This window comes from Pelagibius litoralis, from assembly GCF_011683915.1.
Classification (GTDB): domain Bacteria; phylum Pseudomonadota; class Alphaproteobacteria; order Kiloniellales; family Kiloniellaceae; genus Pelagibius; species Pelagibius litoralis.
Window position 1 is genome coordinate 1 of record NZ_JAAQPH010000013.1, and the last position, 112,725, is coordinate 112,725.

Consider the following 112,725-nt stretch of genomic DNA (forward strand, 5'->3'; position numbering starts at 1 on the left):
CCAGCACCAGGCCGGTGTTGCGGCGGTTGCGCACCCAGAAGGCGTCCGCCGGCGCGCGGCCCTCGGCCTGCCACTTGCGGCGTTGTTCCTCGGCCACCGCGGCGACCCGTCCGGTCTTCATGAAGTGAGTGCCGTAACGCCGCGGTACGGTGTAGCCGTCGTAGACATGGTCGTAACGCCAGATGGCATCGAACAGACCGCGCCGCACCGCCCCTTCGATGTCGGAGCCTTCGCGGTGATGCAGCACCGCCAGGCGCTTGGCCCACTCGATCCTGTCGCCGGGCTGGCCGATCAGCTGCCCCGCCGCCTTGGTCACCTTCTGATTACGGCGATAGAGGCTCTTGTGGCGCCGATCATGCTTTCAGGGCGCGACGGCCTCGCCGTTGGCCTCGATGAAGTCCACCTCCAGAGCCCAGCCGCGATCGTCGCGCACCGGCTCCGCCCCGAAGGCCAGGGTCCGTTCCATCGCCTCCGCCCGCTCCACCTGTTCCTCAGGCGACAAAGGCGCGACGGATCGCAGATCGAAGATGGACCGGGGCGCTTCAGGTGCGTCGGTTGCACCACCACCCACTTCGGGCGCAGCAGGAAGCGGGCCGCCGGCATCAGCGCCGGCAGCCCCCAAAGAGGCATCATCTGTCATGGAATGCTCCGCTCGGAAATGGCGTTCAAGTCGCCGCAGTGTCTTTGTTCCCGCCCCAACTTCGCCGCAATCATCATGCACGCTAAGATTGATCTAAGGGAGAGACTGGAAATGAAAACTGTGACGCTCGGCTGTGCAGCCTGGATCCTCCTAATTGCGGCAGCGCCCGCGACCGCGGGTGGCAACGGCAGACAAGCCCTCGAAACGTTTGATCCTGAGCCGATCATCAACGACTGCTGGGAGAAGTCGTCCGATTTAAGGGGTGCTGGTTCTGCAGCAGCCTATGGTGACGGGCTCGACATCACCCTCGCATGCATGGAAGAAGCCGTTCTCACCGAGATCAATGCTTGGCTGCTCCCTGAATTTACCGAGAACGCAACGGCCCATATGACTGCAATAGAGAACCTTCATGGGAAACTCTATTTTCGGATCTACTCTCACAATCGCTACTGCTCCCGGTCTTGCGGCCTTTTGCCGGGGATGCGCTACATCGAAAGCTACATAAAGTTCTTGGAGACGGTTCTCAGAGATATCGCGGCAGAGAAAAGTTTCCGCTATCGCTAACGCTCGACCGACTCCCCTGCGCTCCAAATCGCTCAGCCAGATCGACTCTACCATTATGGTGTTGCCGGCTTGATTCTGAAGGATTCAGCCCTTGGGAACCATCCTGGATTGGCGCCTGCAATAGACAGCGCTGCCATATGTGCGACGCGCTTGTCGACAATCAGGTTATTGACTTCGACGATCTTTCCATCGCGCACCGCTTTGGCCACCGCAGCGCGCGTCTTTGGGCCGATGACGCCGTCGTATTCGAAGGTACCATCGATCTTGACCTTCAAATATGTTCCAAGGATCTCATCCAGGGCCTGCTGAAGCCACTTTCCGGGATCACCAATACCGTGCAGTATCCCTGAATCAAAAACCTGTTCTGGCAGTTGCGGCGCCAGCTTCAAGAGATCGGGTATCTGGGCCAACTCCCAGATACGCAAAGGGCGAAAATACTCCTCCCTGAATATGGTATCAATCTGATGATCGGAGAGAAGCGCAGGATCAGCAGGATAGCTTTTGTACTGCGGTTTCTTGCGCGCCAGATCGAGTAAAGCCTGAGAAAGCCCTTTATTGGTTTTTCCGCCGGGATCCACGCTTGCCGGCCGATTCGCGAGACCTCCCTCAATAGGCGCAAGACGCAGTCGATAGGCCTCGAAGAGCTTCTGAAAGCTTCCCGGTACCGACGTCACCCGCCCAGGTGTCGTCGTTGCTCCGATAGACGGCGATGCGGCAGCTTGGCCTACCAACACCTCTTGGCTATCTCCTCCAGGAACCGTATCAGTACCGCCTCCTTGAAAAGCCAATTCTTCTGCCGGGTCAGTGTTGGGCCTCACCAGCACCAGGCCGGTGTTGCGGCGGTTGCGCACCCAGAAAGCGTCGGCGGGGGCGCGGCCTTCGATCTGCCACTTGCGGCGTTGCTCTTCCGCCACCGCGGCGACCCGACCGGTCTTCATGAAGTGGGTGCCGTAACGCCGCGGCACCGTATAACCGTCGTAGACATGGTCGTAACGCCAGATGGCATCGAACAGACCGCGCCGTACCGCCCCTTCGATGTCGGAGCCCTCGCGGTGATGCAACACCGCCAGGCGCTTGGCCCACTCGATCTTGTCACCCGGCTGGCCGATCAGCTGCCCCGCCGCCTTGGTCACTTTCTGATTGCGCCGGTAGAGGCTCTTGTGCCGCCGGTCATGCTTCCAGGGCTCAACGGCCTCGCCATTGGCTTCGATGAAGTCCACCTCCAGGGCCCAGCCGCGTTCGTCACGCACCGGCTCCGCCCCAAAGGCCAGGGATCGCTCCATCGCCTCCGCCCGCGCCGCCTGTTCCTCAGGCGACAAAGGTGCGACGGATCGCAGATCGAAGATCGACCGGGGCGCTTCTGGCGCGTCGGTTACACCACCACCCACTTCGGGCGCAGCAGGAAGCGGGCCACCGGCCTCATCGCCGGCAGCCTCCAAAGAGGCATCGTCTGTCATGGAATGCTCCGTTCAGAAACCGGAGAGTGGAAACTTACAAGCGGCAGGGTGGCCCGGCGCCGTTCGGCTTGGGGAGGGGCAGGACCGAACGTGTGGATGCGCCGGGCCATTGCCGCCGCGGCAAGAGATTACCAGTCGTGGATGGCGTAGGTGGTTTCGCTGCGCTGGGCCTGGCTGCGCTTCACGCGGCGCACCGGCTCGGCGAAAGTCAGGGCCAGGGCGTCGCCGGCATCGGGGGAAAGGCCGAGGCGCGCTTTGATCTTGTCCTTGGCTTCCAGCAGAATCTGCTGGTTGCTGTTGATCTGAAAACCCGGTGCGCAGAGGTGGCTGTGCAGCAGCGGATCATCCGGCAGCTCCGCCCCGCCGGGGTCGGCCAGCCAGTCGCGTAAAGTGCCCCAGATCTCAGCCCGCTTGTTGGCATATTGCCGTGCATCCTGGGCGCGGCCGCCGAAGTTCACGCCGGTGATGCGCCGGCGGTAGCCCAACTCCGCCAGGCGGTCATAGACCGCCGCCCCGAAGGAGCCCATATCGATGAAGGCCTGGTCGGGCTGCAGGCGCTCGATCTCCCGCGCGATCAACCCCGCCAGTTCCATGGTGTCGCCGCAATCGACGGCGCGATTAACGTGCCGTCCCGCCGCCCTGCCCTGACGGTCGATCAGGTGCGAGCGGTCGCCGCCGCCACGGGCCACGTCGATGCCCAGAACCAGGGGCGCGTGGTCCTGCTCGCCGGCCTTGTGGCCCTGCGCCCGCACCACCAGTTCGGGGCGGATGAGAGAAGTCTGGCCGCTCACTTGAAAAGCCTCCTGTGCGGTTGCCGGGTATTCCTGTCTGAAGCGCCAGGTCGGGCTGTCGCTGGCTTCGCCGCTGGCCGTGGCCAATTCAGCATTCTTGGCCCAGGCCCAGTGCAGCTTGCTACGACTCAATCCGTGTAGTTCGCCATAGACCTGAAAAGCTTCCGGCGGCTTCCAGGCTCTGGGCGCCGCGCTGCCGTAGCCGTCGTGCAGGAACCAGGGAATGAAGATCGCCTGATAGTCCCCCTCCCCGCGCACCGCCGCCTGCCAGAGATTGTAGAACAGACCGCCGACGCCGTTGGCGGTGGACTCCAGGATGATCTCGGTCCCGTCGCTGCGCGGTACCGCCTGCAGCGCACCGGCGGCGTGTTCCTCGGCATTGGCCCAATGGCCCACTTCCGAGCCATGAAAAAACTGAATGGTGTCAGAGCGGCCGACACCCGATGCCTTGGCGGTCCCGACCTGATAGCCGCTGTCCAGCAAACCGAAGGTCAGCTCCTTTGCATTACTGGCCTTGGTCAAAGGCTTCACCGGCGCCGGGCAGCTGTCGTGGAATCGCTTCGCCATGGCAAAGAGGTTCGCCGTCGCCTGGTCGCGGTGCGTCAGGATAAAGGCTCGCAGCCCCCGTCCGTGCGTCACCTTCCAGTAAAAGCGCGCACCGACGTAGGTGGAGACCCCCGGCTGCCGCGCCTTCAGGATCAGTGCACGCACCCGTCCGCTCGTGGCCCTCTGCGCCTCCAGCCTCTCGTGAATATGGATCTGTACCTTATTCAGCCGCAGTCTCTCCAGGGTGCCGGATTTGGTGCGGATCTTCAGGCAGCGCTCGGCGTAGTGACGCAGATCGTCTTTCAGACGCTGACGGACCTTCTGCTCAGTCCTTCTTCGGCCGCTCACGCCAGATCTTTCAGCGCATCCTCATGGCGCAGAGTCACTTCCCCGCCGTGCTCCACTGTCTGTAGGCGCGGATGCAGATAGGGGGCCGCCTTCTCCGCTGCCCACTTGCGGTCCGCAGTGCTGGCTTCCGGATCGCGCAACACCGACAGCATGAAATCGATCGGCGACTGACGAGAATCTTTCGACTCTTCATCAGTAGACTCCAGTTCATTATTTGCGGTTTGCGCAACCTTACTGGGCGCGTTGCTGCGCTTCGGCATCGCGTTCCATCCTGTAAGAGAAGTGGGGGCAAGATTTGGCAGAAGAAGCTTCTATGCAGCTCTATCTGCTCGGCGGCGCCATCTGCAATTCGTGGCTCCTACCGTCATAAGATGCCTGAATCGTGCAAACTGTGCAACATAAAAATTGCGGTAAATGCAATTTTCTTTTGCTCACTTTGCGGACCTGAATCGTCCCGAAAGAACCCGCACCGTTTAAGGCGCAGGGCCCTCAACAAAGGCGCTGCGCCGTGGGCGCAGAACAGCGGTCTCCTCCAAGCTCGTTTGTCCAAGGACAAAGTCGAAGAACACCGGGCTGTAATCGTAAGTCACCCGCACAATGATGATGCCGTCTCCGGCGGTCCCCATGTTCTGTACCAGTGTCAGGGCGTCCGGAAGGGTGCCGCCGTTCTTGCTTTGCTGCCAATCGATCGCCGGCACCCCGGTGTCATCATCAAAGCGCACGGCAACGATCGCAACGGCGTGCTCCACCGTTGAGTAAGGTTCAAGAATGAGCTCGGCGGCACGCAGAATATCGGTGATCTCGCCGGCAGAAATTTCGCGCCGTTGGGTGATAAGGTCGGCTGTCGTCTGGGCCGCGGCCACGACTTTGCGGTCAAGGCGCAAAAGGTTGGTGATCTCGACAACGCCGGTGAAGAGCATAAGCATAATTGGCAGCAGGAAAGCAAAATCCACTATCGCATTGCCGCCCCTGTCGCTGGCGAGTCTTCGTATCGAGCGTAACATCAGTTCACATCATAGGGTTCGTTTTGAAAGGCGACTGTCGATACCAACAGGCTGCCGCCGGGCCCGGTCGGAATGACCGAGTCCATCAGCGGGGTCGTGAAATGCCAGCGGTACATCGCGCGAACCACCGTTACAGCGCTGCTGCCGCCGGGCACGAACCCGTTATTGATGATGTCACCATTCTCATCGACTTCGATGGGCATCGAGACCGCACCGAAGTCGGAGAACGTCCGCACGTTGTAGATGACCTCGGTACAGTCGATGACGTTATAGAGCGCCCCGCAAAGCTGGTTCTGAAAGGCGACAACCGGATCGGCCTGACTTTGAACCTGACCGGTGCGAATCGCACGGGCGGCTTCTTTTGTCGCACCTTCGATGACGCTGCTGGTGAAGAACATGATCGAAAGCTCGATCAGCCCGGCCATCAGCAGGAAAAAGGGTGGCGCCACCAAAGCGAACTCGATCACGACACCGCCGCTATTATCGCGCAGCATTGTTCGCACGCGCCGTCCGGCCGTCGCAGGCCGCGCACGAAATATCCGGTTCGGGGCCGCCCGTCCGGCTCGGCCCCCCCGATCAACCAGTCTTTTTGCAAACATCGCAAACCTCTCACGGGAGGCCCGACAGCCCGGCCAGAGCTACGAGTCCTGATCCTCCCAGGAGACGATTCGACTGTGTTCAGCTTAACAAAGCCTTAAGTGAGAGGGATCGACCCCGGACAAACGGCGTGCCTCGGTCAACTCGCAGCCTTTCCACATCTCTATCGCATTTGTATCAACAAAATTTTTTCTATAAAACAGAGCATTACCAGTCATTCTCCGACTAAGGTATAAGGAAAAAGTGTCTGGTAATTGATTTAGAATCGAAGCGATTTTCTGCGCAGCACGGCGATCGCTGTCGTCAGCGGCCAACACTTTGCTTGTCTCATCGGAACTGAGACCGCATATGACTAGGATAAGAATTGTCACAGGATTCAGCTCAGAGCGGCCAACGACATATGCGAACAGCGAAATTTCAAATTGGACAGATTGTAAAGCACCGCTTATTTCCGTTTCGCGGTGTCATCTTTGACGTTGATCCGACGTTCTCAAACACAGAAGAATGGTGGGAAGCCATTCCGGAGGAGATCCGGCCGATTAAGGATCAGCCCTTCTATCATCTTCTGGCGGAAAACGAAGAAACCTCCTACGTCGCCTATGTCTCGGAACAAAATCTGCTAATCGATGAAACCGGGGACGCGGTTTCTCACCCCCAGGTCGAAGACCTGTTCAGGGGTTTGGAGAACGGCCACTACGTGCTGCGCCAATCCCAGACAAACTAGTATCTCCTTTTACCGACATCGCCGGAAAGCCATTTACATAGTCTCAGCAACGACCGGTCGCGGATATCGTAGACCGTCCGGCGGCCACATCCGTATCTTTGTTTCAGAGACATCACCTTGAGACCGCAGGCTAGGCCGAATAGCACACCAACGTCGCGCTGCGGTTTCGCGCCACCAGCGTGTACCAGCCACTGGAGAACTTCATCCATGCGGTCAATCGCCTCGGCAGAGGCTGGTGCGCGACGTAGCCGCACTACCCTTGATCGGCTCCCACCCGTATCAAAGTCCCGCACGACTTCCGGCCAATGAGCGCGACTGGTGGCTGTCAGCCAGCCACGTTCGCGGTTTGGCAGCCGCTTCAACGTGTCCGCAGCCTCCATCAGCAGTTCCCATATCGCGTCTTTTAGGCTTGGCTGGTCGCGACCCGCCTCTTCCGCGAGCTTGTATCCGTGTTGAATGGTGAGCTTGGTTCGAAACTCTGCCTTCGAAGACTCTCTCCCGCAGCGCGGACCCGGCTCATGGGCGATCATCCCTATTCTCCTTATCAAACCTCAGACCCAGTTTCGCGCGCGTTGAATTCTTGCGCCCGGCCTCACCAACCCTGGCAGCCTCCCGGGACAGCCCGGCCGGGCCGCGACGCAGCGTGCAACCCCAGTTCGCCAGCGCCCGCTCGACGTCTTTGATGCTCCAAACGGCGCGCACGCCGTACCCGCCCCTTTTAAGACGCGTCATCAACGCGCTTTCTCCCACCGTCAAAGCCTCTGCCGAAACACGTCTTAGATCGCCATCCCACCATCGGTCGGCCGGCGCTTTGGTGAACAGGAAGTAGCAACGCCCGGCCGGCGAGATGACGATGATGTCCGGATGCTCCTTCTCATCAGCCTGCCCCAGGGGCATGCCGGGGGTAATGGCTTGGTGAATCCAGCCGTCGGGCAGCCGGCCCTTAAGCAGACTGCCGATCTGGCTTCGCAGCAGCTCGGCGTTGACCCGACGACCGGCCGTTTTCCCTTCACAAAAAGGGCTGCTGCCTCGCGGCCGTGATCCCGGGGCCTCTCGAAATCCTCTGTCACCCAAAAAACAATCTCCCATGGCTCGCGTTGCGGAAATCACAACTATACGTAGGACATAATTACGAATTTTGCAATAGACAAAAAATCACAAATTCCGCAATATATTGGCATGGAAAAACAATGGTTCCAGCAGCGGCTGCGCCAGCTCGGCAAAACCCAGCGCGGTTTGGCAAAGCACATGGGTCTCGATCCTTCCCGCATCACAGAAATCCTGAATGAGAGCCGGAGCATTAAAATCGAGGAGGCGGTGGAGATCGCCGACTACCTGGAGACTCCACTCGACGATCTGGTGACGAAGCTCGGTGCTTCGATCGCCCGGGGCATCAGAGCCTCAAGTCTGGTTGTCGGTTATGTCGGCGCCGGCGAGACGGTCTTATCGATAGATGATCATGCCAAGGGGAGCGGCCTTTATAAAATTGAGGCACCACAAGGCGAAGGCGGCAGCGTTTGCGTTGTGGTCCGCGGCAACTCGATGGCACCCCGCTTCAAGGATGGAGAACATCTCGGTTACTCACGCGACGAAGGACTGGACCCGGCGAAATGCTTTGGGCGCGAGTGTGTGGTCCAGACAAAGGATGGCCGGCAGTTGGTCAAGATTGTCGAGCCTGGGAACCGCGCTGGAGAGGTGACCCTGGTCTCCGTCAACGCGACGACTCCGATCGAACACAATGTAGCCGTGGAGTGGGTCGCACCGGTCACCTGGGTTAAGCTTCACTCTCGCCCCTAGACAGCAAATCATCATTGCGGATATCGCCTCCATTTAGAGATCGAAGCCGCTGGTAACCAATTGGTCGCTTCGATAAAGCGATTTAGATCGGTAAACTCTTACTCTAATAGTTGCGTGAAATTGCGCTTTATGTAATTATCTTCTGATGGCTGACGACCTCAGGAAGGTTGAGATTGAGGCCCACCGCGCAGGGCTGCGAAAAGCAACCGCCCCTGTGAAAGATTGGTCGAGACGCTTCACCTGCGTCAGCTGATGCGTTATTTGGCCGCCGGCACTTGATCGCCTACCTACAAAACTTCGCATAGCCCTATACCGAAGGCTGTCAGTCGTCATCAGTTCGAGATGGGCATTAGCGAAGACAGACTCTATGCTATCGTTCAGATAACGTTTGCGGGTGAAAAGTGGGTACCGATTTTGACGTGGTGAGTCCTTCAGATCCTTCTGCTATCGGCTCCCCGTCAAAATCGGCGCGACAGTAGTGTTCATGACAGGTAACGAAACCCACTCAGATCTACGGCTCAACTGTTCTCTGCAGCACTATGCTCTGTTCCTGGATGTCGACGGCACATTGCTGCCCATCACCACGCGACATTATGAAGTACGTGTGCCCGCGGCGCTGATTTCACTGCTGCAATCCCTCAGGGAAGAATTGCGGGGGGCCTTGGCATTGATCAGCGGCCGTGCCATCGCAGACTTGGACGACCTCTTTGCGCCGCTCGTATTGCCGGCGGCCGGCATTCATGGTCTTGAGCGCCGACGATACGACGACGACTACTACAGGAACGAAAACACGAACCTGTTGGAACCACTACGCCACCCTCTCGAGGCTTTCGTGCGCGAACGTCATGGTCTGTTGCTTGAAGACAAGGGATTATCCTTGGCATTGCACTACCGCATGGCACCGGAGCGCGAGGTAGAGGTCTTGCGGCATCTCAACCACATGATTGATCGAACGCAAAGCAAGTTGGAAGTAAAACGTGGGAAGATGGTCTTCGAGGTGAAACCGAAGGGGGGCGACAAAGGGACAGCGATTGATGCCTTCATGAACGAGCAGCCATTTAAAGGACGAAAGCCGATTTTTCTGGGCGACGACGTAACGGACGAAGATGGTTTTGCCACTGTCAATCGCCTGGACGGCATCTCGGTGAAGGTTGGGGCTACGGAATCGACACTGGCCTCCCAATGCCTTCCGGACGAAGCGGCGGTTCATGCCTGGCTCGAGTATCTCGCAAAAATGGAAAGCCGGTATAGCAAACCATGAGCTCTCTCAATCTTGCAGTTATTGGAAATTGCACCTTCGGCGCTCTGCTGGACGAAAGAGCACGAATTGTCTGGGCCTGCTTGCCACGTTTCGATAGCGACCCCATCTTTGCAAGCCTGATTGCCGGAGACGACGGCGATTCGAAAGGGCTCTATGAGGTCGAGTTGCTGGACTTCTCGCGGGCCGAGCAGCACTATCGGGACAACTCAGCTGTGGTGGTTACAAGGCTTTATGACTCGGCGGACGGTGTTGTAGAGATCACGGACTTTGCCCCCCGCTTCAAACACTTCGATCGTATCCATCGGCCGCCATCCATTGTCCGGCACATTCGCCCTCTCTCCGGAAGCCCGCGAATCAGACTACGCATCAGGCCAACGTATGACTACGGCAAGGGCATCCCGGGCATCACCCGTGGCAGCAACCATCTGCGCTACATCATGCCGCACCTGACCTTGCGCCTGACCACGGATGCGCCAGTCACTTACGTGGCCGAAGAAGTTCCTTTCATATTGGAGCGGCCGGTGACCCTCATCCTGGGACCGGACGAAAGCCTGACTGCAGCGGTAGACGAAACGAGCCGAGAGTTCTTTAAGAAGACAGATGAATATTGGCGGGAATGGTGCCGCTATCTCGCCCTGCCCTTCGAATGGCAGGAAGCGGTCATCCGGGCATCGATCACACTGAAGCTTTGCAGCTACGAAGAAACAGGCGCAATCATTGCGGCGATGACCACATCGATCCCCGAGGCACCACATTCCGGACGCAACTGGGACTATCGATACTGCTGGCTGCGTGATGCCTATTTTGTCGTCCATGCGCTCAACCGCCTTGGTGCCACGAGAACCATGGAAGGTTACCTGAGTTACATCTCAAACATCGTGGCCTCCAACGTTGGCGCCAACGCGGCAGACGGACACCTGCAACCGGTGTTCGGCATCTCTCAGGAAGTGCACCTTGATGAAACGATTTGCGATTCGCTTTCCGGCTACCGAAACATGGGACCGGTGCGGGTTGGAAATTCCGCCTACAATCAGATTCAGAATGACGGATACGGCAGCGTCATCCTGGCATCAACGCAGAGCTTCTTTGATCGACGGCTCGACCATCCCGGCGATGTCAGTCTTTTCGAGAAACTTGAAAAACTGGGGCAGCAGGCGATCAAGCTCTGGGATCAACCGGACGCCGGCCTCTGGGAACTGCGCACGCGTCAACAGGTTCACACCTACTCAAGCGTGATGTGCTGGGCTGCCTGCGACCGGCTCTCCAAGATCGCCGGGCAACTGGATATGCCAGAACGCCAGAAGCATTGGGCCTCGGCTGCGAAACACATTAGAGCCGGCGTCCTCGAGAGGGCGTGGAACAGTGGTCTTAACAGTCTCGTCTCCACCTTCGACGGCAGCGACCTTGACGCCAGTTTGCTTTGCCTGCATGAGATCGGCTTTCTCCCAGCCGACGATCCCCGCTTCCTGGGAACCCTGGATCAGGTTGAGAAGCAGTTGAAACACGGCCGCTTCATACTCCGCTACGCAGCACCCGACGACTTTGGCTCACCTGAGGTCACCTTCAATGTCTGCACCTTCTGGTACATCGATGCCCTTGCCGCGGTCGGGCGTACGCAGGAAGCCCGCGACCTCTTCGAAGCCATGCTCGCAGCACGCAATCCTATGGGCCTGCTCTCGGAAGACCTCTCCCCCAACAACGGCGAGCTCTGGGGGAACTTCCCGCAGACATACTCCATGGTCGGACTGATCAGCTCCGCCATGCGCCTCTCCAAGTCCTGGGAGGAAGCCTATTGAGCCGCCTTGTCGTCGTTTCAAACCGCGTCGGCGCTGCAAAGTCATCCAGACCCGCATCAGAGGGCGGATTGGCCGTTGCGCTTCGGGCTGCCCTGCAAGAACGCGGCGGTGTCTGGTTCGGCTGGAGCGGCAAAGTTCTCGCCAGCGACTACGAAACCCCGAGCATGGCCGAAGTCGGAAACATCACCTATGCGACCATCGATCTCAACCAGCGGGACTACGACGACTATTACAAAGGTTTTGCCAACTCCACGCTTTGGCCGCTCTTCCACTATCGTCTCGATCTGGCTGAGTTTAGCCGGAAGACATGGGCTGGATACCAGCGGGTCAATGCACATTTCGCCCATCGACTGCAGCCGCTCCTGCGGGACACGGACACGATTTGGGTGCACGACTATCACTTTACGCTCCTCGCAGAAAATCTGCGCAGCGCCGGCTGCAAACAGAAGTTAGGGTTTTTCCTTCACATACCCTGGCCGGCTCTCCCTATTCTGGCTGCCTTGCCGATGCACAGCGAGATCGTAAAGGCTCTCTGCGCTTTCGATCTTCTTGGCTTCCAGACCGATGAAGACTTGTGGTGTTTCCAGGACTACATACGCCGGGAGGCAGGTGGCGAGGTCGGCAAAAACGGTATCATCAAAGCTTTTGGCAGGGTCCTACGCGCAAAAACATTCCCCATTGGCGTCGATACCGAGGTCTTCGCAAAAATGGCAACCGAGAGCGAAGGGTCGAAGCAGGTCGAGCGCCTGCAAAAAAGCCTCAACAACCGGGACCTGATCATCGGCGTCGATCGCCTCGACTATTCAAAGGGCCTGATCAATCGGGTAGAGGCTTTCGAACATCTCTTGACCACCTACCCGGATAACAGGGGCAACGTCGTGTTCCTGCAGATCACACCGCCGTCGCGCGGCGATGTATCCGACTATGTCGATATCAGGCATGAACTGGAAGCGACTGCCGGTCGCGTGAACGGCACCTTCGCCGAGTATGACTGGGGGCCAATCCGGTATCTGAACAAGAGCTTCAGCCGCCGTGTCCTGGCCGGCTTCCATCGGGTCAGCAAGGTTGGTCTGGTCACCCCCTTTCGGGACGGGATGAACCTGGTGGCCAAAGAGTTCGTTGCCGCACAGTCGTCAGAGGATCCGGGGGTTCTCGTACTCTCGCGCTTCGCCGGCGCGGCGCGTGAGCTGGATGGCGCCTTGATTGTGAACCCCTATGATACGGAGGGTGTTGCCGAAAGACTTCAGGAAGCCCTCACGATGCCGCTAAAGGCGAGACAGGATCGTTGGCAATCGATGTATCAAGCCGTTGCCGTGAACGATGTCACCACTTGGCGAGAGAACTTCCTGCAAGCGCTCAAACGGGGGGGCCGGGCCCGTTGAGTGATCCGAAGGATGAAGTCCCGGCGATCTTGGCCGACATCGGCGGCACCAATGCGCGCTTTGCGTTATTGGAAGGCAACCGTATTGGCGATGTATTGCGTTTGAACGTGGCCGACCACGGGTCGGCTTATGATGCCTTGACGACAGCACTGGATCAGTTCGGTATCCAAAAAACACCACCTTCGGCGGTTCTCGCCTTTGCCGGGCCTGTAAGTCCTGATTGTGCCTTCATGACGAATACTGGATGGGAAACCCGCAGGGAAGACCTGACCCGGCGCTTCGGTTTCACCAATGTCCAGTTGATGAACGACTACGCCGCACTGGCGCTTGGTCTCGATCAGCTCACCGAACAAGACAGGCGACGCATCGGACCTGACCTGAGAACGAGCCGCGGCACCCTGGCGGTGGTTGGCCCCGGATCCGGCCTGGGGGTTGCCGCCTTGATTCCAACGCCCTCTCAAGGTTTCGTGCTGGTCGGCGAAGGCGGGCACACGACCGTGCCGACGACGAACAAGCTGGAATCGGACCTGGTTGCAATCCTGCGCGACCGCTTTACCCACGTCTCGGCGGAACGCGTGCTTTCCGGTCCCGGTCTGGTCAACATCCACACGGCTTTAGGGCGCCTTGAAGGCCTACAGGCAGAGCCGATCAGCGCGGCTGAAATCACCCGCCACGGCCTCGACGGATCGGATGCCCTTTGCCACAGAGCGCTGGAAAACTTCTGCAGCTTCCTTGGCTCCTTTGCCGGTAACATGGCTCTCAGCTACGGCGCGCAGGGTGGTGTCTATCTCGGCGGCGGGATCCTGCCCAGATTTCCCGAGTTCCTGGAAGCTTCTCGCTTTCGCGACTGCTTCGAGAACAAGGGACGCCTGAGCAGCTATCTCTCTCAGATCCCCACCTGGCTGATTACCAGGCCAGACGCCGCCTTTGCCGGTCTGGCGGTCGCGGCCCGGCAGTTGGACTGAGTATCTGCTTTCATCCACAAGAACCAACAAGCAGCAGCAAGAAGCGGATATAGCCCACCCGCAATACGTCTATGCTCCGGCCCGCCACTGACGGAGACATAGAATGCAGGCCCCTCACATAACATCAGGCAACTGGCTCCTGATCATACTTTTGGCGCTGGTTTGGGGGATATCTTTCTTCCTGACCGAGATCTGCCTGCGCGATCTCGGCCCGGCAACCCTGGCCTGTGCCCGCGTCGGTCTGGCAGCCACAGCTCTGCTGGCCATCGCCGCCCTAAGGGGGGAGCAGATGCCATCGACCCTGACGGACTGGGCACCCCTGGTCTGCATGGGGCTGATCAACAACGCCCTGCCCTTTTCCCTGATCATGTGGGGTCAGACCCATATAGACAGCGGGCTGGCTTCGATCCTGAATGCAACAACGCCGCTCTTCGCCTTTGTCCTCGCCCATCTGCTCACCCGCGACGAGCGCATGACCCTGCGCGGTGCCCTTGGTGTTTCAGTCGGGTTCCTCGGGGCGGTTGTCCTGGTCGGCCCTTCCGCTCTGACTGGGCTCGGGGCGGAATCCTGGGGCCAGGCCGCGGTCCTGGGGGCGGCCCTGTCTTATGCATTCGCCGGGATCTTTGGACGCCGTCTCAAACGTTTCACGCCACTGGTCGCCGCCGCCTGTATGACCGCAGCCGCCACCGTTATCTTGCTTCCGGTGGCGCTGGTCCTCGAAAAGCCCTGGACCGCCGACCCCAGCGCCGAGACCTGGGCGGCGCTTGTAACCCTGTCCATCGTCAGCACCGCGGTGGCTTACATTATCTACTTCCGGGTCCTGGCCAGTGCCGGGGCGACCAACCTGCTGCTCGTTACTTTCCTGATCCCGGTAGCGGCCGTCGTCCTGGGCGCCGTTGCCTTGAATGAGGCGGTAACGGCAGGTGCTCTTGGCGGAATGTCGTTGATTTTCATCGGTCTCGCCGTCATCGACGGCCGCCTTGGCACCGCCTTCCCAAGGTTGTGGCAACGGCTCCGGCGCCAGGAAAGCAACCCGCCCAATCTTCCATAAAGCCAAATCGGAGAGTTTTTTGGATTTAATTCGAAAACTCTTTGCCGGCTTTACGTCCCCTTAACCGATTTGCCTAAAAAATGCCTTTGAGGCTAATCGAATCATTCAGGGGCATATCATGAATTTGTCTAAGTCTTCCGTCGAAACGCTGATCGATCTGGTCGAGATCAAGCTCAGCTGTGTTGAAGTCTACGATCGCGATGATTCCCGCGAGCTGATCAACCTGCAGCGCTGCAAAGACGAACTGGCCCGTATGATCGGGCGCGCCGAGACAGCACCGGCAGAGCTCATTGCCATCAGGCAAAGAGGCCGCCGCCGCGGCCGCCGCCCTTCCGCCTGACTCAGAGGATCAAAACGTTCACCGTAATGACCTTCATGCGGGAACCGCCATTCCTCTGGCCACGGCCGGTCGCGCCCCGATGGCGTCGTACCATCGCTTCACATTGGTGAAATCTTCCAGGGCAACCCCCTGCCACTCATGCCGCGCCGCCCAGGGATAGGTGGCGATATCGGCGACCGAGTAATCGCCGGCCAGATACTCTGCGTCACCGAGGCGCTGATCCAAAACGCCATAGAGCCTCTTTGTCTCATTCGTGTAGCGGTCCACCGCATAGGGAATCTGCTCTGGCGCGAAGCGGCGGAAGTGATGGGCCTGGCCCAGCATCGGCCCGAAACCACCCATCTGCCACATCAGCCATTGCATTGTCGTATGCCGCTCCCGCGGATCGGATGGCATCAACCGTCCGGTCTTTTCGGCCAGGTAAAGCAGGATAGCACCGGTCTCGAACAGGGAGATTGACTGACCGTCCGGCCCGTCAGGATCCACAATGGCGGGAATCTTATTGTTGGGGCTGATCTTCAGGAAATCGGGCGCGAACTGCTCGTCTTTGCCGATGTTGATCGAATGCGCGCTATAGGCCAGATCCAGCTCCTCCAGAGCGATTGAGATCTTCCTGCCGTTCGGCGTACCCCAGGTGTAGAGGTCGATGGTCACGTCCCAGTTCTCCTGTATTTGAATAGTCCCCATAGAGGTGCCCACGACCGCCTTCCGGCTTTTCATCCAGACCTGCCCCAGGGGCAATATCCGGTCGCAGCTCTCAAACTTCCAGCGCTAACTGAACCTTCTGCCCGGCGTTTTTTCTTCATTCACCCCTTTCGGCGATAGGCAAGCCAGTAGGTCAGGGCTACGCCGCCCGCGCCGCCGACAATGTTGCCCAGCGTAACGGCCGACAGGTTCAGCCAGAAACCGGCCAGCGCTGCGTCAGCACCTGCAAGCATTCCTGCCGGGATCAGATACATATTGGCGACCGAGTGCTCAAAGCCGAGGGCCACAAAGGCCGTGATCGGCCAGAGGATGGCAAGAACCTTCCCGGCAACACTCCGCGCCGCGAAAGTCAGCCAGACCGCCAGGCAAACCAGCGCGTTGCAGAGAACACCGCGAAAAAACGCCTCGTCCAGCGGCAAGCCCGTCTTGGCCATTGCTATCTCGGCGGCAAGCATGCCGCTTGGCCCTGACAATGACCCTGAGGCCGACATCAACAGCGCCAGGGCAACTGCGCCGACGAAATTACCCAGGTATATGACACCCCATGCCCGTAGCATGGCGGCAAGGGTGATACGCCGGTCGACCCAGGCCATCACCATCAAAACATCGCCGGTGAAGAGCTCCGCGCCTCCCACGACCACAAGGATCAACCCCAGTGAAAAGGCTACACCGCCCAGCACGCGGGCCGGTCCGTAGCCGACATCCACCCCCGTCATTACGAGCGTATAGAAAGCCCCACCGATACCGATAAAAACGCCGGCCAGGATACTGAGCGTGAGCAGCTGCGCGACGGAGAGGCGTGTTTTACCCACGCCGGCCCGCTCTATGCGCCGCGCGATTTCACTGGGCTTGTAGGCGTCTATACCGGTGGGATCCGGCAGATCTGAAGGCATGATCAGGCCCCCCCGCTGGCGAATTAACGCGTGTCAGTTTAGAGCGCGTCGATCATGTCTCCATGTTCCACATCAATCGGGCCCGACCGGGGTCAACCAACCGACACTATCTCTTCGCGTACTGGGTTGCGCCGAAGAGGATTTCTTTCGCTTTTGCATCGAAGCCCTCGGTCCGCTGCTGGGCCAGAACCTCGACACCGCGTTTTACCGCCGGGCGCTCGGCGATCTCATCGAACCAACGCTGAAAATTTGGAAAATCATTGCGCTCAACACCCTGCCGATCCGGAAAACGGGTCCAGGGCCAGGCCGCGATGTCCGCTATCGAATACGCGTCGCCGCCCAGGAAGCGCGCCTCGCCGAGACGCCTGTCGAGTACGCCATAGAGGCGGTTTGCCTCGTTGGTGTAGCGGTTGTAGGCATATTCGATGTGCTCTGGCGCATAGCCGCGAAAGTGGTGCGCCTGCCCCAGCATCGGCCCAAGGCCGCCCATCTGCCACATCAGCCACTGCAGGGTAACGACGCGGTCGCGCGGGTCGTCGGAAAGGAATTTCCCGTGTTTCTCGGCGAGATAGATCAGGATCGCACCGCTCTCGAATACAGAGATCGGCTGGCCGCCAGGCCCTTGCGGATCGACGATGGCCGGCATCTTGTTGTTGGGGCTGATCTTCAGAAACGCCGGGTCGAATTGGTCGCCGGCGCCGATGTTGATCGCATGTACGTTATAGGAGAGCCCCAGCTCTTCCAGTAGGATGTGTACTTTGTGTCCGTTTGGTGTTGCCCAGGAATAGAGCTCGATAGTCATGACCTTCTCCCTTGCCCCATAAGGAAGCAGTACCCGCTTCAGGGTCCGCCGGCGGCACCCCTGCCGCAGTAAGTTCAAGACATGCGGTCAAGCATTAACGATTGCAAGAGCGAAGATCGATCTTGCCGCAGCGCGGCTTTGTACCTACCTAGAGATAGAGAGACAACGGAGAGAAGCATGCCCGATAGCCTGAATGCCGATTTCAGCCGCCCGGCAGCCATGGATACGGCGATGATGGACTGGCAGGCCAGTCCGAGCCCGACGGTATGGCGCAAGCGCCTGGATCTGCTGGACGGCGAATTCAGCAGGGTCACCTCCGTCGTGCGCTACGATCCGGATTCAGACTTTCACTCTCACGACCATCCGCAGGGCGAGGAAATCCTGGTGCTGGAGGGCACCTTCTCCGACGAGCATGGGAACTATCCTGCCGGTACCTTCCTTCTGAACCCCCAGGGCTTCCGCCACGCGCCCTTTTCCAAGGATGGCTGCGTCCTCTTCGTGAAGCTGTGTCAGTTCGCCGGCGAAGGCCGCGACCACGTGGTGGTCCACTCCAGAAGCGCCGACTGGCAGGCCGCGGCCCCCGGCGTGGAACGTCTCTCGCTCTATGAGGATGCCGCCTATCCTGAAGATATCATGCTGTTGCGCCTCGCCCCCGGCGCGAGTCTGCCGGCAACACTGATCAACACCGCCGCAGCACCTCAAGGACTGGAAATCTTCGTGACTTCAGGCCGTCTTACCGACGGCCGCGAACGCTACGGCAGTGGCGCCTGGCTGCGCGAGCCATCCGGTTTTACCAGCGAACTAACCGCCCAGACCGAGACGACGCTCTATCTGAAGCGCAATCATCTGTCGGTGAAAACCTGACCCTGCTTGCCAGCGCGCCCTGATCGACCCTTCCCGGTTCCGACCTGCCTTCTTCCCGCCCCCAAGCTCCGACACCCTCCTGTAACGGCCCAACGGACTGTCGCGCTGCGCACCGCCGCTTCGCGTCAAGTGGCGGTCAAAGCAGCACATTCATGTTCAATCTGCACCTATGGATTTGATGCGTCGCTTGGATGCAGGGCATTTTCGTCAAATACAGGATAAAATAGATACAATATAGATTTAAATCAAAATCAATAAAAATTGACAGATATAAGTATTTTGATTATATTTTTTGGAAATATTTGAGTAATCATACAAGGCTGCAATGATGCAACTCTCGACAGCGATAGACGAGAGACCCGCGGCACCGGCTGCCAGGCTCTCTGACGCACTGACCTCGCCAACCTATGGGGAACCGGCCGTCGAAACCGCTGACCGTGTGGGCAGGGCTTTCGCCGCCGGCCACCTGAGCGAGGATGAGCGTCTTGCCGCGGTTGAAACCTTTGAGCGCCTGGCCCGCAACGAGGAAGTAGAGGTGCGGCTGGCGTTGGCGGAGCACATCAAAGGTTGTCCTTTCCTGCCCCACAACATCGCCCGCATACTGGCAGACGATATAGAGGCGGTCGCAGTGCCCGTCCTGAAGACGTCCATCGTCCTGACCGATGAAGACCTTCTTTCGATCATCGAAAATGGCAACACCGCCAAACAACGCGCCGTCGCCGGGCGGTCAACCGTCAGCGAGACTGTCGCCGATGCCCTGATCGATACCGGGGATAAGCAGGTCGTTGGCACGCTGCTCTCCAACGAAGGGGCGGCGATTTCCGGAGAGTCCCTTCACAACGTAATCGACAGCTATGGAGAGGAAACGGAGATCCAGACGCTGATGGTTGAGCGGCAAGCCTTGCCGATTACGGTAAAGGAACGCCTCGTCACCATGGTTTCCGGCGATTTGAGGGACCGGTTGATCGGCCGGCATGGTTTCCCCACGGTTCTTGTCGACAGGCTGATCCGGCATGGCAAGGAGCGCGCGCTTATCCAGTCATTGTCAGCAACAACTTCGATCGATGAGATCGAAGCCGCGGCCATGAGACTCTTTCTGAACGGCGGGCTGACATCGACACTACTGATAAGGTCGCTTTGCGTCGGCAGGCTGGATATTTTCGAGATCTGCATCGCAACGCTGGCCCGGGTGCCGGCCGCCCAGGCGCAACGCGTCATCGCCAAACCCAACTCTTCGACGTGCCAGGAACTGTTCGAGAGATCCGGCATCCCGGCACAGCTCTTCTCTGCGTTCCGGATCGCGCTTGATGTCGTTGTGAACGCCGAACGCCAACCGGCCGCAGGATGGAAAAAAGTCGACGAGAAAAAGATCATCGACCGCTGGGTCAACAACTACGACCGCCTGAGCCCGGAGAACCTTGAAAGCGTCCTCTGCCAACTCGGCCGCCTGGAAGGCGATAAAGCCTAACCCAGCTTGCTGCGCAGAACCTGGTTGACCATACCGGGGTTGGCTTTGCCCTGGGTCGCTTTCATCACCTGGCCGACGAACCAACCCAGGATCTTTTCGTTGCCGCCCTTGAACTGTTCGACCTGCTTGGGGTTGTTGGCAATGATGTCCTCGACCAGGCTTTCGATCTCCGAACTGTCGGAAATCTGCTTCATGCCTTTGGCTTCGACGATGGCACCGGCGTCCTGGCCGCTCTCCCACATCTCTTCGAAAACCTCCTTGGCGATCCGGCCGGAAATGGTGCTGTCGGCAATGAGATCCAGCAGGCCGCCCAGCTTCGCCCCATCGATCGGTGCGGTATCCAGGTTGGCGCCGCTCTTGTTCAAGGCACCGAAGTAGTCGCCGATGACCCAGTTGGCCGCCAGCTTGGCGTCGCGCGCCTCAGCCACGGTTTCGAAGAAGGCTGCCGTGTCACGATCGGCCACCAGCACGCCGGCATCATAGGCTGACAATCCAAGAGTCTCGATAAAACGCGCCTTCTTGGCGTCGGGCAGTTCGGGCAGGCCACCCTTGATCTCCTCGACCCAAGCCGCATCCAGTTCCAGCGGCAGCAGATCAGGATCGGGGAAATAACGATAGTCATGCGCTTCTTCCTTGGAGCGCATGGAGCGCGACTTGCCGGTCATGCCGTCAAACAGCCGGGTCTCCTGCCTGATCTCGCCGCCCTCTTCCAGCACCTCGACCTGACGCCGCGCCTCCATCTCGATGGCCTGCTGCACGAAGCGGATGGAGTTCACATTCTTGGTTTCGGTCCGCGTGCCGAAGGGCTCACCGGGCCGGCGCATGGAAAGATTCACGTCAGCACGCATGGAACCCTCGTCCATATTGCCGTCGCAGGTACCGAGATAGCGCAGGATCGTGCGCAGCTTGCGCAGATAAGCCCCCGCTTCTTCCGCCGAGCGCATGTCCGGCTTGGAGACGATCTCCATCAGCGTGACACCGGAGCGGTTGAGATCGATGTAGGACTGCGTCGGATGCTGGTCATGGATCGACTTGCCGGCGTCCTGCTCCAGATGCAGGCGCTCGATGCCCACTTCGCGCGTCTCACCGTCCTCAAGATCCAGGACGATGGTTCCCTCACCCACGATGGGATGCAGGTACTGGGAAATCTGATACCCCTGTGGCAGGTCAGCATAGAAGTAATTCTTGCGCTCGAACACAGAGGTCAGATTGATCTGGGCATTGAGCCCCAGGCCGGTGCGCACCGCCTGTTCCACCGCCACCTTGTTCAGTACCGGCAGCATACCCGGCATGGCCGCGTCGACCAGGGAAACCTGGCTGTTGGGCTCCGCCCCGAACGCCGTCGAAGCGCCGGAAAACAGCTTCGAGTGGCTGATCACCTGGGCATGGACCTCCAGCCCGATCACCATCTCCCACTCACCCGTCTTGCCTTGAATCACTGCCATATTCGTTCTCCGCTTCGAAGCCTAGAGGCTCCGTTCGTAAATCACCCGCCCGGTGTCGGTGAAACCCCGCGCTTTGTACCAGGGCGCCAGCTTGTCATCGGCTTGGCCATGGGGCGTCAGGACGATTTCCATATCCGAACATCCATTGGCCCTCGCCCAGTCCGCCGCTGCCTCAACCAGCATCGAGGCAACGCCCCGCCCGCGCCAATCAGGGTGGACAAAGAGGTCTTCCAACTCCGCATAGAGGCCAACCTCCAGACCAAAGGAAGAACTGGTCGCCGCAGCGCCCACCGCCCGCTCATCCAGCAACGCAATAAAAGCCGCCGTATCCTCCCGCTGCAGGATCTGGCGCAGGTTCCCGGCCACGCCGGGCACCGCCGCCTCGAAACCTTCCTCACGGTAGAAACGCTCGAAGAGCGGCAGCAGCCGATCAAAGTCGGCCGTCGCGGCCTGCCGGATCAAAAGATTCCCCGACTTCATCCCGTCAGCCATGCCTCTTAAGCCGCCAGGAAGCCCGGCAGCGCATCGAAGCCCGCTGCCGTTTCCAGCGCCCCGGCCACCTTGAACAGGGTTTCCTCATCGAAGGCCTTGCCCAGGACCTGCAGACCCAGCGGCAGCCCGTCCTTCGACAGCCCGGCCGGGATCGAAATTCCCGGCAGCCCGGCGAGAGAAGCCGGCACCGTAAAGACATCGTTCAGATACATGGCGATGGGGTCATCCATCTTGTCGCCAAGACCGAAGGCAGGCGACGGCGCGGTCGGCGTCAGGATGGCATCCACGCTCTCATAGGCCTGGGCGAAATCCCGGGCGATCAGGCTGCGCACACGGCGCGCCTTGTTGTAGTAGGCATCGTAATATCCGGCGGAAAGCACATAGGTGCCGATCAGCACCCGGCGCTTCACCTCGGCACCAAAGCCCTTGCCGCGGGTCGCTTCGTACATCTCGTCCAGGCTCTCGCCCGGCTCGCGCAGGCCGTAACGCACGCCGTCGTAGCGCGCCAGGTTGGACGACGCCTCCGCCGGCGCGATGATGTAGTACGTCGGCAAGGCGTAGTGGGTGTGCGGCAGGGAGATTTCGACAGTCTCGGCGCCGGCTTCCTCCAGCCACTTGATGCCCTGCTGCCAAAGCGCTTCGATCTCGTCGGGCATGCCGTCGAGGCGATATTCCTTGGGAATACCGATCTTCATGCCCCGGATGTCACCGGTCATCGCGGCTTCATAATTCGGCACCGGCGCATCCACCGAGGTCGAGTCCTTCGGGTCATAGCTCGCCATGGCCCGCAGCATGATCGCCGTGTCCTGAACCGTCCGCGCCATCGGCCCGGGCTGATCCAGCGAAGAGGCAAAGGCCACGACACCCCAGCGCGAGCAGCGGCCATAGGTCGGCTTCATCCCGACGATGCCGCAGAAGGCCGCGGGCTGACGGATCGAGCCGCCGGTATCGGTGCCCGTCGCCCCCAGGGCACAGCGCGCCGCCACGGCAGAGGCCGAACCGCCGGAGGAGCCGCCGGGCACCAGCGGCCGATTATCCCCGGCCCGGCGCCAGGGATTCTCCACCCCGCCATAGAAGCTTGTCATGTTGGAGGAACCCATGGCGAACTCGTCCAGATTGGTCTTGCCGAGCATCACCGCCCCGGCATTCCAGAGGTTGCCGCTAACGGTCGATTCATAGGTCGGATGAAAGCCATCCAGAATGTGGGAGCCCGCCGTGGTCAGCACGCCTTCGGTACAGAACAGGTCCTTCATACCGATCGGCAGGCCCTCCAGCAGGCCCGCCTCGCCGGCTGCCCGGCGCTTGTCCGATGCTTCGGCCATCGCCAGCGCCTTTTCCGGCGTCTCGGTAATGAACGCGTTCAGCGGCCGCGCCGCTTCGACCGCGGCAACATGGGCCTCGGTCAGTTCCCGAGCCGACGTTTCGCCCTTTTCAAGCAGGTCGCGGGCGCCTGCGATCGTCAGGTTGGTCAGTTCGCTCATCACTCGACCACCTTCGGCACCGCGTAGAAACCATGGGCGGCTTCCGGCGCATTGGCCGTCACCTTATCCGGGTAACCGCCGTCGGTGACTGCATCCTCACGCAGCGGCAGGGTCATGGAAACCACCGAGGTCATCGGCTCGACACCTTCGGTATCCAGTTCCGAGAGCTGCTCGATCCAGCCCAGAATGTTGGAAAGCTCGCCGGCCAGGGCTTCGCCCTGAGCCTCATCAAGGCGAATGCGCGCCAAACTCGCGATCTTCGCGACGGTATTTTTGTCGACCGACATCGGCCAGCACCCTCATTTCGGAAGGCCCCACCCCCAATCAGCCACCGGCACTGGCCAGCGCGGCAAAACAAGGGTACAGGGCGTTGAAAAACCGCCGGAACCTAGCACCCGCCCCCTTCCCCCGCAAGGTCGCGCCGCCAGGATTTCGCCTGCCTTGCCGGGCCTTCCCAGCCTGCCTATAACCTGATGATGATAGAAACAGCAGTTGTCGATCTGCCAGAAAAGCTCGCCCGCGGCCAGCGGCTCCTGGGAATCGATCCCGGCAGCAAGACCCTCGGCCTGGCGATCTCCGACTCGGCCCTGAAGATTGCCTCGCCGCTGGACACCATAAGACGGGCCAAATTCGCCCAGGACGCCGCCCATTTAGCCGAGATCTGCAGCGAGCGCCGGGTCGGCGGACTGGTCATCGGCCTGCCGGTGAATATGGACGGCAGCGAAGGGCCGCGCTGCCAGTCGGTCCGTCAATTCGCCCGCAACCTCTCGGAAAAGGCCGGCTTTCACATGGCCATCGCATTCTGGGACGAGCGGCTTTCCACCGCGGCCGTGCAGCGCTTTCTGATCGACGAGGCCGATATGACCCGCAAACGCCGTTCGGAAGTCGTCGATAAAATGGCGGCTGCCTATATCCTGCAAGGGGCCCTCGACGCCATCGCCAGCCATGCCGCAAACTCTGATCGCCCCGCACAAAACGACGGCATTTCTTGACCCTGGCCAAGCGGAACGTCACAAACAGGCTGTCGTATTCTGCCTGCCGAGGACATTCGCCGCATGACCGCACCTCTTTCCGGACTGCGGGTTTTTGATCTGACCCGCATTCTGGCCGGCCCCACCTGTACCCAACTGCTGGGCGATCTGGGCGCCGACGTCATCAAGATCGAACGCCCAGGACAGGGCGACGATACGCGCAAGTGGGGCCCTCCCTTCGTCCCGGGACCGGACGGCGGCGATACCACTGAAAGCGCCTACTACCTTTCGGCCAATCGTAACAAACGATCAGTCTCTATCGACATCTCAAAGCCGGAGGGACAGGCCCTGGCCAAACGCCTGATCGGCTTTTGCGACATCCTGGTGGAGAACTTCAAGGTCGGGAACCTGGCCCGCTACGGCCTCGGCTATGACGACCTGAAAGCATCCAACCCAGGCCTCATCTACTGCTCGATTACGGGTTTCGGTCAGACCGGCCCCTATGCATCGCGGGCCGGCTATGACTATCTGGCCCAGGGCATGGGGGGCATGATGAGCCTCACCGGAGAGGCCGACGGCGAACCCGTCAAGGTCGGCATCGGCATCGCCGACATCATGTGCGGCATGTACGCCAGTTCGGCAATCCTCGCCGCCCTGCACCATCGCGGGATGACCGGGCTTGGCCAGCACATCGATCTCGGTCTGCTGGATACCCAGGTCGCCTGGCTCTCCTACGAGGGATCGAATTACCTCACCTCCGGAGAGGTCCCCAAGCGCCAAGGCAACGAGCACCCCAACATTGTCCCTTATAAGGTGATGCCCTGTGCCGACGGGCATGTGATCATTGCCGTGGGCAACGATGCCCAGTTCGCCCGCTTCTGCGCCTTTGCCGGCTGTCCGGAACTGGCCGAGGACGAGCGCTTCCTGACCAACGCCTCCCGGGTCCGCAATCGTGAGGCGCTCTATGCCCTCTTGCCGGACATCACCCGGCAAAAGCCTCAGAAGGCCTGGGTCGAGGGCCTCGCGGAACTCGGCGTCCCCTCTGGCCCGGTCAACACAGTGGATCAGGTCTTTGCCGACCCACAGGTTCTGGCCCGGGATATGAAGATCTCCATGCCCTATGCCGGTAGCGCAAAAGCCGAGGTCGATCTGATCGGCAATCCCATCAAGTTCTCCGAAACGCCCGTGGACTATCGATTCGCCCCCCCGCGCGCCGGACAGGATAGCGACTCCGTCTTTGAGGAACTGCTTGATATCGGTCCCGAAGAGCGCGCCCGACTGCGTGGAAAAGGCGTCATTTGACGGCTGGAGGGACACCCTGTCGCAAACTCCTGAACACCGCGGCTTGCCCAACAAACAAGGGGATGCCATAAGACCGCTTTAATGACTTCGGCACAAAGAACGGCAGCCCCTGGCGGCTATCGGCACCGGCACCTCCTCGGGATAGAGGGGCTGACGGCTCCAGAGATTATTTCCCTCCTTGACCTTTCAGACGGCTACGTCGATCTGAATCGCGGCAGCGACAAGAAAAAAGACCTGCTGGTCGGTCGGACTGTAATCAATCTTTTCTTCGAAAATTCAACACGTACCCGGACATCCTTCGAGCTTGCCGCAAAGCGCCTGGGCGCCGATGTTATCAACATGTCGGTGGCTTGGTCGTCGATCAAGAAAGGGGAAACCCTGCTCGACACGGCGATGACCCTGAACGCCATGCACCCCGATGTCCTGGTGGTCCGGCATCCGGATTCCGGGGCCGTCCAATTGCTCGCTGAAAAGGTCAACTGCGCGGTGATCAATGGCGGCGACGGCAGCCACGAACATCCAACGCAGGCGTTGCTTGACGCCCTGACCATCCGGCGGCGCCTCGGCACCTTGGAGGGCCTCCTGGTCGCAATTTGCGGCGACATAACCCACAGCCGGGTCGCCCGCTCCAACATTCACCTGCTCAACACCCTCGGCGCCCGGGTCCGCTTGATCGCCCCCCCGACCCTGATGCCGGGCAAGGTCGAGCGCATGGGCGTGGAGACCTTTCACGACATGCGCAAGGGCCTCAAAGGTTGCGATATCGTCATGATGTTGCGGCTCCAGACTGAGCGCATGCAGGGCAGCTACGTACCCTCGACGCGGGAGTACTATCACTTCTTCGGGCTCAATCAGGATAAGCTACAGGCCGCCAAGCCGAACGCCCTGATCATGCATCCCGGCCCCATGAACCGCGGGGTCGAAATCGACAGCGATCTCGCCGACGACATCAACCGTTCGGTCATCCGCGAACAGGTGGAAATGGGGGTTGCCGTGCGCATGGCCTGTCTTGAGACCCTGAACAGCAACCTCATGGCAGCCCGCCTCATGCAGGAGCAAGCATGCCAATGACGCCTCTGCCCGCAAAACACCGCACCGCCTACATCAACGCCAGACTGCTGGACCCGGCCTCCGGCCTCGACACGCCCGGCGCCCTGCTGGCCGAGGATGGCCGCATCAGCGACCTTGGCCCCGGGCTTTTTGCCGAAGGCGTCCCTTCGGGCGTCCAGACAGTGGATTGTGCCGGTGCCTGCCTTGCCCCCGGCCTCGTCGACATGCGCGTCAACATCCGCGAGCCTGGTGAAGAGCAGAAGGAAACCATGAACAGCGCGGGCCGCGCCGCCGCTGCCGGCGGTGTGACGTCCATGGTTGCCCTGCCCAACACCGACCCGGTTATCGATGACGTAGCCGGGGTGGAATACATCGCGCGCCGCGCCCGCGAGGAAAAACGGGTCAAGGTTTACACCTATGCCGCCGTCACCAGGGGCACCGCGGGCCAGGAGCTGACCGAGTTGGGCTTGCTGGGCGAGTCCGGAGCCGTCGCCTTCACCGATGGCACCAAGGCCATCGCCTCGGCCCAGGTGATGCGCCGCGCCCTCTCCTACGCAAAGACCTTCGGTCACCTGATCGTCCAACACCCGGAAGAGCCCAGCCTTGCGGGCGGCGCCATGAACAGCGGCGAGATGGCCACCCGGCTGAGCCTGCCGAGCATTCCCTGGGTGGCCGAGGTCATGATGATCGAACGGGACCTGCGTCTGGTCGAATTGACCGGCGGCCGCTACCACGTGGCGCATGTCTCAACCGCTGCCGCGGTCGACGCCATCCGCTCGGCCAAAGCCCGCGGCCTGGATGTGACCTGCGACACCGCCCCGCACTATCTCATCCTCAACGAGCTCGCGGTCGCCGACTACCGGACCTTCGCCAAAGTCTCGCCGCCCCTGCGCAGCGAGGATGATCGTTGCGCCGTGGTCGAGGGACTGATCGATGGTACGATCGACGCCATCGCCAGCGACCACAGTCCGCACGACCAGGAATCCAAACGGGTTCCCTTCGCGATCGCCGAGCCCGGCATCGTTGGCTTGGAAACCCTGCTGCCCTTGTCACTGCAACTCTATCATTCGGAAAAAATAGAACTGCTCGATCTGCTCGCCCGCCTCACGGCCAAGCCGGCAGCAATCCTCGGCCTGGAAGGCGGGCAATTGATCAAGGGAGGACCGGCCGACCTACTCATTTTCGACCTCAACCGTGCCGGAAGAATCGACCCAGAAACCTTTGAAAGCAAATCCAAAAATACACCCTTCGAAGGTATGCCGGTTCAAGGGCGCGTGCGGCGCACGGTGGTCGACGGGCGCACCCTCTTCGATGCCGCCTAGAGCAGATCCTGGTCGGATGGAATCGCCAGAGGCGATCCATCGACTAGGTGAATCCGCTCTAATTGTTTGATGTCGATCGGATTCACATGTTTTGTCGAAGCCACAAAGTGGTTTCGACAAAACATGATCCGATCTAGGAAAGCATCCCGCGATGCCTGATCCGATATCCTGGGAATTCGCCTGGCCTTATCTGGCAGCGGCTCTGGCCGGCGGTTACCTCCTCGGCGCTCTGCCGTTTGGTCTGATCCTCACGCGGCTGGCCGGGCTCGGCGATGTACGCAACATTGGCTCCGGCAACATCGGCGCCACCAATGTGCTGCGCACGGGACGCAAAGGCCTGGCTGCCGCCACCCTTCTGCTCGACGCCGGCAAAGGGGCGGCAGCCGTGTTCATCGCCCAACTTTGGGGCCCGGATATGGCGTTGACCGCAGCGTTCGGTGCGGTGGTCGGTCACCTCTTTCCGGTCTGGCTCGGCTTCAAAGGTGGCAAAGGGGTCGCCACGACCCTGGGGGTCTTCCTCGCCCTCTCGTTCCCGCTGGGCGCCCTTTGCTGCGGCCTTTGGCTGCTGGTCGCGCTGCTGTTGCGCACCTCTTCGCTCGCGTCATTGACGTCGGTGGCCGCAGCGCCGCTCCTCGGCTGGTTCCTGCTGGCCGATCTGCAAATGGTTCAGCTGACGGGCGCCGTCGCTCTCCTCGTCTGGTGGCGGCACCACCCCAACATCCGTCGCCTTCTCAAAGGCGAAGAACCCCGGATCGGCAGCAAGACGGAGTAATCAGCAACCGCGAGCTGCCGTGCGCACAAGCGGAAAACCTTGACCTTTTCCGCCACGCGTGACGATTTTAGCGCGATGCAGACACAACACGCTAAACCTTTGGGCGATGCGGAACGCCTCGACTGGCTGCGGCTTATTCGGTCCGAGAATGTCGGGCCCATCGTCTTCAAGCAGCTCCTGCAGCGCTTTCGAACACCCGCCGCCGCGCTTGAGGCGCTGCCCAGTCTGGCCGGTCGGGGCGGGGCCAAACGACGGATTCGCGTCTGTACAAAAGAAGTGGCTGAATCGGAACTGGCGGCATCGCGGAAGGCGGGGGTGCAATTGCTTGCCCTGCCGGAGCCCGGTTACCCGCCCCTGCTGAGGGATCTGGAGGATGCCCCGCCGTTGTTGGCCGTTCTCGGTGATCCGACGGCATTGACTTTGCCAAGCGTCGGCATCGTTGGCGCGCGCAATGCCTCGGCGAACGGTCGCCGGTTTGCCGAAGGCCTCGCCCGCGAAATCTCAGAGGCCGGCTTCGTTGTGGCTTCCGGCATGGCCCGCGGCATCGACACGGCCGCCCATCGCGGCTGCCTGCCCCGCCCCAGCATCGCGGTCCTGGCCGGCGGCGTCGATATCGTCTATCCACCGGAGAACAAAGAGCTTCATAAGAATCTGCAGCAGGCAGGCGCCGTTATCTCAGAGATCCCGCTCGGCATCACGCCGCAGGCGCGGCACTTCCCGCGTCGCAACCGGCTTATCTCCGGTCTTTGCCTCGGGGTGGTCATCGTCGAAGCGGCGCGTCGGTCCGGTTCGCTCATCACCGCCCGCTTCGCCGCGGAACAGGGACGTGACGTTTTCGCCGTTCCCGGCTCGCCCCTCGACCCGCGCGCATCCGGTTGTAACCATCTCATCCGTGAAGGGGCTACCTTGGTCGAGTCCGCCAGCCAGGTCCTGGAAGACCTCGGCAGATTCCGGCGACAACAGCTTGCAACGCCGGAGCCGACCTTGGACGACGCCCCGGCCCCAGCGCAACCGGGCAGCGAGCGCGAACACCATAATCTTGAAGATCTGCTCAGCGCCGAACCTTTGATGGTGGACGAATTGGTCCGTCGCTCCGGCCTGCCGATTGCCGCCGTTCACAACGCGCTGCTGGACCTGGAACTGGCTGGAAGGATCGAGCGTCATCCGGGAAACCGTGTTGCGCGGCTTTACAAAGCACCCGCGGACCCATTATGACGACGGGCCTTATTCACCGGTCGGCGCCGCGTGACACCTTGGTGGCATATCCACCGCGCCGGACCCACGTTAGGAAGATCGTAAAGAACTGTCCGAATTATCCAGCCATATGAACGTTGTCGTAGTCGAATCGCCCGCCAAGGCGAAAACCATCAACAAGTACCTGGGCAAAGACTTTTACGTCCTCGCCAGCTACGGGCATGTCCGCGATCTGCCGGCCAAAGATGGTTCGGTGCGGCCCGACGACGACTTCTCGATGATCTGGCAGGTGGACGAGCGAGGCGAAAAGCGTATCGGTGAAATCGCCGATGCGGTGAAAAACGCCAAACACCTCTATCTCGCCACCGATCCGGATCGCGAAGGCGAGGCCATCTCCTGGCACATTGTGGACGAATTGAAACGCCGCAACGTTCTTGATGGTGTGGGCGTCGAACGTGTGGTCTTCAATGAGATCACCAAAAAGGCGATCCTTGAGGCCTTCGAGCATCCCCGCAGCCTCAACCAGGAACTGATCGACGCCTACATGGCGCGCCGCGCGCTGGACTATCTCGTGGGCTTCACCCTTTCGCCCGTGCTCTGGCGCAAGCTGCCGGGCAGCCGTTCGGCCGGCCGCGTCCAGTCCGTGGCTCTTCGCCTGATATCGGAGCGCGAAGCCGAGATCGAGATCTTCAAGGCGCGGGAATACTGGTCCATCGATGTCAACATGGCGAATGTGGAAGGCAATCCTTTCACAGCGCGCCTGAATCAGCTCGGCGGCGAAAAACTCGATAAGTTCGGTCTGCCCGACGAAGGCACGGCAAAGGCGGCGGCCCAGAAGCTTGAGGCCGCCACCAGCTTTTCCGTGACCTCGGTCGAGCGCAAGCAAAGCAAGCGCAACCCCTACCCGCCCTTCACCACGTCGACCCTGCAGCAGGAAGCCTCGCGCAAACTCGGTTTCGGCACCACCCGAACCATGCGCGTCGCGCAGCGGCTTTACGAGGGCATCGATCTTGGCGGCGAAACCGTCGGCCTCATCACTTATATGCGTACCGACGGTGTCACCATGGCCCAGGAGGCTCTGGACGGCACCCGCTCGCTGATCTCGGCAGACTACGGCGATCCTTATCTGCCGGCGGCGCCGCGGCAGTACAAGTCGAAGCAGAAGAACGCACAGGAAGCCCACGAAGCGATCCGACCGACCGATCTTTTCCGTCGCCCGAAAGAGATGGCCTCTTATCTCGACGACGACGGCCGCAAACTCTACCAGCTGATCTGGAACCGCACGGTCGCCAGCCAGATGGCAAGCGCCGAGCTGGATCAGGTTGCTGTCGACATCGACGTCGACAAAGGTGTCGCGCAGCTGCGTGCCACCGGATCCATCGTCACCTTCGATGGCTTTCTGACGCTCTATCAGGAAAGCAGGGACGACAAGCCCGCCGATGGCAACGGCGATGACGACAAGCCGGGCGACCGCCGCCTGCCGAAACTCAGCGAGGGGGATGCCGTCAGCCGGCGCGAGGTTCTGCCGGAACAGCACTTCACCCAGCCGCCGCCGCGTTATACCGAGGCCAGCTTGGTGAAGAAAATGGAGGAGCTCGGCATCGGCCGCCCCTCCACCTATGCCTCCATCCTGCAGGTGCTTCAGGACCGCAACTATGTGCGCCTGGAGAAACGCCGTTTCACGCCGGAAGACCGCGGACGACTGGTCGTCGCTTTCCTGTCCAGCTTTTTCGAGCGCTACGTTCAGTATAACTTCACCGCCGAGATGGAGGAGAAACTCGACGACATCTCCGGCGGGCGGATCGACTGGCGTTTGGTCCTGCGGGACTTCTGGTCGGCCTTCAGCACGGCCGTCGAGGGCGCCAGCGGCCTTTCGATCACCCAGGTGATCGACGCCCTGGACGAAGACCTCGGCCCGCACTTCTTCCCGGCCGATCCGGAGAACCCGGAAAAGAATCCACGTGTCTGCCCCTCCTGCAAGGAAGGCCGCCTCGGGCTTCGGCTTGGCCGCAACGGTGGCTTTATCGGCTGCTCGAATTATCCGGACTGCCGCTTCACCCGTCCGTTGGCGGTACCGGGCGACGACGAAGAAATCGATGGCGTCGATCTCACCAGCCCCAAGGTGCTGGGCGACGATCCGCAAGACGGCCAGGCGATCACCATGCGCAAGGGGCCCTTTGGGGTTTATCTTCAGGTTGGTGAACCCGACGGTGATACCAAGCCCAAGCGCGCATCCCTGCCCAAAGGCCTGTCGCCCGCAGATGTCGATCTGGCAAAGGCCCTGGCGTTGCTCGCCCTGCCCCGTGAAGTCGGAACTCATCCGGAAGACGGCAAGGTAATCACCGCCGGCATCGGACGGTACGGGCCCTATGTGAAACATGGCTCGACCTATCGTTCCCTGACCGAGGGCGACGACGTTCTGACGATCGGGCTTAACCGGGCGGTCACGCTTATCGCCGAGGCACCGAAGCGCGGCGCAGCGGCGGGACGCCCGCTGGGCGATCACCCCGATGACGGCAAACCCGTCACCCAGGGCAAGGGCCGCTTCGGCCCCTACGTAAAGCATCTGAAGCTCTACGCCTCGATCCCGTCCGACATCGATCCGGAGACCGTGACCCTGGAGCAGGCCCTGCCGCTGTTGGTTGCTCAGGCCGAAAAGAAGGCGCAGAAGGCCGGCAAAAAGCCGGCGGCCGCGAAGAAGAAGGTTGCTAAGAAAAAACCAGCCGCGAAAAAGAAGGCCGCAAAAAAACCAGCGAAGAAGGCGGCAAAGAAAACGACCAAGAAAGCGGCAGCGAAGAAGAAAGCCGTCAGCCCGACGGCCGCCGACTGACCTTGCCGCGCAGCAAGGGCCCCGCCGGCAAGGCACGCTCGACATCGTTCCCGACCAAAGAGCAGGTTCTCGCCTTCATCAATGAAAGCGCGGAACCCGTCGGCAAACGTGAAATCGCCCGCGCCTTTCGTATCAAAGGCAGCGACCGCATTCGCCTGAAAGCGCTTCTGAAAGACCTCGAACGCGAAGGCCTTCTGGCCAAACAGCCGCAACGCCGTCTGGCGCCGCCCGGCCATCTGCCGAATGTGCTGGTCGTCGAAGTATCCGGGCTCGACGAAGACGGTGAAATGCTGGCACGGCCCACGGTTTGGGAGGAAGACCGGCCGCCGCCGACCATCTACCTGGCGCCTGAGCGCAGCAGCCGCTCGGCACTGGCCGTCGGCGAACGGGTTCTCGCCCGTTTGAAAAAGACCGGTGACGGAAGCTACGAAGCGCAGGTCATCCGCAAACTCGACCGCCCGCAACGCCGGGTGCTGGGCATCTATGAACTGGGTAGCGAGGGCGGACGGCTGCGCCCGACCGACAAGCGGGCCAAGAGCGACTTTATCGTCACCACGGAAAATGCGGCGGGTGCGGAACCGGGCGAGCTGGTGCTGGCCGAAGTCCTGCCCGAGCGCCGGCGCAGCCAGCGCCTTGGATTGCGCTCAGCCCGCGTACTCCAGCGCCTCGGGCGCGGCGACGATCCCAAGGCCCTCAGCCTTATAACCCTGCACGAGCACGGTCTGATCAGTGAGTTTCCGGCAGAGGCCGTCTCCGAAGCGGAAGCCGCAGGTCCCGTCGGGCTCGGCAAGCGGGAGGATCTGCGCGACCTCCTGCTGGTCACAATTGACGGTGCGGATGCACGCGACTTCGACGATGCGGTCTTTGCCGAACCCGATGACGACCCGAAGAATGCCGGGGGCTGGCACCTGCTGGTCGCGATCGCCGATGTCGCCCACTATGTCCGGCCCGGCAGCGCCCTGGACCGCTCTGCGCATGCGCGTGGAAACTCCGTCTACTTTCCTGACAGGGTGCTGCCGATGCTGCCGACGGCTCTCTCCAACGGCTGGTGTTCGCTGAACCCGAAAGAGGATCGTCCCTGCATGGCGGCGCACCTCTGGATCGACCGGGACGGCCTGCTGCTGCGCCAGCGCTTCGTTCGCGGCCTTATGCGCTCTGCCGCACGTCTGACCTATGAAGAAGTCCAGGCCGCCAGGGACGGCCGCCCCGTGGAAGCCGGCGACGGCCGCAACGAGACGGTACTTGAGGCGGTGCTGCCGGCGCTCTACGGGGCCTATCAGGCATTGCTGAACGGCCGGGAGAAACGCGGAACGCTTGAGCTGGACCTGCCGGAGCGCAAGATCCGCTTGTCGGACGACGGTCAGGTGGTCGGTATCGATGCCCGCGAGAGGTTGGACAGCCACCGCCTGATCGAAGAATTCATGATCACGGCCAATGTAGCCGCCGCCAAGGAACTGGAGCGCTTGGGCCGGCCCTGCATGTACCGGGTCCACGACAAACCGGACCCAGTCCGTCTGAAGGCGCTGGCCGAGGTGCTGGAGGGCCTGGGCCTGCGTCTCAATGCATCGCAGGTGGTGCGGCCCCGGCTGTTGACGCAGCTCCTTACCAAGGCCGCCGGCAAACCGGAAGCCGGCCTGGTCAACGATCTTGTCCTGCGGTGCCAGAGCCAGGCGATCTACAGCCCGGAGAACATCGGCCACTTCGGCCTCGCCCTCACCCACTACGCCCACTTCACCTCGCCGATCCGGCGCTATGCCGACCTGATGGTCCATCGCGCCCTGATCAGCGGCCTGAAGCTGGGAAAGGATGGTCTGCCGGCGGATGCCGAAGGGCAGTTCGATGAGACCGCATCCCACATCAGCACCACAGAGCGATCCGCTTCAGCCGCCGAACGCGACGCGGTCGACCGCTTCACCGCGGCATACCTGAAAGACCGGGTTGGCGACGAATTCTCAGGGCGGGTCAACGGCGTGACCCGCTTCGGGCTCTTCGTGACGCTGGACGACAACGGCGCCGACGGGCTGATCCCGATCAGCACCCTGCCCGACGATTTCTACCACCATGTCGAATCGCGCCATAGTCTTGAGGGCCAGCGCTGGGGCCGGGTCTATCGGCTGGGCGACCGGGTAAGCGTTCGCTTGCTGGAGGCTGAACCGGTGACCGGTGGGCTGATCCTCTCCTTGATCGAAACAAATAACGGCGAGACCAAAAGCAGCAAAGGCGACGGCAATACACGCTCAAGCAGTAGACCGGGCGCCTCCGGCGATCGGGACCGGAACACGGTCCGAAAAATGCCACAAACTCAGCGTAAGACCAGGAAATCGACCAAAACCAACAAAGACAAAGGCAAACCCAAACGGTCAAAAAGTACCGGAAACAGCAGGCGGGGCGCCGGCGTTGGGCCGAAAACACCCAGAGGGCGAAAGGTTCGGTAGAGGATTATTACTTGGATGTTAACGAATCTTTGACCCTGCTCGGCGCTTACTGTCAGAGAAATCTGATTTGATTTCATTCATGACTGTTGAATTTGTGCTTTGCGCAAGGTTAACGACTTCGTTTATTGTTTGGTCCAAGGGGCATAACGGGGGTTCCTAAGGGTGGCAATGAGGTTAGGGTTCTACAAGACGGTAGAAATTAAGGTTCTGGATTTTCGCGGCCTGCTGCGCCGCGCCGGTCCGCTTTGCCTTGCTTTTCTTATGGTTGCCTGTGCCTCGCAGGACAGCGCTCCGCCCCTCGGCTATGATGAGGCGCGCGCCGAGCGCTTGTTCAGCATCGGCTATCAGGACGTCTCGGACATCTTTATCGAGGAAGTTTCCGTCTCCCAGCTGGCCATTGCCGGAATGGGCAGTCTCGCCAGCATCGACCCGGCCATCGGCGTCGAGCAGGACGACAACCTCCTGCGGGTCAGCGTCGACGGCACCTCGATGGCCAGCTATCCCATGCCCGATCCCAACGATGCCAAGGCCTGGGGCGCTCTGACCGCGGCGACCATCAGCGCCAGCCGCTACCACTCGAACGACCTGGACTCTGCGGAACCGGAGCAGCTCTACGAAGCGGTCTTCGACGGCGTTCTGAGCCAGCTCGACAGTTTTTCGCGCTACGCGGGGCGTGAAGCCGCGCGCGAGAATCGCGCCAGCCGCGACGGTTTCGGCGGCATCGGCATTCGTATCCGCCTGATTGAAGAAGGCGTGCTTGTACTTTCCGTGATGGAAGACACGCCGGCCGAGAGAGCCGGCCTGACTGATGATGACGTCATTACCTCGATCGACGGCGCCGGCGTAGAGGGTCTGTCCCAACGCGAAGTCGTGCGGCGCCTGCGCGGCCCGGTACGGACCAAAGTTAATCTGAAAATCGATCGCGAAGCCGGCAAAACCCCCATCTCGGTTGCTGTCGTGCGCGCCCATATCGTCCCGCAGACGGCCAGCTATCACCGCGAGGGCAATCTTGCCCACATCCGCCTTTCCGGCTTCAATCAGCGAACCACCGACAGCCTGAAGCAGAAAATCAAGCAGGCTCAGAATGAGATCGGCGACGAGCTGGAAGGCTTCATCCTCGATTTGCGCGGCAACCCCGGCGGCCTGCTCGATCAGGCTGTTGAGGTCTCAAAGCTCTTCATTACGGATGGCCGTATTGTCTCCACCCATGGCCGCCACCCCGACAGCCACCAGTACTTCAGTGCCAGCCGTGAGGACCTGACCAAGGGAATTCCCATGGTGGTGCTGATCGACGGCGGCTCGGCATCGGCTTCAGAAATCGTGGCCGCGGCGCTTCAGGATTCCGGGCGCGCGGTCGTGGTCGGCAGCAGTTCCTTTGGCAAGGGAACCGTGCAGACGGTCCTGCGGCTGCCGAACCAGGGCGAGCTCACCCTTACCTGGGCCCGCTTCCATGCGCCCTCAGGCTATGCGCTGCACCGCCGCGGCGTTCTGCCCGATATCTGCACCACAGGCGACGTGACGGCGGCGGAGGATGTGCTCTCGCTGATCAGAAGCGGCGCCCTCCCCCTTGCTGGGGATCTGCGGCGGCGCGATATCGACACGAATGACGATCAGGCCGTCGAATCCCTGCGCGCCAACTGCCCGACCAGGGAGGAGGAAGCCGAAATCGACCTCCAGGTGGCGACCCGGCTGTTGCACGACCCGGGTCTTTTTGCCCGCGCCCTTCAGGGTGTGCCCAATACGGCAGAAGCAAAAGTCGGCCTGCTGAGGTCTTCGGGCGGCTGAAGTTCTAGGATTTTATTCGTATACAGTAGGAAAGCCGATATCGGCTCCCGGCCGGGCTTGACAGGAAGCCACAGGCCAGTATTTTCGCCGCACGCTCGATGAGTTCAGGTAAAGGATAGCGCACATGGCCAAGCCAGCGACGCAATTGATCAAGATGGTGAGTACCGCGGACACCGGCTATTTTTATGTGGCCAAGAAGAACCCGCGCACCATGACTGAAAAGATGGAATTCCGGAAGTACGACCCCGTTGCGCGCAAGCACGTGGTCTTCAAGGAATCCAAAATGAAATAGTCCGGGTTCATCCCGGATTGCTCAAGCGGCCGCCCTTCCCGGGCGGCCGTTTTGTTTTTGGGTTGTCTTCAGGGGTCTGTTGCGGACCTGGGGCCTGCTGACTGTGCCTGTCCGTCCGAGGGCGGCCGGATTACTCCCCGCCGGCGGAACCGGTGGCTATGGAACGCTGCGAGCGCAGTTCCAGCTCAGCCGAGCGAACCCGGTTCCGGCCCGCTTCCTTGGCACCGTAGAGCGCCTCGTCGGCCCGTGAAATCAGCGCCTCCGGCGTCTCCATCGGGTCCCGGGTCGTTGCCGCGCCGATCGATATCGTCACGTCAAGGCTGGTGTCGCTGCCCGAGATCGCAAAGGGTTGGTCGGCGACGAGACTACGGACCCGCTCTGCCACGTTCACCGCGACATCGACGTCCGCATCCGGCATCACGATGACGAACTCCTCACCGCCGTAGCGGCACAGCAGGTCAAGGTCGCGGATGCCGCGGGTCACCCGATTGGCCAGTTCCTGCAGCACCTCGTCGCCGGCAGTATGGCCATGCGTGTCGTTCACGCTCTTGAAGTGATCGAGATCGAACATCAGGATCGACACCGGCTTCACCGTCTCGGCAATCTCAACGATCTTGCGGTCGAGGTGAGCGCTCATATAGCGCCTGTTGTAGACCCCGGTAAGAGTGTCGGTGTAGGCCAGCGCGACCGAGCTGCGCAGCATATCCCGGAGTTTGTCGTGATAGCGCCGGCGGCGGATCTGGGTGCGTGTGCGCGCCCGCAGCTCGTTGCGGTCGATTGGCTTGATCACATAGTCGGTAACCCCGATCTCCAGGCCCTTGGGCAGGCGGGGAAGATCCTCCTCGTCGAGAAGCAGCAGGATCGGCACGTGACGGGTGTCGTCCTGGGAGCGGAATTGCGAGCACAGCCGAAGGCCGTCCTCCTGACCAAGATGCAGGCTTACGATCAGCAGATCGAAGTCGGCGCCCTGTGCTGCGCTCAAGGCCTCATCCACGGTCTTGACGTGGTCGGTACGGTGGCCGTCTTCCGCCAGATAGTCGGAAACCTTGCCGGCCAGGGTCTGGCTGGCATCGGCCAGCAGGATCCGGGCGTCGACGATCGTGTCCTCGACCTCAACGTCATTTTCCGCCAGAACCTCGTCATTACCGCTGGCGGCCTGGCGGACTCTCAACTCGTCCATCATGAGCTTGAGGCGCGCCAGGGAGCGAACACGGGCAAAAAGCGCAATATCGTTGACCGGCTTGGTGAGGAAGTCGTCGGCGCCGGCCTCCAGCCCGCGTACCCGGTCGGCTACGTCGCTGAGGGCGGTTATCATCACCAGGGGAATATGGCTTGTCGCCGGGTCGGCCTTCAGGCGCTCGCAGAGCTCGAAGCCATCCATGCCGGGCATCATGACATCGCTGAGGATGAGATCCGGCGCTTCGCTGCGGGCAAGTTCTATGGCGGAAGGGCCGTCGGAAGCGGTCAGCACGTCGAAGTACTCTGCCGAGAGTTTAACCTCGAGCAACTTCACATTGGCTGGAATATCGTCGACGACCAGTATGCGGGCGGTCATGGCCGGCTATGCCTCGCCGCGACTAACTCAGGAACCGCTCAACCGTCTCCAGGAAATTGGCGACAGAGATCGGCTTGGCGATATAGGCCTCACAACCCCCTTCGCGGATCTTTTCTTCATCGCCCTTCATCGCAAAGGCGGTCACCGCGACAACCGGAATGGCCTTGAGGTTATCGTCCTCTTTGATCCACTTCGTGACTTCCAGGCCCGAAACCTCCGGCAACTGGATGTCCATAAGGATAAGGTCGGGCCGGTGTTCGCGCGCCAGGCGCAAAGCTTCCATTCCATCCTTGGTCTGGAGAATATTGTATCCATGCGCCTCAAGAAGATCGTGGAAGAGCTTCATGTTCAGCTCATTGTCTTCCACGATCAGCACGGTCTTTGCCATGCCTTCGCTTGTAACGGTGTTCGTTCCATTCATCATGTTTATTGCCCTGCCCGATGGCGCTTATGATAGGGAGGCACTGTCTGTGAGATAGACGGCACCGACAAGTCCTTTGACAACGGCTGGTTCACCCGCGCTGCAAACCCGCAACGCCAAACCGCCGACCTCAGCGCATTGATAGAACGATAAAGTTAATTTTTGGTAAGCTTTGGTTACACTACGTTCTGTGACTCCGGCGACCAAGTGGCAAAATAGGTAAAAGGTCTCATGCAGATCGGTGTTGATCTCGGCGGTACGAAAATAGAAGCGGTCGCCTTGTCTGATAATGGCAAAACACTGGTTCGCCAGCGCATTGCAACGCCCCGACAGGATTATGGCGCGACCATCAGGGCGATTGCAGGCCTGATTCACAATGTCGAGAACGAACTCAAGGAGCGCTGCAGCGTCGGGATCGGTATTCCCGGCGCCTTTTCTGCAGCCACCGGTTTAGTAAAAAACTCCAATTCTACTTGGCTTTTGGGAAAGCCTCTCGACCGTGACCTGGCCAAACAGCTCGGCCGCCCGCTACGCATCACAAATGACGCCAACTGCCTGACTGTTTCCGAGGCGACCAACGGCGCCGCGGCCGGCATGAGGGTCGTGTTCGGCGTTATTATCGGTACCGGTGTCGGCGGCGGTATTGCAATCAATGGCCGGCCCCACATCGGCAGGAATGCAATTGCCGGCGAGTGGGGACATACCTCCCTGCCCTGGCCGCAGCCGGGCGAGCAGCCCGGACCGTCTTGCTATTGCGGCAAGCAGGGTTGCATTGAGACGTTCCTGTCGGGCCCGGGGTTGGCCCGCGACTATGAGGGCACTACCGGAATCACGGCAACGGCCGCAGAGATCGCCAGCCGTGCCGCCGCCGGGGAACAGACGGCCATCCAGGCGCTGGAACGCTATGAGGAGCGCCTTGCGCGGGCCCTGGCGCCGATGATCAACATCCTCGACCCGGACGTGATCGTGCTCGGCGGCGGGGTCTCGAACATCGAGCGCCTCTACCAGAACGTACCGCGCCTCCTGCCGCAGTTCGTTTTCTCAGATCATCTGACGACAGAACTGGTGAAGGCGGCACATGGCGATTCCAGCGGCGTTTTCGGCGCCGCGCAACTATGGCGCCCGGACGAGCTTGCCGACGCTACCCGCGAGCTGGTGTGAGCCGTGCCAGCCATCTGCCGAGACTGCCTGGAGGTCTTCGGAGGCCCCCCCTCCGAAGACGGGCCGGCATCCGGCTCCAGCGAGCCGGTCCGCTGTTTGCAGTGCCAGAGCCCACGGCTGATCCGCCATCCCGAGCTCGATAGCCTGGCGATCGCCCATATCGACTGCGATGCCTTCTACGCCAGCGTTGAAAAACGCGACCGCCCGGAACTGAGCGATAAACCGGTTATCGTCGGCGGTGGCCGGCGCGGCGTCGTTTCCGCAGCCTGTTATGTCGCGCGCATGTACGGGGTGCACTCTGCCATGCCCATGTTCAAGGCTCTCAAGGCCTGCCCGGATGCCGTCGTCGTACGCCCCGACATGGCCAAGTACAGTGCGATCGGCAAAGAAATACGCGAGCGCATGAACGCGCTGACACCGCTAGTCGAACCGATCTCCATCGACGAGGCTTTCCTGGATCTGACGGGAACCGAGGTGCTCCATCACGGCTGGCCGGCCCGCAGCCTCGCAGGCTTGGTGAGGAGCATCGAAAGCGACATAGGGCTGACCGCGTCAATCGGTCTCTCGTTCAACAAGTTCCTGGCGAAGATTGCCTCCGACCTGGATAAGCCCCGCGGCTTCGCGGTTATCGGCCGTGGCGAAGCACGGGATTTCCTGGCGGGCCAGCCTGTCAGCATCATCTGGGGCGTGGGAAAGTCGCTGCGCGCCACCCTTGCCCGCGACGGAATCTCGATGGTCCGTCACCTGTTGCCTTTCGAGAAAGCCGAACTGGTCGCCCGCTATGGCCGGATCGGGCAGCGTCTCTATCACTTTGCCAGAGCCGAGGACGACCGCAGCGTCATTTCGCAGGGCAAGACCAAGAGCATATCATCGGAAACCACATTCAACACCGATATCTCAACGGCGAAGGGGCTGCTGGAGCCTCTCTGGCCGCTTTGCGAGAAGGTCGCCCGGCGCCTGAAGCGCGCCTCCCTGGCCGGCGGCAGCGTGCAACTTAAGCTGAAGACCGCCGAGTTCAAGCTGATCTCCCGGTCGCGAAGACTGCCGGCGGCGACGCAGATGGCGGAAGAAATCTATCGTGTCGCAGAACCTCTGCTGCGCCAGGAAGCCGACGGGCGGGCTTTCCGGCTGATCGGCGTGGGCGCGGCCGACCTGGTAGCGGACGACGAGGCGGATCTTCCGGATCTGCTCGATCCCGAGCGCAACAAGCGCGTGAAAATAGAGATGGCGATGGATCAGGTCCGCAGCAAGCTGGGTAACGAATCGATCGTCAAAGGGCGTGCCCTCGGCGCCCGGCCGGTTGAGCGCCGGCCGTCCGCGGATGAAACAGGCAGCGCTGACCGACCGCTACTCAAGAAAAACTAGAGCAGATCCTGGTCGGATGGAATCGCCGGAGGCGATCCATCGACCGGGTGAATCTGCTCTAACTGTTTGATGGCGATCGGATCATGTTTTGGCGCAACCACGAAGTGGTTCCGTCAAAACATGATCCGATCTAGGCCGCAGGCTCAACAGGCCGGAGCGGCAATCGATTCCACAGCGCTGAGGTCGGCGTTCAGCACAAAGTCGCCATAGTCCAGGCGCATCTCATCGACCACACCGTTGGCAAAGAGCCGTAAACCCTGCTCCTGTTCGGGTTCCGCCTTTGATTCATCGGGCCCGTAGAAAGCTAGATTGAGACGCCAGGACGGCACTTGGGAAAGCAGCGGACTGGCAATCTGCGTCTCTGCGCCGGCCGGCAGGTTGCGCGACAGCGCGGTCGACACGCCGAACAGGCCTTCATCACCCGAACCGTCGAACACCAGCCGCCAGTGCGGTGTTTGGCCGTCCCCGGCGCGCGCGAGAACGTCGATGGTATGCTGGGTCGGGAAAAGCGTACCGGCGGGCAAAGCCACTTCCCGTTCCTGAGGTTCGGTAAAGATCGCCCGCCCGGAGCCGTCGTCGCCCAGTTGGGCTTCGCCGCGTACCCGCTCGCTTTCCCCCGCTCCATCGAAGCGGCGAACGAAGAAGCGATATCGCTTGCCGTCTTTCGACTCCCAGGACGAAAGGCTCCAACCGAAGCTGGCCAGAAAGCCGTCCTCATAGAGCAATTGGACACGGAATTTTTGCACGACGGTCCAGCCGTCACAGGCATCAGCCCATTCAAACTCAAAACGCCCCTGAGCCTGAACAACGGGGCTGACGCTGGTCGCATCGCCCAAGGTCAGATAATAGGTCGCAGAGTGCGGCACCAGATCGACAGCAGGACCGGCGCCTGCGGCCGATGCCGGTGAGGTCCAAATGCCGGCAAGGGCCGCCAGAACAATCAAGCGATAACGATACATGGTCGGTTTCCTAGCAGCCGGGTCCGCACCTGCGAACAACCCTCGTCAATAGGTGTAAGTGCTTGCATTTCTGTTAAACATCAAGGCTTTCCGAAAACTCATTGGTCCCTGCCAAATCGCCTGGCAGCTCATCGAAATCGACGGCAATACTGGTCAGGAAGGCGGCAAATCCTGCCGGTCTCGCTCCGGGCTACCAGCCTAAGCTGTTGAAATACTACACTCTTGTCTTGGCCCATGAATTGCAACGTAGGCTTGGGAACAATGTTGTAGACCGGGTGGACATGACGATGATTCCGGGCCTTCTGGATGGTCTAAAAATCGACAAGCTGATCGCTCCCGACAGCTTGCCGCAGCTATGCTCGGCTGCCGACCGATTGCGCCGCCTGGCTCATGAAGCGCCGGAAACGCTTTGTCCTTCGGCTCTGGGCCTTCTGGACGACCTGCTTGCTTCTGCGGCTGAAGCCGAGCAATCGATGGCCCTGCAGCGCGCGCGCATCCGCTATCTGGAATCCCTGTCGGTTACCGACGAACTCACCAATCTGCTCAATCGCCGCGGCTTCGAGACGGAACTGTCTCGGGCGCTGGCCCGGGCAAGGCGGATGGGCGAAACCGGCCTGCTGCTGCTTTGCGACCTCAACCACTTCAAGGCCGTCAACGATAGTCATGGCCACCAGGCAGGTGACGCGATGCTGCGCGTAGTTGCACAGGCCCTGAAAAGCAGCACACGAGAGAGTGACTATGTAGCGCGTGTCGGCGGTGACGAGTTCGCCGTGATCATGACCCACACATCGCCGGAAGAAAGCGCGTTTCTCGCCCAAAAACTCTCAAGCCGGGTCAACAAACTCCACTCCCCCTGGCGCGACGGCCACCTCCCCGTATCGGCCAGCTTCGGCACAGCGATCTACGACCGAAGCAGCCAGCCCGATACGCTGGTCTTTCTGGCGGACCAGGATCTCTATCGCAGCAAGAAACCCCGCCTGCTGCCCGCAGAAGTTTAAGGACTCCCGACACGGGCAACAACTGCTGTAAACTCCGGGAATGTATCTTCCCCGCGCCATACAGCTGGACCGCTCCGACCTGGAAATCTTCAACCCCGCCTGCCAGCCGGGCGAATGGGCCGTTCCGGGAACATTTGCCTTTGCCGATACCGATCTGGAGAGTGCTGATCGCAAGCAACAGCTGGCTTTCAGAACGGCCTGGCTCGGTGTCGAGAGCTTCGGTCACACGACCCTGGTTGAGATTGCGGAGATTGATGAAGCCGGCTTCTTCAGAACTGTCGAGCAGCTCGCCCAACACCTGGTTATCCGCTACGGCGCCCCCAGTCTGGCAGCCGCTCTGCCGGCGGCCCGTGCCGAACTCGACGACGCGGCAAGCCTGAGCGACCACAAACTGGGCACCCTTCTCGCAATCGAACGGGAGATGACCGACGATGGCGTGAAGGAGCGGGTGCGGGTGATCAAGCCGGAGCGCGCGCAGGACCATGCCCGCATCTGGACGGTCGCCGAGGACTGAGCGCGCTATGACCGGTGGGAACGGGGTTCACCGCCGGCCACCCTCGCAATCACGCGCTGCGCACTTTGTCGAGAAACTGAGACACTTGCGTTTTCAACTCGCCCGCCTGCTCCGCCAGAGTGCTTGATGCAGAGAGCATACGCTGTGCCGAGTTTCCTGTTTCTCCAATTGCCTGATGAACGCCGGAGATGTTGCTGCCGGCTTTCTGCGCACCAGAGGCAGCCTCTTGAACGTTGCGCGATATCTCCTTCGTGGCCGCCGACTGCTCTTCCACCGCAGAGGCGATAGCGGTCCCGATGTGATCGATCTCAGCAATCGTCGACGTGATCTCCTTGATGGCGGATACGGAATCGCGGGTGGCACCCTGAATACCGGTGATCTGTTCGGCAATATCCTCGGTGGCACTGGCCGTTTGTGTGGCAAGCTGCTTTACCTCACTGGCCACCACCGCGAAGCCCTTGCCGGCATCGCCGGCCCGCGCCGCTTCGATTGTGGCGTTGAGCGCAAGCAGGTTGGTCTGCTCGGCAATGGCGGTAATCAATTGCACGACTTCGCCGATCTTGTGAGCCGCCTGGGCCAGACCCTCGACCTGCTTATTGGTGCGTTGCCCCTTGTCGACTGCCTGGGCGGCGATTTTCGAGGACTGGTTGACCTGGCGGCCGATCTCCTGGATCGACGTGGACAACTCCTCTGCCGCACTGGCCACGGTCTGCACATTGGTTGAGGTTTGCTCGGCTGCACCGGCCGCGGCATCGGCCTGGGTTTTGGCATTCTCCGCGGTCGTAGCCATGCCCTTGGAGGACGTCTGCACCTCGCCCGATGCGCTGGAGACGGATTCAACGACCCCGAGTACCGTGGTCTCGAATCCATCCGCCAAGGACATCATGGCGGACTGCCGCTCCATGGTTGCCGCGGCGCGTTCCTCCTCGATCTTGCTATTGGCGGTTTCCACTTCGGCCAGGCCGTCCCGGAAAACCATCAGGGTCTTTGCCATCTCGGCGACTTCGTCGCTGCCCGTCACCGCCAATTCCGTCTTGAGATTTCCGCCTGCGATTTCACGCATGGCCACGACCACTTCCGTCAGGCGCGCCACCAGGTTGCGGCCGACGTAGAGCCAGGTGATCGCCAGAGAAAAAATCAAACTGATCGCAGCGATCACTGCCAGCCAGAGCTTGCCGTTTGCGATGGCTTTTTCGGAAGATCCCGTGCCTTCGCTCAGTTCGGCATCGGCAAGATCGACCAGCCTATCGACCGCCTCGGCCAACTCCCCGGTCAGTTCACGGCTGGTCACCAGAACATCGTCGGCGTGCTCCGCAGCGGAAAGCTCTTCAGTGCGCAGCGTAAAGACATTGATCTCGTCGGCCCCCAGGGAAATCAGGCTTCCGACCAGGAAACCAAGCGCTTCCGCCTGCTCACCCTCGGGCACCTGCTGAAGGTTCTCTCCCAAGGTCGCCACCGCCGCATCAAATCGCTCCTTCAACGGCTGGAGCCGGCTGCGGTCGGTGGTATTGGCCGCATCGCGCAAGATGCCATTCAGGAGGTTTGACTGCGCTTCGATCTGCAATACCGCACGCAGAGACGTCACCCCTTCGTCGAAGAGTTCGGTCACCGCGTCCCCGCCAATGAGCGACGCATCGTCAGCCCGGATCACCAGGTCGAAATTCAGGTCGTCGACGAAGGGCACGGTCGTTGCCAGAATATCGGCGTGCAAACTGGTAATCTCTTCTATTTTCGTTTCGCGGGCAGCGCGCGCCTTGAGCATCTCGCCAACCGACTGACCAAGCAGTTCGAGATTGGACCTCGCTTCTTCGGTCAACCCGTCAATGGTCGTCAGTTGATCGGACTGGCCGGATCGTGCCCGAAGGGCTTCCAGGATAGCGTCCATCTCGGCACTGAGTTCGGCAAGGGACGCGTTGTGTTCTGCCTGCTCTGTTTCGTTCTTGGACGACACGAGCACCGGTGCCTCAGCCGACAGCGCCGCACTGACCGATGACAGCCGCAGTGCCTCCGTCATCGTTGGGACGCTGCTGTTGGTAACCTGATGAAACACCTGTCCAACATTGGTGAAGGACAGTAGTGCGATGGCGCTGGCCGCCACCGTCAAAAAACTGACCGCCCCGAAAGCGGAGAACAGTCGGGCCCGGATACCGGCTTTACGGAACAACGCGCGCAGCCGGCCGGGCTTTTTATCGCTCATGATCGTCTTGTCGCCATGCTCGGCCTTGCGCTTCTCCCCAGCCGCCGAGCTTTTCGGATCGCCCATCGAACTTACCCCAATCCATCAACCCAAGGCCCCACAGGGGGCCGGATGAGCGTGAGGGCACCCACAAAGCGGATGCCCTCACACGCCTCTGCTTAGCTGGACCCGCCAAGGCGTTGTACCGCCTTGAAGGAACCGTCAGCCTGGATGATGGAGAGGAACACCTCGTCCATGCCCTGGTTGTCGCCAGGGCCGTAGTTCAACGTGATGCCGCCGAGATCGAAGCTGCCGGTATCGGCAACGGCCTGCAGGAACGACTGACGCGTCAGGTCGCCCTGGGCCTTCTCCAGCGCCATGATCGCGATACGACCGACCATGTAACCTTCAAGCGATACAAAGCCCGGCTCCGCCGCGGCATCGTGCGCCTTCATGGCCGCCTGGTAGCGTTGAACCAGCGGAATGGAGCCGTCCCAGGGAAAGGGAACCACCTGGGTGATCACCACACCTTCGCCGTCTTTGCCAAGTTCCTTGGCCAGCGCCTTCGAACCAACGAAGGAGATATTGACGTAGGTGGCACCAAGTTTGGTCTTGCGGGCAAGCTTGATGAACTGGGCAATCGGCTTATAGGCGCCGACCATAACAACCGCCTGGGGTTTTGCCTTACGGATCGCCAAAAGCGCTGACTTCACCGCGGTCGTGTTGCGCTTGTAGGTACCCTCGGCGACCAGCTTCAAGCCACGTTTTTCCAGCGCCTTGTTAACACCGGCAAGACCGACACGCCCGAAAGAGTCATCCTGGTAGAGAATGGCAATCCGGTCGTAGCCCAGGTCCTCGGTCAGATGCTTGATCCAGGCTTCGGTCTCCTGGCCGTAGGTGCCGCGCACGTTGATCACGTTGTTCAGTGCCGCGTCACGCAGGAAGCCCGCGCCGGTGAACGGGCCAACGAAGGGCACCGCATTTTCGGTCGCGATAGGCTGGGTCGCTTTGGAGGTCGGCGTTCCAACGGCGCCGATCAGCCCGAAAACCTTGTCCTGATTGATCAGATTCTGAACGTTGCTGATCGCCCGCTCCGGCTCGTAACCGTCATCATAGCTTTTCAGTTCAAGCTGGCGGCCAGCAACGCCGCCGTTGCTGTTGGCTTCAGCGAAAGCTGCCAGAATGCCTTCGCGCATCCCGCTACCGAGCGCCGCGGCCGGCCCGTCCAGTGCGGCCGACTGGCCAAAGGTAATGGTGGTATCGGTCACGCCGACTTCGGCTTTTGCCGCATAGGTTGCACTCAATGCAACGGCGAGTGCAATGGCCGGTAGAGCAGCACGCTGAGTTAGACAATTTCCCATGATCCCCAAGATCCCTTCTAGTCAAAACATTTGCGCCCGCTTTCCAAAGCTCTCAGGGGGTCCCGAGAAACTGAGGCAGGCTTGCTTCGGCTATAGTTTGGGGGAATGAAGTAATCGTTAATTCTATTTTTTGGCTAAATGACTATTCTACTTTGAGTAGTCAATATGTTTGCCTGAGTATTTCCGCAAACAACAGAAAACGCTTAATTATCCGATATCTACAACCAATACAGGATCAAGAACCTAGTATCACAACGCGATACGGCTGGAAATCGGACACAGAGGGCCGGCGCGCAATCTTCCGGCACCGGGAACGAAGGCCGCTGCCCAATGCGTCTTAAGGTCGTGGTTGCTGCTGCGTGATGCAGTGGATACCGCCGCCGCCGACCAGAATATCGCTGGCCGGAACCTGGACCACGCGGCGGTCGGGAAATGCATCCGCAACGATGTCCCGAGCCGCAGCATCCTGCTCGTCCCCGAATGAGGGCATCACGATCCCGCCGTTGGCGATGTAGAAATTCGCATAGGAAAGCGCAAGGCGCTGATCGCCGACGTAGCGCCTTTCGCGTGGCAGCGGCAACTCGACCACTTCCAGTTCCCGTCCTCTGGCATCCCTGGCCTTCTTCAGACGCATCAGATTGTCCTGCAACACCGGATGGTTGGGGTCCGCCGGGTCGTCGCAGACGACGGTCATGACGACGCCGGGGCGCACGAAGCACGCCAGGTTGTCGACATGCCCATCGGTATCGTCATCCTGCAGGCCCTGGCCCAACCACACGAAGGCCTTGACCCCCAGGTGGCGGCGCAGCAGTTCTTCAATCTCTTCGCGGCCCAAAGCCGGATTCCGGTTGGCCGCCAGAAGGCATTCCTCGCTGGTCAGCAAAGTGCCCTCTCCGTCCACATGGATCGAGCCCCCTTCCAGAACCAACGGCGCAGAAAAGCACCGCACGCCGAGATCTCCGAGCAGCGCCTTGGCCACCGCGGCGTCCTGGTCGTAGGGGTGGAACTTCTCGCCCCAGGCATTGAAGCCCCAGGCAACCGCAGCCAGGCCGCCCCGTCCGTCAGTGACGAAGCTTGGCCCGATGTCGCGCATCCAGGAATCATCGAGCGCCATGGCCCGGCATGCCACCTGATCGCCGCAAAGCGCCGCTGCATCAGCCAGGTCTTCACCGTTGGCCAGCATGGTAACCGGCTCGAAGCCCGCAATGGCTTTGGCCACCGCCGCATAGGCCCGGCGTGCCGGCTCCAGGCCCTCGCCCCACAGGGCGGCACGGCAAGGCCAGGCCATCCAGCAACGATCGTGCGCAGCCCACTCCGCCGGCATGAAGAAACCGTCATCCACGGGAAACCGGCCGGCCATGCCCTGCCTCCGCCTCTCCGGACCGCGCCCTATTCCGGCGGCAGGTCCAGCTTGATATGCAGCTCGGCCAACTGCCGCTCACTGACCGCAGCCGGGGCCTGCATCATCAGATCCTCGGCCCGTTGGTTCATCGGGAAGGCAACCACTTCGCGGATGTTCGGTTCGTCTGCCAGAAGCATAACGATCCGGTCGATACCGGGCGCCGAGCCGCCGTGCGGCGGTGCCCCGAATTTCAGCGCCGAGATCATGCCGGCGAATTCCGCGTCAACCTGGCTCTGACTGTACCCGGCGATGGCAAAGGCCTTGTACATGATCTCCGGCAGATGATTCCGAATCGCACCGGAGGAAAGTTCGACCCCGTTACAAACGATGTCGTACTGATAGGCCAGGACGTCCAAGGGATCCTGGCTCTCAAGAGCGTCCATACCGCCTTGCGGCATGGAAAAAGGATTGTGGCTGAATTCGATCTTGCCGCTGTCCTCGTCCAGCTCGAACATTGGATAGTCGACGATCCAACAGAAGCGAAAAGCGCCCTTTTCCAAGATATCCAACTCATCGCCCAGGCGGTTGCGCACCTGACCGGCGAGCTTGGCCGCCGCGCCTGCCTTGTCGCAGGAGAAGAAAACCGCATCGCCATCGCTCAAGCCGGCGGCTTCCTTGATCTGCGCCGTCCGCTCGGCATCCAGGTTCTTGGCGATGGGGCCTTTGGCAGTGCCGTCGGGGGCAAAGATGATGTAGCCAAGTCCGGCCGCACCCTCGCTGCGCGCCCAGTCGTTCAGCTTGTCGTAGAAGCTGCGCGGACGCTCCCCGGCGCCGGGCGCCGGAATCGCCCGCACCACCGAGCCACCTTCGACGGCCTTTGCGAAAATACCAAAGCCGGAACCGCGGAAGGCATCGGTCACGTCGACAATCTCGATGGGATTGCGCAGATCCGGCTTGTCCGAACCGTACTTCAGCATGGACTCGCGAAAAGGAATGCGCGGAAAGGGTACCGATGTCACCTGCCTGCCGCCCTCGGCAAATTCCTCGAAGACGCCGCCCAGCACCGGCTCTAAGGCAGCGAAGACGTCGTCCTGGGTGACGAAACTCATTTCCAGATCGAGCTGATAGAATTCGCCGGGCGAACGGTCAGCCCGGCTGTCTTCATCCCGAAAACAGGGCGCGATCTGGAAGTAGCGATCGAAGCCCGCCATCATCAGCAGTTGCTTGAACATCTGCGGCGCCTGCGGCAGCGCGTAAAACCTGCCGGGGTGGAGACGGCTCGGCACCAGATAGTCACGCGCACCTTCGGGGCTGCTCGCCGTCAGGATCGGCGTCTGGAACTCCTGGAAACCCTGCTCCACCATGCGGCGTCGGATGGAGTTGATCACCGCCCCCCGCAGCCGGATCTTGGCCTGCATCTTCTCGCGCCGCAGATCCAGATAGCGATAGCGCAGGCGGGTTTCCTCGCCGGCGTCTTCATCCGAGTTGACCTGCAGCGGCAGAACCTCGGCCCGGGACTGAACCGTCAGCTCTGCCACCTGAACCTCGACCTCGCCGGTCGGCACGGCCGCATTCACCGTTTCCGGGGTGCGCTGGACCACCGGGCCGGTGACCGTGATGACGCTCTCGACCCGCGTATCCTCCAGCATCTGGAACAAGGGGCTGCTCACGTCGATCACGCACTGGGTGATCCCGAAAGTGTCGCGAAGGTCGACGAAGAGAAGCTGACCATGGTCGCGTTTGCGATGAATCCAACCAGAAAGGCGAACCTGCTCACCGGAATGGGTAGGCCGTAGTTCGCCACAGCTATGGGTACGATAGGGGTGCATTGAAACAAGTCCCGGGGTGTGGTCGGCAGGGTGCTGAATAAGCGCGCAAAAGGCAGCGAATAACGGATTTTGTCAAGCCTGGAGGTCGTCTCCAGCCGCAAATGAGGCTACGGCCGGGGCCCCGAACCCGCCCGGACGCAACCTGGGGTTCGCCCCCGCAGGAACCCGCCTCAGGAGACGCCCTTCTAAACAGATCAGCACCTCGGCGCTTTTACCGCAATCCGATAGCGTGTATACCGCTGGCATGACATTAATTGCCGAAACTGCAGAACTTGAAGCCCTCTGTGGTCGACTGGCCGACGCCGACTTCATCACCGTAGACACTGAGTTCCTGCGCGATTCGACCTACTGGCCGAAGCTCTGTCTGCTGCAGGTCGCGGGCCCGCAGGACGTCGCCGCCATCGACACCCTCGCCCCAAACCTCGACCTTTCGCCGCTTCTGGCCCTGTTTGACGATCCGCGCCTCATGAAGGTGCTCCATTCGGCCCGCCAGGACATGGAGATTTTCTTTCATTTGAATGGCCGCCTGCCGGCGCCGGTTTTCGATACCCAGGTTGCGGCCATGGTCTGCGGCTTTGGCGAATCGGTCGGCTACGACACGCTGGTGCGCAAGATGACCGGGGCCCATGTCGACAAGTCGTCCCGCTTCACCGACTGGTCGCGCCGTCCGCTCGCAGAACGCCAGCTGACTTACGCCCTGGCCGACGTCACCCACCTGCGAAAGATTTACGAGAAACTGGAGCGCCGGCTCGCTAAATCCGGCCGCGCCGCCTGGCTGGAAGAGGAAATGGCGATCCTCACCTCGCCGGAGACCTACCGCCTGGAGCCCGAGTTGGCCTGGCGGCGGTTGAAAACACGCTCCAACGACCGGCGCTATCTGGCGGTTCTGAGGGCCCTGGCAACTTGGCGGGAACACGAAGCGCAGCAGCGCAACGTCCCAAGAGGGCGGGTTCTGCGCGACGAGCAGCTCTTTGACATCGCGGCCCACCGGCCAGCGACCGAAGAGGAACTGGCCCGCTCCAGAGGACTGAACAAGGACATGGCGCGGGGCCGTCTTGGCAAGGCGATCCTCGAAGCCGTCGGTCAGGGGCTCGCCCTCCCCGACAAGGACCTGCCAAGGCCGCCGGCCAAACAGTCGGCACCCAATGGCGCGGGTCCTTTGATGGACCTGCTCAAAGTGTTGTTGAAGCTGCGCTGTGACGAACACGACGTTGCCCAGAAACTCATCGCCAGCTCTTCCGACCTCGAACAGATCGCCGCCGACGACGAGGCCGACGTTCTGGCACTCAAGGGCTGGCGCTACGATCTGTTCGGCCGTGATGCCCTTGCCTTGAAAAGAGGTTCGGTGGCGCTCTCCGCCGCCGGTAACAAGGTTCGCATCGTCTCGGTCAAGGAACCGCAGGAAGCCGATTGAGGATGCGTCGTGCGATCCCGAACCTGCTGTTTGGTACTGTCTTAGGTGCCTGGGCCGCGTTCGCGACCGGCACTGCTCAGGCCCAACCGCTCAGCCCCCCGGGCGGCGGCTTCGATCTGCCGGTGGACTGCGTGATGGGTGCGGTCTGCAACATTCAGAACTACATCGACCACGATCCGGGCGAAGGTTGGAAGGATCACGCCTGCGGCCCCCTCAGCTACGACGGCCATCGTGGGGTCGACTTTCGCGTCCCGACCCAGATTGAGATGCGCGCCGGGGTCGCGGTCATCGCGGCCGCCGGCGGCAAGGTGCTCTTTGCCTACGACGGTCAGCCCGACATCCTGATGCAGGACAGCGGGCCGGGCAAAACCCGGGAAGAGCGCAACGGGAACTGGGTCGCGATCGGCCACGGTGACGGCTGGGTTACGACCTACGCCCATCTGCGCAAAGGAACCGTCGCGGTCAAAAAGGGCGACATCGTCAAGCGTGGCGACAAGCTTGGCCTGATCGGCCTCTCCGGCAACAGCGACTTTCCCCATGTGCACTTCGCGGTCACGCACAGGAATAAGCTGCTCGACCCCTTCATCGGCCTTGAGCCCGCAGCCAACTGCGGCGAGACCTCCCAGAATCTTTGGTCCGAGGCCGCCCAGGCACAGATTCCCTATCGGGCGGGCGGGCTTCTCTCCGCCGGCTTCCTGGATCGCCAGGCCGACCACCGGGAGGTCATGGAGGGCGTCGAAGCGCCTGGGGAGATTTCCGCCAAGGCCCCCGTTCTGGTCTTTTGGGTCGGCGCCTGGGGCATTCGCAAAGGTGACATGGAAAGCACTGTGATTCTCGGCCCTGACGGTCGCAAGTTCGTTGGCGCGGAGCGGATCGTTGAGCGAAACAGAGCGACCCTCTCACGTTTCGTCGGCAAGCGTCTGCGCAACGAGTCCTGGCCGAAGGGGACATATCGCGGCATCTACCGCGTCGAACGCAAAGTTGGCGACACCACCTATCCGGTGATCGATGTTGTCCGCGAAGTCGTGGTGCACTGAACCGCTTCGAATCAAACGACGATGCGGGCTTCCTTGAACCCACCGATGGCGGCCAGGGCGCGCAGGCGGCGCTGAACCGCTTCCCCATCCGGCACCGACCCGTCACCGGGCAGGATCAACTCCAGCACGGCGCCGTCGACATTTAGACGGCTGCCGTCCAGGATATCGCGCGTCGCCCCGGAAACCCGGAAGGCTAGCCTCAAGGCTGCCCCCAGCAGACTTGCCCGCTCGCGCCAACGCTCACTCAGCAAGGCTGTCGCCGACGACGATGCGCGTGAGTCCGGCGCCCCCCCGTAGCGGAGGAAAATCGTATAAGCCAGAAAGCTACGCCCAGGGTGATCGATACTCACAAAAGGATGGTGCAGAATCCGTCTCAGCGCATGGCTGGCGCGGAAATCCGGATGCTCGCGCCAGGCAAAATCCGAAAGATGACAGGTCGCGAGCCGCAACCGCCGTTCTTCATCGCTCTCGCCGGGAAACAGGGCGTCGCACCACCGCATCAGCCCCTCGCCCAGGCCGCCGAAACGGCCCTCGCGCTCGGCGATCTCCGAAGCCGAAGAGATCAACGGATCCTCAGCCTGGTGTTGCTTGGAGAGTTGATTGAAGAGGTATCCCTCTCGCAGTCCATAGGTAGAGAATGAGATCTCCGAAGAGCCCGCTATACGCAGCAGGCGTCCCAGGACCAGGGCCCCAAGAGGCAGGGTTTCCCGCCGCCGCCGCGAGATGAACTCGATGCCCGACAGAGAACTCTTGCCCTGTCGGCTGACAAGGCGGGCAAGCCTCAGTGCCTCCTCGGACGCGATGGTATGTCCGTGTATAGCGTGAAGCGGATGGCGCATCTGCTCGATGTGCAAGCGCGCCAGGTTACGCCAGGCCCCCCCGACCGGATAAAAGGCGCGGTCGTGTCCGGCCCCCAGCCAGGCCACTTTCGCCAGGGTCTTGTCGATCACCGAACGCGCCATCTGGCGATCGTCCCCACAGCTCTCCATCAGGCGCAGGGGCCCCAAGGCCAGGGTCGTCGCGCGTCCGATCTCACCGTGGTTGATCTCGACAAGCTCCAGGCTGCCGCCGCCCAGATCGCCCATGATGCCATCGGCTTCAGGATTGCCCGCGATAACCCCCAGCGCCGAGAGTTGCGCCTCTTCGGCACCGCTGAGCACCCTGATGGGGTGGCCGCAGGCCTCCTCAACGGTCGCAACAAAATCGGGGCCGTCGGCCGCGTCGCGGACCGCCGCCGTCGCGATGAGATCGACCTTTTCGATCCCCATCGCCCTGGCCAGAGCCGTAAAACGCACAAGATTCGGCACCGCCAGGGCCACGCCCTCCGGGTTCAGCTGGCCGCTGCTTTGCAGCCCGCGCCCCAGTCCGCAAAGCACCTTTTCATTGAAGACAGTGGCCGGCGCGCGCTTCAAGCCGTCAAAGACCACCAGCCGAATCGAGTTCGAGCCGATGTCGACGACGGCGATCCGCCCGTCCTTCACAGTTGCTTTGGAAAGAGCCGAGACTGTTGCCCGCGATGCTGCAACCATTAGGTCGTTAGGTCTTCCTGAGGACCAATCTCGGCGTCTTTCGCGACTTCTTGAGGGCCGAGCCGCGGCCGGAAAGGCTGGGGTTCGTCATGAAGTACGTATGGACGCTGAAGGATTTGGCGGTTGAACGCACGCGACGATAGGTCCCCTCAGGTTCCAGTATCCAGGACTGCGCCTCGTCGTTCAGATTGGCGATCATGATCTGGTCAAGAATCTGCTGATGAACCGTCGCATTCTCAATCGGCACCAAGGTCTCAATCCGCCTGTCGAGGTTGCGTGGCATCCAGTCGGCCGACGAAATAAATACCTTGGCGTCGCGCGACGGTAGCGATTTGCCGGCCCCGAAGCAAACGATTCGGCTGTGCTCCAGAAACCGGCCGACAATCGACTTCACGCGGATGTTCTCCGACAACCCCGGAACCCCGGGACGCAGGCAGCAGATTCCGCGCAGGATCAGCTCGACGGAAACCCCGGCCTGGGAAGCCCGGTAGAGCGCATCAATGATCTCGGGATCGACCAGGGAGTTCAGCTTGGTCCAAATCGACGCCGGGCGGCCGGCCTCCGCGTGCGCGATCTCATCCTTGATATGGCGCAAAAGCGTCGAGCGCAGGGTCAAGGGCGCGAAGGCGATCTTGTCCATGGTCTTCGGTTTGGCATAGCCCGTCATGTAATTGAACAAACGGGTGGCATCGCGGGCCAGCAGCGGATCGCAGGAGAAGAAAGAAATGTCCGTATAGATCCGCGCCGTGATCGGATGATAATTACCCGTGCCGTAATGCACGTAGGTGCGCAGCGCCTCTCCTTCACGCCGGGCCACCAGCGAAATCTTGGCGTGGGTTTTAAGCTCTATGAATCCGTAAATCACCTGGACACCGGCGCGCTCCAGATTGCGTGCCCAACGAATATTACGCTCCTCATCGAAGCGTGCCTTCAACTCGACGAGGGCGGTGACCGACTTTCCGGCTTCCGCCGCTTCCGTCAACGCCTTGACGATCGGTGAGTCTTCAGATGTCCGATAGAGTGTCTGCTTGATCGCCACCACCGCCGGGTCATTGGCGGCCTGACGTACGAACTGCACCACCACATCGAAACTCTCGTAGGGATGATGGACTGCGAAATCCTTCTCGCGGATGGCGGCAAAGCAGTCGCCGCCGAAGTCGCGAATGCGCTCGGGAAACCTGGGATTGTAAGGCTGGAACAACAGATCCTGCCGGTCATCGAGAATGATATCTTTGGTATCGACGAGACCCAGCATACCGTCCAGCGGGAACACGTTCTCGGTAACCACCTGCAGCTCGCGAATGACGAAATCCAACAAGTCCTTGGGCATTTCGGCATCGACGGACAAACGGATCACGGAACCGCGCCGGCGCCGTTTCAGGGCGCTTTCGAAGACCCGCACCAGGTCTTCCGCCTCTTCCTCCACTTCCAGATCGCTGTCACGTAAAACCCGGAAGTACCCGGAAGCCTGCACCTCGAAGCCCGGAAAGAGTTCATCGAAGTAAAGCTTCAGGACCTCTTCCAGGCGAATGAAGCGTGCTTCTTTTCCAGGCAGCCTGACGAACCGCCCGATCTTCGTCGGCAGCGGGATCAGACCGTTGATCTGGTTCTTGTCCTCGCCGCGCAGCAGCTCCACAACCAGGCAGAGCCCACGATTGGGGATGAAGGGAAAGGGATGCGCGGGGTCGATGGCGATCGGCGTCAGAACCGGATAAAGCTGCTCGGTAAAATAGGTGTCCAGCCAACGCCGCTCCGGTCGTTTCAACTCGTTCGCGCTGACGACCGCAATGCCCGCGGCCTTCAGTTCGCCGGTCAGGTCGATCCACTTCTCCTGCTGCCAGCGCATCAGCTTGGCAACCCGCTCGTTGATCGCCGAGAGCTGCTGGACGGCGGTAAGCCCCTCCGGAGAGCGTGCCTTCACACCGGCGCGGATCTGACCCAACAGGCCCGCCACGCGCACCATGAAGAACTCATCCAGATTGCTGGCCGAAATCGACAGGAACCTCAGCCGCTCAAAAACCGGATGATTGCCGTTGTAGGCCTCCTCAAGAACCCGCTCGTTAAAGGCAAGCCAGGAGATTTCGCGATTGATGAAGCGCTCGGGTGAGGAAAGGTCGATGGCAGCAAGTTTGGAGCCCTCCGGCAGGTCGGATTCCTGCTCCAGAGGTTCAACTTCCAGCGCCATGGGACTGTCTTCCACACTAAACTCCTCATCAAAGGCCTGAAATCAGGGCATACAGCTCCCCTATAGCATGCCATTTGTCACCGATTGATGACAGGCCTGCCGGCAGCCTGAACGCGACCGCAGCCCTCAGCAAGCCTTAATGCAACTTTAACATCATTGATTTGTATCAAGGTGCTACCTGGTGATGTTAGCTAAATAGATAGTGGCACATGGGTGATCCCTACCCAGCCCCATGCGCCGGGACCTTCCCGCAATGATCCTCGGATCGTGGGAAGGTCCCTTAACACGCGTAAAACTTACCTGAAAAACACTAATCCTTCGAGAACCTCAGGACGCGATTTCCCAGGCGCCGTCGGGCTGCCGGCAGGCGATTCCGTACCCGGCCTGGCGCTGATTGCCGACCACGACCTCCTGCTGGAACTCGCGGCAGTAACGCCCGCCACTGTCATTGCCTTCGCGCAGCGGAACGACCCGGCCTGAGGCCGACCCGTCATTCCAACGGATGGCCTCACCCAGAGGCGCGCTGGCAGCCCTCCGCTGTGCCGCGGCGTAGCTATGTTGCTGGCTCTCATTCAAGACATCGACAATCTGCAAAGCCAGAATGGCGAAGATTGCCCAGTCCCGATCGTCATGCCGCCTCTTGTAAGCATGTTTTCCATGGTGGCCGTAATGGCCATGGCGTCGATACCCATGGTCATGATGCCTCTTTGCGTGGCGGTACTTCTTTGGGCGGTGATGGTAGACGTGCTTTTCGACGTAAACCTTTTTCTTCGCCTTCCTATGCTTGTGCTTATCGCCGCGGCCATGATGATAGACGTGCTTTTCGACCTTCTTGAGCTGCCGATGGTGTTTCCTGTGATGCTTGTGGCTGTGCTCACGGTGATCGTGGTGCTCATACCACCGGCTGTGACGACGATCATCATCGTCGTCATCGGCGATGGCAGGCCCCGCTGCGAGCACGAAAACCGCAGAAGCCACGATAACAATTTTCTTCAGCATACCCGATCCTTCCAAAGCTGCCTCTAGGCCATGGTGTGATCGGTGCTACGCTCGTTCGGGGCCTGCCATCCCCGTTGCACAATTATGTCACGGAAACTTGAACGTGCTCTAAAAACGGTTGTCGGACTACAGCGTGCCGGGAAATGCGCCGCCGTCCATCAGGATGTTCTGCCCGGTTATGAAACCGGCATGAACCCCGCACAGAAAAGCGCAGGCTTCACCAAACTCTTCGGGATAGCCGAAACGGCCTGCCGGGTTGCCCTTCGCGCGTTCTGCTGCGACCTCGTCCAAAGGCCGTCCGGCCTTGTCCGCAACAGCCTTCATGTTTGAGCGCAGACGGTCCGTATCGAAGGGGCCGGGCAACAGCCCGTTGATGGTCACGTTCTGCCGCACGGTCTTGCGCGCAATACCGGCAACAAAGCCCGTCAGGCCGGCCCGTGCACCATTCGAAAGGCCGAGGATATCGATCGGTGCCTTCACCGCCCCTGAGGTGATGTTGACGATACGCCCGAAGCCTCTTTCCATCATCGGATCGACCGTCGCTTTGATCAACTCGATGGGGGTCAGCATGTTGGCATCCAGCGCTTTGATCCAGTCCTCGCGCTCCCAGTCGCGAAAATCGCCCGGCGGCGGACCGCCCGCATTGTTGACCAGGATATCCGGCGACGGACAGGCTTCGAGGGCGAGCGAACGCCCTTCTACAGAGGTGATGTCAGTCGCCACCGCTGTCACGGTGACGCCGGTTTCCCGACGGATCTGCTCGGCTGTCTCCTCCAACGGGCCCGGCGTCCGCGCGACGATGGTGACGTCGACGCCCTCGCGCGCCAAAGAAAAGGCGCAGGCCCGGCCAAGCCCCTTGCTCGCGGCGCAGACCAGTGCCTTACGCCCCTTGATTCCCAGATCCATCAGACTTCTTCCTTTCCATTCATTGCATTGCCGCCGCCGGGCCTCTGTGACAAGACCTCGCGAACCAGCGGTATCGTGATATCGCGTCTGGCTTCCAGCGCCCGGCCGTCGATCGACGCCACAACCTGCCGCGCCGCATCCAGCGATCGTTCGATCCGGGGTGTCAGGAACTGGATGACCTCGGGGCTGACGGTCAATTGCCGATCGGCGAAGAGTTTCACCAGAACCGCCTGGACCAGCGCTTCGTCCGGCTCGCCCAAGGCAACCGCCTGCATGCCGGCAAGGCGCGAGTGAAGATCCGCCAGCGGGCAGATCCATCTTGCCGGCGGAGTGCGATCCGAGAACAGCAGATAACCGCCCCGCTCCAGGACCATGTTGTAGAGATGCAGTAAGCGCCGCGTGACCTCCGGCTCGTCCGCCAAAACGCCGGCCACACCTTCTACGACACAAACGTTTTGCTCGCCCAGGATCGCCGGCGGTTCCTCTGCGCGCAGGATTGTGGCATTGACCGCCACCGCCCCGCTGCTGCGACGCCAGACCTGGCAGAGGTGGGTCTTCCCGCTGCCCGCCGGTCCATAGATCGCCAGCGCCTGGGCCGGCCAGTCGGGCCAGCGGTCGATCCAAGCGACCGCCAGCTCGTTGCTGGGCGCGACAAGAAAGTCTTCGCGCTCCAGGGCCGGGCGATGCCCCAGGTCGAGGGTCAGCTGTCGTGACGCTTTCACTCTGTCTTTTCCGGGCCCGTCTTGTCTTCACCGCCTGCGGTATCGCGAACGCCGGTGTAGTAATGGCTGACCCGATACTGGCCGATGCCGAAGCGCACGCCGACCCCGACAATCGCGGCCACCGGCACCGCCAGAAGCACGCCGACGAAACCGAAAAGCGAACCGCCCGCCAGCAGGGCGAACATGACCCAGACCGGATGAAGGCCGACCTTCTCGCCCACCAGCTTCGGGGTCAGGACATTGCCCTCGATCGCCTGCCCGACGAAGAAGACTGCGGCCACGATGGCCACGTCGGCAAAGCTGTCGAACTGCGCCAGCGCCAGACCGACGGAGAGGAACAATCCAACCAGCGAACCGACGTAGGGAATGAACGAAAGGAAGCCGGCGATCAGCCCGATGACCAGACCGAAATCCAATCCGGCAAGCGTCAGGCCGATGGCGTAGAACAGGGCAAGCAGAAGACAGACCATTCCCTGGCCGCGCAGAAAGCCGGCCAGGGTTTCGTCGACCTGTTTTGCCAGGCCGCGAATCGTCTCCAGGTGCTTGCGCGGCAATGCATCGTCCGCCTGCTCGACCAGCCGATCCCAGTCGCGCAAAAGATAAAAGGCAACCACCGGCGTGATCACCAGCAGGGCGACGAAATTGATAAAGGCGACACCGCCGGAGATCACGCCCCCCAAGAGCTTGGTGATCCAGGCGATGACCTTGTCGGCGGATCCACGCAGGGCCTCCTGCAGGCGCTCCAGCGTGGCGGGCTCCAAGCGGTCCTTCAGCATCTCGATCAGGCTGCCGATCTCACGCTGGATGGCGTTCAGATAAGCCGGCGCACGCTCGATCAGGGTAACGACCTGGCTGATCACGGCGGGAACCAGGATCAGCAGAATCACAGCGCAGATCAGAAGGAAGACCACGGTGACGATGGTCGTCGCCCAGGTGCGCGACAGTTTCCAGCGTTCCAACCGGTCGCAGACCGGGTCCAGCAAGTAGGCCACCGCCATCCCGGCGACGAAAGGCAGCAGGACGCTGCGCAGCAAATAGGTGCCGATCAGCACGACCACCAGCAGGACCAGCCAAAAGCGGAAGCTTCTGACGATCGGACCATTGGCCGGCGCCACTGGCTGCACCCGGCCCAGAACAGGCGTGGCGGGTTCTGTTCCCTTTGTTTCTTCCGGTGGTCCGCTCATTGCGGTGAAGGCGTCGACGGTGTTGGGGTGGCTGGTGCGGGGTTGGGTGGTACGGCGGGGCTTGGTGCGGGGGTCAGCGGTGCTACGCCGCCGCGCGGTGCGCCCTCGGTGACTCCCCCTGCGGCGCCCGGCAGAGTGAGTTCCCAGTTGCTGTCATCACGCAGGGACAAAAACAGGTCGCGCTGAGCCAAGGCCCGGGTTAAGCGCTGCTCATCCCCGACGAAGGTGATCTGCACCTCCGCTTCTCTGCGCGACAGCGTGGTCACGCCGATTTCCTGTATCGAGGCAATGCCGTCGATGCGCTTACGAACCTCCAGCCAGTCCGAAAGGCCGCGCAGGGGAACGAAAACGGCAATGGCGCGGCGATTGCCGAATTGCAGCACGTTCTGCTGTTTCCAGGTTTCCTGAACCGCCGCGTCGACCAGTCGGGCCGCCCGTGCAAAAAGTGCCCGCTCCGTCTCGTCAGCCTGCTGGGCAATACTTTCTCGCGTGGTGGCGACGCGCCGGCCCTGTTCATAGCGGCTGCTGACGATGGCCAGCTTGGCGCCGCCCGTCAGCGGATCGCCGCTCAGCGTTGCCTGTGTGACCATGACCGCGCCGGCTCCATAAGCGTTGCCGATCGCCGAGAGGCCGGCTGTATCGCCCGCCAGCGCACCGGGCGCGTCGATTGCCGCCACATCCGTCAAATCGCCCAAGGGAACCTGCAGGGGGACCAGTCCACCGTTCACCGGGCGTTGGGACCAGGCGGCGCGCCAGGGGTTCGGCTCCAGCCAGAGACGCGGGACCTGCCCGTCCGCTTCAAAGACCGGCAGCACAAGAAGCGGTTTGCTTCGGGCCTCGGCGAAGCCCACCGCGCTGCTGCGCAGCAAAGCGCGGACCTCCTCCGGGTTGAAGCGAAAGGTCAACTCGGCCAGATAGCGCACCGCAGAGGTGCGTTCATTCTCCACCGAAAAATCGAGGACATAGAATTCCAGCAGGCCCGGCCCCAGAACCGGCACCTTGCCCTTCTGGGCAGCAGGGACCAGACGATCAACCAGCCGTTCAAAGGCCAGCCGATGGCCGGCCGTGATCGCCGCCTGGCGCGCCGCCGCAGCGGTCTCCGCCGTCTTGTCGACCGGCACCGCCCGAACCGTGAAGATGTCGCCCTGAGCCTTGGCCGGGCCGATCATGCCGGCGAAAACCAACATACCCGTCATGACCAAAGTGCCGCATATCCGGCGAAACCGCATTGCAAACCGTCCCGGATTCTCTATGTTCGCCCGTCGAAGCGGGCCCTCTCGCTGCCCACCTAAATACTCCATGTGCTGGGAGGAAGCCATAACAAGCCGGGACCCTCACCACAACAAGCTGAGCTATAAGGATGCCGGCGTCGATATTGACGCTGGCAACGCCCTGGTCGAGGCCATCAAGCCCCTGGCCCGTTCGACCGCGCGCAGCGGCTCGGATGCCGGGCTGGGCGGCTTCGGCGGCCTTTTCGACCTGAAGGCCGCCGGTTTCAAGGACCCGCTGCTGGTCGCCGCCAACGACGGTGTGGGAACCAAGCTGAAGATCGCGATTGCCGCCGGGCGGCACGAGACCGTCGGCATCGATCTTGTGGCCATGTGTGTGAACGACCTTGTCGTTCAGGGCGCAGAGCCCCTGTTCTTCCTCGACTACTACGCGACAGGCCGCCTGGAGGTCGAGGCCGGACGGGCAATCCTGTCCGGGATCGCCGAGGGTTGCCGACAGGCGGGCTGTGCGCTGATCGGCGGCGAGACCGCAGAGATGCCCGGGCTCTACAGCGATGGCGACTACGATCTGGCCGGCTTTGCCGTCGGCGCGGTGGAACGCGACGCAGTCCTGACCGGCCGGGATGTGGCAGCGGGCGACCTGGTCCTCGGGCTCGCCTCTTCCGGCCTGCACTCCAACGGCTTTTCACTGGTCCGCAAGGTCGTCGAGACTCTGGGCCTCGCCTATGACCGGCCCGCCCCTTTTGCCGGCGAGCTTACCCTGGGAGAGGCTTTGCTGACCCCGACGCGGATCTACGTGAAGCCCTGCCTTCAGGCCGTGTCGGCCGGGGGCGTGAAGGCCCTCGCCCACATCACCGGCGGCGGTTTCCTGGAAAACCTGCCGCGGGTAATCCCCTCGACGCTGCGCGTTTCATTGTCGGGCATCAACTGGCCGGTGCCGCCGGTATTTCGCTGGCTGGCGGCCAGTGGCGGAATTGCACCGCAGGAAATGGTGCGCACCTTCAATTGCGGTGTCGGCATGGTTTTGATCGTGGCCCCCGAAAGCCGCGATCAGGTGGCCAGCAGCCTGGAAAAAGACGGCGAAACGGTGTTCGACATCGGCCGGGTCGAAGCCTCTGGCGGACAGCAACCGGCCGTGGTGATCGATAATCTGGAACAAACCTGGCCGTCATGACCGGCCGGTGGGATTGATCGATGAAGGTGGCGGTCCTCATTTCCGGGCGCGGCAGCAATCTGCGCTCCCTTTTAGAGGTTGCGGCTCAGCCCGGCTATCCGGCTGAGATCGTTACGGTGATCGCCAACCGTCCCGGCGCCGGCGGGTTGGATCACGCGGCGGCTTTCGGCGTCTCTCACCAGACAATCGATCACAAAGACTTCCCGGACCGGACAGCCTTTGAAACCGCCCTCACCGCGGCGTTGAAGGCGGCCGGCGCCGAAATGATCTGCCTGGCCGGCTTCATGCGGGTGCTGTCCAGCGGCTTTGTGCGCCAGTGGCAGGACAGGATCATCAACATCCACCCTTCCCTGCTGCCGCTGTTTCCGGGCCTCGATACCCATGCCCGCGCCCTGGCCGCCGGGGTAAAACTCCATGGCTGCAGCGTTCATTTCGTCAATGAAGCGGTCGATGGCGGCGCCATCATCGGCCAGGCCGCCGTTCCGGTCCTGGGCGGCGATGATCCCGATAAACTGGCGGCCCGGGTGCTGAAGGCCGAGCACCGTCTCTACCCCTATTGCCTGCGGCTGCTGGCCGAGGGCCGGATCCGACTGATCGCAGGGCGCGTGGCAATCGAGGCAGATCCCGATCCCGGACACAGCCTTCTCAACCCGGCGCCCCCAGCCTAGGCGCGCTCCAGTAGCGGCCCACAACCCGGCCAGCCCGCTTTTCCGGGCTTCCGGCACTGCTGTCGGGGCGCGGTTGGACTTGCCCCCCTGATCGTCTCAGGCTAAAAACGATAGGGACAGGTCAGTTGGGGGATCGGCTTTTCGGCCCTTTTGGGGAAAGCCACGCTCGAGAAGCCCGGCCAGGAAACACAGAACAGGGTTACTTCATGTCGGAAGATCAATCGCACCGTGAGCATCAGACGAACTGGAAGGGCTTCGTGCGCTTCATCACCTGGTCCACGGTCTTCGTGGTCGTCGTCCTCGCTGGAATGGCGCTCTTTTTGCTCTAGGCAGGGCTGAAAACATCCGTCGGCAGAGGTCGGCGAAAAAAAAGGGCGGACCCTTTCCGGGGTCCGCCCTTTTTCGTTTGGCTTCCGGCCCGTCCGCAAACGGTCAGCCGACCAGTTCCTGCTCGGTGAAGAAGAACTTGATCTCCTCGGCCGCCGTCTCCGGCGCATCCGAGCCATGAACCGAGTTGGCTTCGATTGATTCGGCAAAGTCGGCCCGGATCGTGCCCGGCGCCGCATCGGCGGGGTTTGTCGCGCCCATCACCTCACGGTTCTTGGCGACGGCGTTCTCGCCTTCCAAGACCTGAACCACAACCGGACCGGAAGTCATGAAATCGCAGAGATCGGCGAAAAACGGCCGCTCGCGATGAACGCCGTAAAAGCCTTCCGCCTGCTCGCGGGTCATCTGGATGCGCTTGCTGGCGATCACCCGGAGGCCGGCCCCTTCCAGACGGTCTATGACCTTGCCCGTAATGTTGCGCTTGGTCGCATCCGGCTTGATGATCGAAAAAGTACGTTCGGTGGCCATGGACTCTGGCTCTCCTTCAATTGAAGCTTAGTGGGCGATTGACGGGCTCGCTGCCGAGATCCGGTCGCTTTGTTTCCGCGCGGGCTTATAAACGCTTTGTCAGGCCGGGGCAACGGCCCAGCAGCGGCGGCCTCCGTCCCTGAATGGCACCGCCAGCCGCGACCCAGGGGCCTTTCGGCGCCCCGCGCCCCGTGCTATCACCCCGCGCTGACACAGTCGAGGATTGGAGCCGGCCCGGATCACGGCACGGCAGGCGTTTTTTCATGTTGCATATCAACGAACTAGGCTATCGCGTTCAGGGCGATCCGCTGTTTGAGAAAGCCACCGTTGCGGTAAACAAAGGCGAGCGTGTTGGGCTTGTCGGGCGCAACGGCAGCGGTAAAACCACCTTGTTGAAGCTGATTTCGAAAGAACTGCAGCCCGACGAAGGGTCGATCACCGTTCCCCGCAAGTTGCGGGTTGGAAAGGTGGCTCAGGAAGCGCCCTCCGGGCAGACCAGCCTGATCGATACCGTGCTTGCGGCCGATACCGAACGCACCGCTCTCATGGCTGAATCCGAGGAAGCGACAGATCCAACGCGGATCGCCGAGCTGCACGAGCGCCTGGCCGCCATTCAGGCGGACAGCGCCCCGGCGAGGGCGGCCAGGATCCTTGCCGGCCTTGGCTTCAACGAAGCCGCCCAGCAGCGGCCCTGTGCGGAGTTCTCCGGCGGCTGGCGCATGCGCGTCGCTCTGGCCAGCTTGCTCTTCGCCGCCCCGGACCTGTTGTTGCTGGACGAACCGACCAACCACCTGGACCTCGAAGCCGCGCTTTGGCTCGAGACCTTCCTGAAGAGCTATCCCGGCACCCTGCTGCTGGTCTCCCATGATCGCGGACTCCTGAACCGGGCGGTCAACCGTATCATCCATCTCGAACACCACCGCCTGACGGCCTACAGCGGCAACTACGACCGCTTTGAGCGGCTGCGCCGGGAGCACTTGGAACACCAGGCCGCCCTCCACGCCAAGCAGCAGGCCGAGCGACGCCACATCCAGTCTTTCGTCGACCGCTTCCGCTACAAGGCCAGCAAGGCGCGCCAGGCGCAATCGCGGCTGAAGGCCCTGGCCAGAATGGAACCCATCGCCTCGGTCATGGAAGACCGCACCGTCGCCTTCGGCTTTCCCGCGCCGAGCCATCTCTCGCCGCCGATCCTGACCCTTGAGGACGCCGCCGTCGGTTACGAAGTCGGCAAACCCATACTCTCAAGCCTCGACCTGCGCCTCGACATGGACGATCGGGTGGCCCTTCTGGGCGCCAACGGCAACGGCAAGTCCACGCTTTCGAAACTGCTGGCCGGCCGCTTGAAGCCCATGCAGGGGCGGATGGCCCGCTCCGGCAAGCTGAAGATCGGCTACTTCGCCCAGGATCAGGCCGACGAGCTGGACCTGGAGGCAACACCGCTCAAACACATGGAACGCCTCATGCCGTTGGAAACGGCGACGAAGCTGCGCGCCCAACTCGGGCGCTTCGGCTTTGGCGTCGACCGGGCCGAGGTCGCCGTCGGCAAGCTGTCAGGCGGCGAGAAGGCCCGCCTGCTCTTTGCCCTAATGAGCCGCGATGCCCCCCATGTGCTGATCCTCGATGAACCGACCAACCATCTGGATGTCGACTCCCGCCAGGCATTGATTCAGGCCCTGGGCGCCTTTGAGGGCGCCGTGATCCTGGTCAGCCATGACCCCCATCTGATCGAGCTGACCGCGGACCGGCTTTGGCTGGTCGCCGACGGGGCCGTCAAGCCTTTCGACGGGGACATGGACGACTATCGCAAACTGCTGATGGAACAGCGCCGTCAGGAACGCTCGCGCCAGCGCGGCGAGAAACCGAAGCGCGACGACGTCGTCTCCAAAAAGGACCGCCGCCGCGCCGCGGCCGAGGCCCGGGCCGCCGTGGCCGATCTGCGCAGGGCCTGCAAGCAGGCCGAAGCGGATGTCGAGCGGCTTGGCAAAGAGAGAGACAAACTGGAAGCAAAGCTGGCGGATCCGAAGGTCTATGAGGGACCGACCGCAGACCTGCAGAAACTGCAGATCACTCTCGGCCAGATCAAGCAGCGGCTGTCCGACGCCGAAAACCGTTGGCTGGAATTGCAGTCATCCCTGGAGGAGGCCTAGGCGGGTTCCCGCCGGGTCGTCCTCCGATCCGATGTAGCCGTTCAATATCAAAAAGATATCGATCGTTTTGCCGTCAGCGGCCAGAGGATAGTAGACGCGCTCTGATTCGATGAACTGGCGGTTTGGGTGGGGCATCGGAAAGCGGTCATAGAGCGGCCGGGCGGTCAGCAGAACCTTTTCCATGTTGGCCGTGACACGGCTGGCCAAACTCGGCACCACGGCATTGTCTATCGTCATTCCCGTCACGTCGCGCCCGGCCATCGCAATCTGAGTGGTGCCGACGAGACGGAAGCGAAAGCTCAGGCCGCCCTGATGCCGCTCGACATCGACCAGGTTGATCAGCGCGAGCAGATGAGGAAAGTCGACCGGGTCGATATGCTGGCGGCCCGGCAAGGCGTCGGCGGGCCTTACCTTCTCCAGATAGTCGTACATCTCCAGAAAGCGGCTATGGAGGGGCGGAGGCAGCGCCCCGGACAGCTCTGCGAGATAGTCGTCGGCGTACAGAATTTCGCCCGGGTCTCGCCCCTGTTCCCGCCCCATGGTCATGGGGTTAGAGGTTAGCACCTCTAAAACCCTGAAATCACTCCACAAAGAGCTTTGCCTCTCATTCTCCCCATGGTTGCCGAACAGATGCAAGCAATCGGGAGAGGGGCAGAGGTTAAAACTCCCTTGATTTGGACCGCGCCGATTTTGCGGCGCTGCCTTGCAGGATCAACGCTCCTCGGCCGGGCCGGCCCCGACTAATGTCCGGCCATTCCTTAATCCCTATACGAAGAACACCGATGGTTATCGCAACGCCCGACGTCTCCAGCCTGCCGGCCGCAAGCAGCCTGGCGTCCGAGAACAGTTCCAACACGACCAAACGCGCGATCGTGTTCATGGTCGCCAGCCTGGCATTCTTTGCCCTGATGGATGCCCTGGTAAAGGACCTGGGCACGCGCTACTCGACGATGCAGCTGGTGTTTTTTCGCAGCCTCTTCGCCTTTGTTCCGCTAGGTTACCTGATCTATCGGACCGGCTGGGCCGATGCCATCAAGATCAATAACTACACAGGCCACGCCCTGCGCATCCTGGTCGGCGTGGCGGCGATGTTCTGCTTTTTCTATGCCTTTGCCCATATGCCGCTGGCGGATGTCGTGGCGATCAGCTTTGCGGCACCGGTTTTCGTCGTCGCCCTCTCAGTGCCCCTGCTGGGCGAGAAGGTCGGGCCCAAGCGATGGACCGCCGTACTGATCGGCTTCGCCGGCGTCCTGATCATGGTCAATCCCGGCGCCGGGATTCTGGACCCGGTTGCGGTGATCGCCTTGATCGGCACGGTCTTCTTCGCCCTGGCCATGATCGCGCTGCGCAAGCTGGGCCGTACCGAAAGCGGTGCCTCGGTGGTATTCACCTTCACCCTCGCCTGCACCGCCCTCTCCGGCCTTGCCCTGCCCTTCGTCTGGATCACGCCCGACCTGCAGGACCTGGCTCTTCTGATCGCCATCGGCCTGCTTGGCGGGATCGGTCAGATCTTCATGACCTTTGCGTTCAAGCACGGGGATGTCGCTGTGGTCGCGCCCTTTGAATACACGGCAATTCTCTGGGCGACCCTGCTGGGCTTCGTCTTCTGGGGCGAGATTCCAGGCCTCAACATCTGGGTCGGTGTCGCCGTGGTGATGCTGTCGGGCCTCTTCATCCTCTTCCGCGAGGCGAACCTCAAGCTACCCCGTGGACACGCCCGCCGCCTGCAGACGAAACGCTAGAGCCTTAGCCGGCAACATCCGGGCAGATTTGTCCACGACGCCAGAACGGCAGGCTGACTTCCTGCCGGACCCTGTGGACGTCCAGACCCATATCGCGGATCAGATGAGGCCCCGCGTCCAGCAGGCGCGCCAGGTCACGGCGATAGGCATGGCGCCGCGCCCAAACCCGAAGAACCGCCAAGCCGCGGCCCGGTCTTGCGGGCGCCGGATCGACGATACCCACAGCGCTGCGGCGCTCCGACAGGTCCGGGAATGAAATTACCGAAGCGCGGCCAATTGGATGGCTAGTGCTCATCTCGGATTCTCATTTTCTGGTCATAGTGCCTTGTTCTTCATATAGATACGCTTGACATACAGCCCTCTCAATGGATGATTTCTCATCATTGACATGAGGAAAATTCATTCGAATGAAACGTCGTCTGCCCCCCTTGAGCGCGCTGCGCGCCTTTGAAGCCGCCGCCCGGCTCAGCAGTTTTACCAAAGCCGCGGACGAACTCTCGGTGACCCAGGGCGCAATCAGCCGACAGGTCCGCAGCCTGGAGGATCATTTCGACACCGAGTTGTTCCGGCGGGGCCACCGCTCGGTCGAACTGACCCCGGCCGGGAATCGATTGCTGCCGGCGCTGAGCGATGCCTTCGACCGCATCATGCTGGCGGCCGAGCGGGTGCGCGAGCGGCCGGGCGAGATCAAGATAAAGTCGAAACCGACCATCGCGGTGCGCTGGCTTATCCCGCAGATCCTGCGCTTTCAGAATGCCCGGCCGGACATTCAGGTGCGCCTGACCACAGCCTGGTGGCCGGTCGATTTCTCGAAAGAGGATTTCGATGCCGGCATCGTCTTCGCCCAGACCCGAGACGAGCGGCCCAACGCGGACCTGCTGCTGGTCGAACGCATGACGCCGGTCTGCGCGCCGGCCCTGCTGGAGGGCTCCCCCCCGTTGGCCCGGCCAGAGGACCTTGTCTATCACCGTCTGCTGCACTCGATGCCCAGCCACCTGGACTGGAAAGTCTGGCTTGCCAGCAACGACGTCGCCGGCGTCGACCCGGACGGCGGCGAAGACTTCGACTTTCTGGACGGCACCCTTCAGGCTGCGATTCAGGGTTACGGCGTCGCCATGGGCGACGTGCTGCTGGTTGACGACGATCTGCGGGCTGGTCGTCTGGTGACACCTTTCGACACGCCACCGACCGAGGTCGGGGCGTATTTCCTGGTCTATCCTGAGACTCAAAACGCGGATCCGGCCTTTCAGGCCTTTCGCAGCTGGCTCATCGACGCCGCCGAGGCGAGCCAAAAGGCGTTGACCTAGGCTTTCTGGCTCCAGCGGCCGGTGTCATCCTGCTGCCAGTAGGTGACCGCATGGCCGGCGTCCTTAAGTGTGGTCCATTGCCCGCGCGCCGCCGCCAGCGCTTCATCATCCGAACCATCGAAAAGGACGGCGCAGAGGCCATAGTCCGCGACCCCCTCGGTACTGCTGCCGTCGGTCAGAAACAGGACCTCGGCACCGTTGGGCGCGCCCTCGCCGGTCGTCAGCCATATCGGCTGGCGCTCGGCCCGACCGTCCTTCAGCGTGCCATGCGGCAGGAAGGAGCGGTCATTGTAGGTCCAGAGGCTGGCAGCAAGTGCTTCGACGCGCTCTTCGGAGCCCGCCCGGATCACGGCGCGCTGACCGCGCTCCAGCGTTTTTTCCAGCATCTGCGGCAAGGCCTGGCCGAGAGACGTCCGGGTCAGGTGATAAAACCGAACCTCAGACATGACCGGAGACCGTGGCGTGAAGGGTCATTGCGCGAAGGCGCGGGCCGGAGTTCGCCCCGGCCCGCCTTTTCCTAGTTCTCGTAGTTCTTGGATACGAAAGCGTCCAGCAACCGAACGCCGTAGCCTGTGCCGCCCTTCGGAATCGTCGCCTTTTCCTTCGATGACCAGGCAACCCCGGCAATATCAAGATGGGCCCAGGGCGTGCCGTTCTTGATGAACCGCTGAAGGAACTGGGCCGCCGTTATAGACCCGCCGGCACGGCCGCCGCTGATGTTCTTCATGTCGGCAATCTCGCAATCGATCAGCTTGTCGTACTCGGCACTGAGCGGCAGACGCCAAACCAGTTCCCCAACCTCCTCGCCGGCTGAACTGAGCTGGCCGGAGAGCTTGTCGTCGTTGCTGAAGAGACCGGCGTTCTCATTCCCAAGGGCGATGATAATCGCACCGGTAAGGGTAGCCAGGTCGACAATCAACTTGGGTTTGAATTTCTCCTGGGTGTACCAGAGCGCGTCGGCGAGAACGAGGCGCCCCTCGGCGTCGGTGTTCAGCACTTCGATGGTCTGGCCGGACATCGAGGTCACGACATCGCCCGGCCGCTGGGCGGTACTGGACGGCATGTTCTCAACCAAACCGCAGACGCCGACGGCGTTGACCTTTGCCTTGCGCCCCGCCAGGGCCTTCATCAGACCGACCACCGTGCCGGCGCCGCCCATATCCCACTTCATGTCTTCCATACCGGCGGCTGGTTTCAGCGAAATGCCACCGGTATCGAAGGTCACACCCTTGCCGACAAAGGCCAATGGCGCCTTGTCCTTGGCACTGGGGGCCCCCTGCCAGGTCATGACCAGCATTTGCGGCTCCTGGGCGGAGCCCTGGGCGACCCCCAACAGGGAGCCCATACCCAGCTTCGCCATTTCCTTCTCGCCCAGCGCCTGGACCTTGACCCCCAGCTTGGTCAGTTTCTTGGCCTCGGCGACGAGCGACTTGGGAAACAGGATGTTGGCCGGTTCACTCACCAGGTCGCGGGTCAGGAACACCCCCTCGGCCACTTTTTCGAGGCGCTGGAAGCCGCGCCTTGCCGCTGCAGCCTCACCCAGGTGGAATTTGATCTCTTTCAGCTTCGGCTTCTTCTCGGGCTTGTCCTTGGTCTTGTACTTATCGAAGCGATAGCTGCGGAGCAGAGCGCCGAAGCCGGCGTTTGCCGCCCGCTCAGCCGCCGTCTTACCGCCCCTCAGGTTGTCCATCAGAACAGCGGCCTTCACCTCACGTACCCGCAGCAGATGCCCGGCAAAGGCGCCACCAATGTCCTGAAGATCCTTGGGCGACAGCTTGGCCGGTGTTCCCATGCCCACCAGAAGGATACGGCTGTTCTCCACGCCGGCCGGCGCAACGATGTCCAGAAGTTCGCCGCGCTTTCCGGAAAATGCGCTGGCCTTGATAGCGCGGTCGAGCGCGCCACCGGTCGTTTTGTTCAGACTGGCGGCCGAGGGCGTGAGCTTCCCCCCCTCCAACACACCAACCACAAGAGCACCAGACGTCGGAACGCTGGGTGCGGCAAAGGAAATATTCATCAATCCCCTCACGGAAAAATCAACTGGCCCGCTGCTCTGCGCATCGGTCCAGCTATTAAAGGTGAAACGCGTCCAAGATAGGAATCCGTAGCCTGTCAGTGCCGAGCCGCAAGTTCAAGTGCAAGACGCCGGGATTCGCTCGGTTACCGTGAACCCTGGAGGGGCCGGCCCGGCGCAAATTCGCTGGACTGCGGGGAGCCCGGCAGGCTATTCCTGAGCCTCCAGACCTAAGCGACTGGGCTCAATGCCTTCAATAACACGTTACGTACTCGGGCAGTTGGTGGCGGCGACCGTTTTCGTCACCTTGGCGCTCACTTTTGCGATATGGCTGACGCAGTCGCTGCGTCTGATCGACTATATTGTGAATCGTGGCCTGCCGGCCTCAACATTTCTGACCTTTGTAGGTCTGCTCCTGCCCTCGTTTCTGGGGGTTGTGTTGCCCGTTGCCTGCTTTGTCGCGGCGCTTTTTGTCTATCACAAGCTGACCATGGACAGCGAGATGGTGGTGATGCGGGCGGCCGGGCTCTCGCAATTGCAGCTCGCCCGGCCGGCGATCCTTCTGGGTGTCATCGTGACCCTGGCGGTATACTCGATTTCCCTGTATTTCCTCCCTGCATCATTTCGCAACTTCAAAGACTTACAGCACGCTTTTCGCAGCGATTTCTCAGCCATCCTGTTGCAGGAAGGCGTCTTCACCACGGTGACCGACGAGATAACCGTCTATGTGCGCGAACGCTCGCCCGAGGGCGAGTTGCGGGGGATACTGGTGCACGACAATCGCGACCCGAAGAAAGCCGTGACCATGATGGCCGAGCGCGGCGCCTTGGTCCCCAGCGAATCGGGGCCGCGCGTGGTTATGGAAAACGGTAATCGGCAAGAGGTCCAACCGGGCACCGGGCGCTTCTCTCTGCTTTATTTTGACCGCTACACCGTTGAGTTGGCCGACTTCGGCAACGCTCCGCAGGCCCGCTGGCGGGAGCCTAAAGAGCGCTTCCTGCATGAACTGCTGTCCCCGAGCGATGATCGCCGGGACCAGCGCTACCGCTTGGAGCTCCTTGCCGAAGGGCATCAGCGCATTGTGGCCCCTCTCTACAGCCTGGTGTTTGTCGTTATCGGCATGGCGGCCCTTTTGGCCGGGGAGTTCAATCGCCGCGGTCAGCTCAAAAGGGTTCTGGCGGCGATTGCCTGCGTCGCCGCACTGGAAGGTGTCTCCCTGGCGTTACACGACCTCGCCAGCCGCAATACCGCGGCGGTCCCGGCAATGTACGCGGCTGTTTTCCTTTCCATCGGGCTGGGCTTTTTCGTACTCCTCAGGAAACCGTCGAGATCCGGGCAGCAACCGGCTGCCGAGGCAGAAGTGACATGAGCACCGCGGCAACGCTGCCGGCGATGCGGCGTCTACGGCTTTCGCCGACCCTGACCAAGTACATCGCCCGCCAATTCTTCTTCAACTTCGCCGGCTTCCTGTTTGCGATCGTCGGAATCATTTTCCTGGCGACGGTGGTTGACCTGATCGACCGGCTGGCGACCAAAGACGTGTCGCTTGCGGTGACTCTGGAAATGGCCCTGCTCAAACTGCCTCACCTGAGTCAGGAGGTCATGCCCTTCACGATTCTCTTCGCAACGATGACGACGTTCTGGCGCCTGACGCGGTCGCACGAGTTGGTCGTAGCCCGAGCTGCCGGAGTATCGGTCTGGCAGTTCCTGCTTCCGGTTCTGGGCGGCGCCTTGATAGTCGGCTTCCTGACCGTCACGGCGCTCAATCCGCTGGCCTCGATTCTTCTCAGCCGATTCGAGCGCCTCGAAGCCAACTATGTGCACAACGAAACGAGCTTTCTGGCCGTCTCAAAGACAGGTCTCTGGCTTAGGCAGGCAGACCGCGGGGGCCAGTCGGTCATTCACGCCTCACGCGTCAGCCCGGGATCAGTGCTACTGCACGATGTGATCGTTTTTCGCTACGCCGATACCGACCGCTTCGTTGATCGTATCGATGCGGAGCGAGCCCAGCTGCGGGACCGCCACTGGCAGCTCTACAAAGCCTGGGTGTCGAAACCCGGAGAAGCGTCGGCGTTTTATGAAGAGTTCGACCTGCCCACGGAATTGACCGTCGACAAGATCCAGGAGAGCTTTGCCCCCCCCGAAACGATTGCCTTCTGGAATCTCCCCGAATTCATTGAGATCATGGATGCTGCGGGTTTTTCCGCCCTTCCGCATCGATTACAGTTGCACCGGCTGCTTGCTTTACCGATGTTGTTCGCCGCTATGGTGTTGCTTGCGGCGACGTTTTCCATGCGCACTCAACGCAGAGGCAGGGTGGGCGTGGTGATCATGGCCGGCCTGCTGACCGGGTTTTTACTGTACTTTCTGTCCAATTTTGTTTTCGCGATCGGACTTTCAGGTACCATACCGGTCGTATTGGCGGCCTGGACTCCGGCGGGTGTGTCGTTGATGCTTGGGGTGGCGATGTTGCTTCACTTGGAGGACGGATAGGCTAGCGAATATGCAGGGGGGATTGGGGCGAACGGTAGCTGCGGCTGCCGTCATTTCTTTATTGTCGGTTGCCGTTGCCGGCGAATCGTTTGCGCAGGATATCAACGTCGATGCGCTTCAGGGCATTCCTGCCCTGATCACGGCTGACCAGCTGACCTATGACGAACAAAACGGCTTGGTCATTGCCTCGGGCAACGTGGAAATCTCCCAAGAAGGGCGTGTCCTGCTGGCCGACAAGGTTACCTATAACCTGAATGGTGATGTGGTAACCGCAGAAGGAAACGTTACCCTTATCGAACCGAGCGGCGACACCGTCTTCGCTGACTTCGTGGAGCTTACCGGCGATCTCAAAGAGGGATTTGTCCGCGATATCCGCGTGTTGATGGAGGATGATACCCGTATTGCGGCCGCCAGCGGGGTCCGGAGCGGCGGCAACCGCACGGAGTTCCGCAGAGGTGTTTTCAGTCCCTGCGACCTCTGCCGGGAGGATCCCAGCCGGGCACCTCTGTGGCAGATCAAGGCGGCCGAGGTGGTCCACGACCAAGAGGCCCAGGACGTTATCTACCGCGATGCGTGGCTGGAGTTCTTCGGGATCCCGGTCATCTACACGCCCTATTTCTCGCACCCGGACCCGACCGTTGACCGGCGAAGTGGCTTTCTGGCACCGACTGTCGGAAGCAGCGATTTTCTCGGGTACTCGGCCACGATCCCCTATTTCTGGGTGATCGATGACGACAAGGATCTGACGGTAGCGCCGATTCTCTCGACCGAACAGGGCATCAACCTGACCGGCGAGTACAGACAGATTTTCGAAAATGGTGAGATAGAAATCGCCGGTAGCGCAACGATCGCCGACCGCGAAGAAAACGGCGGCAATGTCGCCAAAGACCGTTTTCGCGGCCATATCGATGCAGAAGGAAAATTCGATCTCGACAAAACCTGGCGCTGGGGTTTCGACATCAACCGCACCACCGACGACACCTACCTCCGGGCCTTCGATTTCGATACGCAACGGACGCTGACAAGTAACGCTTACCTGGAAGGCTTGAAGGGCCGCAACTTCGCGGCCGTACAGGGTCTCTCCTATCAAGGGCTGCGCAGCACCGACGTCGACGACGAGATCCCAATCGTCGTGCCGTTGGCTGACTACAATTTTGTCAGCGAGCCGGGAATCGGGCTCCCGGGGGCTCGTTACACGGCGGACGCCAATCTGCAGGTATTGACCCGAAAGGAAGGTCGCGACAGCCGCCGCCTGTCCCTGATCACCGGCTATCATGTTCCCTATACCAGCCCACTGGGCGATCTGTATGAGCTAACGGCTCAGATACAAACCGACGGCTATTGGGTCAACGGCGTGGATCCCGGGTCCAATGCCGTCAACCCATCCAACGCCCCCGGCAGCGATACGACAGGGCGCGCTTTTCCGCAATTCGCCGTCAAGTGGCGCTATCCCTGGACCCGCCAGGATGGGTCCTTCAGGCAGGTGATCGAACCGATCGTGCAGGGCGTGCTCGCCCCCAACGGATCAAACCCCGGATCCATCCCGAACGAAGACAGCCAGGATTTCGAGTTTGATGACACCAACCTTTTCGACCTGAACCGCTTCGCCGGCAAAGACAGGGTCGATTCCGGCAGCCGCATCGACTACGGCCTGAAGTGGACGGCAACCTTCGGTGACGACGGTTCAGCAGGCGCCCTTATCGGACAGAGCTACCGTTTTACGGAAAACCGGGATGCCTTTTCCGAAGGCTCGGGACTTGAGGAGAAGCAATCAGACGTCGTCGGACGCGTTCAGTTGACCCCGATCAAATATGTCGATCTGCTGTATCGCTTTCGGCTCGACAAGGATGACTACAATTCCAACCGAAGCGAGTTTGATCTGAACATCGGGCCACCGGCTCTCAACCTGGATCTCTCATACTTCTTCATCAATCAGACCCAGGACCCGGACACCGACGAGTTCGGCGACCGCGAAGAGTTGCGCTTCGGCGTCAGCTCTCGGCTCAATCAGTATTGGTCTGTCGGCTTTAGCCACCGCCGCGATCTTATTGAGGACTCGTCATTGGAAACAGCTGTTTCCCTGACCTATCAGGACGAGTGCTTCCTGATCCAAGGGATCGCGGAACGATCGACTTTCAGCGACCGCGATATCGAGCCGGATGACAGCATCTTCGTTCGCGTCGTCTTCAAGCACCTCGGCGAAGCTGCCGGCGGATAACCCAGGCGGGGAACCGGCGCAAAACCTCCAGTTCGCCTTGACAAGCTCTGCTTTCAACCCCTCCCGGCCAGCTTCCGTTTGAATCGTCGCCGCCCGGCAGGATATAGTGGCGCCGCGATTTCTAGGGATGAATGCATGTCTGTCCGAAAGTTCTATACGCCGGGGCACCGGAGCCGGATCGGCTCATTTCTGCTGCTGTGCTGCTTGATTTCCATCGCTTTTCTCCCGCGCACGACAGCTTTGGCGCAGGAAGCGTTTCGGCCAGCCGCGGTGGTGAACGATGAAGTAATCTCGGTGCTGGATCTGGCCATGCGCGTGCGGCTGGCGATCGTCGGAGCCGGGGTCAACGATTCACCCGAGGTTCGCCGCCGCCTGACGCCTCAGGTGCTGCGCGGCCTGATTGACGAGCGCCTGCAGATGCAGGAAGCCGGCCGTTTGGATATCGCCGTCAGCGATGACCAGGTCGCAAACGCTCTGCAACAGATTTCCCAGCAAAACGGGATGTCAGAGGGACAGTTCCTCTCCATGCTGCGCAACAGGGGAATCATCCCAACAACCCTGATTGACCAGATTCGCGCTCAAATTGCCTGGCAGTCGATTGTGCAGCGTCGCCTGCGCCCGACCATCGTTATTTCGGACGAAGAGGTACAGGAAGTGGCGGACCGTCTCGCTTCGCGCCAGGGATCGATTGAAAGGCGGATAGCGGAGATATTCGTGTCCGTCGAGTCCGCCGCGCAGGAAGATCAGGCTCTTGCCAACGCAAACCGGCTGCTGGAGCAGCTGCGGGCAGGCGCAAATTTCGCCGGCCTTGCCCGCCAGTTCTCACAGTCCGGAACCGCCAGCCTGGGTGGGGACCGCGGCTGGGTGCAAGACGGCGAACTGCCTGAAGAGCTTAACAAAGCACTGGCCCAGATGGGTCCGGGGGACGTTTCGCCTCCCATACGCAGCCTTTCCGGCTTCACCATTCTGCTGCTGCGCGATCTGCGGAAAAACGAAGGCCAGAGTATCGACCGCACCCGCATCCAGCGCAACCTGACGGACCAGCGTGTCAATCAGCTGGCTCAGCGCTCTATGCAGGAACTCCGCCGTACCGCCAACGTGGACGTGCGTATATGACCGCAGCCGGCGGCGGGCCTCGGCCAACGACGTCGCCGCTGGCCCTGACTATGGGAGAGCCTTCGGGAATCGGCGGTGAGATTGCCTTGAAGGCTTGGTTGCAGCGGAAAGAACATGCGCTTTCCGCTTTCTTCCTCATCGACGATCCTGCGCGCGTGGCCGGGATCGCAAAGTCCCTGGGGCTTGCGGTTCCCGTACTTGAGATCAGTGAGCCGGCGGCATGTTCGGCAAGCTTCGATCGCGGGCTGCCGGTTTTGCCGTTGGATGAAAAAGTACAAGCTTTTCCCGGCCGCCCCTCGCCGGACAATGCGAAGGCCGTGCTGAAATCGATCCGCCAGGCGACAGCCCTGACCCTGACGGGTGCGGCCGCGGCCGTCGTGACCAATCCGATCCATAAAAGTGTTCTGATGAACGCCGGCTTTGGTCATCCGGGGCATACGGAATTCCTGGCCGAGCTTTGCAGCTCAAAGAAACGGCCGGTGATGATGCTGGCCTGCGCGGCCTTGCGGGTGGTGCCGGTTACCGTGCACCAACCCCTTCAAGAGGTTCCTGCCAGCCTGACAACCGAGCTCATTGTCGAAACCGCACAAACCACAGTGGAAGCTTTGAGAAACCGCTTCGGCATCGCCGATCCAAGACTGGTGGTTGCCGGCCTGAACCCGCACGCCGGGGAAGACGGGCGGCTGGGCCGGGAAGACTCCGAGATCATCAAACCGGCCGTTGAAGCCCTGGCGGCCGAAGGAGTCACCATCTCCGGCCCGCTGGCGGCGGACAGCCTGTTTCATCCGGCAGCCCGGCAATGCTACGACGCAGCGATCTGCATGTATCACGACCAGGCTCTGATCCCGATCAAGACCATCGATTTCGAGCGCGGCGTCAATGTCACTCTCGGGTTGCCAATTGTGCGAACATCGCCGGACCACGGCACTGCGCTCGGCATCGCAGGTCAAGGCACAGCCTCCCCGGCCAGCCTGCTCGCCGCTCTGGCGATGGCGGGGGCCATGGCAACCCATAGCGGAACCGCGGCTTCGGGGCTGCCTGACATCGCCGGTCATGGCTGACACCGCCTCACAGCTGCCTCCCCTGCGCGATGTCATCGCGCGCTTTGGTCTCGGCGCCCGCAAGTCGTTGGGGCAGCATTTTCTGTTGGACCTAAACCTGACCGGCCGTATTGCCCGCGCTGCCCCAGATCTCGTCCACGGCACGGTGATCGAAATAGGTCCTGGGCCCGGCGGCCTGACCCGCGCACTTCTGGCTGAGGGCGCCGCCCAACTCATCGCCGTCGAGAAAGACCGGCGTTGCCTGGAAGCCCTGACCGAGCTGGCGGGCCACTACCCCGGTCGTTTGGAACTTGTGGAAGGCGATGCCCTGGCACTGCCTTTGCCGCAACTCGGACAGCCGCCGCGCCAGATCGTCAGCAACCTGCCTTACAACATCTCGACCGCTCTCTTAATCAACTGGCTGGAAACCTTGGCAGGCGATCCGGCTGCCTTTTCCTCGATGACCCTGATGTTCCAAAAAGAGGTTGCCGAACGTCTGACGGCGGAACCGGGCAACCGTCACTACGGGCGCCTGACGATCATCACACAGTGGCTCTGTGAGGTACGTCCGCTCTTTGACATTCCACCCCGCGCGTTCACCCCGCCGCCCAAGGTGACCTCCTCAGTGGTTTCATTTCGGCCACGCCCCTCGCCTCTCGCGACCGCCAGCCTGAAGAATCTGGAGCGCGTCACTGCAGCCGCCTTCGGCCAGCGCCGCAAGATGCTGCGCCAAAGCCTGAAATCCCTGTTTGAGAACTGCAGCGAGACGATCGAGTCGCTTGGCTTGCTGCCCACGGCAAGGGCAGAAGAATTGAGTGTCGAGGATTTCTGCAGTCTGGCGCGCCTGCTCGACAACACCTCGGCCAACGGCGCCTGACTTTGCGTTAGCGGCCGATTCGCAGCCCTTCAACAAAGTCCCTAAGCCCGACGCGCCTTTCGCGCTTCAGCCGCTCCGCCGTCAATATGGCTTCCACCTGGGCGACGCTCTGCTCCAGGTCATGATTGATGATGATGTAGTCATACTCCGCCCAGTGACTCATCTCGTCGGCGGCCTTTGCCATGCGTCCCCGAACGACCTCGTCGCTGTCCTGGGCGCGGCTGTGCAGACGACGCTCCAGTTCTTCAGTGGAGGGTGGCAGGATGAAGACGCTGACCAGGTCATCGCGGGCCTTTTCGGCGACCTGCTGGGTTCCCTGCCAGTCGATGTCGAACAGTACGTCCCGCCCGGCGTCCAAGGCCTCCTCGACCGGCTCCCGCGGCGTCCCGTACTGGTTCCCAAAAACCATGGCATGCTCGAACAGCGCGCCTGTTTTGACCATCTCCTCAAACCGCGCCGCAGAGACGAAGAAGTAGTGCTCGCCCTCGGTCTCGGCCGGACGGCGCGGCCGGGTCGTCGCCGAAATCGACAGCGACAGAGAGTCGTCCAATTCCAGAAGCCGCCTGGAGATCGACGTCTTGCCGGCCCCGGACGGTGAGGAAAGAACCAGCATCAGGCCGCGTCTTTTGATGGTGTTGTCTTCCACGCCCGTTACTCGATGTTCTGCACTTGCTCGCGCAGTTGCTCGATCGCTGATTTGAGATCAAGACCGATCCGCGTGAGATCGACGTCGGCTGACTTGGAACAAAGCGTGTTGGCTTCCCGATTGAATTCCTGGCACAGGAAATCGAGCTTCCGCCCGACGGCACCACCTTGGTTCAGCAACTCGCGGGCGGCAGCGATATGAGCGCTCAGGCGGTCAAGCTCCTCTCGGACATCTGCTTTGCCGACCAGAACGGCAAGCTCCTGAGCCAGGCGCTCTTCGGAGACACCGCTGGTCTCAGCCAACAACAGATCAAGCTGCTCACGCAAACGCGCCCGCAAGGTCTCCGGCTGGGTCGCCGAACAGTCGGCAGCGTCGCCGCAATGACGCTCGATCGCATCCAGGTGGCCCTGCACCATCGCCAGCAGCCGCGCCCCTTCCTGGGCCCGCATGGCGACCAAGGCCCCCAAGGCTTCGTTGAGACCGGCTTCGATTGCCCGCAACCTGCTGTCGAGTTGCTCTTTGTCCTCATCCTCCTCGACCGGTTCCAGGATACCGCGCAAAGCCAGCAGGCCGTCCAGGCGCGGCGGCGACGTCTCAAGACGAGTCTCCAGGCGCCCCATTATCTCCAGAACTTGTTGCAGGAGTTCCTCGTTTACCTGCCAGGCCTGCGGCGCTTCACCGCGTTTGACCTGCAGGTTGACCTGGGCGTTTCCACGGTTACAGGCCCCGGCGACGGCCTTGCGCACAACCGGATCAAGGGACTCATAGCCATTCGGCAGGCGCGAACGCACATCAAGACTGCGGCCGTTTACCGTCCTGATCTCCCAGGCCCAACTGATCAGGTCGTCATTGCCTTCAGCGCGGGCGAAGCCCGTCATGCTGTGCACCAGAGCTTTTGCCACCCGGTCCTTGCTCCCCAGCTTGTCCGGGCCGGTAAATCCCCGGCCCTTTGGATGCGCCCGAGAGCGCCGGCCCCATATATACTGGTGGCTCTGGAGCACAACAAGCGCCCAGAGCCACGGGCCGAAAAACCGGCTGAGCCTTTTCAAGACCGACCTGGGAGTAGTGCCAAGATCATGCAGGACCCTAAATCGATCGTCATCACCGGCGGTTCCAGCGGCATCGGTGCGGCTCTGGCCTTGCGCTATGCGGGCCCAGATCGATTCCTGGCCCTCAGCGGGCGGGACCGTCAGAGGCTCGACGACGTGGCCGCCCAATGCCGTGCCGCCGGGGCCGAGGTCGACACCAGGGTACTGGACGTTTGCGACCGGGACGCGCTGGAAGCCTGGTTGGGCGAGGTCGATGATCATCACCCGCTCGATTTGGTCATCGCCAACGCCGGCGTATCGGCGGGTACCGGAGCGTTCGGCGAGGATGCTCTCCAGACCCGGCACATCCTCTCCGTCAACGTCGACGGCGTCGTGTCCACCGTCCTCGCTGCTGTCGCTCTGATGCGGCCCAGAGGGCGTGGACAGGTCGCCATCGTGTCGTCACTGGCCGCTTTTCGCGGTTTCCCCGGGGCGCCGGCCTATTGTGCCTCAAAGGCCGCGGTACGGGTGTGGGGCGAGGCGCTGCGCGGCATGGTGGCCGGTGACGGCCTCAGCGTGTCGGTAATCTGTCCCGGCTACGTGAAAAGCCGGATGACGGCGGTGAACGAGTTTCCCATGCCGTTCCTGATGGAAGCCGAGCGCGCCGCCGCGATCATCGAACGCGGCCTGGCGGCCGGCAAGGCTCGTATCGTCTTCCCGCGCCGCCTCTTTGCCGTGGTCTGGCTGCTCGCGCTTTTGCCTCCGGCCTGGACCGATCCGCTGCTTCGGCGCCTGCCGGAAAAATCAGCAACACCAAAGTAGCGGGCCGTGCAGGCCCTCCGGGGCCAGCTCAGTCGGTTTTCTTCTTCAGGCTCTTCAGATGCTTGCGCCACTTGGCGACGTTGCGATTGTGCCCCGCCAGGGTCTTGGCAAAAGCGTGGCCGCCGGTGCCGTCCGCCACAAAATAGAAGTATTCGGTGGTGGCCGGGTTGACCACCGCATCCAGTGACGCTTTGCCGGGGTTGGCAATAGGAGCCGGCGGCAAGCCCCTCATCTGGTAGGTGTTGTAAGCCGTCGGCGTATCCAGGTCTTTGCGGGTCAGCCCACGCCCCAGCGGCACCTGCCCAAGCGTAATGCCGTAGACCACGGTCGGGTCGGACTGCAGCGGCATGCCTTTGCGCAACCGATTGACGAAGACACCGGCGACCAGTGCACGCTCCTCATCGACACCGGTTTCGCGTTCGATGATCGAGGCGAGCACCACGGCCTCCTCCGGCGTGTTGATCGGCAGGTTCGCCGCCCGCCGGCCCCAGGCATCGCTCAGCGCCGTTTGCATGGATTCCCGCATCCGCAGCAGCAACCCCTCACGGCTGTCCCCACGGGCAAAGTGGTAGGTTTCGGGAAGCAGGCTTCCTTCCGCAGGATCGGTGGATATGTCGCCTTCCAGCGCCTCGGCCGCGCGAAGCAACTCAAGGACCTCTGCGCTGGTCAGTCCCTCGGGAACCGTGAGACGATGGACAACCGTCTTGCCGCTGGCAATCACTGCCGCCACCTCTTCCATAGAGGCCGCGGGCGGCAGAGCGAACTCTCCGGCCTGCAGGGAACGGGCTTCGCCGAACAACCGCACCCCCAGTGCAAAGATCTTCGCGTCGCTGACGATCCCCTCTTCCACAAGGCTGGCCGCTATGGCCTCCAGCCCGGCCCCCCTGGGCACCTGGAAGTGTGTTTCTTCCCGCAGCGGACCCGGGGCCGTAAACTGTGATTGGAGATAGATGTACAGACCGCCGGCGCCGAGCGCCGAAAGCACCACGAAGACAACGGCCAGACGGCCTAGTCGCCGCATCCCGACGCCGCTACTGGTGTTCTGCCAGTATCAGACTGGCGTTCGTCCCACCAAAACCGAAGGAATTGGAAAGCGCGCGGCGAATCGGGCGCTCCTTGGCCTGGTGCGGTGTCAGATCGATCCCTTCGCAAACGGGCGAGGGATTGTCGAGGTTGAGCGTCGGCGGTGCCACGTTGTCGCGGATGGCCAGGATGGCGAAGATGGATTCAACCGCCCCGGCGGCGCCCAACAGGTGGCCGATGGCCGACTTTGTGGAAGACATATTGAGGTCTTTCACCGCATCGCCGAACAGCCGCCGCACGGCACCGACTTCGATCTCGTCGCCCAGAGGGGTCGAGGTGCCGTGTGCATTGATGTAGTCGATGTCGCTGGGGTCGAGACCGGCACGCCGCAAAGCCGCCTGCATGGCGCGGTAGCCCCCGTTACCGTCTTCCGGCGGCGCGGTAATGTGGTGGGCATCGCCTGACAGGCCATAGCCGACCACCTCGGCATAGATGTTCGCCCCACGGGCCTTGGCGTGCTCAAGCTCTTCCAGAACCAGAACACCTGACCCTTCACCCATCACGAAGCCGTCGCGATCTTCGTCCCAGGGACGAGACCCCCGCTCGGGCGTATCATTGAAGCCGGTCGACAGTGCCCGCGAAGCTGAGAAGCCAGCCATACCGATACGGCAGACCGCCGCCTCCGCACCGCCGGCGATCATCACATCGGCATCGTCCAGCATGATCAACCGGGCGGCATCACCGATCGCATGCGCACCGGTAGAACAGGCCGTGACCACGGCATGATTGGGTCCCTTGAATCCGTAGCGGATCGACACCTGGCCAGACACCAGGTTGATCAGGGCGGCAGGAATGAAAAACGGCGAGAGACGCCGCGGCCCGCGCTCATGGATTGTAATCGAGCCTTCGTAGATCGTCTCGAGACCACCGATCCCGGAGCCGATCATCACCCCGGTCCGCCACCGGCTCTCATCGTCCTCCGGCACCCAGCCGGAATCCTCAATCGCCTGATGGGCCGCCGCCATGCCGAAAACAATGAAGCGGTCCAACTTACGCTGATCCCGTTGGGCCACGTAATCGTCAGCGTTGAACAACCCCTCCGAGGTTTCCCCAAGGGGAACCTGGCCGGCTATCTTTGATGGCAGATCGGAAACGTCGAAGCTTTGGATAGACCGCAGCCCCGACTTTCCGTTGGTCAGACGATCCCAGACCTGCTCTACCCCGCTACCGAGCGGTGTGACCAGCCCAAGCCCCGTGACGACAACCCGTCTCATATATTTTGAGATCCCTGTACAGCGATTCGATTAGACGACGGCCTGCAACTCGGCAATACCATCGATCGCGTCGCCGACTCAGGAATGTTCCTGGATAAAGCTGATCGCGTCTTTGACGGTCACAATCTTCTCGGCCGCATCGTCGGGAATCTCACAGCCGAACTCTTCCTCAAAGGCCATGACCAGTTCGACGGTATCCAGGCTGTCTGCGCCCAGATCATCAATGAAACTGGCGGTTTCGGTAACCTTCCCATCATCGACGCCCAGATGCTCGACGACGATCTTCTTGACGCGATCGGCGATGTCGTTGCTCATTTGACTTAGTCCTCAGGTTCTTTTTGCGCTTCCAAGCGGGTAGCGGGTAGCGTCACAGTGGATTGCGTCCCTGCTGTTGCGCAGGGCGCCGCCTCATATCACAGTTCTTAAAGATTTGCCAACGCCCTACAGACGCCTATTCGTCGTGCCCCCCCAGGGAGTCTTCATATCATGGCCATTCCACCGTTTACATGCAAGGTCTGGCCGGTCACGTAGGCGGCTTCCTCACTGGCCAGGAAAACCACCGCCGAAGAAATTTCGTCTGCCGTTCCAAGGCGTTGCATGGGGATCGCGGCAAGCATACGGGCGCGCTGCTGCTCGTTCAATACATCGGTCATCGGGGTTTCGATCATCCCAGGCGCTACACAGTTCACGGTAATGCCGCGACTCGCAACTTCCTGCGCCAAAGCCTTGGACATACCGATCAATCCGGCCTTCGAAGCCACATAGTTGGCCTGCCCCGGATTCCCTGTCACACCGACGATGGAACTGATACTGATAATGCGGCCCCAGCGACGTTTCATCATGCCCTTGAGGCTGGCGCGCGACAGCCGGAAAGCGGCGGTCAGATTCACTTCGATGACGTCATGCCAATCCTCGTCCTTCATGCGCATGGTCAAGCCGTCACGGGTGAGCCCGGCATTGTTGACCAGGATGTCGAGTTGGCCGAGTTCCTCCTGTACGCGCCCCACGAGAGCACTCGCCTCGCCCTCGCCGGCCAGATTGCAGGCCATGACGTGCGCGCGGTCGCCCAGAGCCGCCGCCCGCTCTTCCAATGCGTCGGCACGGGTGCCGCTCAACACCACCGTCGCGCCCTGGGCGTGCAGGCGCGTGGCAATGGCGCCGCCGATGCCGCCGGACGCCCCCGTAACCAAGGCGATTTTCCCACTCAAATCAAACATTTCGGCTTCTCCGCGGCCATTAAACTTCAAATGCGAAAGGTCCGGTTTGTTGCGGACCCGTTGGCGCTAAACCAACGCCGGTTATCAGCCCTCACACGAAGCGGCTCATAACTGCTGCAGCAATTTTTCCATTTCTTCCGGCGTTCCGGCAGCGACCCCGACAAGATCGCGGTCGATCTGCTTGGTGAGCCCCGTCAGGACCTTGCCGGCGCCAAGCTCGACCGTCTTTTCAACACCCTGGGACGCCATGAAAGCAACCGACTCGCGCCATCGCACCATGCCGGTCACCTGCTCTACCAGCTTGCGGCGAATCTCGTCCGAGTCGCTGAGACGCGCGGCGGTCACGTTCGCGATCAGGGGTACCGAGGGCATCTTGATGCTGACAGCCGCCAAAGCATCGGCCATCACGTCGGCGGCTGGCGCCATCAGCGCACAGTGAAAGGGTGCGCTTACCGGCAAGAGGATCGCCCGTTTGGCCCCACGCTCCTGGGCCAGGGCGATGGCCCGGTCGATCGCCTCGCTGTGTCCGCTTAAGACCACCTGGCCCGGGGCATTGTCGTTTGCCGCGGCACAGACCTGATCTTCCGCGGCAGCCTCGGCAATTCCCTGGGCTACCTCCAGATCCAGGCCCAGCAAAGCGGCCATGGCCCCCTGGCCGACCGGCACGGCCTCCTGCATCGCCTGCCCGCGCCGCCGGAGCAAAACCGCAGCATCGGCCAGTTCCAAGGCGCCGGCAGCCGCCAAAGCGGAATATTCTCCCAGTGAATGGCCGGCCACAAAAGCGGCGCGCTCGGCCATCGGCTTGCCGCCCTCCTGTTCCAGAACCCTCAGGGCCGCCAGGCTGACCGCCATGAGGGCCGGCTGGGCATTTGCGGTAAGGCGCAGTTCCTCCTCCGGCCCCTCGAACATCACGCGGGAAAGATGCTGGCCCAAGGCATCGTCGACCTCCTGCAGGGTATGACGTGCCACTGGAAAGGCTTCAGCCAGCGCCTGGCCCATGCCAACCGCCTGCGAACCCTGCCCCGGAAAGACGAAAGCCAGGCTCATTGGGCCAACTCCGTGCGAAAAATAGGGTGAATCGGAAGAAACGCAGCCCAGACATAGCGACGCAAAACCAACTGTCAAGCCGGATCGGGGGCTGGAATAGGGCAAAGCCGATCTCAGGAACGTCCCCAGGGCCTCCCAGCGGTCTCCCGGGGCTAATCGCAGGGCTGTGAGCCCCCCAGGATCCTGCTTGCGCCACCCTTTGGAAGGTGTATAGTCCCGCCGCTTCGCCCTTTTAGGGGCGTAAAGCACTCCTTGCCGGTTCCAATTGAGGTGCCGGCTAGGGCCGGGCGGCTGAGACCGATCAGCGCCGGCTCGTTAAAGAGCCAGAGGGAGTACAATATGGCTTTCTATGAATGCGTGCTGATCGCACGCCAAGACGTGTCTTCGTCCCAGGTCGAGAGCCTGGTCGCGGACTACACCAAGATCCTGGAAGACAACGACGGCCGCATGGCGAGCTCCGAGTATTGGGGCCTGCGGACCCTTGCCTACAAGATCAAAAAGAACCGCAAGGGCCACTACGTCCTGCTCAACATCGACGCACCGGCCCCGGCCCTGCACGAGATGGAGCGCAACATGCGCCTCAGCGACGACGTGCTTCGCTATCTTACGGTGAAGGTCGAAGAGCTGGTCGAGGGTCCCTCTATCGTCATGCAGCAGCGCAACACCCGTGATGATCGCGGCGGCCGCGGTGATCGTGGAGACCGCCGGGGCGGCGGTGGCCGTTTCGGGTCTGATCGCCCGGGCGATCGCGGTCCCGCACCGCGCAGCGAAGCCGCCGCCGGCGATACCGGCAGCAAGGAAGCGCCCGCCGCGGCCCCTGCCGCAGCCCCCGCCGCATCCAGTGAAGGAGTTGCAGAATGACCGTCCGTGTTGTCAGTGGCGGTGGCGGATCGCGCCGCCCCTTCTTTCGTCGCCGCAAAAGCTGCCCCTTCTCGGGCGCCAAGGCGCAGAAGATCGACTACAAAGATACCCGCCTGCTTCAGCGCTTCGTTTCGGAGCGCGGCAAGATCGTTCCCAGCCGCATCACTGCGGTGTCCACCAAGAAGCAACGAGAGCTGGCCCGCGCGATCAAGCGCGCGCGCTTTCTGGCGCTGCTTCCCTACGTCTTGAAGTAGCGGCTAGCCGGGAGTCAGTGAAATGGATGTGATCCTGATGGAGCGCATTGAAAAGCTTGGGCAGATGGGCGACGTGGTGTCGGTCAAGCCCGGCTATGCGCGCAACTTTCTTTTGCCCCAGAAAAAAGCCCTGCGGGCGAACAAGGGCAACATGGCCCATTTCGAACAGGAGCGGGTGCAGCTCGAAGCCGACAACCTGAAGCGCCGCGAAGAGGCACAGCGGGTTGTAGAGGACCTGGAGGGGCTCACCGTTACCCTGGTGCGCCAGGCCGGTGAGAGCGGCCAGCTTTACGGTTCGGTCAACAGCCGGGATATCGGCGAGGCCGTGACCGAAGCGGGCATCACCGTCGAGCGCCGACAGGTCGCCTTGACTGCGGTGATCAAAACGCTGGGCATGCATCCGGTGCGGATACAACTGCACCCGGAGGTCTCTGCGAACATCACCGCCAATGTCGCCCGTTCTGAAGAAGAGGCCAAAGCCCAGCTTGAGAGCGGCCGGGTTGTAACCGCCGAAGATCGACGCCAGGCCGAAGAAGCTGCCGAGGCGGAGATTGAAGCCGTGGTCGAAACGGTCGCACAGGAAGAGGGCGCCGAGGAAGCCAGCGACTCCGATTCGACTGCCGAACCGCAGCCGGCCGAAGGCGATGCCGACGCGGAGACGAAGGAGGCCTAAGCGCCGACTTTACGATTTCTGCGTAGCTAAAAAAAAGCGGCGGTCCGATAACGCGGGCCGCCGCTTTCTTTTGTTCTTCCGGCGTCAAGCGGATTGTCGCCGTCTTTATCCCCGCCTTCCCCCCAATCTGTTCAGCCCCGGGGTTGGACGGATGCGCGGGTTTGCTATTCTATGCGTCCATGGAATCGACACGCCCCAACCTGACGCCGCTCCCCGACCCGCTGACAAACAGCGACCATCTGCGCTTGCCCCCCTCGAACGACGAGGCGGAGCAGGCCTTGCTGGGCGCGATCCTCGCCAACAACGCGGCCTACGAGAAGGTCTCTGACTTCCTGCGGGTGGAGCATTTCGCCGATGGCGTTCATGCCCGCATCTTCGAGGCCTGCGGCAAACTGATCGAGCGCGGCCAGATCGCCAATGCGATCCAGCTGAAGAACCTCTTCGAACAGGAAAGCGCCCTGGCCGAGGTCGGCGGTGCGCAGTACCTGGCGCAGTTGCAGTCGAGCTATGTGACCATCATCAACGCCGCCGACTACGGCAAGACGATCCACGATCTCTATCTGCGCCGGGAGCTTATCACCCTGGGCGAGGATCTGGTGAACGACGCCTTCGAGCACGACCTGGATACCGAGGCAACCGACCAGATTGAAGGCGCGGAAGACCGGCTCTACAAGCTGGCGGAGGTCGGCCAGACCGAAGGTGGCCTGATCGGCTTCAAGTCCGCCATCCTCGAATCGCTGCACATGACCGAAGCGGCGATGAAGCGCGACGGGCTTTCCGGCGTTTCATCGGGCCTGCAAGACCTCGACGCCCTGCTCGGCGGATTTCATCCCTCGGACCTGGTCATCCTGGCGGCCCGGCCCTCCATGGGCAAAACCTCGCTGGCAACCAACATCGCCTTCAATGTCGCGGCCGCGCCGCGTATGGAAAAGGATGCCGAGGGAAACCCGGTCGAACAGCGCCAGCCCGTTGCTTTCTTCTCACTGGAAATGTCGGCCGAGCAGCTGGCAACCCGTATCCTGTCCGAACGCTCGGGCGTGCGCTCCGACGCCATGCGCCGCGGCGACATTCGCGATGAAGACTTCGATTCGGTTTTCGAAAAAAGCCGCGAGCTTTACGAACTGCCGCTCTTCGTCGACGACACCCCTGCCCTATCGGTCAGCCAGGTGCGCACCCGCGCGCGGCGCCTGAAACGCCAGCACGGGCTCTCGATGATTGTCATCGATTACCTGCAGCTCATGCAGCCGCCGCCCAACAAGCGCTCCGACAACCGGGTCCAGGAGGTGTCCGAGATCACCCGTGGCCTGAAGGCGCTGGCCAAAGACCTGGACGTTCCGGTGATCGCACTATCGCAGCTTTCCCGTGCCGTGGAACAGCGCGAAGACAAGCACCCACAGCTTGCCGATCTCCGTGAATCCGGTTCGATCGAACAGGACGCCGATGTGGTGATGTTCATCTATCGCGAACAGTATTACGTGGAGCGCGCCGAGCCGACACAGCGCGACGGCGAAGACGACAATAAGTTTCACGAGCGCCTGGAAAGCTGGAAGACGCGTTGCGAGCGCGCTTACGGCAAGGCCGAGATCATTGTCGCGAAGCAACGCCACGGCCCGATCGGCTCGCGGGAATTCTCCTTCGACGGCAACACCACACGCTTCAGCGACCTGATCGACGATGCCCACCTCCCCGATCACTACTGAAGCCTCTGCGCCAACTGCACCATCACTGGCCAGCGCGAGTGGCGTTCTGACCATCGACCTGGGCGCTATCGCCGAGAACTACCGGCGCCTGCGCAAGGCCTTTCAGGAAAAACCTCTGGCCGCCGTGGTGAAAGCGGACGCCTATGGCCTGGGTATGGCCGAAGTCGCCCCGGTCCTGGTCAAGCAGGGCGCCCGCAGCGTCTTTGTGGCGCAGCTGGAAGAAGCCATCGCTCTGCGGCCTGTGCTGGATGCCTGTCACCCTGCCGTGTCGCTCTATGTTCTGAACGGCCTGATGCCAGGAACCGAGGCCGCCTTCATCGACAACAACATCCTGCCGGTGCTCAACTCGCTCGGCGAGATCGATGCCTGGAGCCGTGCCGCGGTCGAGCGCGACCGGGTTTTGCCGGCCGCCATCCAATTGGACAGTGGCATGAACCGCCTGGGGCTCCCCGAAGCCGAAACTTCCCAGCTCCGCGAGGCGCCGGAGCGCCTGCAGGGCATCGCCCCGACCTGCTTTATGAGTCACCTGGCCTGTGCGGACGATCCCCAGCACCCGCAGAACGCCGAACAGCTGGCGGCATTTCACGCAGCCCGGCGGGGCCTGCCGAAGGCACCGGCCTCGCTCTGCAACTCCTCCGGCATCTTCCTGGGCCCGGACTACCACTTCGATCTCGGCCGGCCCGGGGCTGCCGTCTATGGCGTGAACCCCACGCCGGCGGCCCCGAGTCCCGTGCTGGCAGTTGTCCGCCTGCAGGCCCGAATCCTCCAGGTTCGCGCAATTGACGCCCCTCAGAGCGTTGGTTATGGTGCGACCCACCGCGCCACCGGGCCGGCCCGAATAGCGACTGTCGCCGCGGGCTACGCCGATGGGTACCTGCGCTCGATCTCCGGTCGGGGGCGGGCCTGGGTTGACGGTCGAGAAGTTCCTGTGGTTGGGCGGATTTCCATGGACCTGCTAGCGCTGGATGTTACCGAGGTCGCGCCGGGAGCAGCGTGCCCGGGGCAGATGGTCGATCTGCTCGGTCCTCAGCACGGCGTTGATGCGCTGGCGCAGGAGGCCGGCACGATCGGCTACGAGATCCTCACGGCCCTGGGAAGACGTTATCACCGGACTTACTTGGGCTAACTCTATATGCCGATTCTTCAGCCGATCGGCCGGACCTTTCTGTTCTTTCTGGAAGCGACCGGCCGGCTGTCTCTTTTTACCATGCTGTCGCTGTCGCACTGCCTGCGGCCACCCTTCTATCCCAGGCTGATTCTCCGTCAGATGGTGGAAATCGGCTATTACTCGCTGCCGGTGGTGGGCCTGACCGCGATCTTTACCGGCATGGTGCTGGCGCTGCAGAGCTACACCGGCTTCGAACGCTTTTCGGCCGAGAGCGCGATCCCCAACGTGGTGGTGGTCTCCATTACCCGTGAGCTGGGTCCGGTTCTGGCCGGGCTGATGGTCGCGGGCCGGGTCGGTGCCTCCATGGCCGCCGAGATCGGCACCATGCGCGTGACCGAGCAGATCGACGCCCTGGACACCCTGGCGACCAACCCTTTCAAGTACCTGATCGCCCCGCGCCTGATCGCCGGGTTGACCATGCTGCCGATTCTGGTCCTGATCGCCGATATCATCGGCGTCTTCGGCGGCTATGTCGTCGCCACCCATAAGCTGGGCTTCAATCCCGCCACCTACCTGGAAAATACCATAGATTTCATGGAGGTACAGGATGTGGTGTCCGGTCTGGTGAAGGCTGGGGTCTTCGGCTTCCTGGTCACCTTGATGGGCTGTTATCACGGCTTTAACTCACGCGGCGGGGCCCAGGGCGTCGGCGCGGCAACCACCAACGCCGTGGTTTCAGCCTCCATCCTGATCCTCTGCTTCAACTACTTCATCACCGAACTGTTTTTTGCCCGATGACCGAAGCCCACAACAACCAGGCCCCCAAGATCAAGATCCGCGGCCTCAGCAAGGCTTTCGGCGACAAGGTCGTGCTCGACGGGGTCGACATGGACATTTTTCCGGGCGAATCCTTCCTGGTGATCGGCGGCTCGGGCAGCGGCAAGTCAGTGTTGCTGAAATGCATTCTGGGCCTTCTGCATCCCGATGCCGGCTCCATCGAAGTGGATGGCGAGGAAGTGGTCGGCGCAAGGGGTGAGGATCTTGACCGTATCCGCCGCAAATTCGGCATGCTGTTCCAGAATTCGGCGCTCTTCGATTCTCTCCCGGTCTGGGAAAACGTGGCCTTCGGACTGATCCAGGGCCAGCGCAAGCCGCGCGAGGAGGCCCGGGCGATCGCCCTGGAAAAGCTGGCGGCCGTCGGCCTGAACGAAGACGTGGGCAACCTGACGCCCGCCGAGCTGTCCGGCGGCATGCGCAAGCGCGTTGGGCTGGCCCGCGCGATCGCCACCGAGCCGGAGATCATCTTCTTCGACGAGCCGACCACCGGGCTCGACCCCATCATGGGCGACGTCATCGACCGGCTGATCGTCAAATGCGTGAAGCAGCTGGGGGCGACGGCGTTGTCCATCACTCATGACATGGCCTCCGCCCGGCGTATCTCCGACCGCACCGCCATGCTTTACCACGGGCAGATCATCTGGGTCGGGAACACGGCGACCATCGACAACTCGGGCAACCCCTACGTCGACCAGTTCATCAACGGACGCGCCGAGGGACCGATCGAAATGCAGGTCCGTGCGCTATAGTGATAGGCGGGCCAGCAGCGCAAGACCCCCGGCATAACCTGCCGGAAGAAAGACGATAGCCATGGCGAAGACCCAATCCCGCTATGTCTGCCAGGGCTGCGGTGCAGTCGCCGGTAAATGGTCCGGGCGCTGCGAGGGCTGCGGCGCTTGGAATTCCATGACCGAGGAGGTGCTGGAGAAAACGCCCGGCGGCCTTTCGAGCCGCGGCAAGGCATCGCAGAAGCTCCAGTTCGTCGATCTGAAGGGCCAAAGCGCACCGCAGCCGCGCCTGGTCTGCGGGCTGGCGGAATTCGACCGGGTAACCGGTGGCGGCCTGGTGCCGGGCTCAGCGGTCCTGGTCGCCGGCGACCCGGGCATCGGCAAATCGACCTTACTGCTTCAGGTCGCGGCCCGCCTGGCCGGCGGCGGCAAAAACCCCGCCTCCGCCTGTGCTTACATCTCAGGTGAAGAATCGATCGATCAGGTTCGGTTGCGCGCAAGACGCATGGGCCTGGCCGAAGCACCGGTGCAGCTTGCCTCCGCCACCTCGGTGCGCGACATGGTGGCCGGCCTGGACCAGCAGCAGGTCCCGGCCGTGGTGATCGTCGATTCGGTCCAGACCCTTTATATCGACAGCCTTGAGTCGGCGCCGGGAACCGTCTCCCAGGTCCGCGCCGCCGCGCAGGAACTGATCCGCCTGGCGAAAAAACGGGGCTTCAGCCTGATTCTGGTGGGCCACGTCACCAAGGAGGGGCAGATTGCCGGCCCCAAGGTCCTGGAACACATGGTCGACACCGTCGTGACCTTCGAAGGTGATCGCGGCCACCACTTCCGGATCCTCCGCGCCTCGAAGAACCGATTCGGGCCGACCGACGAGATCGGCGTGTTCGAAATGACCGACCGCGGACTGGAGGAAGTGGCCAATCCCTCGGCCCTCTTCCTGGCCGAGCGGCGCGGTAACGTCGCCGGCGCCGCGGTCTTCGCCGGACTGGAGGGAACTCGGCCCCTGCTGGTGGAAATCCAGGCCCTGGTATCCGCCTCCCCCCAGGCAACGCCGCGCCGGGCGGTGGTTGGCTGGGATTCCAGCCGGCTGGCCATGGTGCTGGCGGTTCTGGAGGCGCGATGCGGGCTGGCTTTAGCCGGGCAAGAGGTATATTTGAACGTTGCCGGCGGCCTTCGAATTGGCGAACCGGCAGCGGATCTGGCCGTCGCGGCGGCCCTGGTATCGGCGGCATCGGGACAGGAAGTGCCGGAAGAAACAGTGATTTTCGGTGAAATCGGCCTTTCCGGCGAGATCAGGCCCGTCAGCCAAGTGGAACTGCGCCTTAAAGAAGCCGAAAAGCTGGGCTTCACTCGGGCCTGGGTCGCCCCAAGAGCCAAACGCGGCGCCGGCAAGGGGCGACTCGAAGGCGGCGGTCTGGCCGTTGAGGAGATATCGCACTTGCAGGATCTGGTTGCCCGCTTCACCAAACCGCAGCCGCGCCCCTTAAGGGCGCAGCCTTCGGCCCACTAGAAGCACACGCAGGAACAGACAAGAGCGCAATGGACAGCTTGCCGATCAATCTGGCGGACCTGATTGTTATCATCGTCCTCATCGTCTCGGGCATTTTCGCTTTTGTCCGCGGCTTTGTGCATGAGGTCTTCGCGATCGGCTCCTGGATCGCCGCGACTTTCGTGACCCTCTATGCCTTTCCCCACGCGCAACCGCTGGTCGAGCAGTACATCCCGACGGAATTCTTCGCCAGCCTGGTGACCGGCGTTGTTATCTTTCTGGTCTCGCTGGTTCTCTTCTCCATGCTCACCCGCCTGCTCTCCAACCGGGTGCAGGAAAGCAGCCTGGGGGCACTGGATCGTTCCCTGGGCCTGTTGTTCGGCTTTGCCCGTGGCGCTGTCATCGTCGTGCTGGCCTGGCTGGCGCTGACGTTCCTGATGCCCGAAGAAGACATGTTCGAGTGGGTGAAGGACGCCAGGAGCCGCCCGATGGTCGAGTGGGGCGCCGACCGGCTGATGATCCTGGTGCCCGCGGGCATGCTTGAACGCGGCAGCGAAGCAGCGGAAGAGGCCCGGCGCCGGGCCGAAGAACTGCGCCGACAGGAACAGACCTACCGACAACTGGTCAGCCCGCTTCGGAAAGCCGATGCGCCGGAAAGCCAGCCGGAGTATAACGAGAACATGCGCGGCGAGATCGAAAAGGCCATCGAAGGCCTGATCGGCGAGGAGCCCGCGCCAGAAGGGAACAAGCAGTGATTACCACCAATCCTCTGGTTCCTGCCGACGGCATGGACGACGACAAATTCCACGAGGAATGCGGCGTTTTCGGTATCTACGGCCACCCGGACGCCGCCGCCCACACCGCGCTGGGGCTTCATGCCCTGCAACACCGCGGGCAGGAGGCAGCCGGCATCGTCGCCTTCGACGGCAAGCATTTCAACGCCCACCGCGATCTCGGCCAAGTCGGCGACATCTTCTCGTCCAGTGCGGTCATCGCCAGGCTGCCCGGCCATGCCGCCATCGGGCACAACCGCTACGCCACCACCGGCGAAACGGCGCTGCGCAACGTTCAACCGCTCTTCGCCGACCTCTCCAACGGTGGTTTCACCCTGGCCCACAACGGCAACCTGACCAACGCCCGCGCGCTGCGCCACGGCCTGGTGCAAAAGGGCGCGATCTTCCAGTCGACCACCGATACCGAAGTCATCATCCATCTGATCGCCACCTCCGAAGCGGGCAGTCTGATCGACCGTATGACCTCTGCCCTGCGCCAGATCGAGGGCGCCTACTCGCTGGTCGCGATGACCGACAGCTGCCTGATCGCCGTGCGCGATCCCCTGGGGGTCCGCCCGCTCGTCCTCGGTCGCCTGGGCGACACCAATGTCGTCGCTTCGGAGACCTGCGCGCTGGATATCATCGGCGCCGAGTTCGTCCGTGACGTGGAAGCCGGAGAGATGCTGGTCCTCGACGAATCGGGCGTGCACTCGCTGCGTCCCTTCCCGCCCGCACCGCGCCGGCCCTGCATCTTTGAATACATCTACTTCGCCAGGCCCGACTCCATGATGGAAGGCACCAGCATCTATGAGGCGCGCAAGCGCATCGGCATGGAACTCTCAGACGAAAGCGCGGTCGCCGCCGACGTGGTGATCCCGGTGCCGGACTCCGGCGTTCCCGCCGCGATCGGCTATTCCGTCCGCTCCGGCATTCCCTTTGAGCTGGGCATCATCCGTAACCACTATGTCGGGCGAACCTTCATCGAGCCGGCCCAGCAGATCCGCAATCTGGGGGTGCGCCTGAAGCACAACGCGAACCGCAACTCGATCGAGGGCAAGCGCGTTATCCTGGTAGATGACTCCATCGTGCGCGGCACCACCTCGGTCAAAATCGTCGAGATGGTCAGGGCCGCCGGTGCCGCCGAGATACACATGCGCATTGCCGCGCCGCCGACCATGCATTCCTGCTTCTACGGCATCGACACGCCGCAGCGCGAAGAACTCCTCGCCTCCTCGCTCGATGTTGCCGGCATGGCAAAACATATCGGCGTCGACAGCCTTGCCTTTGTTTCCCTCGACGGCCTCTATCGGGCCATGGGTGAGACTGGCCGCGATGCGAAAGCACCGCAGTACTGCGACGCCTGCTTCACCGGCGACTATCCGATCCGCCTGACCGACTTTGAGCAGAGCGACAGGCCGGCCCAGCTTTCCCTGCTGGCAGAGCGCGCCTGAGCCGCCTGAACCTGTATCGCCGGTTTCATGTTCGCCCGCTTCTTCTACACCCTCTTCGCCGCCGCCGGCGGGGCCGGCTTTTCCCAGTTCCCCGAGTATCTCGCCCACTATCTGCAGCGCCTTGGCGGCCGCATCGATCAGGCCAGGGTCAGGGTATCGGAAATCAAAGAGGACGCGGCGGAGAAAGGCATGAGCGTACCCGACTACATCGCAAGCTTCACGGCAAGCGATCCCCACGGCCTGGAAGGCGAGCGCATGCGTGAGAGCTTTTTCGACCTGGCAGACATGGAAACAGCCTATGCGGCACTCACCTCTGCTCCCACGCTGCAGCGCCCGGTCACCTTCATCGAACACTTCGACAGCGGGCTGGTCGGCGCCACCCTCGGCGACTTCGCGCCGGCCCTGCCGCTGACCCCGGAGGGATTCATCTATGGCGCGACAGGTGCGCTGGCCGGACTGCTGCTCTGCGGCGGATCGCGCCGCGTCCTGAGACGCCGCAAAAACAGGAAAGTGGAAGCCTGATGCCCAGTGAAACCGGCCGCCTGGCAGGCCGCATCGCCGTGATCACCGGCGCCTCCCGCGGCATCGGCGCCGCGGTAGCCAAGCGGTTTGCCGCTGAAGGTGCGCAACTGATCCTGATCGCCCGCACCGTCGGCGGGCTGGAGGAACTGGACGACGCCATCCGCGCCGAAGGCGGGCTGCAACCCGTCCTGGTGCCCCATGACCTGCGCGACGCCGAAGGGCTGGACCGCCTCGGCGCCTCCCTGAACGAGCGTTACGGCAAACTGGATATCCTGATCGGCAACGCCGGGATCCTGGGGCCGCTGACCCCCGTCGCCCACATTCCTCCCGCTGTCTGGCAGGAAGTGATGGAGGTGAACGTCACCGCCAACTATCGCCTGATCCGCAGCCTCGATCCGCTGCTGCGCCTCTCCGATGCCGGCCGTGCGGTCTTTGTCACCTCCGGCAAGGCGAGCAGCGGCTTGGCCTATTGGGGACCCTATGCCGTTTCCAAGGCTGCCCTGGAAGCCCTGGTGCGCAGCTATGCTGCGGAGGTCACCAAGACCAACATCCGCGTCAACCTGCTGTCGCCGGGAGCGATCCGTACCGGCATGCGCGCCGCCGCCTTCCCCGGTGAAGACCCCGAAAGTCTGCGCCCGCCGGAAGCCCTTTGCGATCACTTTCTGGAGCTCGCCAGTCCCACGTGCCAGCGCAATGGCGAGGTCGTGGCGGCAGAGTAGATTTTCAGAAATTTACTATATATTACAATATACTAAAATCTGACTTTCATCTCATCCAGGAACTCTAGAACGGCACTGTTGAAGGCCCCCGGCGTTTCGAAGTAAGCCGAGTGGCCGGCACCGGGTAGCTGCATCAGGTGCGCGCCTGGGATCGCTTGCGAGACCTCTTCAATGACCTGCGGCGGAAACAGCCGGTCCTCGGGGCTGGTGAGCATCAGCGTCGGCACCGCATAGCCTTTTAGATCCTCGCGGCTTACCGTCCGCGCCCGGGTCAGACGCAGAACGGGCTTTGGAAAATTGCTGTTCAGGGCCGAGATCTGCCGGCAGAGATGGGCCGCGGCAGGGTTGTCTGCTACGAAGCTGTCGCCAAGCTGGCCGGTGCCGGGCTTCACGGCGCCGGAGGTCAGGCGCTCGATCGCCGCGTTCGCCAGGGGCACGTCGAGCCCACCCGGCGTGTTGCAGAGGACGAGGGCCGCGATGCGCTCAGGATAGGCGATTGCAGCCTTCAGACCGCCCCATCCGCCCATGGACTGACAGACCAGGCTGGCCTTATCGATGCCCTCCGCGTCGAGGATCGCCAGGATGTCGCGGTGGAAGTAGTCGCAGGAGAAATGCTCCGCATCGCAGCGCGAGCGCCCAAAGCCACGATGGTCGAAGACGATGACCCTGTAGAGCTCCGCGAAGACCGGCACCTGTTGCCACCAGCTCAGGGTATTCCCGCCGCGACCGTGGGCGAAGACCACCACCGGCCCCTCACCGTGAGATTCATAATTGAGGCTCGCCCCTTGCGTATCGACCGTCGCCATAGCGCCCCCCGAAAGCTTCCGATGCGGGTCAGCTTACTTCTTTTTGGCGTAGGGGTTTTCGCCTTTTCGAATGTTGATGCGGATCGGCGTGCCCGGAAGATCAAAAGTCTCGCGCAGGCCGTTTTCCAGGTAGCGCAGGTAGGACGTCGGCAGGTCCTGGGGCTTGGTGCAGAAGATGGCGAAGGTCGGCGGCCGCGACTTGGCCTGGGTCATGTATTTCAGGCGCACCCTTCGCCCGGCGCTGGCCGGGGGCGGATGGGCCGCGGTTACCGCTTCGAGCCAGCGGTTCAGATCCGCTGTTCCGATCCGCCTGTTCCACACCTCATGGGCCCCAAAGACAGCCTGCATCAAGCGGTCGATGTTGTGCCCCTGCAAAGCCGAGAGGGTTACCAGGGGAACACCCCGGACCTGCGGCAGAGAGCGTTCGATGCGCTCGCGAATCGCCAGCAGGGCGGCGTCGCGGTCACGGCAGGAATCCCATTTGTTGACGCCGATGATAAGGGCACGCCCCTCGTCCACCACCATGCGTGCGATGGTCAGGTCCTGTTTCTCCAGGCCCTCTTCCACGTCCAGAAGCAGCACCACGACCTGGGCAAAGCGGATCGTCCGCAGCGTATCCGCCGTCGACAGTTTTTCGATCTTTCCGGTTACCCTGGCCTTGCGGCGCAGCCCGGCGGTGTCGACAAGACGGATCGGCCGTCCCTCGAACGCCCAGTCGATGGCGATGGAATCGCGGGTGATGCCGGCCTCAGGTCCGGTCAGCAGGCGTTCCTCGCCCAGCAGCTTGTTCACCAGGGTCGACTTGCCGACGTTCGGGCGCCCGACGATAGCAAGCTGCAACGGACCGGCGGCTTCGGCCGCCTCATCCTCAAGGCCTTCCTCATCCGCCTCAGGAATCGCTGCCTGGATGGTATGAAAAAGGTCGCTCATACCGAGGCCGTGTTCGGCCGAGATCGGTATCGGCTCGCCGAGCCCCAGGGCGTAGGCTTCCGCCAGGCCGGCCTCTGCCGCCCGCCCCTCGCACTTGTTGGCGACCAAGGCGACCGGCTTGTTGCTGCGCCGCAGCCAGTTGGCGAAGTGTTCGTCCAGCGGGGTCAGGCCGGCGCGCACATCGATGACCAGAAGCGTAATATCGGCTTCTTCCAGGGCGCGCTCGGTCTGAACGCGCATGCGCCCCTCCAGGCTGGCATCGAAGCGCTCCTCCAGCCCGGCGGTATCGATCACCCGGAAAGTGAATCCGAAAAGATTGCCCTCGCCCTCCCGCCGGTCGCGGGTAACGCCGGGCGTGTCATCGACCAAGGCCAGCTTCTGGCCGACCAAGCGATTGAAAAGGGTCGATTTTCCCACGTTCGGGCGACCCAGGATGGCAACGGTGATAGTCATAGCCCTGGCATAGGCGCTCAGCGACGCTCCTGCAAGCCCGCCCTCATGGGGGTCAATGCGACCGGACCAAGGCCCAGCCGCGCCCGACGGTTAACGAAGCGCGATCAGCTGGCCACCGTGGGTCAGCAGGAACAGGCTGTTGTTGGCCACCACAGGAGAAACCGCGGCCCCGTCACCCAGATCGAAGAAGCCCAGCGGCTTGCCGTCATAAGGCGATACCGAGAGCACCTCGCCATGGGAGCCGGCGACCACCAGGCGGTCGCCCGCAAGCACCGGCCCGGACCAGCGGATCGGTTCATCCGGGTCGTCGGGGTCAACGAAACGCGGCAAGGGCTGGACCCAGCGGATCCGCCCGTCACTGCGGCGCAGACAGACGAGTTGGGAATCCTTGGTCAGAACGTAGATGAATTCACCGGCCGGCCAGGGCATCTGGACGCCGCCCAGGTCGGCCTGCCAGGCGCGCACGCCCTGACGCAGGTCCACAGCCAACATCCGGCCGGCATTGCTGACGGCGAAAACAAGATCGCGATCGATGACCGGCAGGCCGCGAATCTGCGCGATGTCGCCCAGAGGGTCGGTCTGCCTGATGGCACTGAGGCTCTCCGACCAGACGATCCGGCCGCTGTCGGTCAGCATAGCCAGAATGTCGCCGGAGCTGTACGGCACGATGACCGTGTTGCCGACGACCGCCGGGCTGGCAGAGCCGAGCAGGCCGGCGGTTTCCTGAACCCCGACATGGTTCCACAGGCGCTCGCCGCTTTCCGCGTCGACGACGATCGTCTGATTGTCGAAGGTCACCGCGAAAACCCGGCCGTCGCTGACGACCGGTGCGCCGCGCATCGGCGCCGGCGCCTTGTGCTCCCAAAGCACCTCACCGCTGCGCGCATTCAGCGCGAAGATCTTGGCGAAGCCGGTGGAAACGAAAATCTTGCCGTCGCCATAGGTGATGCCACCGCCGAAGAAGCCGTCGTCCTCGTCGTCGTCCTCAAGGTCGACGCGCCAGACCCGGCTGCCGCTGCCGGCCGAAAAGGCGGAGACCAGCGAACGGGCATCCATGGCATAGACCAGATCGCCGACGACCAGGGGCTGCGCCAGGATCTGCGCGACATCACCAGAGCCCTCGCCGACGTCCGCGCTCCACACCCGTCGCGGATTGGCGCTCAGCGAGAGATGGTACATGGCATGGGCCGCAGAACCGCCCGGCTGAGACCAATCGGTATTCACGTAGGGTTCGGGCAGGCGCACCGCCACGTCGGCGATGCCGGGGTCGGCCCGCAGGCCGCGTTCGATCGCCAGGATCGCAATGCGCTCACCGGGCAGCGGCGGGTCTTCCGACTCACCAAAAAAATCGTCGAAGCTACAGGCGCCAAGACCAAGCAGAAGGACGAGCGGCAGGAACGCACGCGAAGCAGATAAAGCCATCAGAGAATCATCCCGGCAGGGTGGAGAGCAACTCGGCGGCACGGGCACGGCTGCCCGCAGGCGCGTTGGGATCGTCGGTAATGCTGCTGAGGTGCTGGCGGGCCATATCCTGATCCCCTTCCCTCAACGCCAGTGCGGCCAGAAGCTCCAAGGCCGTAAAGCGATAGGGCGCATTCACGGCGGCGAGAACCTCAAGCCGGCTTCGCAGGGTCACCGGGTCGCCCTCGTCCATTTCCTGCATCACAGCATAAAGATCACCGAGCGCGGTAATGGCAGGTATCGCAGATCCATCAGCGGCGAGATCGCCCCAGGTTTCCGCCGCCGCAACGTCTTCACCGGCCTCGGCAGCCAGACGGGCCTCGGTCAAAGCCGCCAGCAGGGGGTAACCGCTGCCGGACGGGTCGCTCAGCGCCTTCAGGGCCCTGCGGCCCTCCGCCTCGTTGCCCTCTTCGATCATCGCCAGGGCTGCGGCGTAGCTATCCGATTGCTCGCCGCGCAGCTTCTGGTCATAGGTCCGCCAGCCCTGATAACCGGCGGTGCTCAAAATCACCACAGCGGCCGCAACATAGATATAAAGGCTATAGCGCTTCCACCAGTCCGCCGCCTTGTCGCGACGAAGGTCTTCTTCGACTTCCTTAAAGATGTCGGCCACTCAGTACTCCTTGACGCTCGCTTCCCGGGACGCTCGATCCCCGGCGCGGATCCCCCAACCTAGCCCTGCCCGCCTGTCATTGCCTGAAGGCTCGGAAGAGATGCCGCCGCCCGGACGAGGTGGACTTTAGATTCTGCACGATGACGGCGCCTCGTTGATAAAGCCCCGAGGGGCAAGCATCAACCTTCTAATCGCCCTGGGGTCGGATGGGCACGGCCTCTTTGGAGGGACAACACGCCCAGGATGATCGCTTCAGGCTGCCTTCCATTTGATGCTGCAACCCATAGAAGCGATCTGCTCCCGGGGGCCGCGACCCGTCTCCGCCACGGCTTTCATCGCCTCATAGAGTTCGCGCCGGGCATCGGGCACCACCGTGGTCTTGGATTCGTCCAAGCGGCCGCGATACTGAAGTTCCAGGTCTTTGTTGAAGCCATAGAAATCCGGGGTGCAGACGGCCTCATAGGCGCGGGCGATTTCTTGTGTCGGATCAACGAGGTAGGGGAAATCTATGCCATGGTCTCTGGCAAAGGCCTTCATGTTCTCAAAGGAATCCTCGGGATAGGTCGAGGCATCATTGGCGTTGATCCCCGCGACCCCGATGCCGAGAGCCTGCAGGGCCCTGGCTTCCTCAGCCAGCCGGCTGGCTATGGAGCGCACATAGGGGCAATGGTTGCACATGAACACGATCACCGTGCCCTTGGGCCCCGCAACCTCCTTCAGGCTATAGGTCCGCCCATCGATGCCCTGCAATGAGAAGTCGACCGCTTTCCAACCAAACTCACAGATCGGTGGCGTCGCCGCCATGTCTTAGCCCTCCACAAGAATCTTTGATTTCAATTGCTTACGCCGTCTTTATGGCAAATTTTGACAACGCCCGCACGTTAACATTTTTTTCAACGCAGCAGGAGACACTAGAGCCTCGGTGTTTTGAAGGGGATTTGCGGCATCAGGCAGCAATTTCCCTTGGGCCCTCCAGGCCTCCGAGGCCGGGCAGGCGTCCGGAGATCGATGAACGGGCGGCAGACAGCCGGTCAGCAGGAGCTCAAGGTATGAGACGCAGCCCCTTGTTTCCTATAATGGTTCCACTAGTGGCAATCGGCCTGGGTGCCTGTGACCCCGCGTCCCAGGCCATGATGGCCGGCGCCAGTCTGGTCAGCTTCGTCCACACCGACAAAACCCTGAGCGATCACATCGCCACCTGGGCTTTCGACAGCGACTGCTCGATCCTCTATACGGCCAACGGAGAGCCTTATTGCCAGCGTTTCGAGACCGAAGAGGATCGTCGCGCCGCGGAGGCCGAGGCCGCCGCCCAGACCGCGCAGACGCATTGCTATCGCACCCTCGGCGGCATTACCTGCTACCGCGAGCCGGACACCATGGCGAGCAGTCAGGCACGGGTCCAGTAGCCCCTGCTCCGGCGGCTTCTCTCCCCCTCTCAACCTCCAATCCGATCCCGGGCCGGTTCAGGACCAAGCCGCCCGATCACTTTTGCTGCGCCGCACAAAGCTCCTCTCTGGACGGCGCCGCAAAATTCAGGAAAACTGTTTCCGTTAAAGGAATAAGACACTCGGGAGACTGACCGCGTCCATGAGTCAGCTGTACCGCTTCAGCGAACACCGCAAGACGCCCAGGCGCGTATTCTTCAGTCGAACCGAACTCAATCAGCTGCTGTCGGTCTACAGCCGCCACGTCGCCAGCGGCGACTGGCGTGACTACGCCATCGACCAGGTCGGCGGCGCCGCGATCTTTTCGGTCTTCCGCCATACGCACGATGCCCCCCTGTTTTCGATCGCCAAGCAGGGCAGCGCACGCAATCCGGAGTTCGTGGTCTTCTCCGGGCGCGAAAAACTCAAACGCACCAAAATCTTAGGAGATGCCCTTAAAGTATTTAAGGGCAAACTTAAGGTCGTATCTTAAGAACGCTGAACACCAGTTTATCCAAGTGCGTTTCCGGAAAAACCTTCATCTGACTAATATGTCAGAAAAATGCTATATTAACTTGATTTATATGAACAAATCACTGATATCGCGCATAGCGATATTTCGACCGCCTTTAACCTAGTTACTTAAGTGCTGCGCAATCTCTGCGTGGGACAATGAGAGAATTCCTGAGCTTTCCCCAATCGGCTTATGGAAGAGTATCTGTCTCGATCGGGCCAGCGGTAGCTTTCCCCCAATCTGCCGCTGGCCCACCCCTAATCAGGAATTCGCCAAACAGAGTCCTTGGCGAAATGGGGCAGAGAGCCCCAAGCCATCCCCCCGTCGCCGCCGGAGGAAGTCGTCATGCCGCAAGATCAGAACGTTACACTGTCCAGCCAGTCGATCGAGGATACCTCGGTCGGCAAGGATGAGCGCCGCCGCTTCATCCGCGCTGCCACCATCCTGAAAGCCCGCCTGCTGACGGACAGAGGCGCGCTTGACGGCACGGTGCTGGATGCCTCCCTGAACGGCGTGAAGGTCTGGACCTCCGGCAACATCCCCACCGGAACCGCCGTGACCCTGGTGCTTGCCGGCTCGGTCTACTTCGGTGGTGAGGTTGTGTGGCGCAGCGGCGAGACGTTGGGCATCTGCTTCCATGACGACCCGGAAAAGGTCGCCAGCATTATGGCCGCCCTGCTGCCGCAACGCTGCCTCCAGGTCGGCCACGCCTGAGCCCACCCCGAAGCCGCCCTACTCCCACTCAATAGTATAGTCTACGCAATTCTTGGTTACACATTGTGCGAGCCGCATTAAACACTTGTTGCACTTGGGTCATATGTAAAAAAGTTATTACTGATACATCGAATTCGCGGTTCAATATCTTTGACATGTGAAGGAGCCGTGCAGATAAAACAAACGTCATCAGAGACCAAACCTGTCTCCTCCAAAAACACTTCAAAGCCTTCTATAAATTTTGATGGATGAAAATAAACCGATCTGTCGTCGACATACCCAGCTTTATCGGGGTTCATGTCAAGTGCCACTATTGATTCCATCCCCCCTTTAAGAACACTCATTAATTTCTCAAAATTTTCATTTATTCCCCAGATAGCGAACACTTTAAATCTCCGCAGGCCGAAGTCTTCAAAAAATTTTTGCGGATAGTAAGTATTGGCCTGAACTTGACACTCTCGGCCCTTCATGTATCGCGAGGGAGCATCCATCACTGGAGCAAGTACTGGCTTTTCAGCATGACCTACGAACTCAAAGACTGATACGAATCCAAACTTTCTTGAGCAATCATCCCAACTAGAAGACAGCATATTAAAACCGAATCGTGCTGCAAGAGCTTGAAGTGATGTAATTTGAAAGTGTTGTTGATGCTCATGCAAAAGTCCACTGTAGTCCCTGTCATAGATTTCCACCCCAGGGACTTCAATAATTAATTTAGTTTGCAGCGTCGACAGATCTCTGAACGTCTCGAAAATTTCATCCAAACTTAAAATGTGCTCCAAAACAAAATAGCTGGTGATTATATCGTACTTATTTTTAAGCGTTCTTTCGTCACTTATCACATCTATTGTGTCTACCTCCCACTCAAGTTGTCGCAGACGATGATGAAAGTGTCTTTCTGAATTTGAGCCATAATCTAATAACGTTACTATTTGCTCGGCTCTAAAAAAATTTTGAATAATAGAAATTCTTTTTTCGATATCGTAGTCTTCTGCAATGTGGATGACCTGATCACAGTAGTAGGCTTTCAAAAAACTTTGAGACGGCGGCACTGAATTGAAGATATGCCCGCAATACCCGCAAAATATTGGTACATGAATAAAGCTGACAGTCCTTTTGGATACGCTTGTAAAACGCGACGAGGTTAGTGAGTATGAAGTGGTGAATGCATCCGATGATGGAGCGAGACAACAAGGGCAGGGCTTCATTTCTTCTTCCTACCCTCAGCCAACGCACCTTTCAGCATTCCAGCTGTGATGCCGAACTCTTTGCGCAAACGCTTCACTTCTTTCAAAGCATTCGAACGTCCTGTTTTCTTCGACATCGGTCAGCCCCTTCTTCAAACGGGACCAACTGATATCCAGCGCAAAAACGGACTGAGGCAGGTTCTCTTTTTTAGATTATTCAGAACGCCGGTCAGCGTTGTGATCTCGCCGGCACCAATGTCCAGCATCGTTGAAGGGGATTCGATGTGTTGATCAAGTACTGATGCAAGCGCCCGGTAATACGCCGATGTCTCCTCTTCATTGCTCTTTACGGCGTCAATAGAGGTTCCGGCTTGCAGGTCGTAGGCGACCTCAATTATGTCACTTGGGCGAGTCTCCGGTGGAGTACTATCCCTCAAGAACTGAGTAAAATTTCCGCCATATTTGTAAATGTTCTTTGCAGACAGCATATCAAAATAGGTAAGGGACCCGGTTTTGTATTGCACTGTCATTGACTTTCGTTTTACTTCTATTCAAACCCTTCTATCTGTGAGAGAGATTCGTTCAAGACATTGATTTGTTTAATCAAAAAACAAAGAATTCAGGGAATTTATGTTCGGAACTACTAATCACACCATAGATAGCACTTCGCTCAGATCGCACCTCCCTTACCGATCATCTAGATGATGATGCGCCCTGTCGGACGCGCCAGGAAGTCATGGCCGGCAAGGTCGCTACACCGCGCGGCGGAGCAACTTGATTAAGCGCCCAATCGCAGTACCGCTGGTTCGAGTCTCCGCATCCGGGTCATGGCACCGCTCGTCAGGCTGCAAGATGTTGGGTCATCGCAACTCAACCGCTGGTCAAAAGTGCTATTGCCATCAAATCGCCATAGCACCAGATCGGCCAACCACCGAAAGCCGTTGCCAGTTCCCGTAACGTCCGCACGTTAAACAGTGTAACGCCCGTCTACTCTCACTCGATGGTGCCGGGCGGCTTTGAGGTGACGTCGTAGACCACCCGGTTGATGCCGCGCAGATCATTCGAGGCCGGCGAGCGGCGCGGGTTCACGCTCGGCGCCTTTCAGCCTCTGATGTTCAAAGGCTTGGAAATGGGCGGAGAAGAAATCGGCGCCCGCATGTAGCGCGACATGAAACAGGCCCGCAGCACCTTCGCCCCATTGAAAGAAGAACGGCGGATCCAAGCCGCCAAGTAGCCGACGTTTCTATCCGGCCCAGACAGCTTGACTGACCGGCTAATTTTATTGATCTGGAATTACCCCGTTGATTCAAGTATTTTCGCTGCGGGAAATTACTATGCCGCAAGGGCGAATATTTTGAATACGATAGATAACGTCTCAAAAACTCTTCAATCCGCCTATGACGAGCAATACACGGACAGTATGACGGAGTGGAGAGAACTCGGCGGCAGATACAAGGCTCAAAACATTATCGATGTCTGCAAGGGGTACAGCTTTTCCAAAGTACTAGAGTGCGGCGCAGGTGAAGGCAGCATCTTAAAAGAACTCGAAAAAAAAGAGTTCGCCCCGAGGCTATATGCTCTCGAACTGTCCGATAGCGGGATATCTCAAATAAGAAAAAGACAGATGAAGTCTTTGAACGAGGTATTGAAGTTTGACGGCTATAACATTCCCTATCCAGACAAAGAGTTTGATCTCGCTTACTGCTCGCACGTCATCGAGCATGTGGAGCACCCGAGAATTCTTCTAAGGGAGCTGAAAAGGGTCAGCGAATACCAAGTCTTCGAGATTCCGCTCGACTATTCGCCAAACGCCGATGAGAAAGTGCACCACTTTCTTTCCTATGGCCACATCAACATTTTCACGCCCAGCCTGTTCAAGTTCTTACTCAAATCGGAAGGCTTCGAGATATTAAGCGAGCGCTTTACACAGTCCCATGAAGAGATCATCCGCTTCAACTGGTACAGAAACCAAGGGCTGCCGAAGTCTCTTAAAAACGAGATCAAGCTCAGACTTCGCCCTCTACGTAATAACGTCAAACGGTTCGTTTACGGGAAAAAACGCCACGAAGAGTTCGGGCACTCCGCCTATACTTGCCTGGCAAAAAGCCGTGGCGAGTTGAAAATATTCTAGAGCAGATTCACCTTGTCGGATGGAATCGCCGGAGGCGATTCATCGACGAGGTGAATCTGCTCTAACTATTTGATGTAAGAGATTTCTGGAGCGCGGGAACTACTCCCACTCAATAGTTCCCGGCGGCTTTGAGGTCACGTCGTAGACCACCCGGTTGATGCCGCGCACCTCGTTGATGATACGGGTCGCCGCCCCGGCCAGGAACTCGTGGTCGAAGGGATAGCTCTCGGCCGTCATGCCGTCGGTCGAGGTGACCGCGCGCAGGGCGCAGACGTAGTCGTAGGAGCGGGCATCGCCCATCACCCCCACGGTCTTCACCGGCAGCAGCACGGCAAAGGCCTGCCAGATGGCATCGTAGAGCCCGGCCTTGCGGATGGCATCCAGATAGACCGCATCGGCCTTGCGCAGGATATCGGCCTGCTCGCTGGTGACCGCCCCGGGGATGCGGATCGCCAGGCCGGGCCCGGGAAAGGGATGCCGGCCGACCAGGCGTTCCGGCAGGCCGAGTTCGCGCCCAAGATCCCGGACCTCGTCCTTGAACAGCTCGCGCAGCGGCTCCACCAGTTGCATGTCCATGCGCTCCGGCAGACCGCCGACATTGTGGTGCGACTTGATGGTCACGCTGGGCCCGCCGGTAAAGGAGACCGACTCGATGACGTCGGGATAGAGGGTGCCCTGGGCCAGGAAGTCGGCGCCGCCGATCTTCGCCGCCTCCTCCTCGAAGACATCGATGAAGGTGCCGCCGATGATCTTGCGCTTGCGCTCCGGATCCTCGACCCCCGCCAGCTTTCCGAGGAAGAGATCCTTGGCGTTCCGGTGCACCAGGGGAATGTTGTAGTGGTGGCGAAAGACCTCGACCACCTCTTCGGCCTCGTTCAGCCGCAGCAGCCCGTGGTCGACGAAGATGCAGGTGAGCTGCTCGCCGATGGCTTCATGGATCAGCACCGCAGCGACGGAGGAATCCACACCGCCGGAGAGGCCGCAGATCACCCGGGCATCGCCGACCTGCTTGCGGATCGCCTCGACCGCCTGCTGGCGGAAGGCCGCCATGGTCCAGTCGCCGCTGCAGCCCGCGACTTTATGGGTGAAGTTCGCCAGCAGCTTGGCACCGTCGGGCGTGTGCATGACCTCGGGATGGAACTGCACGGCATAGATCTGCCGCGCCTCGTCAGCCACCACCGCAAAAGGTGCGCCCTCAGAGGTTCCATAAACCTTGAAGCCCTCGGGCAGGCGCACCACGCGATCACCGTGGCTCATCCAGACCTGGTGCTTCTCCCCCGTGGCCCAGATGCCCTCGGTCAGGCTGCAGTCGGCCTGCATCTCCACGAAGGCCTTGCCGAACTCCTGATGGTCCGAACCCTCGACTTCGCCGCCCAACTGGGCGCAGAGGGTCTGCTGGCCGTAACAGATGCCGAGGATCGGAACCCCGAGATCGAAGACCTGTTGCGGCGCGCGGGGTGTGTCGCTGCCGGTCACCGAGGCCGGGCCGCCGGAAAGGATGACCGCCTTGGGGGCGAAGTCCGTAATCCGCTGTGGGTCGGTATTGAAAGGAAAGATCTCACAGTAAACCCCGCTCTCGCGCACACGGCGGGCGATGAGCTGGGTCACCTGGGATCCAAAATCAAGAATCAGGATACGATCGGTCATGCAGTGCTTCCGAATTGAGCGGGCGGACAGGGCCCGCCGAGGCTGTGATACAAAGACAGGCTGGGCCGCGGTCTATCAAACACCGCTCTGCGCCAGCCAGGATTCCAAATCAGGCCAACCGTAGGCCAGCTCTTCCAGCGCGACACCGGCGAACTTTTCCATCCGTTCACCGGCATGCTCGCCGCCCATGGCCTGATAGAAAAAGCGCGAGGGGTTCTCGGCCAGTACCCAGACAAAGGCGCCGCGGTGCCCCTCTTTCGCCAAGGCTTCAAACGCCGTCGCGAGCAACCGGCGCCCCAGCCCCTGGCCCTGCCAGTCCACCGTGATATAGAGGGCGAAGACTTCGCCGCTATAAGGCTGCTCCTTGCTGCGCGACGGCCCGAAAGACACGAAGCCGACGATCTCCTCATCGACCTCAGCCACCATCAGGTCATTGCCCTTTTCTGCCTGGGCGGCCGCCCGGTGCCATTGGGCCGATGCGCGGGCCACGGTCATGCGCGCCAGATAGTCGGTCGGCACCAGGCCGGCATAGGTGCTCTGCCAGGTCTCGACATGAACCCTGGCGATCCCGTCGGCATCGCGCGTCAGCGCCGGGCGCAGAACGGCGACCTCGGTCATGCCGGCCCCTCCCGCTGGAGGATCGCGACGAAAAACCCGTCCGTGCCCTGCCGGGCCGGCGTCAGCGTCAGAAACGGCCCGTCGCCGGGAAAGGCACCGCCGATCACCCGTTCCCAGGTTTCGGCGGCGGGATGTAGGGAGAACTGCGGATGGTTCTGCAAAAATGCTTCCACCTGATCCTCGTTTTCTTCCGGCAGCAACGAACAGGTAACGTAGACCATTCGGCCACCGGGCCGCACCAAGGCCGCTGCCTTTGACAGCGTTTCCTGTTGGGCAGCGCGATAGCGCGCCAGGTCCGCCGGGGTCAAGCGCCAGCGCGCATCCGGTTGCCGCCGCCAGGCACCGGTCCCCGAGCAGGGGGCATCGATCAGGACACGGTCGAAACAGGCGGCCAGGTCTTCCGCCCCGGCCAGATCGGCAAGCACCCGGCGCTCCACGAAATCGGCGCCCGCCCGGCGCAGACGCGCCACTGCACGGTCCAGACGTGCCCCGTCGACATCCGCCGCCAGCAGGCATCCCTGCCCCGCCATGGCGGCGGCCAGCGCCAGGGTCTTGCCGCCGGCACCGGCACAGACATCGGCAACGGCCATGCCGGGCGCCGCATCGCAAAGCAACGCCGCAAGTTGCGACCCCTCATCCTGGATCTCGACCAGGCCACCGACATAGGCACGGCTCGATCGCAGGGCCCGCCGCCCCGAGACGCGCAGGCCCAGGGGTGACAGAGGTGTCGGTTCCGCTTCGATCCCCTCTGCCGCCAGGGCGGCAAGGGCCGCGGCTCTATCGGTCTTCAAGGTGTTGCAGCGCAGATCGAGTGGCGCTTCCTGCAGGAGGGCATCCAGTTCAGCCTCGACCGCCGGCCCGAATGCCCGGGTGAAGCTCGGCATCAGCCAGCCGGGAGTTTCGTGACGCACCTCTTCCGGCTGAGCATCCGTCGAAAGCGCCTGTCCCTGCAGGCTCTGCAGGACCACCCCTTCGTCCTGGGTCAGCACTGCAGGCCCATAGCCTTCGCCGTTGCACAGCCCTTCAAGGGTCTCGACGGTCTCCTGGCCTGAGAGCAGCAGGAAGGCCAGGGTTTCGCTTCGGCCCCAGGGCGGTCTGCCCTTGCATTGCCCGAGGTGCCAGGCAAGCCGCGCCCGATGCCGCAGGACGGCGTATGTCAATGCGCTGATCGCCCGGCGATCCTTGGAGCCGATGTATCGGCGCTGGCGGTAGTAGTCGGAAACCGTCTGTTCGGCCGGACGCGCGGCCTGATCAAGCTGCCCGACAACCTCGATCACCGCCTGGATACGCGCCGCCGGCGTCATCGCCGCCCCGCCTTGCGGCCATCAGGACACAATTCAGGCCCTGCGAAATGGCGGAATGAAAAAAGGCCGGCGATCACATCTCGTTGCGGTAGTTGGGCGCCTCGCGCGTGACGGTCACGTCATGCACGTGGCTTTCCCGGAGGCCCGCATTGGTGATGCGCAGGAAGCGCGCATTGCTTTGAAGGTCGCTCAGGGTGGCGCTGCCCGTGTAGCCCATGGCAGCCCTCAAGCCGCCGACCAGTTGATGGATCACGGCGCCGACGGGCCCTTTGTAGGGCACCCGGCCTTCGACGCCTTCGGGCACCAGCTTCAGATTGTCGGCGACTTCCTGCTGGAAATATCGATCAGCCGATCCACGCGCCATGGCGCCGACCGAGCCCATGCCGCGATAGGATTTGTAGGATCGGCCCTGGAACAGAAAGACCTCGCCCGGGCTTTCCTCGGTACCGGCAAAGAGCGAACCGATCATGGCGGCAGAGGCGCCGGCGGCCATGGCCTTGGCCAGATCGCCGGAGAACTTGATGCCACCGTCGGCGATCACCGGGATACCTTTCTTCTGGCAGGCCGCCACCGTGTCGATCAGCGCCGTCAACTGGGGCACCCCGACACCGGCCACCATGCGGGTCGTGCAGATCGAGCCCGGGCCGATGCCGACCTTGATCGCATCCGCCCCGGCGTCGACGAGTGCGCGGGCACCCTCGGCTGTCGCCACGTTCCCGGCGATGACCTGAGCGGAATTCGACAGCCGCTTGATTTCATTGATCGCGCCCATCACGCCGCGGGAATGGCCGTGGGCCGTGTCGACCACGATCACATCGACCTCCGCATCCAGCAGGGCTTCGGCC

Annotated in this window: 110 protein-coding genes (1 of these 110 only partly in view); 56 read left to right on the forward strand and 54 right to left on the reverse strand. The window is 61.6% G+C overall.

Going from position 1 to position 112,725, the window contains the following annotated elements; all coding sequences use genetic code 11:
* On the reverse strand, positions 1–316 hold a 316-nt coding region (locus HBA54_RS16580; protein ID WP_205944709.1), incomplete at its 3' end, for a hypothetical protein.
* 45 nt (positions 317–361) lie between these two features.
* Positions 362–640 (reverse strand): hypothetical protein, encoded by a 279-nt coding sequence (locus HBA54_RS16585; RefSeq protein WP_167226632.1) that lies wholly within the window; start codon positions 638–640, stop codon positions 362–364.
* Between the two features lie 111 nt (positions 641–751).
* On the opposite strand from HBA54_RS16585, the gene HBA54_RS16590 reads away from it, so the two are divergent.
* Positions 752–1,204: a hypothetical protein gene (locus HBA54_RS16590; protein WP_167226635.1), complete on the forward strand. Its 453-nt coding sequence runs from the start codon at positions 752–754 to the stop codon at positions 1,202–1,204.
* Positions 1,205–1,257: 53 nt separating this feature from the next.
* Here HBA54_RS16590 and HBA54_RS16595 read toward each other — a convergent pair whose 3' ends face one another.
* The 5 genes from HBA54_RS16595 to HBA54_RS16615 form a co-directional block, all read right to left on the reverse strand.
* Positions 1,258–2,487 (reverse strand): glycosyl hydrolase 108 family protein, encoded by a 1,230-nt coding sequence (locus HBA54_RS16595; RefSeq protein ID WP_167226637.1) that lies wholly within the window; start codon positions 2,485–2,487, stop codon positions 1,258–1,260.
* 302 nt (positions 2,488–2,789) lie between these two features.
* Positions 2,790–4,346, reverse strand: a complete 1,557-nt coding sequence (locus tag HBA54_RS16600) for a terminase large subunit (RefSeq protein ID WP_205944710.1) — start codon at positions 4,344–4,346, stop codon at positions 2,790–2,792.
* Positions 4,343–4,606, reverse strand: a complete 264-nt coding sequence (locus tag HBA54_RS16605) for a hypothetical protein (protein ID WP_167226639.1) — start codon at positions 4,604–4,606, stop codon at positions 4,343–4,345. The genes HBA54_RS16600 and HBA54_RS16605 overlap by 4 nt, the downstream gene beginning before the upstream one ends.
* 213 nt (positions 4,607–4,819) lie before the next feature.
* Positions 4,820–5,350, reverse strand: coding sequence for a TadE/TadG family type IV pilus assembly protein (locus HBA54_RS16610; RefSeq protein ID WP_167226641.1), 531 nt, complete (start codon positions 5,348–5,350; stop codon positions 4,820–4,822).
* Positions 5,350–5,844, reverse strand: a complete 495-nt coding sequence (locus tag HBA54_RS16615; protein WP_167226643.1) for a TadE/TadG family type IV pilus assembly protein — start codon at positions 5,842–5,844, stop codon at positions 5,350–5,352. Before HBA54_RS16615 ends, HBA54_RS16610 begins: the two co-directional genes overlap by 1 nt.
* Positions 5,845–6,311: 467 nt before the next feature.
* Here HBA54_RS16615 and hspQ point away from each other — a divergent pair, with 467 nt between their 5' ends.
* Entirely contained in the window at positions 6,312–6,671 is a 360-nt protein-coding gene (hspQ, locus tag HBA54_RS16620) for a heat shock protein HspQ (protein WP_322096054.1), read from the forward strand.
* Here the strand turns inward: hspQ and HBA54_RS16625 are convergent.
* Positions 6,668–7,201: a DUF6362 family protein gene (locus HBA54_RS16625; protein ID WP_167226645.1), complete on the reverse strand. Its 534-nt coding sequence runs from the start codon at positions 7,199–7,201 to the stop codon at positions 6,668–6,670. The genes hspQ and HBA54_RS16625 overlap by 4 nt on opposite strands.
* Entirely contained in the window at positions 7,188–7,745 is a 558-nt protein-coding gene (locus HBA54_RS16630) for a hypothetical protein (protein ID WP_167226647.1), read from the reverse strand. The genes HBA54_RS16625 and HBA54_RS16630 overlap by 14 nt, the downstream gene beginning before the upstream one ends.
* 105 nt (positions 7,746–7,850) lie before the next feature.
* Between HBA54_RS16630 and HBA54_RS16635 the strand changes: the two genes are divergently transcribed.
* The 7 genes from HBA54_RS16635 (at position 7,851) to HBA54_RS16665 (ending at position 15,263) form a co-directional block, all read left to right on the forward strand.
* The gene (locus HBA54_RS16635) at positions 7,851–8,468 is read left to right on the forward strand and encodes a LexA family transcriptional regulator (protein WP_167226649.1); all 618 of its coding nucleotides are present in this window, start codon (positions 7,851–7,853) and stop codon (positions 8,466–8,468) included.
* Between the two features lie 484 nt (positions 8,469–8,952).
* Complete coding sequence (gene otsB, locus HBA54_RS16640; protein WP_167226651.1) at positions 8,953–9,729, forward strand: trehalose-phosphatase; 777 nt, start codon at positions 8,953–8,955, stop codon at positions 9,727–9,729.
* On the forward strand, positions 9,726–11,525 hold the full coding sequence (locus tag HBA54_RS16645; protein WP_167226653.1) for a glycoside hydrolase family 15 protein: 1,800 nt from the start codon (positions 9,726–9,728) through the stop codon (positions 11,523–11,525). The genes otsB and HBA54_RS16645 overlap by 4 nt, the downstream gene beginning before the upstream one ends.
* On the forward strand, positions 11,522–12,907 hold the full coding sequence (otsA, locus tag HBA54_RS16650) for an alpha,alpha-trehalose-phosphate synthase (UDP-forming) (RefSeq protein WP_167226655.1): 1,386 nt from the start codon (positions 11,522–11,524) through the stop codon (positions 12,905–12,907). The genes HBA54_RS16645 and otsA overlap by 4 nt, the downstream gene beginning before the upstream one ends.
* Positions 12,904–13,872: a glucokinase gene (gene glk / locus HBA54_RS16655; RefSeq protein WP_167226657.1), complete on the forward strand. Its 969-nt coding sequence runs from the start codon at positions 12,904–12,906 to the stop codon at positions 13,870–13,872. The genes otsA and glk overlap by 4 nt, the downstream gene beginning before the upstream one ends.
* Positions 13,873–13,975: 103 nt before the next feature.
* Entirely contained in the window at positions 13,976–14,923 is a 948-nt protein-coding gene (locus HBA54_RS16660) for a DMT family transporter (protein WP_167226659.1), read from the forward strand.
* A 118-nt stretch (positions 14,924–15,041) separates the two neighbouring features.
* Positions 15,042–15,263 (forward strand): hypothetical protein, encoded by a 222-nt coding sequence (locus tag HBA54_RS16665; RefSeq protein WP_167226661.1) that lies wholly within the window; start codon positions 15,042–15,044, stop codon positions 15,261–15,263.
* Between the two features lie 33 nt (positions 15,264–15,296).
* Here the strand turns inward: HBA54_RS16665 and HBA54_RS16670 are convergent, their stop codons facing one another.
* The 3 genes from HBA54_RS16670 to HBA54_RS16680 all read right to left on the reverse strand — a co-directional run bounded on the left by HBA54_RS16670 (position 15,297) and on the right by HBA54_RS16680 (position 17,663).
* A complete protein-coding gene (locus HBA54_RS16670) occupies positions 15,297–15,950 on the reverse strand; it encodes a glutathione S-transferase N-terminal domain-containing protein (RefSeq protein ID WP_167226931.1) in 654 nt (217 codons plus the stop codon).
* A 119-nt stretch (positions 15,951–16,069) separates the two neighbouring features.
* Positions 16,070–16,861, reverse strand: a complete 792-nt coding sequence (locus HBA54_RS16675; protein ID WP_167226663.1) for a formate/nitrite transporter family protein — start codon at positions 16,859–16,861, stop codon at positions 16,070–16,072.
* A gap of 106 nt (positions 16,862–16,967) precedes the next feature.
* Entirely contained in the window at positions 16,968–17,663 is a 696-nt protein-coding gene (locus HBA54_RS16680; protein ID WP_167226665.1) for a glutathione S-transferase N-terminal domain-containing protein, read from the reverse strand.
* A gap of 177 nt (positions 17,664–17,840) precedes the next feature.
* Between HBA54_RS16680 and HBA54_RS16685 the strand changes: the two genes are divergently transcribed.
* Together HBA54_RS16685 and HBA54_RS16690 are read left to right on the forward strand one after the other, a co-directional pair.
* Positions 17,841–18,527: a cupin domain-containing protein gene (locus HBA54_RS16685; RefSeq protein WP_167226667.1), complete on the forward strand. Its 687-nt coding sequence runs from the start codon at positions 17,841–17,843 to the stop codon at positions 18,525–18,527.
* 325 nt (positions 18,528–18,852) lie between these two features.
* Positions 18,853–19,995 (forward strand): DUF2336 domain-containing protein, encoded by a 1,143-nt coding sequence (locus tag HBA54_RS16690; RefSeq protein WP_167226669.1) that lies wholly within the window; start codon positions 18,853–18,855, stop codon positions 19,993–19,995.
* Here the strand turns inward: HBA54_RS16690 and gatB are convergent.
* From gatB to gatC, 4 genes are read right to left on the reverse strand one after another with little or no spacing between them, the layout of a single operon-like run.
* Positions 19,992–21,440, reverse strand: a complete 1,449-nt coding sequence (gene gatB, locus HBA54_RS16695) for an Asp-tRNA(Asn)/Glu-tRNA(Gln) amidotransferase subunit GatB (RefSeq protein WP_167226670.1) — start codon at positions 21,438–21,440, stop codon at positions 19,992–19,994. The two genes, HBA54_RS16690 and gatB, sit on opposite strands and share 4 nt — an antisense overlap.
* A 21-nt stretch (positions 21,441–21,461) precedes the next feature.
* Complete coding sequence (locus HBA54_RS16700; protein ID WP_205944711.1) at positions 21,462–21,932, reverse strand: GNAT family N-acetyltransferase; 471 nt, start codon at positions 21,930–21,932, stop codon at positions 21,462–21,464.
* Between the two features lie 5 nt (positions 21,933–21,937).
* Positions 21,938–23,413 (reverse strand): Asp-tRNA(Asn)/Glu-tRNA(Gln) amidotransferase subunit GatA, encoded by a 1,476-nt coding sequence (gene gatA, locus HBA54_RS16705; RefSeq protein ID WP_167226672.1) that lies wholly within the window; start codon positions 23,411–23,413, stop codon positions 21,938–21,940.
* Positions 23,413–23,700: an Asp-tRNA(Asn)/Glu-tRNA(Gln) amidotransferase subunit GatC gene (gene gatC, locus HBA54_RS16710; RefSeq protein WP_167226674.1), complete on the reverse strand. Its 288-nt coding sequence runs from the start codon at positions 23,698–23,700 to the stop codon at positions 23,413–23,415. The genes gatA and gatC overlap by 1 nt, the downstream gene beginning before the upstream one ends.
* 189 nt (positions 23,701–23,889) lie before the next feature.
* Here gatC and ruvX point away from each other — a divergent pair, with 189 nt between their 5' ends.
* The 10 genes from ruvX (at position 23,890) to rpmG (ending at position 37,366) form a co-directional block, all read left to right on the forward strand.
* Positions 23,890–24,405, forward strand: coding sequence for a Holliday junction resolvase RuvX (gene ruvX / locus HBA54_RS16715; RefSeq protein ID WP_167226935.1), 516 nt, complete (start codon positions 23,890–23,892; stop codon positions 24,403–24,405).
* A 63-nt stretch (positions 24,406–24,468) separates the two neighbouring features.
* Positions 24,469–25,686: a CaiB/BaiF CoA transferase family protein gene (locus HBA54_RS16720; RefSeq protein WP_167226676.1), complete on the forward strand. Its 1,218-nt coding sequence runs from the start codon at positions 24,469–24,471 to the stop codon at positions 25,684–25,686.
* Positions 25,687–25,767: 81 nt separating this feature from the next.
* Positions 25,768–26,757 (forward strand): aspartate carbamoyltransferase catalytic subunit, encoded by a 990-nt coding sequence (locus tag HBA54_RS16725; RefSeq protein ID WP_167226678.1) that lies wholly within the window; start codon positions 25,768–25,770, stop codon positions 26,755–26,757.
* A complete protein-coding gene (pyrC, locus tag HBA54_RS16730) occupies positions 26,748–28,058 on the forward strand; it encodes a dihydroorotase (protein WP_240932730.1) in 1,311 nt (436 codons plus the stop codon). Before HBA54_RS16725 ends, pyrC begins: the two co-directional genes overlap by 10 nt.
* Before the next feature lie 151 nt (positions 28,059–28,209).
* Positions 28,210–28,830 carry a glycerol-3-phosphate 1-O-acyltransferase PlsY gene (plsY, locus tag HBA54_RS16735; RefSeq protein ID WP_167226680.1) on the forward strand — a complete coding sequence of 207 codons (621 nt, stop codon included), beginning with the start codon at positions 28,210–28,212 and terminating at the stop codon, positions 28,828–28,830.
* A 75-nt stretch (positions 28,831–28,905) separates the two neighbouring features.
* On the forward strand, positions 28,906–30,045 hold the full coding sequence (gene dprA, locus HBA54_RS16740) for a DNA-processing protein DprA (protein WP_167226682.1): 1,140 nt from the start codon (positions 28,906–28,908) through the stop codon (positions 30,043–30,045).
* Positions 30,046–30,154: 109 nt separating this feature from the next.
* Positions 30,155–32,854 carry a type I DNA topoisomerase gene (gene topA, locus HBA54_RS16745; protein WP_167226684.1) on the forward strand — a complete coding sequence of 900 codons (2,700 nt, stop codon included), beginning with the start codon at positions 30,155–30,157 and terminating at the stop codon, positions 32,852–32,854.
* A gap of 2 nt (positions 32,855–32,856) precedes the next feature.
* Entirely contained in the window at positions 32,857–35,289 is a 2,433-nt protein-coding gene (gene rnr, locus HBA54_RS16750) for a ribonuclease R (protein ID WP_167226686.1), read from the forward strand.
* A gap of 168 nt (positions 35,290–35,457) precedes the next feature.
* The gene (locus HBA54_RS16755) at positions 35,458–37,074 is read left to right on the forward strand and encodes a S41 family peptidase (RefSeq protein ID WP_167226688.1); all 1,617 of its coding nucleotides are present in this window, start codon (positions 35,458–35,460) and stop codon (positions 37,072–37,074) included.
* Between the two features lie 124 nt (positions 37,075–37,198).
* Positions 37,199–37,366: a 50S ribosomal protein L33 gene (gene rpmG, locus HBA54_RS16760; RefSeq protein ID WP_167226690.1), complete on the forward strand. Its 168-nt coding sequence runs from the start codon at positions 37,199–37,201 to the stop codon at positions 37,364–37,366.
* Positions 37,367–37,496: 130 nt separating this feature from the next.
* Here the strand turns inward: rpmG and HBA54_RS16765 are convergent, their stop codons facing one another.
* Both HBA54_RS16765 and HBA54_RS16770 read right to left on the reverse strand, forming a co-directional pair.
* Positions 37,497–38,921: a PleD family two-component system response regulator gene (locus tag HBA54_RS16765; RefSeq protein ID WP_167226692.1), complete on the reverse strand. Its 1,425-nt coding sequence runs from the start codon at positions 38,919–38,921 to the stop codon at positions 37,497–37,499.
* Positions 38,922–38,943: 22 nt separating this feature from the next.
* Positions 38,944–39,309 (reverse strand): response regulator, encoded by a 366-nt coding sequence (locus HBA54_RS16770; RefSeq protein ID WP_167226939.1) that lies wholly within the window; start codon positions 39,307–39,309, stop codon positions 38,944–38,946.
* Between the two features lie 264 nt (positions 39,310–39,573).
* Here HBA54_RS16770 and HBA54_RS16775 point away from each other — a divergent pair, with 264 nt between their 5' ends.
* Positions 39,574–40,503 carry an ROK family protein gene (locus tag HBA54_RS16775; RefSeq protein ID WP_167226694.1) on the forward strand — a complete coding sequence of 310 codons (930 nt, stop codon included), beginning with the start codon at positions 39,574–39,576 and terminating at the stop codon, positions 40,501–40,503.
* A 3-nt stretch (positions 40,504–40,506) separates the two neighbouring features.
* The gene (locus HBA54_RS16780) at positions 40,507–41,868 is read left to right on the forward strand and encodes a DNA polymerase IV (RefSeq protein ID WP_322096055.1); all 1,362 of its coding nucleotides are present in this window, start codon (positions 40,507–40,509) and stop codon (positions 41,866–41,868) included.
* A gap of 143 nt (positions 41,869–42,011) precedes the next feature.
* Here the strand turns inward: HBA54_RS16780 and HBA54_RS16785 are convergent, their stop codons facing one another.
* Complete coding sequence (locus tag HBA54_RS16785; RefSeq protein ID WP_167226696.1) at positions 42,012–42,827, reverse strand: EipB family protein; 816 nt, start codon at positions 42,825–42,827, stop codon at positions 42,012–42,014.
* A 281-nt stretch (positions 42,828–43,108) separates the two neighbouring features.
* On the opposite strand from HBA54_RS16785, the gene HBA54_RS16790 reads away from it, so the two are divergent.
* Both HBA54_RS16790 and HBA54_RS16795 read left to right on the forward strand, forming a co-directional pair.
* A complete protein-coding gene (locus HBA54_RS16790; protein ID WP_240932731.1) occupies positions 43,109–43,825 on the forward strand; it encodes a GGDEF domain-containing protein in 717 nt (238 codons plus the stop codon).
* Between the two features lie 40 nt (positions 43,826–43,865).
* Complete coding sequence (locus HBA54_RS16795; protein ID WP_167226698.1) at positions 43,866–44,339, forward strand: DUF6505 family protein; 474 nt, start codon at positions 43,866–43,868, stop codon at positions 44,337–44,339.
* A 49-nt stretch (positions 44,340–44,388) separates the two neighbouring features.
* On the opposite strand, the gene HBA54_RS16800 is transcribed toward HBA54_RS16795, so the two are convergent.
* From HBA54_RS16800 to aspS, 4 genes are all read right to left on the reverse strand, one after another.
* Positions 44,389–46,602 carry a methyl-accepting chemotaxis protein gene (locus tag HBA54_RS16800; protein WP_167226700.1) on the reverse strand — a complete coding sequence of 738 codons (2,214 nt, stop codon included), beginning with the start codon at positions 46,600–46,602 and terminating at the stop codon, positions 44,389–44,391.
* Between the two features lie 92 nt (positions 46,603–46,694).
* Positions 46,695–47,876 carry an ABC transporter substrate-binding protein gene (locus HBA54_RS16805; protein WP_167226702.1) on the reverse strand — a complete coding sequence of 394 codons (1,182 nt, stop codon included), beginning with the start codon at positions 47,874–47,876 and terminating at the stop codon, positions 46,695–46,697.
* Between the two features lie 337 nt (positions 47,877–48,213).
* Positions 48,214–49,236 (reverse strand): agmatine deiminase family protein, encoded by a 1,023-nt coding sequence (locus HBA54_RS16810; protein WP_240932732.1) that lies wholly within the window; start codon positions 49,234–49,236, stop codon positions 48,214–48,216.
* Between the two features lie 29 nt (positions 49,237–49,265).
* Positions 49,266–51,047, reverse strand: coding sequence for an aspartate--tRNA ligase (gene aspS / locus HBA54_RS16815; protein ID WP_167226704.1), 1,782 nt, complete (start codon positions 51,045–51,047; stop codon positions 49,266–49,268).
* A gap of 244 nt (positions 51,048–51,291) precedes the next feature.
* Between aspS and rnd the strand changes: the two genes are divergently transcribed.
* Both rnd and HBA54_RS16825 read left to right on the forward strand, forming a co-directional pair.
* A complete protein-coding gene (gene rnd, locus HBA54_RS16820; protein ID WP_167226706.1) occupies positions 51,292–52,461 on the forward strand; it encodes a ribonuclease D in 1,170 nt (389 codons plus the stop codon).
* 2 nt (positions 52,462–52,463) lie between these two features.
* Positions 52,464–53,498: a M23 family metallopeptidase gene (locus tag HBA54_RS16825; RefSeq protein ID WP_167226708.1), complete on the forward strand. Its 1,035-nt coding sequence runs from the start codon at positions 52,464–52,466 to the stop codon at positions 53,496–53,498.
* Between the two features lie 11 nt (positions 53,499–53,509).
* Here HBA54_RS16825 and HBA54_RS16830 read toward each other — a convergent pair whose 3' ends face one another.
* The 7 genes from HBA54_RS16830 to HBA54_RS16860 all read right to left on the reverse strand — a co-directional run bounded on the left by HBA54_RS16830 (position 53,510) and on the right by HBA54_RS16860 (position 62,219).
* On the reverse strand, positions 53,510–55,027 hold the full coding sequence (locus HBA54_RS16830) for a Ppx/GppA family phosphatase (protein WP_167226710.1): 1,518 nt from the start codon (positions 55,025–55,027) through the stop codon (positions 53,510–53,512).
* A gap of 7 nt (positions 55,028–55,034) precedes the next feature.
* Entirely contained in the window at positions 55,035–57,212 is a 2,178-nt protein-coding gene (locus HBA54_RS16835; RefSeq protein WP_167226947.1) for an RNA degradosome polyphosphate kinase, read from the reverse strand.
* Between the two features lie 327 nt (positions 57,213–57,539).
* A complete protein-coding gene (locus tag HBA54_RS16840) occupies positions 57,540–58,211 on the reverse strand; it encodes an RT0821/Lpp0805 family surface protein (protein ID WP_167226712.1) in 672 nt (223 codons plus the stop codon).
* A gap of 126 nt (positions 58,212–58,337) precedes the next feature.
* The gene (locus tag HBA54_RS16845) at positions 58,338–59,117 is read right to left on the reverse strand and encodes an SDR family oxidoreductase (RefSeq protein ID WP_167226714.1); all 780 of its coding nucleotides are present in this window, start codon (positions 59,115–59,117) and stop codon (positions 58,338–58,340) included.
* Entirely contained in the window at positions 59,117–59,839 is a 723-nt protein-coding gene (locus HBA54_RS16850) for an HdaA/DnaA family protein (protein ID WP_167226716.1), read from the reverse strand. Before HBA54_RS16850 ends, HBA54_RS16845 begins: the two co-directional genes overlap by 1 nt.
* Positions 59,836–60,954 (reverse strand): AI-2E family transporter, encoded by a 1,119-nt coding sequence (locus tag HBA54_RS16855; protein WP_322096056.1) that lies wholly within the window; start codon positions 60,952–60,954, stop codon positions 59,836–59,838. Before HBA54_RS16855 ends, HBA54_RS16850 begins: the two co-directional genes overlap by 4 nt.
* A gap of 65 nt (positions 60,955–61,019) precedes the next feature.
* Positions 61,020–62,219 (reverse strand): DUF2066 domain-containing protein, encoded by a 1,200-nt coding sequence (locus tag HBA54_RS16860; RefSeq protein WP_167226720.1) that lies wholly within the window; start codon positions 62,217–62,219, stop codon positions 61,020–61,022.
* 103 nt (positions 62,220–62,322) lie between these two features.
* On the opposite strand from HBA54_RS16860, the gene purM reads away from it, so the two are divergent.
* From purM to HBA54_RS16875, 3 genes are all read left to right on the forward strand, one after another.
* A complete protein-coding gene (purM, locus tag HBA54_RS16865; RefSeq protein ID WP_167226722.1) occupies positions 62,323–63,426 on the forward strand; it encodes a phosphoribosylformylglycinamidine cyclo-ligase in 1,104 nt (367 codons plus the stop codon).
* A gap of 20 nt (positions 63,427–63,446) precedes the next feature.
* Positions 63,447–64,094, forward strand: a complete 648-nt coding sequence (purN, locus tag HBA54_RS16870; RefSeq protein WP_167226724.1) for a phosphoribosylglycinamide formyltransferase — start codon at positions 63,447–63,449, stop codon at positions 64,092–64,094.
* Positions 64,095–64,300: 206 nt separating this feature from the next.
* Positions 64,301–64,423: an aa3-type cytochrome c oxidase subunit IV gene (locus tag HBA54_RS16875; RefSeq protein ID WP_167226726.1), complete on the forward strand. Its 123-nt coding sequence runs from the start codon at positions 64,301–64,303 to the stop codon at positions 64,421–64,423.
* 103 nt (positions 64,424–64,526) lie between these two features.
* On the opposite strand, the gene ndk is transcribed toward HBA54_RS16875, so the two are convergent.
* Positions 64,527–64,949 carry a nucleoside-diphosphate kinase gene (ndk, locus tag HBA54_RS16880; protein WP_167226729.1) on the reverse strand — a complete coding sequence of 141 codons (423 nt, stop codon included), beginning with the start codon at positions 64,947–64,949 and terminating at the stop codon, positions 64,527–64,529.
* Positions 64,950–65,212: 263 nt separating this feature from the next.
* Here ndk and HBA54_RS16885 point away from each other — a divergent pair, with 263 nt between their 5' ends.
* Positions 65,213–67,096 carry an ABC-F family ATP-binding cassette domain-containing protein gene (locus HBA54_RS16885; RefSeq protein ID WP_167226731.1) on the forward strand — a complete coding sequence of 628 codons (1,884 nt, stop codon included), beginning with the start codon at positions 65,213–65,215 and terminating at the stop codon, positions 67,094–67,096.
* Here the strand turns inward: HBA54_RS16885 and HBA54_RS16890 are convergent.
* Positions 67,076–67,660, reverse strand: coding sequence for a PAS domain-containing protein (locus HBA54_RS16890; RefSeq protein WP_167226733.1), 585 nt, complete (start codon positions 67,658–67,660; stop codon positions 67,076–67,078). The two genes, HBA54_RS16885 and HBA54_RS16890, sit on opposite strands and share 21 nt — an antisense overlap.
* A gap of 218 nt (positions 67,661–67,878) precedes the next feature.
* Between HBA54_RS16890 and HBA54_RS16895 the strand changes: the two genes are divergently transcribed.
* Positions 67,879–68,838, forward strand: coding sequence for a DMT family transporter (locus tag HBA54_RS16895; RefSeq protein WP_240932733.1), 960 nt, complete (start codon positions 67,879–67,881; stop codon positions 68,836–68,838).
* Between the two features lie 4 nt (positions 68,839–68,842).
* On the opposite strand, the gene HBA54_RS16900 is transcribed toward HBA54_RS16895, so the two are convergent.
* Positions 68,843–69,133, reverse strand: coding sequence for a DUF1127 domain-containing protein (locus HBA54_RS16900; protein ID WP_167226735.1), 291 nt, complete (start codon positions 69,131–69,133; stop codon positions 68,843–68,845).
* 112 nt (positions 69,134–69,245) lie between these two features.
* On the opposite strand from HBA54_RS16900, the gene gcvA reads away from it, so the two are divergent.
* Positions 69,246–70,145: a transcriptional regulator GcvA gene (gcvA, locus tag HBA54_RS16905; RefSeq protein WP_167226737.1), complete on the forward strand. Its 900-nt coding sequence runs from the start codon at positions 69,246–69,248 to the stop codon at positions 70,143–70,145.
* Here gcvA and HBA54_RS16910 read toward each other — a convergent pair.
* Complete coding sequence (locus HBA54_RS16910; protein ID WP_167226739.1) at positions 70,142–70,591, reverse strand: DNA polymerase III subunit chi; 450 nt, start codon at positions 70,589–70,591, stop codon at positions 70,142–70,144. The genes gcvA and HBA54_RS16910 overlap by 4 nt on opposite strands.
* A gap of 71 nt (positions 70,592–70,662) precedes the next feature.
* On the reverse strand, positions 70,663–72,162 hold the full coding sequence (locus HBA54_RS16915) for a leucyl aminopeptidase (RefSeq protein WP_167226742.1): 1,500 nt from the start codon (positions 72,160–72,162) through the stop codon (positions 70,663–70,665).
* 244 nt (positions 72,163–72,406) lie between these two features.
* Between HBA54_RS16915 and lptF the strand changes: the two genes are divergently transcribed.
* The 6 genes from lptF to rsmA all read left to right on the forward strand — a co-directional run bounded on the left by lptF (position 72,407) and on the right by rsmA (position 79,903).
* Positions 72,407–73,528 (forward strand): LPS export ABC transporter permease LptF, encoded by a 1,122-nt coding sequence (gene lptF / locus HBA54_RS16920; protein ID WP_167226744.1) that lies wholly within the window; start codon positions 72,407–72,409, stop codon positions 73,526–73,528.
* Complete coding sequence (gene lptG, locus HBA54_RS16925) at positions 73,525–74,652, forward strand: LPS export ABC transporter permease LptG (protein ID WP_240932734.1); 1,128 nt, start codon at positions 73,525–73,527, stop codon at positions 74,650–74,652. The genes lptF and lptG overlap by 4 nt, the downstream gene beginning before the upstream one ends.
* 10 nt (positions 74,653–74,662) lie before the next feature.
* Entirely contained in the window at positions 74,663–76,870 is a 2,208-nt protein-coding gene (locus tag HBA54_RS16930) for an LPS-assembly protein LptD (protein ID WP_167226746.1), read from the forward strand.
* 78 nt (positions 76,871–76,948) lie between these two features.
* Positions 76,949–77,986, forward strand: coding sequence for a peptidylprolyl isomerase (locus tag HBA54_RS16935; RefSeq protein WP_167226748.1), 1,038 nt, complete (start codon positions 76,949–76,951; stop codon positions 77,984–77,986).
* Positions 77,983–79,047 carry a 4-hydroxythreonine-4-phosphate dehydrogenase PdxA gene (gene pdxA, locus HBA54_RS16940; RefSeq protein WP_167226750.1) on the forward strand — a complete coding sequence of 355 codons (1,065 nt, stop codon included), beginning with the start codon at positions 77,983–77,985 and terminating at the stop codon, positions 79,045–79,047. The genes HBA54_RS16935 and pdxA overlap by 4 nt, the downstream gene beginning before the upstream one ends.
* On the forward strand, positions 79,025–79,903 hold the full coding sequence (gene rsmA, locus HBA54_RS16945) for a 16S rRNA (adenine(1518)-N(6)/adenine(1519)-N(6))-dimethyltransferase RsmA (protein WP_437126213.1): 879 nt from the start codon (positions 79,025–79,027) through the stop codon (positions 79,901–79,903). The genes pdxA and rsmA overlap by 23 nt, the downstream gene beginning before the upstream one ends.
* A gap of 7 nt (positions 79,904–79,910) precedes the next feature.
* Here the strand turns inward: rsmA and gmk are convergent, their stop codons facing one another.
* A complete protein-coding gene (gmk, locus tag HBA54_RS16950; protein WP_167226953.1) occupies positions 79,911–80,516 on the reverse strand; it encodes a guanylate kinase in 606 nt (201 codons plus the stop codon).
* A gap of 38 nt (positions 80,517–80,554) precedes the next feature.
* Positions 80,555–81,451, reverse strand: a complete 897-nt coding sequence (locus HBA54_RS16955; RefSeq protein ID WP_322096057.1) for a YicC/YloC family endoribonuclease — start codon at positions 81,449–81,451, stop codon at positions 80,555–80,557.
* Between the two features lie 174 nt (positions 81,452–81,625).
* Here HBA54_RS16955 and HBA54_RS16960 point away from each other — a divergent pair, with 174 nt between their 5' ends.
* On the forward strand, positions 81,626–82,399 hold the full coding sequence (locus HBA54_RS16960) for an SDR family NAD(P)-dependent oxidoreductase (protein WP_167226754.1): 774 nt from the start codon (positions 81,626–81,628) through the stop codon (positions 82,397–82,399).
* Positions 82,400–82,427: 28 nt separating this feature from the next.
* Here the strand turns inward: HBA54_RS16960 and mltG are convergent, their stop codons facing one another.
* The 5 genes from mltG to fabD all read right to left on the reverse strand — a co-directional run bounded on the left by mltG (position 82,428) and on the right by fabD (position 86,960).
* A complete protein-coding gene (gene mltG / locus HBA54_RS16965; protein ID WP_167226756.1) occupies positions 82,428–83,420 on the reverse strand; it encodes an endolytic transglycosylase MltG in 993 nt (330 codons plus the stop codon).
* 10 nt (positions 83,421–83,430) lie between these two features.
* Positions 83,431–84,696 carry a beta-ketoacyl-ACP synthase II gene (gene fabF / locus HBA54_RS16970; RefSeq protein ID WP_167226758.1) on the reverse strand — a complete coding sequence of 422 codons (1,266 nt, stop codon included), beginning with the start codon at positions 84,694–84,696 and terminating at the stop codon, positions 83,431–83,433.
* Positions 84,697–84,774: 78 nt separating this feature from the next.
* The gene (locus tag HBA54_RS16975; RefSeq protein WP_167226761.1) at positions 84,775–85,011 is read right to left on the reverse strand and encodes an acyl carrier protein; all 237 of its coding nucleotides are present in this window, start codon (positions 85,009–85,011) and stop codon (positions 84,775–84,777) included.
* 164 nt (positions 85,012–85,175) lie between these two features.
* The gene (gene fabG, locus HBA54_RS16980) at positions 85,176–85,913 is read right to left on the reverse strand and encodes a 3-oxoacyl-[acyl-carrier-protein] reductase (protein ID WP_167226763.1); all 738 of its coding nucleotides are present in this window, start codon (positions 85,911–85,913) and stop codon (positions 85,176–85,178) included.
* A 105-nt stretch (positions 85,914–86,018) separates the two neighbouring features.
* Positions 86,019–86,960 carry an ACP S-malonyltransferase gene (gene fabD / locus HBA54_RS16985; protein WP_167226765.1) on the reverse strand — a complete coding sequence of 314 codons (942 nt, stop codon included), beginning with the start codon at positions 86,958–86,960 and terminating at the stop codon, positions 86,019–86,021.
* Between the two features lie 339 nt (positions 86,961–87,299).
* Here fabD and rpsF point away from each other — a divergent pair, with 339 nt between their 5' ends.
* From rpsF to HBA54_RS17045, 12 genes are all read left to right on the forward strand, one after another.
* Entirely contained in the window at positions 87,300–87,821 is a 522-nt protein-coding gene (gene rpsF / locus HBA54_RS16990; protein WP_167226767.1) for a 30S ribosomal protein S6, read from the forward strand.
* Entirely contained in the window at positions 87,818–88,075 is a 258-nt protein-coding gene (gene rpsR, locus HBA54_RS16995; protein WP_167226769.1) for a 30S ribosomal protein S18, read from the forward strand. Before rpsF ends, rpsR begins: the two co-directional genes overlap by 4 nt.
* 22 nt (positions 88,076–88,097) lie before the next feature.
* On the forward strand, positions 88,098–88,748 hold the full coding sequence (rplI, locus tag HBA54_RS17000; protein WP_167226771.1) for a 50S ribosomal protein L9: 651 nt from the start codon (positions 88,098–88,100) through the stop codon (positions 88,746–88,748).
* A gap of 179 nt (positions 88,749–88,927) precedes the next feature.
* Positions 88,928–90,448: a replicative DNA helicase gene (locus HBA54_RS17005; RefSeq protein WP_167226957.1), complete on the forward strand. Its 1,521-nt coding sequence runs from the start codon at positions 88,928–88,930 to the stop codon at positions 90,446–90,448.
* On the forward strand, positions 90,423–91,574 hold the full coding sequence (gene alr / locus HBA54_RS17010) for an alanine racemase (protein ID WP_167226773.1): 1,152 nt from the start codon (positions 90,423–90,425) through the stop codon (positions 91,572–91,574). Before HBA54_RS17005 ends, alr begins: the two co-directional genes overlap by 26 nt.
* A 6-nt stretch (positions 91,575–91,580) precedes the next feature.
* Positions 91,581–92,354, forward strand: a complete 774-nt coding sequence (locus HBA54_RS17015; RefSeq protein WP_167226775.1) for an MlaE family ABC transporter permease — start codon at positions 91,581–91,583, stop codon at positions 92,352–92,354.
* Positions 92,351–93,142: an ABC transporter ATP-binding protein gene (locus HBA54_RS17020; RefSeq protein ID WP_167226777.1), complete on the forward strand. Its 792-nt coding sequence runs from the start codon at positions 92,351–92,353 to the stop codon at positions 93,140–93,142. The genes HBA54_RS17015 and HBA54_RS17020 overlap by 4 nt, the downstream gene beginning before the upstream one ends.
* Positions 93,143–93,203: 61 nt before the next feature.
* Entirely contained in the window at positions 93,204–94,634 is a 1,431-nt protein-coding gene (gene radA, locus HBA54_RS17025) for a DNA repair protein RadA (RefSeq protein ID WP_167226779.1), read from the forward strand.
* Between the two features lie 29 nt (positions 94,635–94,663).
* Positions 94,664–95,368 carry a CvpA family protein gene (locus tag HBA54_RS17030; RefSeq protein ID WP_167226780.1) on the forward strand — a complete coding sequence of 235 codons (705 nt, stop codon included), beginning with the start codon at positions 94,664–94,666 and terminating at the stop codon, positions 95,366–95,368.
* Positions 95,365–96,837, forward strand: coding sequence for an amidophosphoribosyltransferase (purF, locus tag HBA54_RS17035; RefSeq protein ID WP_437126212.1), 1,473 nt, complete (start codon positions 95,365–95,367; stop codon positions 96,835–96,837). The genes HBA54_RS17030 and purF overlap by 4 nt, the downstream gene beginning before the upstream one ends.
* Positions 96,838–96,864: 27 nt before the next feature.
* Positions 96,865–97,359, forward strand: coding sequence for a DUF2937 family protein (locus tag HBA54_RS17040; RefSeq protein ID WP_167226782.1), 495 nt, complete (start codon positions 96,865–96,867; stop codon positions 97,357–97,359).
* Positions 97,359–98,078, forward strand: coding sequence for an SDR family NAD(P)-dependent oxidoreductase (locus HBA54_RS17045; protein ID WP_167226784.1), 720 nt, complete (start codon positions 97,359–97,361; stop codon positions 98,076–98,078). Before HBA54_RS17040 ends, HBA54_RS17045 begins: the two co-directional genes overlap by 1 nt.
* Positions 98,079–98,110: 32 nt before the next feature.
* Here the strand turns inward: HBA54_RS17045 and HBA54_RS17050 are convergent, their stop codons facing one another.
* From HBA54_RS17050 to HBA54_RS17070, 5 genes are all read right to left on the reverse strand, one after another.
* Positions 98,111–98,884 carry an alpha/beta fold hydrolase gene (locus tag HBA54_RS17050; RefSeq protein ID WP_167226786.1) on the reverse strand — a complete coding sequence of 258 codons (774 nt, stop codon included), beginning with the start codon at positions 98,882–98,884 and terminating at the stop codon, positions 98,111–98,113.
* Positions 98,885–98,917: 33 nt separating this feature from the next.
* Positions 98,918–100,267: a ribosome biogenesis GTPase Der gene (der, locus tag HBA54_RS17055; protein WP_167226788.1), complete on the reverse strand. Its 1,350-nt coding sequence runs from the start codon at positions 100,265–100,267 to the stop codon at positions 98,918–98,920.
* A gap of 90 nt (positions 100,268–100,357) precedes the next feature.
* Entirely contained in the window at positions 100,358–101,689 is a 1,332-nt protein-coding gene (locus HBA54_RS17060) for a PQQ-like beta-propeller repeat protein (RefSeq protein WP_167226790.1), read from the reverse strand.
* A 7-nt stretch (positions 101,690–101,696) separates the two neighbouring features.
* The gene (locus HBA54_RS17065) at positions 101,697–102,341 is read right to left on the reverse strand and encodes a tetratricopeptide repeat protein (protein WP_167226792.1); all 645 of its coding nucleotides are present in this window, start codon (positions 102,339–102,341) and stop codon (positions 101,697–101,699) included.
* Between the two features lie 252 nt (positions 102,342–102,593).
* Positions 102,594–103,145 (reverse strand): thioredoxin family protein, encoded by a 552-nt coding sequence (locus HBA54_RS17070; protein ID WP_167226794.1) that lies wholly within the window; start codon positions 103,143–103,145, stop codon positions 102,594–102,596.
* Positions 103,146–103,390: 245 nt separating this feature from the next.
* Here HBA54_RS17070 and HBA54_RS17075 point away from each other — a divergent pair, with 245 nt between their 5' ends.
* From HBA54_RS17075 to HBA54_RS17085, 3 genes are all read left to right on the forward strand, one after another.
* Positions 103,391–103,747, forward strand: a complete 357-nt coding sequence (locus HBA54_RS17075) for a hypothetical protein (RefSeq protein WP_167226796.1) — start codon at positions 103,391–103,393, stop codon at positions 103,745–103,747.
* Positions 103,748–103,928: 181 nt separating this feature from the next.
* Positions 103,929–104,258, forward strand: coding sequence for a DUF2794 domain-containing protein (locus HBA54_RS17080; protein ID WP_167226798.1), 330 nt, complete (start codon positions 103,929–103,931; stop codon positions 104,256–104,258).
* Between the two features lie 366 nt (positions 104,259–104,624).
* On the forward strand, positions 104,625–104,993 hold the full coding sequence (locus HBA54_RS17085) for a PilZ domain-containing protein (protein ID WP_167226800.1): 369 nt from the start codon (positions 104,625–104,627) through the stop codon (positions 104,991–104,993).
* A 77-nt stretch (positions 104,994–105,070) separates the two neighbouring features.
* Here the strand turns inward: HBA54_RS17085 and HBA54_RS17090 are convergent, their stop codons facing one another.
* From HBA54_RS17090 to HBA54_RS17100, 3 genes are all read right to left on the reverse strand, one after another.
* Entirely contained in the window at positions 105,071–106,024 is a 954-nt protein-coding gene (locus HBA54_RS17090) for a methyltransferase domain-containing protein (RefSeq protein ID WP_167226802.1), read from the reverse strand.
* A 308-nt stretch (positions 106,025–106,332) separates the two neighbouring features.
* Positions 106,333–106,710 (reverse strand): hypothetical protein, encoded by a 378-nt coding sequence (locus HBA54_RS17095; protein WP_167226804.1) that lies wholly within the window; start codon positions 106,708–106,710, stop codon positions 106,333–106,335.
* Positions 106,711–107,173: 463 nt separating this feature from the next.
* Positions 107,174–107,269, reverse strand: coding sequence for a GMP synthase (glutamine-hydrolyzing) (locus HBA54_RS17100; protein ID WP_205944712.1), 96 nt, complete (start codon positions 107,267–107,269; stop codon positions 107,174–107,176).
* A gap of 265 nt (positions 107,270–107,534) precedes the next feature.
* On the opposite strand from HBA54_RS17100, the gene HBA54_RS17105 reads away from it, so the two are divergent.
* On the forward strand, positions 107,535–108,311 hold the full coding sequence (locus tag HBA54_RS17105; protein ID WP_167226806.1) for a class I SAM-dependent methyltransferase: 777 nt from the start codon (positions 107,535–107,537) through the stop codon (positions 108,309–108,311).
* Positions 108,312–108,410: 99 nt separating this feature from the next.
* Here the strand turns inward: HBA54_RS17105 and guaA are convergent, their stop codons facing one another.
* The 4 genes from guaA to guaB all read right to left on the reverse strand — a co-directional run.
* Entirely contained in the window at positions 108,411–109,958 is a 1,548-nt protein-coding gene (guaA, locus tag HBA54_RS17110; protein ID WP_167226808.1) for a glutamine-hydrolyzing GMP synthase, read from the reverse strand.
* Positions 109,959–110,033: 75 nt separating this feature from the next.
* Positions 110,034–110,576, reverse strand: a complete 543-nt coding sequence (locus HBA54_RS17115) for a GNAT family N-acetyltransferase (RefSeq protein ID WP_167226810.1) — start codon at positions 110,574–110,576, stop codon at positions 110,034–110,036.
* Positions 110,573–111,880, reverse strand: coding sequence for an RsmB/NOP family class I SAM-dependent RNA methyltransferase (locus HBA54_RS17120; RefSeq protein WP_167226812.1), 1,308 nt, complete (start codon positions 111,878–111,880; stop codon positions 110,573–110,575). Before HBA54_RS17120 ends, HBA54_RS17115 begins: the two co-directional genes overlap by 4 nt.
* Before the next feature lie 73 nt (positions 111,881–111,953).
* Positions 111,954–112,725, reverse strand: partial view of an IMP dehydrogenase gene (gene guaB / locus HBA54_RS17125; protein WP_167226961.1) — the 3' portion only. Its footprint extends 692 nt past the window's final position; 772 of the gene's 1,464 nt are visible here — the last part of the coding sequence; the start codon falls outside the window, past its right edge; its stop codon occupies positions 111,954–111,956.

What these genes read in the sequence shown, in the direction of transcription:
- topA (WP_167226684.1), top strand. Translation starts at nt 30,155, where the DNA reads ATGAACGTTGTCGTAGTCGAATCGCCCGCCAAGGCGAAAACCATCAAC.
- HBA54_RS17095 (WP_167226804.1), bottom strand. Translation starts at nt 106,710, where the DNA reads ATGACAGTGCAATACAAAACCGGGTCCCTTACCTATTTTGATATGCTG.
- radA (WP_167226779.1), top strand. Translation starts at nt 93,204, where the DNA reads ATGGCGAAGACCCAATCCCGCTATGTCTGCCAGGGCTGCGGTGCAGTC.
- HBA54_RS17115 (WP_167226810.1), bottom strand. Translation starts at nt 110,576, where the DNA reads ATGACCGAGGTCGCCGTTCTGCGCCCGGCGCTGACGCGCGATGCCGAC.
- HBA54_RS16830 (WP_167226710.1), bottom strand. Translation starts at nt 55,027, where the DNA reads ATGGTTGCAGCATCGCGGGCAACAGTCTCGGCTCTTTCCAAAGCAACT.
- der (WP_167226788.1), bottom strand. Translation starts at nt 100,267, where the DNA reads ATGACTATCACCGTTGCCATCCTGGGTCGCCCGAACGTGGGAAAATCG.
- HBA54_RS16800 (WP_167226700.1), bottom strand. Translation starts at nt 46,602, where the DNA reads ATGGGCGATCCGAAAAGCTCGGCGGCTGGGGAGAAGCGCAAGGCCGAG.
- HBA54_RS16675 (WP_167226663.1), bottom strand. Translation starts at nt 16,861, where the DNA reads ATGCCTTCAGATCTGCCGGATCCCACCGGTATAGACGCCTACAAGCCC.
- HBA54_RS16900 (WP_167226735.1), bottom strand. Translation starts at nt 69,133, where the DNA reads ATGAGCACTAGCCATCCAATTGGCCGCGCTTCGGTAATTTCATTCCCG.
- dprA (WP_167226682.1), top strand. Translation starts at nt 28,906, where the DNA reads ATGCAGACACAACACGCTAAACCTTTGGGCGATGCGGAACGCCTCGAC.
- guaA (WP_167226808.1), bottom strand. Translation starts at nt 109,958, where the DNA reads ATGACCGATCGTATCCTGATTCTTGATTTTGGATCCCAGGTGACCCAG.
- HBA54_RS16835 (WP_167226947.1), bottom strand. Translation starts at nt 57,212, where the DNA reads ATGGCGCTGGAAGTTGAACCTCTGGAGCAGGAATCCGACCTGCCGGAG.
- HBA54_RS16775 (WP_167226694.1), top strand. Translation starts at nt 39,574, where the DNA reads ATGCAGATCGGTGTTGATCTCGGCGGTACGAAAATAGAAGCGGTCGCC.
- mltG (WP_167226756.1), bottom strand. Translation starts at nt 83,420, where the DNA reads ATGCGGCGACTAGGCCGTCTGGCCGTTGTCTTCGTGGTGCTTTCGGCG.
- HBA54_RS16670 (WP_167226931.1), bottom strand. Translation starts at nt 15,950, where the DNA reads ATGGGGACTATTCAAATACAGGAGAACTGGGACGTGACCATCGACCTC.
- gcvA (WP_167226737.1), top strand. Translation starts at nt 69,246, where the DNA reads ATGAAACGTCGTCTGCCCCCCTTGAGCGCGCTGCGCGCCTTTGAAGCC.
- purM (WP_167226722.1), top strand. Translation starts at nt 62,323, where the DNA reads ATGTGCTGGGAGGAAGCCATAACAAGCCGGGACCCTCACCACAACAAG.
- HBA54_RS16635 (WP_167226649.1), top strand. Translation starts at nt 7,851, where the DNA reads ATGGAAAAACAATGGTTCCAGCAGCGGCTGCGCCAGCTCGGCAAAACC.
- HBA54_RS16585 (WP_167226632.1), bottom strand. Translation starts at nt 640, where the DNA reads ATGACAGATGATGCCTCTTTGGGGGCTGCCGGCGCTGATGCCGGCGGC.
- HBA54_RS16685 (WP_167226667.1), top strand. Translation starts at nt 17,841, where the DNA reads ATGCCCGATAGCCTGAATGCCGATTTCAGCCGCCCGGCAGCCATGGAT.
- HBA54_RS16625 (WP_167226645.1), bottom strand. Translation starts at nt 7,201, where the DNA reads ATGATCGCCCATGAGCCGGGTCCGCGCTGCGGGAGAGAGTCTTCGAAG.
- HBA54_RS17040 (WP_167226782.1), top strand. Translation starts at nt 96,865, where the DNA reads ATGTTCGCCCGCTTCTTCTACACCCTCTTCGCCGCCGCCGGCGGGGCC.
- HBA54_RS17020 (WP_167226777.1), top strand. Translation starts at nt 92,351, where the DNA reads ATGACCGAAGCCCACAACAACCAGGCCCCCAAGATCAAGATCCGCGGC.
- HBA54_RS16975 (WP_167226761.1), bottom strand. Translation starts at nt 85,011, where the DNA reads ATGAGCAACGACATCGCCGATCGCGTCAAGAAGATCGTCGTCGAGCAT.
- HBA54_RS17050 (WP_167226786.1), bottom strand. Translation starts at nt 98,884, where the DNA reads ATGGCGACGGTCGATACGCAAGGGGCGAGCCTCAATTATGAATCTCAC.
- HBA54_RS16690 (WP_167226669.1), top strand. Translation starts at nt 18,853, where the DNA reads ATGATGCAACTCTCGACAGCGATAGACGAGAGACCCGCGGCACCGGCT.
- fabG (WP_167226763.1), bottom strand. Translation starts at nt 85,913, where the DNA reads ATGTTTGATTTGAGTGGGAAAATCGCCTTGGTTACGGGGGCGTCCGGC.
- HBA54_RS16860 (WP_167226720.1), bottom strand. Translation starts at nt 62,219, where the DNA reads ATGACGGGTATGTTGGTTTTCGCCGGCATGATCGGCCCGGCCAAGGCT.
- rplI (WP_167226771.1), top strand. Translation starts at nt 88,098, where the DNA reads ATGGATGTGATCCTGATGGAGCGCATTGAAAAGCTTGGGCAGATGGGC.
- HBA54_RS16960 (WP_167226754.1), top strand. Translation starts at nt 81,626, where the DNA reads ATGCAGGACCCTAAATCGATCGTCATCACCGGCGGTTCCAGCGGCATC.
- HBA54_RS16795 (WP_167226698.1), top strand. Translation starts at nt 43,866, where the DNA reads ATGTATCTTCCCCGCGCCATACAGCTGGACCGCTCCGACCTGGAAATC.
- aspS (WP_167226704.1), bottom strand. Translation starts at nt 51,047, where the DNA reads ATGCACCCCTATCGTACCCATAGCTGTGGCGAACTACGGCCTACCCAT.
- HBA54_RS16755 (WP_167226688.1), top strand. Translation starts at nt 35,458, where the DNA reads ATGAGGTTAGGGTTCTACAAGACGGTAGAAATTAAGGTTCTGGATTTT.
- HBA54_RS17070 (WP_167226794.1), bottom strand. Translation starts at nt 103,145, where the DNA reads ATGGCGGCGACGCCACCGATCTGTGAGTTTGGTTGGAAAGCGGTCGAC.
- HBA54_RS16595 (WP_167226637.1), bottom strand. Translation starts at nt 2,487, where the DNA reads ATGGAGCGATCCCTGGCCTTTGGGGCGGAGCCGGTGCGTGACGAACGC.
- fabF (WP_167226758.1), bottom strand. Translation starts at nt 84,696, where the DNA reads ATGAGACGGGTTGTCGTCACGGGGCTTGGGCTGGTCACACCGCTCGGT.
- HBA54_RS16790 (WP_240932731.1), top strand. Translation starts at nt 43,109, where the DNA reads ATGACGATGATTCCGGGCCTTCTGGATGGTCTAAAAATCGACAAGCTG.
- fabD (WP_167226765.1), bottom strand. Translation starts at nt 86,960, where the DNA reads ATGAGCCTGGCTTTCGTCTTTCCGGGGCAGGGTTCGCAGGCGGTTGGC.
- HBA54_RS16700 (WP_205944711.1), bottom strand. Translation starts at nt 21,932, where the DNA reads ATGGCTGACGGGATGAAGTCGGGGAATCTTTTGATCCGGCAGGCCGCG.
- HBA54_RS17120 (WP_167226812.1), bottom strand. Translation starts at nt 111,880, where the DNA reads ATGACGCCGGCGGCGCGTATCCAGGCGGTGATCGAGGTTGTCGGGCAG.
- lptG (WP_240932734.1), top strand. Translation starts at nt 73,525, where the DNA reads ATGAGCACCGCGGCAACGCTGCCGGCGATGCGGCGTCTACGGCTTTCG.
- HBA54_RS17075 (WP_167226796.1), top strand. Translation starts at nt 103,391, where the DNA reads ATGAGACGCAGCCCCTTGTTTCCTATAATGGTTCCACTAGTGGCAATC.
- HBA54_RS16845 (WP_167226714.1), bottom strand. Translation starts at nt 59,117, where the DNA reads ATGGATCTGGGAATCAAGGGGCGTAAGGCACTGGTCTGCGCCGCGAGC.
- HBA54_RS16660 (WP_167226659.1), top strand. Translation starts at nt 13,976, where the DNA reads ATGCAGGCCCCTCACATAACATCAGGCAACTGGCTCCTGATCATACTT.
- HBA54_RS16720 (WP_167226676.1), top strand. Translation starts at nt 24,469, where the DNA reads ATGACCGCACCTCTTTCCGGACTGCGGGTTTTTGATCTGACCCGCATT.
- rpsF (WP_167226767.1), top strand. Translation starts at nt 87,300, where the DNA reads ATGGCTTTCTATGAATGCGTGCTGATCGCACGCCAAGACGTGTCTTCG.
- pyrC (WP_240932730.1), top strand. Translation starts at nt 26,748, where the DNA reads ATGCCAATGACGCCTCTGCCCGCAAAACACCGCACCGCCTACATCAAC.
- gmk (WP_167226953.1), bottom strand. Translation starts at nt 80,516, where the DNA reads ATGCTGGTTCTTTCCTCACCGTCCGGGGCCGGCAAGACGTCGATCTCC.
- gatA (WP_167226672.1), bottom strand. Translation starts at nt 23,413, where the DNA reads ATGAGCGAACTGACCAACCTGACGATCGCAGGCGCCCGCGACCTGCTT.
- ruvX (WP_167226935.1), top strand. Translation starts at nt 23,890, where the DNA reads ATGATAGAAACAGCAGTTGTCGATCTGCCAGAAAAGCTCGCCCGCGGC.
- rpsR (WP_167226769.1), top strand. Translation starts at nt 87,818, where the DNA reads ATGACCGTCCGTGTTGTCAGTGGCGGTGGCGGATCGCGCCGCCCCTTC.
- lptF (WP_167226744.1), top strand. Translation starts at nt 72,407, where the DNA reads ATGCCTTCAATAACACGTTACGTACTCGGGCAGTTGGTGGCGGCGACC.
- HBA54_RS16875 (WP_167226726.1), top strand. Translation starts at nt 64,301, where the DNA reads ATGTCGGAAGATCAATCGCACCGTGAGCATCAGACGAACTGGAAGGGC.
- HBA54_RS16770 (WP_167226939.1), bottom strand. Translation starts at nt 39,309, where the DNA reads ATGGCAAAGACCGTGCTGATCGTGGAAGACAATGAGCTGAACATGAAG.
- HBA54_RS16725 (WP_167226678.1), top strand. Translation starts at nt 25,768, where the DNA reads ATGACTTCGGCACAAAGAACGGCAGCCCCTGGCGGCTATCGGCACCGG.
- HBA54_RS16895 (WP_240932733.1), top strand. Translation starts at nt 67,879, where the DNA reads ATGGTTATCGCAACGCCCGACGTCTCCAGCCTGCCGGCCGCAAGCAGC.
- plsY (WP_167226680.1), top strand. Translation starts at nt 28,210, where the DNA reads ATGCCTGATCCGATATCCTGGGAATTCGCCTGGCCTTATCTGGCAGCG.
- HBA54_RS16930 (WP_167226746.1), top strand. Translation starts at nt 74,663, where the DNA reads ATGCAGGGGGGATTGGGGCGAACGGTAGCTGCGGCTGCCGTCATTTCT.
- gatB (WP_167226670.1), bottom strand. Translation starts at nt 21,440, where the DNA reads ATGGCAGTGATTCAAGGCAAGACGGGTGAGTGGGAGATGGTGATCGGG.
- HBA54_RS16840 (WP_167226712.1), bottom strand. Translation starts at nt 58,211, where the DNA reads ATGCTGAAGAAAATTGTTATCGTGGCTTCTGCGGTTTTCGTGCTCGCA.
- rpmG (WP_167226690.1), top strand. Translation starts at nt 37,199, where the DNA reads ATGGCCAAGCCAGCGACGCAATTGATCAAGATGGTGAGTACCGCGGAC.
- otsB (WP_167226651.1), top strand. Translation starts at nt 8,953, where the DNA reads ATGACAGGTAACGAAACCCACTCAGATCTACGGCTCAACTGTTCTCTG.
- HBA54_RS16785 (WP_167226696.1), bottom strand. Translation starts at nt 42,827, where the DNA reads ATGTATCGTTATCGCTTGATTGTTCTGGCGGCCCTTGCCGGCATTTGG.
- gatC (WP_167226674.1), bottom strand. Translation starts at nt 23,700, where the DNA reads ATGTCGGTCGACAAAAATACCGTCGCGAAGATCGCGAGTTTGGCGCGC.
- HBA54_RS16825 (WP_167226708.1), top strand. Translation starts at nt 52,464, where the DNA reads ATGCGTCGTGCGATCCCGAACCTGCTGTTTGGTACTGTCTTAGGTGCC.
- HBA54_RS16610 (WP_167226641.1), bottom strand. Translation starts at nt 5,350, where the DNA reads ATGTTACGCTCGATACGAAGACTCGCCAGCGACAGGGGCGGCAATGCG.
- HBA54_RS17085 (WP_167226800.1), top strand. Translation starts at nt 104,625, where the DNA reads ATGCCGCAAGATCAGAACGTTACACTGTCCAGCCAGTCGATCGAGGAT.
- HBA54_RS16805 (WP_167226702.1), bottom strand. Translation starts at nt 47,876, where the DNA reads ATGGGAAATTGTCTAACTCAGCGTGCTGCTCTACCGGCCATTGCACTC.
- HBA54_RS17005 (WP_167226957.1), top strand. Translation starts at nt 88,928, where the DNA reads ATGGAATCGACACGCCCCAACCTGACGCCGCTCCCCGACCCGCTGACA.
- HBA54_RS16915 (WP_167226742.1), bottom strand. Translation starts at nt 72,162, where the DNA reads ATGAATATTTCCTTTGCCGCACCCAGCGTTCCGACGTCTGGTGCTCTT.
- rnd (WP_167226706.1), top strand. Translation starts at nt 51,292, where the DNA reads ATGACATTAATTGCCGAAACTGCAGAACTTGAAGCCCTCTGTGGTCGA.
- alr (WP_167226773.1), top strand. Translation starts at nt 90,423, where the DNA reads ATGCCCACCTCCCCGATCACTACTGAAGCCTCTGCGCCAACTGCACCA.
- HBA54_RS16645 (WP_167226653.1), top strand. Translation starts at nt 9,726, where the DNA reads ATGAGCTCTCTCAATCTTGCAGTTATTGGAAATTGCACCTTCGGCGCT.
- HBA54_RS17015 (WP_167226775.1), top strand. Translation starts at nt 91,581, where the DNA reads ATGCCGATTCTTCAGCCGATCGGCCGGACCTTTCTGTTCTTTCTGGAA.
- HBA54_RS16765 (WP_167226692.1), bottom strand. Translation starts at nt 38,921, where the DNA reads ATGACCGCCCGCATACTGGTCGTCGACGATATTCCAGCCAATGTGAAG.
- HBA54_RS16810 (WP_240932732.1), bottom strand. Translation starts at nt 49,236, where the DNA reads ATGGCCGGCCGGTTTCCCGTGGATGACGGTTTCTTCATGCCGGCGGAG.
- HBA54_RS17080 (WP_167226798.1), top strand. Translation starts at nt 103,929, where the DNA reads ATGAGTCAGCTGTACCGCTTCAGCGAACACCGCAAGACGCCCAGGCGC.
- HBA54_RS16590 (WP_167226635.1), top strand. Translation starts at nt 752, where the DNA reads ATGAAAACTGTGACGCTCGGCTGTGCAGCCTGGATCCTCCTAATTGCG.
- HBA54_RS16885 (WP_167226731.1), top strand. Translation starts at nt 65,213, where the DNA reads ATGTTGCATATCAACGAACTAGGCTATCGCGTTCAGGGCGATCCGCTG.
- purN (WP_167226724.1), top strand. Translation starts at nt 63,447, where the DNA reads ATGAAGGTGGCGGTCCTCATTTCCGGGCGCGGCAGCAATCTGCGCTCC.
- HBA54_RS17060 (WP_167226790.1), bottom strand. Translation starts at nt 101,689, where the DNA reads ATGGCTTTATCTGCTTCGCGTGCGTTCCTGCCGCTCGTCCTTCTGCTT.
- HBA54_RS16910 (WP_167226739.1), bottom strand. Translation starts at nt 70,591, where the DNA reads ATGTCTGAGGTTCGGTTTTATCACCTGACCCGGACGTCTCTCGGCCAG.
- HBA54_RS16605 (WP_167226639.1), bottom strand. Translation starts at nt 4,606, where the DNA reads ATGCCGAAGCGCAGCAACGCGCCCAGTAAGGTTGCGCAAACCGCAAAT.
- HBA54_RS17045 (WP_167226784.1), top strand. Translation starts at nt 97,359, where the DNA reads ATGCCCAGTGAAACCGGCCGCCTGGCAGGCCGCATCGCCGTGATCACC.
- ndk (WP_167226729.1), bottom strand. Translation starts at nt 64,949, where the DNA reads ATGGCCACCGAACGTACTTTTTCGATCATCAAGCCGGATGCGACCAAG.
- HBA54_RS16615 (WP_167226643.1), bottom strand. Translation starts at nt 5,844, where the DNA reads ATGCTGCGCGATAATAGCGGCGGTGTCGTGATCGAGTTCGCTTTGGTG.
- pdxA (WP_167226750.1), top strand. Translation starts at nt 77,983, where the DNA reads ATGACCGCAGCCGGCGGCGGGCCTCGGCCAACGACGTCGCCGCTGGCC.
- HBA54_RS17030 (WP_167226780.1), top strand. Translation starts at nt 94,664, where the DNA reads ATGGACAGCTTGCCGATCAATCTGGCGGACCTGATTGTTATCATCGTC.
- HBA54_RS16680 (WP_167226665.1), bottom strand. Translation starts at nt 17,663, where the DNA reads ATGACTATCGAGCTCTATTCCTGGGCAACACCAAACGGACACAAAGTA.
- HBA54_RS16665 (WP_167226661.1), top strand. Translation starts at nt 15,042, where the DNA reads ATGAATTTGTCTAAGTCTTCCGTCGAAACGCTGATCGATCTGGTCGAG.